Source organism: Streptomyces sp. NPDC056738 (genome assembly GCF_042790435.1).
Lineage (GTDB): Bacteria > Actinomycetota > Actinomycetes > Streptomycetales > Streptomycetaceae > Streptomyces.
Map to the genome: position 1 here is coordinate 57,178 of NZ_JBHTZF010000017.1, position 95,235 is coordinate 152,412.

Below are 95,235 nucleotides of genomic sequence, written 5' to 3' on the forward strand. Positions count from 1 at the left end.
GGCGCGGCTGGGGTACAGATCGGTGAGTGTGGTCATCGGTGTGTCACACCTCCTCGGGTTCGGTGAGCAGGGGGTAGACGCCGTTCTCGTCGTGGTCCTCCCGTCCGGTGACGGGCGGGTTGAAGACGCAGACGCACCGGAAGTCGGTCTTGGGGCGCAGGGTGTGGCGCTCGTGACCGTTCAGCAGGTACATCGTCCCCGGCGCGATCCAGTGCTTCTCGCCGGTCTCGTGATCGGTGAGTTCGGCCTCGCCCTCGACGCACAGCACGGCCTCGATGTGGTTCGCGTACCACATCGACGTCTCCGTGCCCGCGTACAGGACGGTCTCGTGCAGGGAGAAGCCGACCTTCTCCTTGGCGAGGACGATGCGCTTGCTCTCCCAGGTGCCGGACGCGGCCTTCACATGCCGGTCGGTGCCCTCGAGTTCCTTGAACGAACGGACTATCACGGTGGTGCGCTGCCTCTCTCTCGTGCGTGTCGTGCTGCTCGGGTCGTTCCCGCTTCTCGCCGGTCTCGCGGAGAGCGGGCTCAGACGGTCTCGCGGACGGCGCGTTCGAGGACGCGCAGGCCCTCGTCGAGTTCGTCCGGGGTGATGGTCAGGGCGGGCAGCAGTTTCACGACCTCGCTCTCCGGCCCCGACGTCTCGACGAGCAGCCCGAGTTCGAAGGCGCGACGGGCGATCCGGCCGGCCCGCTCCTTGTCCTTGAACTCGACGCCCCACACGAGTCCGCGGCCGCGGTACTCCTTGACGTCGGCGAGGTTCTCCTCGGTGATGGAGATCAGCGCCTGTTCGACCTGCTCGCCGCGGGCGCGGGTCTGCTTCTCCATCGCGGACCCGTCGGCCCAGTAGGCCTCCAGGGCGGCGGCGGCCGTGACGAACGCCGGGTTGTTGCCGCGGAAGGTGCCGTTGTGCTCGCCCGGCTCCCAGATGTCCAGCTCGGGCTTGAACAGGCACAGCGACATCGGCAGCCCGTACCCGCTGATGGACTTGGACACGGTCACGATGTCGGGCACGATCCCCGCCTCCTCGAAGGAGAAGAACGCGCCGGTCCGCCCGCAGCCCATCTGGATGTCGTCGACGATCAGCAGCATGTCGCGGCGGGCGCACAGGTCGGCCAGGGCGCGCAGCCACTCGGGCCGCGCGACGTTGATGCCGCCCTCGCCCTGCACGGTCTCCACGATCACCGCGGCGGGCTGGTTGAGCCCGGATCCCTGGTCCTCCAGGAGCCGTTCGAACCAGAGGAAGTCCGGGACCTGACCGTCGAAGTAGTTGTCGAACGGCATCGGGGTGCCGTGCACCAGCGGGATGCCGGCGCCCGCGCGCTTGAAGGCGTTGCCCGTCACGGCGAGCGAGCCGAGCGACATCCCGTGGAACGCGTTGGTGAACGACACGATCGCCTCGCGCCCCTTCACCTTCCGCGCGAGCTTCAGCGCCGACTCGACGGCGTTGGTGCCGGTCGGGCCGGGGAACATCACCTTGTACGGCAGGTCGCGCGGCCGCAGCACCAGGTTCTGGAAGGCCTCCAGGAAACCGCGCTTGGCCGCCGTCGACATGTCGAGCCCGTGGGTGACGCCGTCGCGCTCCAGGTAGTCGATCAGGGCCCGTTTGAGCACGGGGTTGTTGTGCCCGTAGTTCAGCGACCCGGCACCGGCGAAGAAGTCCAGGTACTCGTGCCCGTCCTCGTCGTACATACGGCTGCCGCGGGCCCGGTCGAAGACGGTGGGCCAGTTGCGGCAGTAGCTGCGCACCTCGGACTCCAGGGTCTCGAAGACGCTCAGGTCGGGCTGGGTGATGGTCAAGGGGATTCGCTCCTCGAAGCTTGTGCGGGAGGGGAGGAAGAAGGGGGGATCAGCCGGGGAACGGGCCGATGCGGTGGAGCACCTCGGGGTCGTGCGGCTCGTCGGGGAACTGCCCCGTCTCGAACAGCACCTCGCGCTCGACGGGTGCGCCGTGACGTCGTGCGTACGACGTGAAGAGGCGCTCGGAGGCGGTGTTGCCCGGAGTGATGGTGGTCTCGACGGAGGACAGCCCGTGCTCGGCCGTCACCCGCGCGGTCAGCCCGTCGAGGAGACGCGCGGCCAGTCCCCGGCCGCGGTGCGCCGCGTCGACGGCCACCTGCCACACGAGGAGCGTTCCCGGGCGCTCGGGGCGCATGTACGCGGTGACGAAGCCGACGGGGCGGCCTTCGGCGTCCCGCGCCACCACCGAGGTGCCGGCGAAGTCACGGCACCACAGCAGGTAGCTGTAGGAGGAGTTCAGGTCGAGGGTTCGGGAGTCCTTGGCGATACGCCAGAGGGCGGCCCCGTCGGCCACCTCCGGACGGTCGATCCGAAGGCCCTCCGGCATTTCGATAAATTCCGCTGACAGGTCTGCTTGAGCGACGGTCATGCGGCTTGAATTTACCGACGGAAAGCGCGGATTGCATCGTCGGAAGGGGTTACGAACGGCGCGGCCGTGTGTTATCACGCGCCCGTGAAAACCCTCCGGAGAGGGTGCCTTTATCGGCTGCTCTGTCCGGAAAATACCACAGAAAACGGACGCGTTGTGGAGTGTGTCACAAGGATGAAATGTGAACGAGACCTCCCCGAATCGCGCCCGATCGCGTTCGCGAAATCTTTGCGTTTAGGGGCAGGGAAAGCGGGAAGAAGAATGCGGGAAGCTGTATCCGTGGAATTCGGATCCGAATTGACGGCAGGATAAGGGTGGGGGAAGTAATTGCAATTCCCTCGGTCGAACCGTCCCGCCTCCCGGAGGCTCCCCGGCCCGACGGAGCCCCGGACCCTCCCGCCCGTCGGACCGGCGAGGGCCCCGTCTCACTCGTCTCGCCCGTCCGCCGGGCGTGCGCCGGCCCGGACGGCCTCGACCGCCGGGCCGACGACGACCCGGATACGACGGTCCCCGGCGTCGGCGCCGACCGGGACGCGACCATCCCCGGCGCCGGCGGGGACGCGACGGTCCCCGGGGTCGGTGATGCCCCGGACGCGACCGTCCCCGGGGTCAGTGATCGCCGGGACGCGACCGTCCGCCGGCCCCGGGTCCCGCGGCTCCTCCCGGTCAGCCCCAGGCCAGGGCCACCGCCCGGCGCGCCCCCTCCAGGTCCACCGTCAGGCCGGACTCGGCCAGCGCGGCGCCGAGTCCCGCGAGGCTGGAGTGGACGACGCCGCGGGTGGCGTCGGGGCCGTAGTGGTTGACGCGGATCATCGACTGCGCGAGCGCGCCGCCACCCGCGGCGAGCGGCAGCGCGGGGTCGGCGGCCAGCGCCTTCGCGACCACCGCGGAGGCGTCCACGTCCTCGGGCACCCGCAGCGTGGTGGCGACGGGCGCCGCGTCGGAGGCGGCGTCCACGTACGGTGCCAGACCGCCGCCGAGGGCCACGGCTCCCGCCCGGGTGGCCGCGGCGGCCGAGGCGTGACGGGCCATCACCGCGTCCAGGCCCTCGCCCTCGATCCGCTCGACGCACGCCTCCAGCGCCAGCATCTCCAACTGGGCCGGCGCGTGCAGCAGCGCCGTGCGGCCGCCGTCGATCCAGCGCTCCTTCCAGTCGAGGAGCGAGAGGTACGAGCGGCGCGGCGCGCCGGGGTTCGCGGCCATCCGCGCCCACGCCCGCGCGCTCACCGACACCGCCGACACACCGGCGGGGCCGCCCATCGCCTTCTGCGCCCCGATCACGCACAGGTCGACGCCCCAGGCGTCCGGCAGCACCGGCTCGGCGCCGATCGACGCGACGGCGTCCAGGTAGAACAGCGCCCCGTGCTCGCGGACGACCTCACCGATCTCCGCCACCGGGTTGGTGTTCCCGGTGGCGGCCTCGGCGTGCACGAGCGACACGAAGTCGATCGAGGGGTGCTCGGCGAAGGCCTCGCGGATCTGCGCGGCGGTGACCGCGGTGTGGAACGGCACCGCCAGATCGATCACGGTGGCACCGCAGTCCCGCAGCCAGTTCCCGAACGTCTGGCCGTAGGGGCCGGTGACGACGTTCAGGGCGGTGGTGCCGGGACCCGCCGTGCCCCGGATGGCCCCTTCCAGCGGAAGCAGTGCCTCGCCCTGCATGATCACGACGTCCTGCGTGGTGGAGAGCAGCCGGGCGACACGGTCCTCGATCGACGCGAAGTGTGCGGCGGTCAGTGGGGCGAGGTCCAGGAACGGGTGTGTCACGGCGCTGCTCTCTTCACTCTTGGGGTACAGGTGACGAGATTAACCGTCGCGCCCCCGTCCCCGCCCACTGGTGACTTCTTAGGTCGAGCGGCCCCGTGGCCATCGGTTTGATTTGAGAGCCTCAAACATCTCCTTATAATCGGAACCCACAGTTCCCTGACAGGAAGGCCCGCCGTGAACACCCTCTCCGGCCGCCGGACCCGCGTCCTGGCCGCCATCACCCTGACGGCCGGGCTGACGCTCGTGGCCGCCTGCACCTCCAGCGGGAACGGCGGCAGCGGCACCAAGACCGCGTCCGGCGGGGTCGAGCTCGTCAAGGCGGGCCAGCTCACCACGTGCACCCACCTGCCGTACCCGCCCTTCCAGTCGGAGATCGACGGCAAGGTGCAGGGCTTCGACGTGTCGCTGATCGACCTCGTCGCCGCGGACCTCGGGGTGAAGCAGGCGATCGTCGACACGCCCTTCGAGAACTTCAAGACGGGCGCCTTCCTCAACTCCGAGCAGTGCGACCTCGCCGCCGCAGGCATGACGATCACCCCGGAGCGCAAGAAGAACGTCGACTTCTCCGACCCGTACTTCGACGCCACCCAGGGCGTGCTGGTCGACAAGAAGAGCGGCATCACCTCGCTGGCCGACGTCAAGGCGAAGGGCAAGAAGATCGGCGCCCAGGCGCAGACCACGGGCGAGGACTACGCGAAGCAGCAGGGCTTCGACCCGGTCTCCTTCGAGTCCTCCGACGCGGTCCTCAGCGGACTGCGCAGCGGCCAGGTGCAGGCCGTCATCATCGACTACCCGGTCGTCCAGGGCTGGCTGAAGGACAAGGCCAACGCCGACGCCTTCAAGGTGGTCGACAACCTCAACACCGGTGAGCAGTACGGCTTCACGGTGAAGAAGGGCAACACCAAGCTCCTCGCCGCCATCAACAAGGCGATCGCGGACGCCAAGGCCGACGGCACGTACAAGAAGCTCTACGAGAAGTGGATCGGCCCGTACGACGCGGCCGCGGCCTCCGCCTCCCCGTCCGCCTCATGAGTGGTGCCGACACGCCCCTCCAGCCCCGCAGGTCCGGCCTGAGCCGGCGCCGCAAGCGCCAGATCTCACGCGGTGTGCAGTACGTCGTCTTCGTCGCCGTCGTGATCGCCTTCGCGGTCACGGCGGACTGGGGCCGTCTGCAGAACCAGTTCTTCCAGTGGGACCTGGTCAAGCAGATGTTCCCGGACGTCATCACGCTGGCGCTGAAGAACACCGTCCTCTACACGACGTTCGGCTTCGCCGTCGGTCTCGTGCTGGGCATCGTCATCGCCCTGATGCGCCTGTCCTCGGTGGGCCCCTACCGCTGGTTCGCCGGAATCTACATCGAGGTCTTCCGCGGCCTGCCCGCCCTGATGATCTTCATCTTCGTGGGCGTCGCGGTACCGCTGGCGTTCCCGGGCACGGAGATCATCGGCGGCACGTACGGAAAGGTCGCCCTCGCGCTCGGCCTGGTGGGGGCCGCGTACATGGCCGAGACCTTCCGGGCCGGCATCCAGGCCGTGCCCAAGGGGCAGATGGAGGCGGCCCGCTCGCTGGGCTTCTCGCACGCGCGGGCGATGGTCTCGATCGTCGTCCCGCAGGCGTTCCGGATCATCATCCCGCCGCTCACCAACGAACTCGTGACGCTGTTCAAGGACTCCTCGCTGGTGCTGTTCCTGGGTGTCACCCTGGAGGAGCGCGAACTGTCCAAGTACGGTCGCGACCTGGCCAGCACGACCGCCAACTCCACGCCGATCCTCGTCGCGGGGCTGTGCTACCTGCTCGTCACGATCCCGCTCGGCTTCGTCGCGCGACGCCTCGAGGCGCAGCAGAAGGAGGCCGCCAAGTGAGCACGCCCGAGATCCAGGTGAAGGACCTGCACAAGTCCTTCGGCGACAACGAGGTGCTGCGCGGCATCGACCTGGAGATCGGCCAGGGCGAGGTGGTCTGCGTGATCGGCCCCTCCGGCTCCGGCAAGTCGACGCTGCTGCGCTGTGTGAACCTCCTGGAGGAACCCACCAAGGGCCAGGTGTTCGTGGGCGGCACGGAGGTCACGGACCCCGACGTCGACATCGACGCCGTACGCCGCCGCATCGGCATGGTGTTCCAGCAGTTCAACCTCTTCCCCCATCTGTCGGTGACCGGGAACCTCACGCTGCCGCAGCGGCGGGTGCTCGGCCGGGACAAGGAGGAGGCGGCCCGGACCGCCGCCGAGAACCTCGCCCGGGTGGGGCTCGCGGAGAAGGCCGACGCCTATCCCGCCTCCCTCTCCGGAGGCCAGCAGCAGCGCGTCGCGATCGCCCGCGCGCTCGCCATGGGGCCCGACGTGATGCTCTTCGACGAGCCGACCTCCGCGCTCGACCCCGAGCTCGTCGGCGACGTCCTCGCCGTCATGCGGATGCTCGCCGACGAGGGCATGACGATGATGGTCGTCACCCACGAGATGACCTTCGCCCGTGAGGTCGCCGACCGGGTCGTCTTCATGGACGGCGGTGTGATCGTCGAGGACGGCACCCCCGCGCAGGTCATCGGCAACCCGGCGCACGAGCGGACCCGGCACTTCCTGTCCCGGCTGCTCGACCCGGCGATGGCGGAGGTCCAGGAGGGGACTCCGGACACGGCGGACCCGGAGTAGGCGGCCCGGCCGGCGGACGGACCGGGGGAGTGGCGGGACGAGCCGCCTCACTAAGGTGCCTGACATGAGCGATCACCCGGTACTGCACGTGAAGGGGCGGGTCCTCGTCGGACCCGACGACGTCCGCGACGAGCTGTGGGTCGTCGGCGGCAGGATCTCCTACGAGCGCCCCGCCGGCGCCCGTGACGTCCGCACCGTCGAGGGCTGGGCGCTGCCGGGCCTGGTCGACGCGCACTGCCACGTCGGGCTCGACGCGCACGGCCCGGTCCCGGCGGACGTCTCCGAGAAGCAGGCGCTGACCGACCGCGACGCCGGCACCCTCCTCGTCCGGGACGCCGGCTCGCCCTCCGACACCCGCTGGATCGACGACCGCGACGACCTCCCGAAGATCATCCGCGCGGGCCGGCACATCGCCCGCACCCGCCGCTACATCCGCAACTACGCCCACGAGATCGAGCCGGAGGACCTGGTCGCGTACGTCGCCCAGGAGGCCCGGCGCGGTGACGGCTGGGTCAAGCTCGTCGGCGACTGGATCGACCGCGGCACCGGCGACCTGAGCGCCTGCTGGCCCCGCGAGGCCGTCGAGGCGGCGATCGCCGAGGCGCACCGCCTCGGCGCCCGGGTCACCGCGCACTGCTTCGCCGAGGACTCGCTCCGGGACCTGGTCGAGGCGGGCATCGACTGCGTCGAGCACGCCACCGGCCTCACCGAGGACACCGTCCCGCTCTTCGCCGAGCGCGGGGTCGCCATCGTCCCGACCCTCGTGAACATCGCCACCTTCCCGCGGCTCGCGGACGGCGGCGAGGCCAAGTACCCCCGGTGGTCGGCGCACATGCGACGGCTGCACGAACGCCGCTACGACACCGTGCGCGCCGCCTACGACGCCGGGATCCCCGTCTACGTCGGCACCGACGCGGGCGGCTCCCTCGCGCACGGCCTCGTCGCGGCCGAGGTCGCCGAGCTCGTCACCGCCGGCATCCCGCCCGTCGAGGCGCTCTCCGCCACGGCCTGGGGCGCCAGGCGCTGGCTCGGACGGCCCGGACTCGACGAGGGGGCGCCCGCGGACCTCGTGGTCTACGACGGGGACCCGCGCGACGACGTACGGGTCCTGGCGGATCCGCGACGGGTGGTCCTCAACGGGCGGATCGTCGGCTGACGCGGGCGGGGCGGACGTGGTGAAGGTCCTGGACGGCGGGCGCCGGTTGACGGAGCGTGACGGCCGGGGTGGCGTGCTCGTTGAGCACCACCAGGTGCGCTCCGGCGCGTCAACCAGTCGTCAACCGGCGCGTCAACCAGCGCGTTCGCCCGGGGGAGTTGAGCGAGTGACGGTGGAGAACGGCTGTGCCCCCGGATTCGAAGACGTGCGCGGAAACCCCACGAAGGAGTGAACTCACGTCAGGTACCTGACTGTTCACTCTCAGTGCGTAATTCTTTCCGGGTCCCAGGCTTTCTCCTATGGGGGTCCCACCCTTGAACAGCATCAACCACCGCATGCCCGCGCGCCGTCTCGCCGTCACCGCGGCCGCCACCGTCCTCGCCGCGGGTCCCGCCGCGCTGGCCGGCGCGGGCCCCGCCCACGCGACCGGTGACCACGGCCGCGCGAGCGCCGTCGTGCTCCGCACCGGACTCGACGTGTCCCTCCTCAAGAAGACCGTGGACGTCCCGCTCGCGGTCTCCCTGAACGAGGTGCAGGCGCCGCAGAGTGCCGAGAAGACCGCGCTCACCGCCGAGTTGGACGGCGTCGACCACGGACGTCCGTTCAGCGTGCTGCGCGCCGAGGTCGCCACCGCCGAGGCCACCGTCTCCGCGGAGAAGGCCGAGGGCTCGACTCGTCTCGCGCATGCCGCCGTCCATGTCCCCGGGCTGCCGCTGCTCTCGCTCATCGAGGTCCAGGAAGTGACCTCGAAGGCGACCTGCGAGGCGGGCAAGAAGCCCGTCGCCACCGCGAATCTGCTGGGATCCGTCACCGTTCTCGGCAAGAAGGTCACCCTGACGACGGGCGGCCCGACGCACGTGACGGTCCCCGGCGTCGGCGAGGTGCGGCTCGATCTCTCCAGGACCGAGACCACCTCCCGTACGGCCGCGGCCACCGCGCTCGAACTGAACGTGTCCGTCGACCCGTTGAAGCTGGGTGTGGCCCAGGTCGAGGGCACGGTCACCCTGGCGAAGGCCACCTGCGCATCGCCGGACGCGCCCGCTCAGGAGGCCGCGCCGGCCAGTCCCTCGGCGACCACCCCGGCCAGTCCCTCGGCGGCCGCCGCCGAGCCGTCGGCCGAGGCGAGCCCGCAGGGCGGTCGCGAGGAGGGAGACCTCGCCGAGACCGGGAGCAGCTCGATGACGCCGTACCTGGCGGGCGGCGCGGCGGCCCTGCTCGCCGCGGGCGCCGGAGCGGTCGCCCTCTCCCGCCGCCGCAGGAGCTGACGCCCGCTCTTCCCGCCGTGCGCCGGAGGCGCCGAACGGGGGCGGCCCGCCCCGGGGTCAGGGGGCCGGGGCGAGGGGGCCGGGGCCAGGAGGTTCGGGGTCAGGGGGTCCGGGGCCCGGCCGTCAGGCCGAGAAGGGCGCTCGCGGGGGCTCGGGGCGCGGGCCGGACGGGGGCGGCGGGGGCTGACGGGGCGGAACGATCCCCGTGCCGCCGTCCCCGGCGACGGTCATCGCCCGGTCCAGGGCCTGGAGGAACCGGTTGACCGTCGTCCGGTCCCGTACCGCGATGCGCAGCCACTCGTCACCGAGCCCGGGGAACGTGTCCCCGCGCCGCACCGCGAAGCCGAGATCGCGCAGCGCGCGCCGCACCCCGGCGGCCCGCGGCAGCCGGACCAGCACGAACGAGCTCTCGGCCGGCTCCACCACGGCCAGCCCGTCGGTGCAGGCGAACTCCCGCAGCCCCGCCACCAGATGGTCGCGGTCCTTGGCGATCCGCCGAGCCGCGTGCGCCGCCTCCGCGAGCGCCTGCGGGGACACGCACGCCTCCGCCGCCGCGAGCGCGGGCGTGGCCACCGGCCAGAGCGGCTGAGCGCGCTCCAGCCGGGCGATGGTCCCGGCGTCGGCGAGCACGTATCCGATCCGCAGCCCGGCGAGGCCCCACGTCTTCGTGAGACTGCGCAGCACGACGAGACCGGGTACGTCCGTCCGCCCGGCCAGCGACTCGCGCTCGCCCGGCACCGCGTCCATGAACGCCTCGTCGACCACCAGCACCCGTCCGGGACGGGCCAGTCCGGCCAGCGTCCCGGCCGGGTGCAGCACCGACGTCGGATTGGTCGGGTTGCCGATCACGACGAGATCGGCGTCCTCGGGGACGGCGGCCGGATCGAGCCGGAAGCCGTCCTCCTCCCGCAGCAGGACGCGGCCCACGGTGTGCCCGGCGTCCCGCAGTGCGGCCTCCGGCTCCGTGAACTGCGGATGCACGACGACCGGGCGGCGCACCTCCAGACCGCGCGCGAGCAGCACGAACGCCTCGGCCGCGCCCGCCGTGAGCAGCACCCGCTCCACCGGCAGCCCGTGCCGCGCCGCCACCGCCGCCCGCGCGGCCCGCCCGTCCGGGTAGGCCGCGAGGCTCGGCAAGGAGGCGGCGATCCGGTCCAGCAGCCACGCGGGCGGGGTGTCCGCCCGGACGTTGACGGCCAGATCGGTCAGCTTCGCACCGTCGTCGCGCACCTCGGCGTCCCCGTGGTGCCGCAGATCGTGCCCGCCCTCGGCGGCCTCTTCAGTGGGCATGGGAATGCGTGTGTCCCCCGTGATGGTGGTGCCCGTGTCCGTCGTGGTGCCCGTGTCCGTCATGGTGGCCGTCGTCGTCCGGGTGGAAGTGCGGCTGCTGGGGCAGCCCCACCTTGTCCTCGAAGCCGGGCAGCGCGATGCGGTACACGCAGGAGTCGCAGTTCATCCGCAGATCGCCCGCGACGGCCTCACGGTAGCGCTCCATGACCAGGTCGAGAAGCTCGGGTTCGGGACCGATCACCTCGGCGGAGCCCACCTCGACCCCGGGGTGCGCGGCGGCCCAGTCCTGCGTCTGCCGCCGCACCCGGTCCGGGAGGATGCCCGTGAACAGGAAGTAGGGCAGGACCACGATCCGGCGCGCGCCGAGCTTCACACAGCGGTCGAGACCCGAGGGCACGTCCGGGGCCGCCAGGGACACGAACGCGGTCTCCACACCCGCGTACCCCCGGCCCTCCCACAGCAGCCGCGCCGCCTTGTGCACCTCGGCGTTGGCGTCCGGGTCGGTGGACCCGCGGCCCACGAGCAGCACGGTCACCTCGGCCCGCTCCTCAGGGGTAGTGACGCCGTCGCCGAGGACCTCGTCCAGCCGCCGCTCCAGCACGGCGAGCAGCGACGGATGCGGGCCCAGCGGACGCCCGTAGGTGTAGGAGATCCCGGGGTGCCGCTCCTTCTCGCGGGCCAGCGCCGCCGGGATGTCGCCCTTGGCGTGCCCGGCCGACACCAGCATCAGCGGCACGGCGGCGAAACGCCGTACGCCCTGTCCGACGAGTTCGCCGACGGCTTCGCCCAGCGGCGGCGGCGACAGCTCGATGAACCCGCCGGCGACGGGCAGTTCGGGATGGCGGCGGCCCAACTCCCGTACGAAGGAACGGAAGGCCTCGGCTCCGGCCTCGTCCCGGGTGCCGTGTCCGGCGATGAGCAGGGCGGGGGGAGGGGTGGTCACGATGTCTCCTCGGCGGCGGCGTCGGCCGCGGTGGTCGTCGAGGCCTGGTGGGCCTCAGGGGTCGTCGAGGCCCGGTCGGTCCGGGCCGTCTTCTCGAGGGCCGGGTGGGCCCGGGCGGTCTTCTTCTTCGAGGCCTGGTAGGCCCCTGGAACAGGGGAGTCCGGAGGGAGTTCCACGCGCAGGATGGCGACGGAACCCCGCGGGCGGGCGCCGGCGGACCCCCGCCCGGGGTGCCGCCCGGCCCGGGTCCCGGTCCGCGCCCGGCTCACGGTCCCGGTCCGCGCCCGGCCCACCGGTCCCACTCGGTTCACCGTTCTCACCGGGGCTCCTTCTGCCAGCGGTAGCCGCGCGGGGTCACCATGCGCCCGGCGATCTCGCGGGTCGCGGTGTTGCCCACGGTCACCACGGTCATCATGTCGACGATTCCCGGATCCAGGGACCCCAGCGTCGTGACCCGGCTCGACTCGTCCGGACGGGAGGCGTTGCGCACCACGCCCACCGGTGTCGACGGCTCCCGGTGCTCCGCGAGGATCGCGAGCGCCTTGGGGAGCTGCCAGTCGCGGCCCCGGCTGCGCGGGTTGTAGAAGGTCACGACGATGTCCGCCTCGGCCGCCGCCCGCACCCGGCGCTCGATGACCTCCCACGGCGTGTGCAGGTCGGACAGGCTGATGGACACATGGTCGTGGCCGAGCGGCGCGCCGAGGATCGCCCCGGCGGCGAGCGCCGCGGTCACCCCCGGCACGCCGACGACGTCGATGTCGTCGGACGCCTCGGCCAGCGCGGGCGACGCCATCGCGTACACGCCGGCGTCGCCGCTGCCGATCAGCGCGACGGCCTGACCGCGGCGGGCCTCGGCGACCGCCGTGCGCGCCCGCTCCTCCTCGGCGCCGAGCCCCGACTCCAGGATCAGCGTGCCGGGCCGCAGCAGGTCACGGATCTGGTCGACGTACTGGTCGAGTCCGACGAGCACCGCGGCCCGCCGCAGTTCCGCCGTCGCCCGCGGGGTGAGCAGATCGCGGGCCCCGGGGCCGAGGCCGACGACCGCGAGCCGCCCGCGCGCGGGCCGGCGCACGACCGCGCAGGTCGCCATCGCGGGCCGCCCGTCCGCCCGTACCGACTTCCGCTTGGGTACGAGGAGTTCGCCGCCGCCGAGCAGCGCGGCGGCCTCCGCCACGGACGGTGTCCCCACCGCGGCGAGCGGCGCGTCGGAGGGGTTGGGGACCGCCACGGCCGCCAGCTCCTCGGCCGTGTACGTGACGACCGGGACCCCGAGCCGTTCGGCGGCCCCGACGATGCCGGGCTCCTCGGACTTGGCGTCCACGGTGGCGAGTCCGGCCACCGACCGCGCTGACAGACCGGCCTCGCGCAGCGCGTCCCGGACCAGATCGAGGACCTCCTCGACGGGCGCGCCCCGGGAGGCGCCGACACCGACGACGAGGGACGGCGGACGCAGGACGACCTCGCGCGCGGCGGTCTCCCCGACCCGGTCGCTCACCCGGACGACAGCGGCTCCCGGCTCCGCGGGACTGCCCACGTTCGGCGGCAGCGCGGGCAGCGGCCAGGGCGACTCCCGCTCCAGCACGACCGGTTCGCCGTCCAGCATGGCCCGCGAGACCCCGGCGAGATCGCCCTCCACCGGCAGGCCGAGCGTGTCGAGACCGGGCACGCCCACCGCGTCGGTCGCCGTCGTCACCACCGGCTCGGCGCCGAGCAACTCGCCCACCTCACGCGCGAGTTCGTTCGCACCGCCCACGTGGCCGCCGACCAGCGACACGGCGAACCGGCCCGCCTCGTCGACGCACACCACCCCGGGGTCCGCCCCCTTGTCGGAGAGCAGGGGCGCGACGAGCCGTACGACCGCGCCCGTGGCGAGGAAGCACACCATCTGGTCGCACTCCGCGAAGGCCCGCCGCACGGCGTCCGCCACGGGCCCGTCGTACACCCGGGTACGCGTGGACCAGGCCGCGGCGAGCCGGTCACGGGCCGCCGCGCCCGCCGCCGTCGCGGAAATCAGGCCGATCACTGGGGAACTCCTTCGGTACGGGCCGGAGGCCGGACGCCCCACAGCACAAAGACGGGGTTGGCCGCCGCGAGCCGGGACACGCCGCCGGGCAGCGGGGCGAGCCGCGAGGACTGCAACAGGACGCCGTCGCAGGTGAATCCCGCGGAGGTGAGCGCCTCACGGGCGGCCGGCACGCGGTCGAGCGAGGCCATCGCGACGACGACGGCACGCCGGGCGCGGCGCGCGCACTCCGTGACGATCCCGGGCAGTTCACGTCCGCCGCCGCCGATGAAGACGGCGTCCGGATCGTGCGGCTCGTCCAGGCCGGACAGCACGGCGGGCGCGGACCCGCGCACGACCCGTACGTCCACGCCGTGCGCCGCCGCGTTGGCGCGGACGCGCTCGCAGCCGTCCGCGGTCCTCTCGACCGCGGTCACCGCGGCGCCGAACCGGGCGCACTCCACGGCGACGGACCCCGAGCCCGCGCCGATGTCCCAGACCAGGTCGCCGAGCCGCGGTCCGAGCCGGGCCAGCGCCAGCGCCCGCACCTCGAACTTGCTGATCATCGAGTCGCGGTGGGCGAACTCGCTCTCCTCCAGGGCCCATCGGTCCGGACCGGCCGCCGGCCCGGCGACGGTCCGGACGGGGGCCAGGGCCCGCGACTCGTCCAGACACACCACGACACCGACCGCCGGACCCCAGTCGCGGGCGGCGGCCTCGGCGGGTGTGACCCGCTCGATCGCCTCGTGGTCCGGATCGCCGAGGGCCCGCGCCACCACCAGGACGCGCTCGGCGCCCGCGTCGGCGAGGGCGGCGCCCAGCTCGGCGGGCCCGGACCCGGGAGCGGTCAGCACCGCCACCTTGGGCCGCGACCGGCAGACCTGGACGGCCGTCCGCAGCTCACGCCCGTGCGCGCTGACCACCACGGCGTCGTCCCAGGGCAGGCCGAGCCGGGCGAAGGCGGTCGCCACGGACGAGACCCCGGGCCGGACGTCCAGCCGCCCGTTCCCGAACCGCTCGGCGAGCGCCCGTACGATCCCGAAGAACCCGGGGTCACCCGAGGCCAGCACCACGACCGGGCCCCCGGGGGCTCCGTCGTCCGTGTACCGCGCGATCCGGTCGAGGGCCGGTGCCAGCGGCCCGAGCACCAGCAGTTCCGCCCGCTCCGGCGTCCGGGCCGCCTCCAGGTGGCGCCGGGCCCCCACGACGAGCCCGGCCCCGGCCAGCGCCTCCTCGGCGTCCGGGGGCAGCGGCGCCCCCGTGCCCGTACCGACGACGGTGATCACGGCGGAGCGGTCCGCGGGACCCGCGGATCCTCCTGCCGCGACGGTCACGTCCACGCTCACGAGGCGGGGCCCTGCGCACTGCCCGCACCGCTCCGGCGGGCGGCGCGCAGCTCGGCGCGCGCCTGCGGGTCGGCCTTGCGGAAGCCGTGGAAATGACCGGGGTGGTAGAGGTGCGAGCGGGTGCCGCTCGCGTCGAGCGCCGGGCCCACCAGGAAGAGCGTGTGCTTCCAGAGCTTGTGCTCCTTGACCGTCTCCTCCAGCGTGCCGACCGTGCACCGCACGATCAGCTCCTCCGGCCAGGTCGCCTGGTAGGCGACCACGACCGGTGTGGTCGTCGGATAGCCGCCCTCCAGCAGCTCCCGCACGAGCTGTCCGCTGCGCGCCGCCGACAGGAACAGCGCCATCGTCGTGCCGTGCCTGGCGAACTCCCGTACGTCCTCGCCGGGAGGCATCGGCGTCTTGCCGCCGCCGAGCCGGGTGAGGATCACCGACTGGGCGACCTCGGGGATCGTCAGCTCGCGCTGCGCGATCGCGGCCACCGCGGAGAAGGACGAGACGCCGGGCACGATCTCGGTGTCGATGCCGAGCTCGGCGCACCGGTCGACCTGCTCCTGCGTACCGCCCCACAGGGCCGGGTCGCCGGAGTGGATCCGCGCCACCCGCAGGCCCTCGGCACGGGCCCGTTCGTAGACGGCGACGACGTCCTCCAGCGACATCGTCGCCGAGTCGAGGATCTCCGCGTCCTCGCGCGCGTGGCCGAGGACCTCGGCCTGCACCAGGCTGGCCGCCCAGATCACGACGTCGGCCTCGGCGATGGCGCGCGCGGCGCGGAAGGTCAGCAGGTCGGCGGCGCCGGGGCCGGCACCGACGAAGGTCACTTTGCCGGTGGGGGCATCGGCCATGGGAATCGGTCCTCTCCTACGGGTCCTACGGGACATCAGGGGCGTGGCACATCGGGGGTGCCGTGAACGCTTCGGGGGGCGCGGGGCCGTCGCCCGATGTGCGCGCACGGGGGTGCATCGGATAGCAAGGGCCTATGGCGGTCCTCGTCGCGCTCGGCGCGTTCCTGATGACGCTGGTCGGCGGCTGGACCGCGCAGCGGGTGACCGACCGCCGTCATCTGGTGCTCGGCCTGGCCGGTGGCCTGATGCTCGGCGTGGTCGGCCTCGATCTGCTGCCGGAGGCGCTGGCCGCGGCGGGCACCGAGGTGTTCGGCGTACCGGCCGCGCTGCTCCTGTTCGTGGCCGGCTTCCTGCTGGCCCATCTGGTCGAACGGCTCCTCGCCCACCGCCAGGCCGCGCACGGCGGTGAGGAGCACGCCGGACGCGCGCCCGAGGTGGGCCTCACGGCGGCGGCCGCCATGGTCGGCCACAGCGCGATGGACGGCGTGGCGATCGGCGCCGCCTTCCAGGTGGGCGGCGGGATGGGGCTGGCGGTGTCCCTCGCGGTGATCGCCCACGACTTCGCCGACGGCTTCAACACGTACACGATCACGAGCCTGTACGGGAACGCCCGCCGCAAGGCGCTGTTCATGCTGTACGCGGACGCGGCGGCCCCGATGATCGGCGCGGCCTCGACGCTGTTCTTCACCATCCCCGAGCGGCTGCTCGGCGGCTACCTCGGCCTCTTCGGCGGCGTACTCCTCTACCTCGCCGCCGCCGAGATCCTCCCGGAGGCACACCACGAGCACCCCGCCCGCTCGACCCTGCTGTGCACGGTCGCGGGCGTGGCCTTCATCTGGCTGGTGGTGGGCCTCGCGGGCTGAGCCGGGACGGTCCGCCGGGTGCGACGGAAGCCCCGCGGGCGGAAGCCCCGCCGGGCGGGCCGGGCGGCCCGGGCGGGCGCGGGTCACAGCTTTCCGCCGCGGGTCCCGTCGCGGCGCGCGGGCGCGATGAGCGTCGAGAGGTACGGCAGCGGCTCGCCGTCGAGGTCGGCCGCGGAGCGGATCGACTCGTCCTCCAGGCCGAGGGCCGACCCCCAGACGGCGTCGTCGATCCGTCCGCTGTCCCGCAGCGCCTCGGCCACCTCGGCGGCCTGCCGTCCGAACTTGTACGCGACCACCGTGCCGGGCCCGTTCAGCGCGTCCTTGAGCACGGCCGCGCCCGCGGTCACCGGGACGAGCGTGAGCGGCTCGGTCCCCTCGGTGAGGACGGCACCCGACCGCGCGGCGAGGTCCTGCATGGCGGTGATGCCGGGCACGGTCTCCACGACCGTGCCGGGAACCAGCTCCCCGATCGTGTGGGCGAGATACGTGAACGTCGAGTACACGTTGGGGTCGCCGATGGTGGCGAAGGCGACCGTGCCGTGCAGGCGGAGCAGGCCCGCGACCCGCTCACCCGCCGCGTCCCAGGCCGCCTCGCGCCGCGCCCGGTCGCTGCGCTCGTTGAGCGCGAACACCACCCGGACGACCTTCTCCTCGGGCACGTAGTGCAGGACGGTCGCCTCGGCCCGGCCGCGCTCTCCGCCGTCCTTCCCGTCCGGTGCGGCCATGACGGGTACGACGACGACGTCCGCGGCGCGCAGGGCGTTGACGCCCTTGACGGTCACCAGCTCCGGATCGCCGGGGCCGACCCCGACCCCGATCAGCTTGCTGCTCATGACGTCAGGCACCTCTCGACGAACCGACGGGCCACACCGGGCTCGGACGCCCAGTGCGTGTGCAGATAACTCGCGTGCAGGCCCTGCTGCACGAAACCTTCGACGCGCCGCTCGGGGGCGCGCATCCCCCAGGCGGGAGCGGGCCCGGCGCCGGGCTCCACGACCGTGCGGTGGAACTCGTGCCCGCGCATCCGGGTGCCGGCCGGGGCGAGCACGCTGTCGCCGAGGGCCACGGCGTCCCGGTAGCCGAGGGTGAGCCGCTCGCTCATCCGCGCGGTCGCGTCGAGCACCCCGCACATCGGCCGTCCGTCCAGTTCCCGGCACAGATAGAGCAGCCCGGCGCACTCGGCGGCCACCGGGGCGCCCGACTCCGCGAGGGCGGCGACGGCCTTGCGCAGCGGTTCGTTGGCGGACAGCTCGGCCGCGTACACCTCGGGGAAGCCGCCGCCGATCACCAACCCGCTTGTCCCGTCCGGCAGTTGTCCATCGCGGAGCGGATCGAAGGTGACGACCTCGGCACCGGCGGCGGCGAGCAGTTCGGTGTGCTCGGCGTAGGAGAAGGTGAACGCCTCCCCGCCGGCGACGGCGACCACGGGCGCCCGCTGCCCGAGGGGCCGGCCGGTGGCCCTGGTCGCGCCCGCGACGGCCACCCGCGGCCTCCGCTGTCCGGCCGGGAGGCCGGTGGCCGCCTCCGCGCCCGCGACAGGCACCGATGGCGCCGGCTTCTCGGCCGGGCGAGCCGGGTGGTCGTGGGTGGGCGAGTCGACGGCCTCCGCCGCGTCCCAGGCCGCGCCCGGCAACGCACCGGCACCGCGCGCCAGCGCGAAGAGCGCGTCCAGGTCGCACCCGGCGGAGACCTGCGCGGCCATGGCGGCGACCGCCGCCACCGCCTCCGCCCGCCGCTCGGCGACCGGCACGAGACCCAGGTGCCGCGACGGCGTGTCCACCTGCGGCGCCCGCCGCAGCACGCCGAGGACCGGCACCCCGGAGGAGTCCAGCGCGTCGCGCAGCAGGTCCTCGTGCCGGTCCGAGGCGACCTTGTTCAGGATCACGCCCCCGATCCGCACCTCGGGATCCCAGGAGGCGAAGCCGTGCACCAGCGCGGCCACGGACCGCGACTGCGAGGACGCGTCGACGACCAGCACGACCGGCGCCCGCAGCAGCTTCGCGACCTGCGCCGTGGACGCGAGCTCTCCCTCGCCCGCGGCCCCGTCGTACAGCCCCATCACGCCCTCGACGACCGCGAGTTCACAGCCGCGCGCCCCGTGGGCGAACAGCGGGCCGATCAGCTCGGTGCCGCACAGGTACGCGTCGAGATTGCGTCCCACGCGTCCCGTGGCGAGCGCGTGATAGCCGGGGTCGATGTAGTCGGGCCCCACCTTGTGCGGGGACACGGCGAGCCCCCGCGCGGAGAAGGCCGCCATCAGCCCCGTGGCGACGGTGGTCTTGCCGCTGCCCGAGGAGGGCGCGGCGACCACCAGCCGGGGAACGGACGTCACCACTCGATGCCCCTCTGGCCCTTCTGGCCGGCGTCCATCGGATGCTTGACCTTGGACATGTCGGTCACGAGATCGGCCAGCTCGACCAGCTTCTCCGGGGCGTTGCGCCCGGTGATCACGACGTGCTGGGTGCCGGGACGCTCCCGCAGCACGGCGACGACCTCGTCGGTGTCGATCCATCCCCAGTGCATCGGGTACGCGAACTCGTCGAGCACGTACAGCTTGTACGTCTCGGCGGCCAGGTCGCGCTTGACCTGCTCCCAGCCCTCGCGGGCCTTCTCCTCGTTGTCCATCTGCGCGTCGCGCTGGACCCAGGACCAGCCCTCGCCCATCTTGTGCCAGTCGACGCTCCCGCCCTCGCCGGAGGCCCCGAGGACGCGCAGCGCGTTCTCCTCGCCGACCTTCCACTTCGCCGACTTGACGAACTGGAACACCCCGATGGGCCACCCCTGGTTCCAGGCGCGCAGCGCGAGCCCGAACGCGGCGGTCGACTTGCCCTTGCCGATCCCCGTGTGCACGACGACCAGCGGCCGGTTACGACGCTGACGGGTCGTCAGGCCGTCGTCCGGTACGACACTCGGCTGCCCCTGCGGCACTACGCGGCCCTCCTCGAAGTCCCCTGCACACCCTGTACGTCCCGCACGAGACCGGCGATGGAGTCGGCCCGCAGCTCGTCCAACGTCACCGCGGTTCCGCCCAGTTCACCGGCGAGCCGGCCGGCGAGGCCGAGCCTGACCGGTCCGCTCTCGCAGTCCACGACCACCGAGGCGACCTGATCGGCCGCGAACAGCCGTGCCGCGCGCCCGGCCAGCGCCACCGGCTCAGGACCGCCCGTGGCGCGCCCGTCGGTCACCACCACGACGAGCGCCCGGCGCGCCGGGTCCCGCAGCCGTTCCACCCGCAGCACCTCGTGGGCCCGCAGCAGTCCGGCCGCGAGCGGGGTCCGCCCGCCCGTCGGCAGCGACTCCAGCCGGGCCGCGGCCGCGTCCACCGAGGAGGTGGGCGGCAGCGCGACCTCGGCGGCCGAGCCGCGGAAGGTCACCAGACCCACCTTGTCCCGCCGCTGGTAGGCGTCGAGCAGCAGCGACAGCACCGCGCCCTTGACCGCGCCCATCCGCTGCCGCGCCGCCATCGAACCTGAGGCGTCCACGACGAACAGCACGAGGTTGCCCTCACGGCCCTCGCGCGTCGCCTGCCGCAGATCGTCCCGCCGTACGACCAGACCGCGGCCCGACCGCCCGCGCGCCCGCTGATGCGGGGCCGCCGCCTGCACGGTCGCCGCCAGGTGCAGCTTGGTCAGCGTTCCCCGGGGCCGTCGTGCCCCGGTCGTGCGGCCGTGCTCGGTCCGCGCCCGCGAGCGCCGCCCGGCCGCGCCCTCGCCGAGCCCCGGCACGCTCAGCATCTTCGTGCGAAAGGGTTCGGCGGCCCGTACGGGGGAGCGCTCGCCGCCCTGTCCGGCCGGTGCCTTCCCCTCGTCCGAGGGCTCGCCCTGCGCCGGGACGTCACCGGCGGGGGTGCCGTCGTCCGGACCGTCCTGGGGCGGCTGCCCGCCCCCGCCGGGCCCGTCCGGGTCCGGGTCCGGGTCGTCGTCGGAGGGGCCCTCACCCGAGGAGTCCCCGTCCGAGCCGCCGAACTCCTCCAGCGTCTCGTCGAGCTTGTCCTCGTCGAGGCCGGGCGCGTCGAAGGGATTGCGGCGCCGCCGGTGCGGCAGCGCGAGCAGCGCCGCCTGCCGCACGTCCTCGGCGATCACCTCGGTCCGTCCCGCCCACGCGGCGAGCGCGGTCGCGGTCCTGGCCATCACGATGTCGGCGCGCATGCCGTCCACCTCGAAGGCGGCGCAGGTCGCCGCGATCTGGCGCAGCGGCCCGTCCCCGAGCCGCACGGAGGGCAGCAGCGCGCGGGCCGCCACGATCCGCGCCCGCACGGCGGCCTCCTCCTCGGCCCAGCGCGCGGCGAAGCCGGCCGGGTCGTCGTCGTGGGCGAGCCTGCGCCGCACGACCTCGACCCGCTGATCGGGTTCGCGCGAGGCGGCCACCTCGACGGTCAGCCCGAACCGGTCGAGCAACTGCGGCCGCAGCTCGCCCTCTTCGGGGTTCATCGTCCCCACCAGCAGGAACCGCGCCGCGTGCCGTACGGAGACACCCTCGCGTTCCACGTACGAGGCGCCCATCGCGGCCGCGTCCAGCAGCAGGTCGACCAGATGGTCGTGGAGCAGGTTGACCTCGTCGACGTACAGGATCCCGCGGTGGGCGTCGGCCAGCAGGCCCGGCTCGAAGGCCTTCACGCCCTCCGCGAGCGCCCGCTCGATGTCCAGGGCGCCCACCAGCCGGTCCTCGGAGGCGCCGACGGGCAACTCGACCATCCGGGCCGGCCGCTGCGCGCCGGTCGCCGCCTCGTGCGGCCCGTCCGGGCAGGCCGGGTCGGCGGCGGCCGGATCGCAGGAGAACCGGCAACCGGGCACGACGGCCACCTCCGGCAGCAGCGCCGAGAGGGCGCGCACCGCCGTCGACTTGGCGGTGCCCTTCTCGCCGCGCACCAGCACACCGCCCACCGCCGGGGAGACGGCGTTCAGCAGCAGCGCGAGCCGCAGGTCGTCCTGGCCGACCACGGCCGTGAACGGGAACGGGGTACTCACTGGTCGTCGCCCTCCAAGTCGCCTTCGAGCTCCAGATAGGTGGCGCGCAGCCGCTCCAGCGTGTCCGCGTCCGGCTCGGCCCACAGACCCCGGTCGGCGGCCTCCAGCAGCCGTTCGGTGATCCCGCGCAGCGCCCAGGGGTTGGACTTCTTCATGAAGTCCCGGTTCTCCGCGTCGAAGACGTACTCCGCGCTGAGCTTCTCGTACATCCAGTCGTCCACGACCCCGGCGGTGGCGTCGTAGCCGAACAGGTAGTCCACGGTCGCCGCCATCTCGAAGGCGCCCTTGTAGCCGTGCCGGCGCATCGCGGCCATCCATCGCGGGTTGACCACCCGGGCCCGGAAGACCCGGTGGGTCTCCTCGCCCAGCGTGCGGGTCTTCACCTGGTCGGGGACGGCCGAGTCGCCGACGTACGCCTCGGGGGAGGCCCCGGTGAGGTGACGGACCATCGCGACCATGCCGCCGTGGTACTGGAAGTAGTCGTCGGCGTCGACGAGGTCGTGCTCGCGGGTGTCGACGTTCTTCGCCGCCACCGCGATCCGCCGGAACGCCGTCTCCATGTCCCCGCGCGCGGCCCGCCCGTCGAGCCCGCGCCCGTACGCGTAGCCGCCCCAGACGGCGTACACCTCGGCGAGGTCGGCGTCCGAGCGCCAGTTGCGGGCGTCGATCAGCGGCAGCAGACCGGCGCCGTACGCGCCCGGCTTGGAGCCGAAGATACGGGCGGTCGCGCGCCGCCGGTCGCCGTGCTCGGCGGTGTCCTCGTCGGCGTGCCTGCGCACGAAGTTCCGCTCGGCGGGCTCGTCCAGCTCGGCGACCGCCCGTACCGCGTCGTCCAGGAGCCCGACCACGTGCGGGAACGCGTCCCGGAAGAACCCGGAGATGCGGACCGTGACGTCGATACGGGGGCGGCCGAGCTCGTCGAGCGGCACGATCTCGAAGCCCGTGACCCGCCGCGAGGCGTCGTCCCACACCGGGCGGCAGCCGAGCAGCGCGAGGATCTCCGCGATGTCGTCGCCCTGGGTGCGCATGGCGGACGTGCCCCACACCGTCAGTCCGACGGACGTCGGGTAGTCGCCGGTGTCCTGGAGGTAGCGCTGCACGAGCGAGTCCGCGAGGGACTGGCCGACCTCCCAGCTCAGCCGGGAGGGAATGGCCTTGGGGTCGACCGAGTAGAAGTTGCGGCCGGTCGGCAGGACGTTGACGAGCCCGCGGGTCGGGGAGCCCGACGGACCCGCCGGGACGTAACCGCCGTCCAGGGCCTTGAGGATGTGCCCGATCTCGTCCGTCGTCCGGGCCAGCCGCGGCACGACCTCGCGGCAGGCGAACTCCAGCACCGCGACGGCGTCGGGGAGTTCGGTACCGAGGACCTCCCGGACGAGCGCCGGGACGGCCGCCGTGTCCCAGCCGCGCTCCTCCATGCCGAGCGCCGCCCGGCGGCAGAGCTGCTCCAGCAGGTCGATCGCGTCGGCCGCCGTACGGTTCGGGCCCGCGACGAGGTCGCTCAGCTCCACCGGCACCTTCACCGGGGCACCCGGCTCGGCCAGCAGCTCCTTCTCCACCAGGCCGAAATGCTCCGCGAGCGCCGCGCGCAGACCGGGCAGCGCGTTCGCCGCGCCGCCCCACACCTGCGAGGCGCGCAGCACCGCGAGCACGAGGTTCACCCGCGGTTCGGCCTCCGGGCCGCCGCCCAGGATGTGCAGACCGTCGCGGATCTGCACGTCCTTGATCTCGCACAGATAGCCGTCGATGTGCATCACGAACTCGTCGAAGTCGCCGTCGTCCGGCTGCTCGTCGACATGCAGGTCGTGGTGGAGCTCGGCCGCCTTGACCAGCGTCCAGATCTGCGCGCGGACCGCCGGGGCCTTCGTCGGGTCCAGGTCGGAGACCAGCGCGTACTCGTCGAGGAGCTGCTCCAGCTTCGCGAGGTCGCCGTAGGTGTCGGCGCGGGCCATCGGCGGCACGAGGTGGTCGACGACGGTGGCGTGCCCCCGCCGCTTGGCCTGGGTTCCCTCACCGGGGTCGTTGACGATGAACGGGTAGACCAGGGGGAGTTCGCCGAGCACGGCGTCGGGCGCGCAGCCGCCGCTGAGCCCGAGCCCCTTGCCCGGCAGCCACTCCATCGTGCCGTGCTTGCCCATGTGCACGACCGCGTCCGCGCCGAAACTGTTCTCCAGCCAGCGGTAGGCGGCCATGTAGTGGTGCGACGGCGGCATGTCGGGGTCGTGGTAGATCGCGATCGGGTTCTCGCCGAAGCCGCGCGGCGGCTGGATCATCACGACGACGTTCCCGAACTCCAGGCAGGCGAGCACGATGTCGTCGCCGTCGACGTAGAGGGAGCCCGGCGGCTCGCCCCAGGCCTCCAGCATGCCCTCGCGCAGCGCCGGGTCGAGGGTGTCGAACCAGGCCCGGTAGTCGGCGAGCGGCACCCGCGCCGGGGCGGCGGCGAGCTGCTCCTCGGTCAGCCACTCGACGTCGTGGCCGCCGGCCGCGATCAGCCGGTGGATCAACTCGTCGCCGTTGTCCGGGTACTGGGTGAGGGCGTAGCCCGCGTCGCGGAGGGCGTCGAGGACCCGAACCGCCGAGGCGGGGGTGTCGAGGCCGACCGCGTTGCCGACGCGCGAGTGCTTGGTCGGGTAGGCGGTGAAGACGATCCCGAGCTTCTTCTCCGCGTTCGGCTTGTGCTTCAACCGCGCGTGCCGCAGGGCGATCCCGGCGACGCGGGCGGCCCGCTCGGGGTCGGCGACGTACACCGGGACGTCGTCGGGGCCCTGCTCCTTGAAGGAGAACGGCACGGTGATCAGACGGCCGTCGAACTCCGGGATGGCGACCTGCATCGCCGCGTCCATCGGGGACAGGGCGGCGTCCGAGGCGTCCCAGGCGCTCTTCGACGAGGTCAGGCAGAGGCCCTGGAGCACCGGGACGTCGAGGTCGGCGAGCGCCCCGATGTCCCAGGCCTCCTCGTCGCCGCCCGCCGACGCCTGCGAGGCGTGCGTGCCGCCGGCGGCCAGGACGGTGGCGACGAGCGCGTCGGCCCGGCCGAGGATCTCGTACAGGCCGGGGTCGGCCCCGCGCAGCGAACCGCAGTACACGGGAAGGGCGTTGGCGCCGCGCGCCTCGATCGCCTCGCACAGCGTGTCCACGAACGCGGTGTTCCCGGACAGTTCGTGCGCCCGGTAGAACAGCACGCCGACCGTCGGCCGGCCCTCGACGTACGCGAACTCGCCGTGGACGCCGAACTCGGCCGTCCGGTGCGGCTCCTCGAAGCCCTCGCCCGTCAGCAGCACGGTGTCGGAGAGGAACCGGGCCAGCTCCCCGAGGTTGGCCGGACCGCCCTCGACGAGATAGCGCAGCGCCTCGGCGACCACGCCCGCGGGCGCCGACGAATCGGCCATCAGCTCGGCGTCCGGGACGGACTCGCCGCCCAGCAGCACGGTCGGGATCCCGGACGCCTTCAGGAAGGCCAGCCCGTCCTCCCAGGCCCGCTTGCCGCCGAGCAGCCGCACGACGGCCAGGTCCGCGCCCTCGACGAGCGCGGGGAGTTCGCCGGTGACGTCCACCCGGGTCGGGTTGCCGATCCGGTAGGCGGCGCCACTGGCACGGGCCGCCAGCAGGTCCGTGTCGGCGGTCGACAACAACAACACTGTGCTCATGCGGGTGCTCCCGGTGGGATGAAGGGCAGTCCTTGCGGCGCGCCGGACTCGATGAGCCGCCACAGCGCGTCCGTGTCCGCGTGTTCCTCGATCAGGTCGCCGAGCCGGTCGAGCTGCTCCTCGCGCAGCGCCGCGAACGACGTGTCGGGGGCCGGCACGAAGCGGCGGCCCGCGGCGGCGGCCACCTCGCGCAGGAAGGCCCGCCGGAATCCGTCCGACTCCAGGGAGCCGTGCCAGTGCGTGCCCCAGACGGAGCCGACCCGGCACCCGTCCAGACCCTGTCCGTGGCCGTCGGACATGAACGGCGTGCCGCCGGTGACCTCGGCGACGCCGTGGTGGATCTCGTACCCCTCGACGGGTTCGCCGAGGGCCTCGCCGACCGGCCGCGCCAGCGTCTTCTCCCGGGCGAACCGCACGCGTACGGGCAGGAGTCCGAGCCCCTCGACCCGGCCGGCGCGCGACTCGACCTCGTCCTCGATGTGCTCGCCGAGGAGCTGGTAGCCGCCGCAGACGCCGAGGACGGGCCGCCCCTCGGCGGCCCGGCGCGCGATGGCGTCCGCGAGGCCGCGCTCGCGCAGCCACCGGAGCGCGTTGACCGTGCCCCGGGTGCCGGGGACGACGACCAGGTCCGCGTCGGCCAGCTCCTCGGCCCGGTCCACGAACCGCACGACGACGCCCGGTTCGGCGGCCAGCGCGTCGACGTCGGTGAAGTTGGACATCAGCGGGATCGCGCAGACGGCGACCCGCAGGACGTCCTCGCCGACGGGGGCGGCGACGGCGGACTCGCGGACGGCGCCGCGCAGCGAGACGCGCAGCCCGTCTTCCTCGTCGATGCCGAGTCCGTGCTGGAAGGGCAGCACGCCGTAGGTGCGCCGCCCGGTCAGGCCGTGCAGCATGTCGAGCCCCGGCTCCAGCAGGCTCACGTCACCGCGGAACTTGTTGACGAGGAATCCGGCGACGAGCGCCTGGTCCTCGGGCGACAGCAGCGCGACGGTCCCGAAGAACGAGGCGAACACCCCGCCCCGGTCGATGTCGCCGACGACGAGCACGGGAAGCCCCGCGTTCCGCGCCACCCCCATGTTCACGATGTCGGTGCGCCGCAGATTGATCTCGGCCGGGCTGCCGGCCCCTTCACAGATCACCGCGTCATACGTGCCCCGCAACTGCGTCAGACAGTCGAGGACGGTGGCGAGGAGTGCTTCCTGGCGCCCCCCGCGCAGCCGGTCCCCGGGCGCCGCGGCGCCCGGCGCGGGGCCCGTCGCGGACCCGGTCGTCCCGAAGAAGCCGCGGGCGCTCATCTCGCCGACCGGCCTGCCCATCAGGACGACCTGACTGCTGCGGTCGCTGCCCGGTTTGAGCAGCACCGGATTCATCAGCGCGGTCGGCTCCACACGGGCGGCCTGCGCCTGCATGGCCTGCGCCCGCCCGATCTCGGCGCCCTCGCGCGTCACGAACGAGTTCAGCGACATGTTCTGGGCCTTGAAGGGCGCGACCTTGACGCCCTGGCGCGCCAGCCACCGGCAGATCCCGGCGGTCACGACGCTCTTGCCCGCGTCCGAGGTGGTCCCGGCGATCAGCAGTCCGCCGCTCATGCGGTGCGCCCCTTCCTGGTGAACGGAACCCGTCCGGCCCCGGTGAGCAGAACCCGCCCGGCGGCGCTCACGCCGAGCGCGAGCCAGCCGACGCGCCGGGAGAGCCGTACGGCCCGTTCGATGTCGTGGACGTGGACGGCGCGCCCCACGCCGTTGAGCACGGGCCGGTGCTCGACCCGTCCGCCGTACGAGAGGGTGCCGCCGAGCCGCACGCCGAGCGTGCCCGCGAACGAGGCCTCCACGGGCCCGGCGTTGGGGCTCGGATGCTTGCGGGCGTCCGCGCGCCAGGCCCGCAGGGCTCCGCGCGGGTCGGGTCCGGCCACGGCCGCGAGGACGGCGGTCAGCCGGGCTCCCGGCCAGCCGGCCAGGTCGTCGAGCCGGGCGGAGGCCCAGCCGTAGCGCCGGTGGCGGGGGGACCTGTGTCCGACCATGGCGTCGAGCGTGTTCACGGCGCGGAAGGCGACGAGTCCGGGCACACCACCGACGGCCCCCCAGACCAGGGCGCCCACGACGGCGTCGGAGGTGTTCTCGGCGACGGACTCGACGACCGCGCGCGCGACGCCGTCGGCGTCCAGCGCCTGCGGATCGCGTCCGCACAGGTGCGGCAGCCGCTCCCGGGCCGCGCCGAGGTCACCGGCCGCGAGCGCGCCGCCGATCGTCCGCGCCTCGTGGCCGAGAGAGGTGCCTCCGACGACGGCCCAGGTGGCGGCGGCGGTCAGGGCGACGGAGGCGGCGGGGGAGCGGCGTACGGCACGGCTCGCCAGCGCGGCCAGTCCGGTGGCGCCGCCGACGCAGACGGCCGTGTGCAGCGCGCCCCACCCGCGGTGGTCGCGCCACAGTGTCCGTTCGACGGTCGCGGCGGCCCGCCCGAAAGCGGCGACCGGATGCCCTCGGCGGGGATCGCCGAGCAGCAGGTCGCCGAGAAGGCCGGCGGCGGCGCCGTACGCGAAGACGCGATCGGCACGCACGGGGTCAGCCGGCCGTGGGGTGGAGCGGAACCCTCGTACTCAGCGAAACGGGCAACGGGCAGCCGCGCATGGCGATATGTCCTCACTCAGGGTGTCCACGCCCTGGTTCGACGAGACCGGCGGTGAGAGTTCCTGGCTCCCGGGGAGTTTCTTCCCCGATGACAGTGGCGGGACCGCGCCGGATTCGCACCGGCTTCCTCTCATGCCGCCGTACTTGGCTCCGGCAGTCCACCACGGGGCGAGAACGGCCGTCAACTGGCTGTTGACCTGCGGAGGGACAGTGTGCGCAGGCCCACATACGCGTGGGGTGCGGGACGGTGATCCGTCCCGCACCCCACGCGCGGTACCGCTCGGCTCGGCCCGGTTCCGGGCCGTCGCCGGGCTACTTGGTGATGATCAGGGAGATGCCGTACGCCACCGCCGCGGCGCAGGCCGCGAAGCAGACGTACGCGCCGGTGGCCGCCGCGACCGCGGAACCGCCCTGGGCGGACTCCTTCTTGGAGAGGCCGGCGACGCCGAGGGTGAAGAGGGCGACGAGGGCCACGGTCACTCCGAGGCTGACCCCGAAGACGGATCCGAGGGCTGACCAGTCGATGCTCATGCTGTTTCTTCCTTCGGTTCTCAGGCCACTCGGGACGGCGCCGACGGGTTCGCCGTGGGCTCGGCCGGAGCCGGGATGGTGGCCGTGAGGCCTTCGGCCACGGTGCCGGCCGGGGGCGGGGTGACCGCGGCGATGGCCTGCGTCACCACACCGGCGGGCTCCTCGGTGTCGTTCACGTTGTTGTGGTCGACGACCTCGCGGCGCGAGCGGCGCCAGATCGCGAAGCTGGAACCGACCAGGAAGACCGCGACCAGCGTGGTGCCCCAGGCGCCGAAACCGGTCACCCATTCGGCGAGCGCGCCGACCAGGGCGGCGGCGGGCAGCGTGAGGACCCAGGCGACGACCATGCGGGTGGCGGTGGACCAGCGGACCACACCGCCCTTGCGGCCGAGACCGGCGCCCATCACGGAACCGGAGACCGAGTGCGTGGTGGAGAGGGAGAAGCCGATGTGCGAGGAGGCCAGGATGACCGTCGCCGCGCTGGTCTGGGCGGCGAAGCCCTGCTGCGGCTGAAGGTCGGTCAGGCCCCGGCCCATCGTGCGGATGATGCGCCAGCCGCCGAGGTAGGTGCCGAGCGCGATGGCGAGACCGGCGGAGAGGATGACCCAGACCGGCGGGTCGGAGTCGGGAGCGACGGCGCCACCGGCGACCAGGGCCAGGGTGATGATGCCCATCGTCTTCTGCGCGTCGTTGGTGCCGTGGGCCAGCGAGACCAGGCCCGCGGAGGCGATCTGGCCGGCGCGGTAGCCCTTCTTGGTGGCCTTGGTGTCGGCGCCACCGCTCAGCTTGTACGACAGCCGGGTCGCGAGCATGGCGGCCAGACCGGCGACGATCGGGGCGGCGACGGCGGGCAGAAGCACCTTGCCGACCAGGACGTCACCGTGCACGGCGCCGGTACCGGCGGAGGCGATGGTGGCGCCGACCAGGCCGCCCATGAGGGCGTGCGAGGAGCTGGACGGGAGTCCGACGAGCCACGTCACCAGATTCCAGAGGATCGCGCCGACGAGCGCGGCGAAGATCACCTCTGGCCGGATGCCTGTCTCGTCGACGAGGCCCTTGGAGATCGTGTTGGCGACCTCGACGGAGAGGAAGGCGCCGACAAGGTTGAGGGCGGCGGACATGGCCACCGCGACCTTGGGCTTGAGTGCGCCGGTCGAGATGGTGGTGGCCATCGCGTTGGCGGTGTCGTGGAAACCGTTCGTGAAATCGAACACGAGAGCGGTGACGATCACGATTCCGAGGAGGAGCGTGATGTGTTCCATTTACCCAGGCTTCTGTTGGACGTCAGTGGCAGGTGGACCGTAGGCAACCTGGGTGAACGGAAGATGAACTGGGCCGGACCGGGTGGTGTCCTGAACGGTGGATCCTCATTCCGCTTGTGTGGAGGAACGGTTCGGCAGGTTCGAACGGATTCGGAATTCCGTGCTCCGCTTGGGGTCCGCGCCTCGGGTTCGCGGCTCGAACTGAGGGGGGTTTAGATGACGAGATCCCCGTCACGCCCAGGCTGTAGCCGTCATCACACCCCTGGACGGCTCGAAGGGGTCGCCCGGTGAGGGTCCTCCGGGCCGGTGCGGGGTCGTAGCGGGTCGACCACGGGGTGTGATCCGCGGCAAATGTCCGACCGGCGCGACGTCCGCGATCCGACGACATGATGTGACTCAAATCACATACAACCGTGGGCTCTTGGCGGGTCGTATACGTCCTGGAGCCCGCCCGCACGCGGTGCGCGAGAGGCCATGCCTGGCAGGATCGCGTCATGACTGAGCGGCACCGGGACGCACGCGACGGACACGAGCACCGGCGGACGACGGGCGGGCCCGGCGAGCCGCCCCCGGCGGACCCGCGGGACACCCTCCGGCACGCCTGGGACGACCTGGTCTCCACGGCCCGGCGCACGGTCGCCGACGGGCTGGTCGTCGGCACGTCCGGCAACGTCTCGGTCCGCGTCGGCGACACCGTCCTGGTCACCCCCACGGGCGTCCCCTACGACCGGCTGACCCCCGACGACATCACCGGCGTCGACCTCGACGGCCGGCAGGTGCTCGGCTCGCTGCGGCCGACCAGCGAACTGCCCATGCACCTCGCGGTGTACGGCGCGACCGGAACGCGGGCCGTCGTCCACACCCACGCACCGCACGCGACGGCCGTCTCGCTCCTCGTCCACGAACTCCCGCTCGTCCACTACATGGCGGCGGCCCTCGGCGGCCCGGTCCGCGTCGCCCCCTACGCGGCCTACGGCACACCCGAGCTGGCCGAGAACACCCTCCGGGCCCTGGCCGGCCGCACCGCCTGCCTCCTGCGCAACCACGGCACCATCGCCCACGGGGCCTCGCTGGACCAGGCGTACGACCGCACGGCCCAGCTCGAATGGATGTGCCGCGTCTGGCTCCTGTCCTCCTCCGTCCCGGGCCTCACCCCCGCCCTGCTCTCCCCGGCCCAGCTCGAGGAGGCGGGCGAGCGCCTGCGCGGCTACGGCCAGCAGACCTGAGAGCCAGCCGGGGCCGGTGACCCGAGATCCGCCGGGGCCGGGGGCCCGAGATCCGCCCGGGCCGGGGGCCCGAGGCACGCCCGCGCCGCCGCCCCGGTACGAAGGGGGCGCGCACGTCGTCCGTCACCCCGTTGACGCGCTCCCGCTGGCCGATGGTCCGGTCCCCCGGGAAACTGGTCGGGTGCGCACCCTAAAAGCCACGGCAGCGGCCGTCACCGTAGCCATAGCCGCCGGCGCGGCCTCCGTGGCGGCGGGCCGGTTCGCCAGCGACGCCGCGCTGAAGACGAGGCCCGGCAAGCCTCTGGCCACCGAGCCCCGGCTCACCGTGCACGCCACGACGTCGGGCGGCATCACCCTCACCAGGGCCCTGGCGTCCCGGCGCCCGGGAACCTACGGCCTCGCGGGCGACGGCTCGCACGCGATCGTCGGCCCCCTCCAGAACTCCGTGCCCCACACCGCCGACACCGTCGTACGCAGCCTGGAACGCGTCACCCACGGCTCCCTGGAGCCCGGCGACAAGGTGTGGCTGACCCCGAACCTGTACGTCGGCGACCCCGGGTCCGCCCTCGGACTCGAACACGCCGACGTCGACGTGCCCGGGGAACTCGGCGCACTGCCCGCCTGGTTCGTGCCCGCGGTCCGCGACACCTGGGTCATCACCGTGCACGGCCTCGGCACCACCCGCGAACACCCCATGAACCTGATGGGGTTCCTGAACGGCCGGCACTTCCCCGTCCTCGACCTCGCCTACCGCGGCGACCTCGGCGCACCCCGCCCGCCCGACGGCCTGAACCACCTCGGCGAGACCGAGTGGCGCGACCTCGACGCGGCCATCCGCTACGCCGTGCGGTTCGGAGCCGAGCGGGTCGTCCTGTACGGCTGGTCCACCGGCGCCACGATGGCCCTGCGCGCCGCCGCCCACTCCGCGCTGCGCGAGCGCATCTCCGGACTCGTCCTGGACTCACCCGTCCTCGACTGGGAGACCACGCTGCGCGCCCTCGCCGGCGCCCGCCACACCCCCGGCTTCCTGCTGCCGCTCGCCGTGCGCGCCGCGCAGGGCCGCACCGGCGTACGCGGCGACCGCATCGCCCACGCCGCACACCCCGACCAGGTCAAGGTGCCCACCCTGCTCGTGCACGGCCCCGACGACGGCATCGCCCCCTGGGGCGCCTCCCGCCGCCTCGCCGCGAGCCGGCCCGACCTCGTCACCCTGCACACCGTCCCGAACGCCCCGCACGGCGCCATGTGGAACGCCGACCCGGCGACCTACGAAGAAGCCCTGCGGCGGTTCCTCACCCCCCTGATGTGAGCGCCCGGGCCGCCGCGGGGACAGGCTTCCGGTTGGGCCCCGGACAACTCCGCGCGGCCCGCGTTCCCGTGCGCGGGGCACCCCGGCAGGCCCCCGCTCCCGGCGCCCCCGCGGTCCGCGACGGCATTCCGTTTGGGTTTTCGGACTGTCAACCGCAAGACTGCACCCGTGACGTCCCGTAACCCGCGCGACTCCAGGCTCCGACTCGTCAGCCCCCGGTCCCTCGCGACCGCTCCCCGAGCGGTGACCCAGCGCCGCACCCGCCGCCCCGCACCGCGGCCGCCGGAAGGCACACCGCCGCCCGCGGAACTCGCCCGCATGGCGCGCACCGGCCTGTCCGACGCGGCCCGCGTGGCGCGCTGGGCCGACGCCGCCCTGCGCCCGGGACGCGACGGCGCGAACCCCGACGGCAAGGGCACCCTCTCCGACGCCACCGCCGAGCGGGCCGCGACGGATCTCGGACTGGCCCCGGCCCAGGTCCGCGCCGACTGGGACACCGCACGCCTGGCCGGCCTCATCGAGGTGCACGGCGGCGACGCCCGCCCCGGCTGGCGGCTGCGCGCCTGGAGCCGCGACGACAGCGCCGTCCTGCGCGGCTGGGTCGCCCTCTTCGACGCCTGGTCCCTCGCGTACCCCGAGCCGGTGGACCGCGAGCCCGCGGCCGTCGCCGAGGTCGTCTCCGCGATGCCCCAGGTGCTCTCCTTCCTCCAGCTCTCCGCCGGGCCCGTCCCCGTGGACCAGCTTCTCGACCTCCTCGGCCAGCGCGTCACGGAACTGCGCACCGAGCGCTGCGAGATCTCCTACGGCCCCGAGCCCGCGACCGAGCCCGCCCCGGAACCCGCCGAGGTCCCGGACGCCCCCCTCGCCCCGCTCCTCGAATGGGCCCTCCAGGCGCTCGCCTCCGTCGGCGCCCTGACCTACGGCGACGGACAGGCCACCCTCACCGCGCTCGGAAGCTGGGCGGTCTGGGTCAAGCTGGAGCAGATCTGCGTCGCCGCGCAGAGCCCGGCCGGCAACATCGAGCAGTCCGCCGAGGACATGCTCCGAGGCTGCGCCCAGCTCCGCCCCAACGCCGCCCGCGCCGAGTACCGCGCCTGGCTCGCCGCCCGCCCGGTCGGCGGTGCCGTCACCGAACTGATCGCCGCGGCCCGCGGCGAGGACGCCCTCACCCGGGGCCTCGCCTTCGAGGCGCTGCGCGTGGTCGGCGCCCCCGCCGAACCGGACGTGCGCGCGGTGGCCGAGGAGGCCTCACTGCGCCCCTACGCCCTGCTGTGGCTCGCCGAGCACGACGGATACGACCCCGAGGACGCCCACGAGGTCCTCACCCGCGCCGAGTCCACCTGGCTGTGGGTCGACACCGCCGCCGCGGTCGCCGACCACGGCGAGGCCCCGCTCCTGGTCCGCCACCTGGAGTCCGCGGTGCAGCCCACCGTGCCCGCGCTCCTCGACGAGGTGCGCGCCGTCGGGCACCCGCGCACCGTGCAGGTGCTGGTCGCGCTCGCCGCCGCCCACCCCGACCCGGCGCTCGCCAAGGCCGTACGCCGGGCCGCCTTCCAGGTGCACACCGGAGGAAGCTGACCGGCCCGGCCGGGACCGCCCCGGGCCGGAGCCCGGGCGGTCCTACCCGTCCGTCTCGGGGGCGTAGGTGCCGAAGCTCCAGATGTTGCCCTCCAGGTCGCGGGCCATGTAGTCCCGCGAGCCGTAGTCCTGGTCGGTGGGGGCCATCAGGATCTCCGCGCCGTGCTCCACGGCCCGCTGGTGGTGCGCGTCCACGTCGTCCACCACGATGTACACCCCGCACGGGCCCGCGTTCTTCATCGCCTCGTCGAAGCGGCCGCCGCGGCCCTTGGAGCCGAGCATCACCGCGCCGTTGCCCTGCACCAGCTCGGCGTGCATCACCGAGCCGTCCTCGCCCTCGTAGACGGCCAGCTCGGTGAAGCCGAAGGCCTCCGTGAGCTGCTTGATCGCCGCCTTCGCGTCCGCGTACAGCATCGAGGGGTAGATGCTCGGGCGCCCGTTCGTGCCAGCCATAACGATCACTCCGTCTCGTCACAAACGCCGGAATTCCGATCCGCCGCCCAGTCTGGCACCGGCCACTGACAACGCCCCGCGGCCCGGGTCCCCGGCACGCCCACGCTCACCGGAAGGTGTTGCACTGCGCCATGTCGCCGCTGGTGAAGCCCTGGTAGAACCACTGCTGCCGCTGCTTGGCCGACCCGTGCGTCCAGGTCTCCGGCGTCACCCGGCCCTGGTACCGCTCCTGGATCCGGTCGTCGCCGACGGCCCCCGCCGCGTCCAGGCCGTCGCGGATGTCGGCGTCCGTCAGCGAGGTCAGCAGCGGCCTGCCCGACGAGGAGGGAGTGGTGGTCGCGTGCCGCGCCCACACCCCCGCGTAGCAGTCGGCCTGGAGCTCCACCTTCACCGAGTTGCTGTTCGCCCCGGTCACGCCGTCCTGCGAGCGGGCCAGGGTGCCCGTCAGGTTCTGCACGTGATGCCCGTACTCGTGCGCCACGACGTAGGCCTGCGCGAACGGTCCCCCGCCGGAGCCGAACTTCGTCCGCAGATCGTCGAAGAAGCCCAGGTCCAGATAGACCTTGCGGTCACCGGGACAGTAGAAGGGCCCGACGGACGACGACGCGGTGCCGCAGGCGGTGCCGACCCGGCCGCCGAAGAACACCGTCGGGGCCCGGGTGTAGGTGCCGCCCCGGCGCGCGAACTCCCGGTCCCAGTAGGCCTGCACGCTGTTGACCACCGCCACGGTCCGGCAGTCCTCCTGCGCGTTGGCGTCCCGCCCCTTCAGACAGGTCTGCCGCAGTTGCGCGAGCGATGAGGAGGTCGCCCCGGGCTGGTCGCCGTCCGAGGTGAGCCCGAGCTGGTCGGGACCCACCCCGAAGAGCAGCCCGAGGACCAGGGCGATCAGACCGGCGAGGCCACCGCCGATGGTCGCCCTGCCGCCGGGGATGCGACTGCCGCGTACGTCCTGGACCTCGGAGGTGTCCAGATCGGCGTCGTCGTCGAACCGCATGAGCACACCACTTTCGTCGCTCCGTGGCGCCATCCTCGTACGCTCCCGGGCCCCCGGCCCCGGCCCGCGGTCCGAACGGGCGACCCGGCCCCCGGCCGCCGGACCCGGCCGATCCGGGCGTCCGGAGCCTCCCGGAAGGGGGCGAGCATCACAGTGCGCACCGGAAAACTGGTTGCACGGCCCCGTTAGACTTGGCCCATGGCCATTCTCCTCGCGCATTAGACGGCGGGAACGCCTCAGCCGCCCACCCCGCCTCCCCATCGCTCTGGAGTCTGTCCGTGATCTCCGCCTCCGGTATCGAGCTGCGCGCCGGCGCCCGCATCCTCATCGAGTCCGCCACCTTCCGCATCACGAAGGGCGACCGCATCGGTCTGGTCGGCCGCAACGGCGCGGGCAAGACGACCCTGACCAAGGTCCTCGCGGGTGAGGGACAGCCCGCCGCCGGAGCCGTCGCCCGCTCCGGCGAGGTCGGCTACCTCCCGCAGGACCCGCGCACCGGAGACCTCGACGTCCTCGCCCGCGACCGCGTCCTGTCGGCCCGCGGCCTGGACGTACTGATCCGCAAGATGCGCGAGAACGAACAGCGCATCGCCAACGGCTCGGGGGCGACCCGGGAGAAGGCCCTGCGCCAGTACGAGCGCCAGGAGACGGAGTTCCTCACCAAGGGCGGGTACTCCGCGGAGGCCGAGGCCGCGACGATCGCCGCCGCGCTCAACCTGCCCGACCGCGTGCTCGGCCAGCCCCTGCACACGCTCTCCGGCGGTCAGCGCCGTCGTATCGAGCTGGCCCGCATCCTCTTCTCGGACGCCGACACCCTGCTGCTCGACGAGCCGACGAACCACCTCGACGCCGACTCGATCGTCTGGCTGCGCGACTACCTGAAGACCTACCGCGGCGGCTTCATCGTGATCTCCCACGACGTCGACCTCGTGGAGACGGTCGTGAACAAGGTGTTCTACCTGGACGCCAACCGCGCCACGATCGACGTCTACAACATGGGCTGGAAGCTGTACCAGCAGCAGCGCGAGGCCGACGAGAAGCGCCGCAAGCGCGAGCGCCAGAACGCGGAGAAGAAGGCCGCGGCACTGAACGCGCAGGCCGACAAGATGCGCGCCAAGGCCACCAAGACGGTCGCCGCGCAGAACATGGCCAAGCGCGCCGACCGGCTGCTCGCCGGCCTGGAGTCCGTCCGGGTCTCCGACAAGGTCGCCAAGCTCCGCTTTCCGGAGCCCGCGCCCTGCGGCAAGACGCCGCTCATGGCCGAGGGCCTGTCGAAGTCGTACGGCTCCCTGGAGATCTTCACCGACGTCGACCTGGCCATCGACAAGGGCTCCCGCGTCGTCATCCTCGGCCTGAACGGCGCCGGCAAGACGACCCTCCTGCGGCTCCTCGGCGGTGCCGAGAAGCCCGACACCGGAGAGGTCGTCGAGGGCCACGGCCTCAAGCTCGGCTACTACGCGCAGGAGCACGAGACGCTCGACCCCGAGCGCACGGTCCTGGAGAACATGCGCTCCGCCGCCCCCGACCTGGACCTGGTCGAGGTCCGCAAGACGCTCGGCTCGTTCCTGTTCTCCGGCGACGACGTCGACAAGCCGGCCGGCGTCCTCTCCGGCGGTGAGAAGACCCGTCTGGCCCTCGCGACCCTCGTGGTCTCCTCGGCGAACGTGCTGCTGCTCGACGAGCCGACGAACAACCTCGACCCGGCCAGCCGCGAGGAGATCCTCGGCGCGCTGCGCACCTACAAGGGCGCCGTCGTCCTCGTCACCCACGACGAGGGTGCCGTCGAGGCGCTCCAGCCGGAGCGGATCATCCTGCTCCCGGACGGCGTCGAGGACCTGTGGGGCGCCGACTACGCCGACCTGGTGGCCCTCGCCTGAGCCCCGCGCGGCCTCCCGGAGGGGGCCCGAGCCGCTTGATCGATGGAGTGATCCACTGCGTATGGATCATTCGGCCGATCCGTGATCCATCATCTGTGTGAGATCTCCTCGTACCGAGGTGTGTCGTACATCGATTTCACGGCCGAGTCCTTTGTTCCCAAGGGCTCGGCCGTCTTGCGTCCCTGACCAGGTATTTCACGGAGGAACCCGTTCGGCGGTACCGACGCCATCGGCCGGAATCCCTGATTCCGTTCGTGGGGACGGGCTCCTGTCGTCAAAACCTTGTCTTACGGACCTTGCCGAATGGGTGGCCATGACGCCCGAAAGGGGTGATCATGAGAGTCCAGAGCGCACTTCCCATGAGGAGGACCGGGTGGCCGAGACTCTGAAGAAGGGCAGCCGGGTTACCGGCGCCGCGCGCGACAAGCTCGCGGCAGACCTGAAGAAGAAGTACGACTCCGGTGCGAGCATCCGAGCGCTGGCCGAAGAAACCGGCCGCTCGTATGGCTTCGTCCACCGGATGCTCAGCGAGTCGGGTGTCACGCTCCGAGGGCGTGGCGGAGCGACGCGGGGCAAGAAGGCCGCCTCGGCCTGAGGCCGGGCGTCCCCATCGGCTTCGGTGGTGACCACCCGGTCGGTCGGGTGACCGACCGGGTGGTTACTGTGCAGTCACTTAGGTGCGTTCCTCGTGTCTTCGCGAGGTACGCGTCTGATCCGACCGCACCCATCGGAGGCAGCCCATGGCTTCGCTCGACAAGGACCTCGACCCGGTACTCGACAAGGACGGCGTACGGCTCACCGTCGACGACGCGATCGCCACGGTGACGCTGACCAATCCGGCCAAGCGCAATGCCCAGAGTCCCGCTCTCTGGCGGGCCTTGACGCAGGCCGGCCGGTCACTGCCGGGCTCCGTCCGGGTGGTCGTCCTGCGTGCCGAGGGCCAGTCCTTCTCCGCGGGGCTCGACCGGCAGGCGTTCACGCCCGAGGGGTTCGACGGGGAACCGTCGTTCATCGACCTCGCGCGCGGCTCCGACGCCGAGCTCGACGCGACCATCGCCGAGTACCAGGAGGCGTTCACCTGGTGGCGGCGCAGTGACCTCGTGTCCATCGCCGCGGTCCAGGGACATGCCATCGGTGCCGGGTTCCAGCTCGCCCTCGCCTGTGACCTGCGCGTCGTCGCCGACGACGTGCAGTTCGCCATGCGCGAGACCAGCCTCGGCCTGGTGCCCGACCTCACGGGGACGCACCCGCTGGTCGGCCTCGTCGGATACGCCCGCGCGCTGGAGATCTGCGCCACGGGCCGCTTCGTCCTGGCCGAGGAGGCCGAGCGCACCGGGCTCGCCAACCTCGCCGTGCCCGGCGAGCAGCTCGACGCCGCGGTCGGCGACCTCGCCGCGGCGCTGCTGGCCGCGCCGCGGGACGCCGTGATCGAGACGAAGGCGCTGCTGCGCGGGGCCCAGGAGCGGTCCTACGAGGAGCAGCGCACCGCCGAACGCGCCTCCCAGGCCCGCAGGCTCCGCGACCTCGCGGGCGTGGGCGACTAGCGCCTGTCCGAGGACCCGCACGGAGGGCATCCCGCCGTGCGGGCGGTCCGTACGTCGTCCGAGGGTCACCCGAACGACGGTCGCCCGTGCGGGTGTCGTGCCTCGTGCCCGTACGGAGGTGACGCCGTCCGCCGTACGGGGCCGGGTCTCGCGTCCGTACCGTCGTACGGGTCACGCCTCCCGGGGGCCGGCGGTCACCGGTGACGCGTGCCCTCGGTCACGGCCGTCACCAGGACCGCCACGGACGGTTCGTCCTGTGCGGCCTCGGTGACCGCGGCCCTCACCGTCCGTGCCACGTCCACCGCGCGTTCGTCCCCGGAGACCTCCAGCTCGACGCGGACGTGGCGGCGCGGCAGAGCCGTCCCCGTGGCGGGCGGCGCGCTCTCGACGTGGACCGGCCGGCCCAGGGAGTCCGTCAGACGGGTGACCCCGGGGACCGCCAGAACGGCCGACGCGATCCGCGCCTCCTCGGGGTCCTTCGGCACCGGCGACGTCCTCACGTCGCCGGCCGGGGGCGCCGCGGGTGCCTCGTCCTCGTCCTTGTCCTCCGACAGGTCCGTCACCCGCAGGTCGACCTCCGCGACGTCGAGGCCGAGCACCCGGGTCGCGGCGGACACGACGGCCAGGCGCAGCCGGGCCGCGACGGCCGGAAGGGGCTCGACGCCCGGAGCCGTGGGATCCACCGAGGCCCGGAACTCCGCGGTGACGCGCAGCGGGCCCGGCGGCAGAGCGCTGGGCGGCGGCGGTACGGCCGGTGTGCCGGCCAGGTCCGGATCCGCGAGCGCGATCCGCAGCGCCCCGAGCCGCACCCCCTCGACGGCCGCCGTCTCGCGCCGCAGCACCGACCCGGCCGCCTCCTCCGTGATCCACGCCCCGTCGAGCGCGAGGCCCAGCGGCAGGAGCCTGCCGAGTCCGAGCTGCTGCCGTACCACCTGCGTCCACCGGTCCGCCGTCATTGCTCCAGCGTGCCCCATCCACGGCGCGAGACCGCGCGACCCGACCTACTGTGAGCAGAGGAGGACGACCGAAAGGGACGTACGGCGATGACCGACATGACCGAGCGGAACCGGACGGACAGCCCCGACACGGAGAAGGAGCCCCAGCAGACCCGTAAGCCCACCCGGCGCGGCGGCGGAGATCCCGCCACGCGGGGACGCACCACGATCGCCGACGGTGTCGTGGAGAAGATCGCCGGGCTCGCCGCCCGGGACGTGGTCGGTGTCCACACGATGGGCAGCGGGCTGAGCCGCACCTTCGGAGCGGTACGGGACCGGGTGCCGGGCGGTTCCACCAAATCCGTGACGCGGGGTGTGAAGGCCGAGGTCGGAGAGCTGCAGACGGCGCTCGACCTGGAGATCGTCGTCGACTACGGCGTGTCGATCTCCGACGTCGCGCACGCCGTGCGCGAGAACGTCATCTCCGCCGTCGAACGCATGACGGGGCTCGAAGTGGTGGAAGTCAACATCGCGGTGAGTGACGTGAAGCTTCCGGAGGAAGAGGAAGAGGAGCCGGAGTCACGGCTCCAGTGACCCACCGGGCCGCCCGGAACCACGGGACGACCGGCCACCGCACCCTGAGTGATCACGCGGCCACCGACTGCTGAGGAGCGCATCATGAGCTTGGCCGTGATCGGCATGATCGCCGGAATGGCGCTGGGCTTCGCCGGGTACTTCGGCGGCTTCGGCGCCTTCCTCCTGGTGGCCGCCCTGGGGGCCGTCGGGTTCGTCGTCGGACGGTTCCTGGAGGGGGACATGGACATCGGCGACCTCTTCCGTGCCCGCGACGACCGGCGGCGGTGACGCGTGCCAGGTCATGTCGACCGGCTCGGTGAGACCGCGCCGGGCGTCGAGAGGGTCCGGGTCCCGCCGCCCGAGCGGGGCGCCACCCGGATCGCCGACCGTGTCGTCGCGAAGATCGCCTCGCGGGCGGCGCGCGAGGCGCTGCCTCCGCTGCCCGCCGACGCCGCCGCCCCGCACGCGACGGTCGTCGTACGGCGCCAGGCGTCGGGCTCCGGCGGCACGGACGGCACCCCGACGCACAGCGCCCGGGTCCGGGTCAGCCTCGAACTCGGCTACCCCGCGGACATCGGGGCCCAGTGCGGCGAGGTGCGTCGTCATGTCGTCGAGCGGGTAGAGGCGTTGGCGGGGATGGAAGTGCCCGAGGTGGCCGTCCAGGTGGAGCGGCTGCATCTGACACCCGGGCCCGGCGCGGCACAGGGGAGGACGCAATGAGCGAGCCCCAGGGCTCCGAGGACACCCGCAGGATGCCCGTACTGGAGAAGGAGGAGCAGCCGGAGCCGGGAGACGGCGCGGGCGCCCTCGGCCAGTCCGCCTCCTCCGCGGCCTACGAACCGCTGGGGACCGCCGCCGACGAGGACGGCCGCCAGGGCCGGTTCTGGTCCGCGCGCCGCGTTCCCGCCGGCATCCTCGCGTTCCTGCTCCTCGTCGCCGCGGGAGCCTTCCTGTACGACGTCGTGGCCGTGCGCGCCGGACGGTCCGCGTTGCGCTGGCGGACCTGGCTGGCCGAACAGCTCGCCGAACGGCCGCTCGACGACACCGCGGTCCTCGTCGGCGCGGGAGTCGCCGCCACGCTGGGACTGTGGCTGATCGTCCTCGCGGCGACACCGGGACTGCGGGACGTGCTGCCGATGCGGCGCACCCACACCGACGTCCGCGCCGGACTGCACCGGGGCGCCGCGGCGATGGCGCTCCGCGACCGGGCCATGGAGGTCGCGGGTGTCCAGACGGTCCGCGTGCGCGTGAAGCGCCGGAAGGTCGACGTCCGCGCGGTGGCGCACTTCAGGGAGCTCGACGACGTGCGCGCCGACCTCGACGTCACCCTCGCCGACGGCATCAGGGGCCTGGGACTGTCCCGTTCGCCCGCCCTGGCGGTGCATGTCGCGCGGCCCGGACGAAAGGGGTGAGGTCCGTGCTGCGGATCGTCAACCGTGTACTGATCGGCTTCATCGGGCTCGTGCTGCTCGTCCTCGGCGGCTCCGTGCTCGCCGTGGGGCTCGGCGTCCGGCCCCCGTCGTGGTGGATCCACGACGGGCGGCACGACGTGCTGCTCAGTACCGCCGAACGGACCAAGTGGCGCGACCAGGGCTGGTGGTGGCCCGTCGTCATCGCCGCGCTCGCGGTGCTCCTGCTGCTCGCCCTGTGGTGGCTGGTCGCCGTCGTACGGCGCCGGCGGCTCGCCGACGTGCTCGTCGACACCGGTGACGGGGCGGGCGCGCTGCTGCGCGGACAGGCCCTGGAGGGCGTACTGGCCGCCGAATCGGCCCGGCTGGGCGGTGTGGACCGGGCCGACGTCCACCTGACCGGGCGGCGCACTCAGCCCGCGGCGCGCGTGCGGCTCCGGCTGGAACCGCATGTGGACCCCGGACAGGCGCTGCGGCTGCTGACCGTGGAGGCGCTCACGCACGCACGGGACTCGGCCGGCCTCGCCGCACTCCCGGCGGAGGTGCGCCTGCGCGGCGTCAAACACCGCGCCGAACGGGTGACGTGACGGGCCGGGGGCCATGACCAGGGGCCTGGAGCCCCGCCCTTCGTTCTGCCTGCTCGGCCGGGGGTGGAGATCCGCCCGGCGTTCCGCCGTGCCCCGCCGGAGGCCGGAATCCGTCCGGTGTCCTGACGTGTGCGCCGGGGGGCTGGAGGTCCGCCCCGCATGCCGCCGTGCCCGCCGGGGGCCGGACCCCGCCCGGTGTTCTCCTGTGCCCCGCCGGGTCGCGTGGCCCGGCGTCCCGCGTGCCCCGCCGGGGGCCTGGAGCCCCGGCCGGTGTTCTGTTGTGCCGGGGTTCTAGAAGCCGCCCCGCATTCCGCCGTCCACCGGGAGCATGATGCCTGTCAGGTAGGACGCTGCGGGGGAGAGCAGGAAGGCGGCCGTGCGGCCGAACTCCTCCGGGGCGCCGTAGCGGCGCAGCGGGATGCGGGACTCGTTGGCCGCGCGGGTGGCCTCGGGGTCGGCGGACAGACCGTCGAGCTGGCGGACGCGGTCCGTGTCGATGCGGGACGGCAGCAGCCCGACGACGCGGATGCCGCGCGGGCCCAGCTCGTTCGCGAGGGACTTGGCGAAACCGGCCAGGCCCGGACGCAGACCGTTGGAGATGGTGAGGCCGGGGATGGGCTCGTGCACCGAGCCGGAGAGCACGAAGCCGATGACCCCGCCCTCGCCGAGCTCCTCGGCCGCCGCGCGGGCCAGCCGTACCGCACCGAGGAAGACCGACTCGAACGCCACCATCCACTGTTCGTCGGTGTTGTCCGCGGCGAACCCGGGCGGCGGTCCGCCGACGCTGATCAGGATGCCGTCGAAGCCGCCGAAGTGCTCACGGGCGCCGGCGATGAGCCGGGCCGGGGTCTCGGCGGCCCCGTTGTCGGCCGCGACGCCCACCGCGTTCGGGCCGAGCGCGGCGGCGGCGCCGGCCGCGCTCTTCTCGTCGCGTCCGGTGACGACCACCCTGGCGCCGTCGGCGACGAGTTCACGCGCGGCGGCGTTGCCCAGGCCCCGGGTGGCACCCGTGACGACGTACACACGATCCTTCAGTCCAAGATCCATGGCCCCATCCTCCCCTATCCCGGTGACCCGGCCCCCGGTGCTTCCCCCGGCTCGTCGACGCCGAACAGGCTGAGCGCGGACACCACCAGGCCGATGTGGCTGAAGGCCTGGGGGAAGTTGCCGAGCTGGCGGCCCGCGACCGGGTCGTACTCCTCCGACAGCAGTCCCAGGTCGTTGGTGAGACCGACCAGCCGCTCGAACAGCTCCCGCGCCTCGCGGGTACGGCCCGTCAGATGCAGGGCGTCCGCGAGCCAGAACGAGCAGACGACGAAGGTGCCCTCGTCGCCCGGGAGCCCGTCGACGTCGGCCGTCGTCGTGGTGCTGTAGCGGCGCACCAGGAACCCGTCGCGGGCGAGTTCCTCGCGGACCGCGTCGACCGTGCCGACCACCCGCGGATCGTCCGGCGGCAGGAACCCCACGCGCGGGATGAGCAGCAGGGAGGCGTCCAGCTCGGGCGAGCCGTAGGACTGCGTGAAGGTGTTCCTGACGGGGTCGAAGCCGCGCTCGCACACCTCCCGGTGCACCTCGTCGCGCATCGCCCGCCAGCCCTCCAGGTCCCCGTCGAGGCTCGGGTCCTCCTCCAGGGTGCGGACGGCGCGGTCGGCGGCCACCCAGGCCATCACCTTCGAGTACACGAAGTGCCGGCGCGGGCCGCGCACCTCCCAGATCCCCTCGTCGGGCTGCCGCCACGCCACGCGGAGGAACTCCATCATGGCGCACTCCACCCGCCACATGTGGGGCCGGGACGGCAGGCCCGAGCGGCGGGCGAGCGACAGCGAGTCGATGACCTCGCCGTACACGTCGAGCTGCAGTTGGTCGACCGCGCTGTTGCCGACGCGGACGGGCGAGGAGCCCGCGTAGCCGGACAGCCAGGGGATCTCGTACTCCTGCAGCCGGCGTTCACCCGAGAGGCCGTACATGATCTGGAGGGCCGCCGGGTCGCCGGCGACCGCGCGCAGCAGCCAGTCGCGCCAGGCCTCGGCCTCCTCGTGGTAGCCGGCCGACAGGAGCGCGCCGAGGGTGAGGGTGGAGTCGCGCAGCCAGCAGTAGCGGTAGTCCCAGTTGCGGACGCCGCCGAGTTCCTCGGGCAGCGAGGTGGTGGGGGCGGCGACGATGCCGCCGGTCGGCGCGTAGGTGAGGGCCTTGAGGGTGATCAGGGAGCGGACGACGGCGTCCCGGTGCGGACCGTCGTAGCGGCAGCGCGCCGCCCATGCCCTCCAGTCCTGGACGCTGGTCTCCAGGGCCTCGAAGGGATCGCACAGGGGCGGCCGGGGCCGGTGCGAGGGGTGCCAGGTCAGGACGAAGGCGACCTTGTCGCCCGCCTCCACGGTGAACTCCGAGTGCGTGCGGAAGTCCTTGCCGTAGGTGTACACGGGCGGCTCGCTGCGCAGCCACACGGAGTCCGGTCCCGCGACCGCGACCCGGTGGCCGTCCGAGCGGCGCATCCACGGGACGACCGAGCCGTAGTCGAACCGCAGCCGCAGCAGGCTGCGCATCCGGACGCGGCCGGTGAGGCCCTCGATGACGCGTACGACGTCGGGGGCGTGCTCGCGCTGCGGCATCAGGTCGGTCACCCGGACCGAGCCCTCGTCGGTGTCCCATTCGGTGTCCAGCACCAGGGTGTCCGGGCGGTAGGCGCGCCGGGTGCACGCGCCGGCGCCCTCGGGAGCGATCCGCCAGTGGCCGTTGTCCTCGTCGCCGAGCAGGGCGGCGAAACAGGCCGCAGAGTCGAAGCGGGGCAGGCACAGCCAGTCGATGGAGCCGTCGCGGCCCACCAGAGCGGCGGTCTGCTCGTCCCCGATGAGCGCGTAGTCCTCGATGCGTCGGTGCACGGTGGACGGGTTCCCGACCCGGGTGACGGTCAATCGGGCCGCCAGAGTGGCGTGAGCGCCGGGTGGTGCGGAGGGAGGGGGGAACTGGGAGCCCCCGCCGCCGGTCCGCATGCCCGGCGGTCCGCACGCCCGGCGGTCCTCATGCCTGCCGGTCCGCGTGCCCGGCGGTCCTCGTGCCCGCGGGTCGGCCGGCCTGCCGGCCCACCCGCCGGTCGGTCTACACGCCCGCCGGTTCCGCCTCCGGCGTGCTCTCGGCGGCGGCCGCCTCCGCCCGGTCGCGGCGTTCGCGGCGGACCAGGACCACCCAGCCGAACGGGACGCCCGCCGAGAAGAGCCACCACTGGATCGCGTAGGCCATGTGCGGGCCGATGTCGCTGTGCTCGGGGTCGGGGATCAGCTCGGGGGAGCCGCCCCTGGGAGCGGGCGCGGTCTGCTCGACGTAGCCGCCGAGGACGTCCTTGCCGAGGCGCTGCGCCTCCTGCCCGCTGCTGATCAGCATGACCTGACGGTCGGGCAGGCCCTGGACGTTCTTGATGCCGCTCTCGGCGGTCGTCTGGTCGGCCATCAGCCGGCCGGTGACGGTGATCTCGCCCGCGGCGGGGGCGGGGATCTTTGGGAAGGCGGTCTGCGCGCCGTCCGCCGGGACCCAGCCCCGGTTGACCATGAGGACGCGGCCGTCGTCCAGGACGAACGGGGTCAGGACGTGGTAGCCGACCTCGCCGTCGGCGTTGGTGCGGCGGCGGACGACCTCTTCGTGCGCGGTGTCGAAGCGGCCCTTCGCCGTCACCCGGCGGTACAGGTCGTCGTCCCGGATCTGCCGGCCCGGTGTGGTGACCGTCTCCACGGGGACCGGCTTCGCGGCGAGCGAGTCGGAGATCACCGTGTTCAGGGCGACCTTGTGCTCGTGCCGGTGGAGCTGCCAGAAGCCCAGCTTGATCATCGTCGGGATGAGCGCGAGGGCCACGAGGGTGAGGATCACCCACTGGCGGGTCAACAGGAAGCGGTACACCCCATTGACGGTACTCGGCATGATTCGGCCCCCGACGGGAGGGTCCCGCCGAGGGCCGCGCGACGCCCCGTCCGGGGAGACGGGCCGGGGCTCAGACCTTGTCGACGATCCCCGCCTTCCCCTCCGCGCGGGCACAGTGCGCGCCGCAGTACCAGTGGCCCTCGACCTCGACACCCTGGCCGATGACCTGGACGCGACAGTGCTCGCAGATCGGGGCCATCCGGTGGATCGCGCAGGAGAAGCAGTCGAAGACGTGCACGGCGCCCTGCGCGTGCACCTCGAAGGTCATTCCGTAGTCATTGCCGCATACTTCGCATCTCGCCATGCGCCACAGGGTGGGGTGCCGGGGCGGTGCGGGCGAGCGGGCGCGGGGCGAGTCGCCCGTCAATCACCCGTACGTCCGTCACCCTTCCGATGCGGGTTCGACGTCACGCAGGAGCTGTCCGAACGCGGCCTCGTCGACCACGGGTGTCCCGAATTGCCGCGCTTTGACCACCTTTGACGTGCCGGAGTCCGGGTCGTTGGTCACCAGCAGGCTGGTCAGTCGCGACAGGCTCGTCGCGACATGCAGTCCGGCCTCGACGGCACGGTCCTCCAGCAGTTCGCGGTCGACGGACGTGTCCCCGGAGAACGCGATCCGCATGCCCTGTTTGAGCGGTTTGTCCGCCGTGTACCGGCCGGGGTTCGGATACGGGCACGCGGGGCGCTTGCGGGACGGGCGCCAACTCCCCGACGGGTAACCACCGGAGCCGTAGCTCCCGGCCTGCCGTCCGATCCGCGGAGCCGCGGCGCTGTCGGACCACTCCTTGAGCGGCAGGCATTCGAGGAGCGGCAGCCGCACCCCGCCCTCGGCCGCGGCCCGCAGGCTCGGCCGGAACGCCTCGGCCAGCACGCGCGCGTCGTCCAGCGCGTGGTGCGCCCGCTGCTGTACGACGCCGAAGTGCGCGGCCAGCGACTCCAGCTTGTGGTTGGGCAGCGGCAGCCCCAGCTCCTTGGAGAGGGCGATGGTGCACAGGCGCTGACGCACCGGCGCCTCACGCTCCGCGCGCGCGTACTCCCGCGCGATCATCGACCAGTCGAAGACCGCGTTGTGCGCGACGAGCACCCGCCCCGCGAGCCGGGCGGCGAACTCCTCGGCCACCTCGTGGAAGAGCGGCGCCCCTTCGAGCATCTCGCTCGTCAGACCGTGGATCCACACCGGGCCGGGGTCCCGCTCCGGATTGACCATCGTGTACCAGTGGTCCTCGACCTCGCCGCGCGCGTCCAGCCGGTAGACGGCGGCGGAGATTATCCGGTCGTCGCGGGCCAGTCCTGTGGTCTCCACGTCGACGACCGCGTATCCCTGCGGATACGCGGCCGGCCAGGAGGCAGGGGACGCTGCGGTCGTGAGGTCTTCGAGCATGGTCAATGAGGATACGGGCCCCGACTGACACACCGGCCCCCGCCTTCCGCGACGGAGGCCCCCGGCGGCCCGTCACCGGGCCACGCGCGCCCGGGCGCCGCAACCGGGTCCGCGGGGCCCGGTGTTGACGCGCTCAGCCCAGCGCCGCCACCAGGTCCCCTGCCGTCAGCAGGGTCAGACCGCAGCCGTCGACCGGGCCGGGCAGCAGGCGGTATACCGATCCGCTCGCGCCCTCGGGGGCTACACCGCCGTGCACCAGGGCGAGCAGGACGTGCCTCTTGGCGGCCGCCTCCGCGGCGAGCGCGTCCACGTCCTCGGCCGGGCTCCGCCGCTCCGGAGGGCCCAGCGCGCGTACCCGGGCGGCGAAGTCCGGTCCGCTCTCGCCCTCCCCGCGCGCGTAGTGCCACAGTTCCCCGCCCGACCGTGCCCGCCGCACCACCACGACCTCGTCCGTACGGGCCGCCGCATGCCACACCGCCAGGTCCCACAGCGTCGTACGGCCGGTCGTGAAGTACTGGAACAGGTCCCTGCCGACGCGGCCGAGGTCGGCGCCGTGCCGGTGCACGCTGTGGAAGCCCTCGGAGGACGGCAGATGCAGGTCGGTCCACAGGAACGTGCGGCGCTCCAGGTCGACCAGCAGCGGGACGTGGATGCGCGAGTCCCCCTCCAGGTCGTAGCGCTGACGCACCGTGCGGGGGTCGTACGAGGCGTCCCGCCCGTCCGTCGAGGGCAGGGCCATGAAGCCGGCGAAGGCGTCGAGGAGATGCTCGAAGGCGATGTCGTTGTAGCTGAACACGACGGGCACCGCGAAGCGCACCGGGCCCCCGGCGAGCGCCGCGAGGTCCAGGTCCACGTACTCGGTGGCCCCGTCGGGCGCCGGGGCCGAGGTGAGGTCGCCGGAGTGGACGATCGCCCGGTCCCCGTGGACGAGGTTGGTGTAGTCGCACACGCCGACGAACGCCCAGTCCTCGTCGTACAGCGCGACGGACAGATCGAGGTCCACGCGGATCTTCGCGGGCTGCGTCCAGTGCAGGAACAGGCGCAGGACCTGTCCCTCGGGGAGCGGCTGGGTGCTGCCGCGCGGCACCGAGACCAGCGCCTTCGCGGACGCCCGCTCGACGGAGGGGACGGCCAGGCCCGCGAGGTCCGCGTCGAGCACGGCGAGGTCGAAGCGCGGGGCGGCCGCGAGCCGGCGCACCGCTTCGGCCTCCAGGAGCGCGCGGACGCCGTCGGTGACCGCCTCGGCCAGCGGGGCCCGGGTGTCGTCCAGGGTGAAGGAGCGGGTGACCTTGCCGCGTGGGAAGAACACCCGGCGCTCGCCCGGGAGGTGACGGATCCTCAGGCGGCCGAGCGCCGCGAGCAGCGGCCCGGGACCGGCCTGCGGAAGCACCCGCCGCAGGGTGTCGGCGAAGCCCTCGGGCAGTTCCTCCAGATCGTGCAGGCGCAGCAGGTGGTCCAGCCTGCGCAGCAGTTCGCCCGGCCGCCGGGCGAGCAGGTCGAGCGCGAGCGGGAAGTCCTTCTCGCGCAGGGCCTGTTCGGTGTGCGCGCCCCAGGAGTCGGGCCGGATGCGCGCGCCGTCGATCCGCACCGCCTCCGGGTGCGCGGCCGCTGTGCGCAGCAGCGCTTCGCCGAGGGGTGTGGCCGAGGTGTCCGTGCCGCGCAGCACGGCGAAGGCGAGGGCGGCCTTCGGATGCCGCTCGTGCCGCTCGTAGGGGTGCAGGATCTCGGCGGCGCGCTTCCAGCCGAGCGGATGCCGCAGCACGTCCTCGACCAGCGACGCGGCCGCGAACCCGTTGAGCACGGCGAGCAGTTCGCGGCGCAGCGCGCGGGGCAGCGAACGCAGCCGGCGCGGCTCGACGAGATCGGCCTCGCCGCCCGACCAGACCTGCAGCAGCCGCAGCACGTCCGTCGCCGTGGTGAGGTGCGCGGCGAGCAGCGGGCGCACGGCCGCGCGCGTGCGCCGGTCCAGCAGGAGGCTGCCGAGCACCAGGGCCTTCGTCTCGCGGACGGGGATGTCCGCGGGCAGCCAGTCGAGAGCGGGGGGCGCGTGCCCGAGGAGCAGCTTCACGTCGTCCCGGTCCTGCGGCGGCAGCGGCGTCCGCCGGGCCAGCAGCCGCAGCAGCGCCTTCGTCGCGTCCGCCCGCTGGTCGATCCCGAGTGCCAGCAACTTCAGCGGTCCGACGGGCAGTTCACGCTGGATCCGGGGCGCGGCGGGCTTCAGGAAGGGGTCCGTGCCGTCGATCCGGCGGTGGCACAGGGGGCAGCCGGCGTAGTCGCCGCCGTCCCAGCAGACACGGCACACCAGGTGGGCGCACGGCGCCACGGGATGCACGCTGCCGACCGTGCCGCACAGCACGCACGGCTGGGCGGGCCACTGGAGCAGCAGGGTGAAGACACGGTCGACGTACAGCCGGAAGGTGTCGTCGGGCACCGACGCCGGGAAGCTGCGGAACAGCGGCATATGGGTGCGGTCCGCGCCCAGTTCCGCGTCGATCTGCCGGATCAGGGCGGTACCGGCGTCCGCGAGACCCGCGGGGCCGAGCCAGGCGAGCGCGGCGCGCAGCGGTGCGGCCGGGGCGAATCCCCGGTCGAGCAGCTCCGCCTCCAGAGCGACGAGCCCCTCGGTCGTCTCCGGGTCTCCCGGCCGTGGCCCGGCCTGGTCGACGTAGACGGTACGCAGGCGGCGGAGCAGCACGGACGACAGTACGGACAAGCGGAGATCCCCCGGGATCGGAAGTGGGTGAGGCGGGGGCGGAGAGTGAGCGCGCTACGGCAGTCGTAGAAAAGAGAGAAGGAAGCACGCTTGCGGAGCCGCCCCCGCGCTTGCGGAGTCTAGGAAGGCACCCGCCTCGGATGCCACCGATTATTTCCGCGCCTCCGTGCGAGCGGCCGTCCGTTCCCGAACAGGGCCCGTCCGAAGGGCCGTCGGGCATCGCGTCGGCGCACGGCTATGGACCTTTCACCCGTGCGGTGCAAGCGTGCTCCGCGCCCCAGCAGGTAGCGCCTACGAAGGGCGGTACGGACATGGCACGAGTGAGGTACGGCGCGCGGACCGAGGCGGAGATCGACGCCGCGCGCGCCGCGAGCTCGAAACTCCCCGACATCTGGTCGACCGGTGTGGTGGCCGTCTGGGAGAGCGACCCGGACGCGGTCGCGGCGGTCCTGCCGCCCCCGCTGAAGCCCACCGCCCGCCCGCTGGTGCGGGTCAACATCAGCAAGGTCGATCTGCCCGGATACCCGCTGGGCGCGGGCTCGTTCGCCGTCGCCGCCGCCCACGAGGACGTCGAGGGCTGGTATCCGCTGGTCATGCCGATGACCCACGAGCGGGCCCTGACCGGCGGCAGGGAGGTCTTCGGTGAGCCCAAGAAGCTCGGCGAGGTGACCGTCGAGCGCGACGGGCTCGTCGTACGGGCCGCGCTCGCCCGGCACGGCATCGCCTTCGTCGAGGTGCGCGGCGCCGTGAGCGGCCCCCTGCCGCTGCCCGAACCCGCGCGCAAGACAGACTTCTACTTCAAGTTCCTCCCCGCGGTGGACGGTTCGGGATTCGACGCCGACCCCGTCCTCGTGCACTGCGTACGCGACGAGAAGGTCCGCAGGCTGGAGCGCGTCACCGGGGACGTCGTCCTGCGCGAGTCCATGTACGACCCGGTCGCCGATCTGCCGGTACGCAAGCTGCTGGAGATCACCCTCGGCGAGAAGACCACCGACCAGAAGGGCAGGGTCGCCGAACGCGTCAGCGCCCGGGCCCTGCTGCCGTACATCCACCAGCGCTACGACGATCCCCGGCAGATCCTCGACGGTCCGCCCGAGGGGAGCGTCTGATGGAGCTGCGCGCGGGACAGGTCGCCGTCGTCACCGGCGCGGCGAGCGGCATCGGGCTCGCGATGGCCCGGCGGTTCGCGGCGGACGGCCTGAAGGTCGTCCTCGCCGACGTCGAGGAGGGCGCGCTGGACAAGGCCGCGGGCGAGCTGCGCGAGGACGGCGCCGACGTCCACGCGCGCGTCGTCGACGTCTCGGAGCGCTCCGAGGTCCTCGCGCTCGCCGAGGACGTGTACACCACGTACGGCGCGGTCCACGTCCTGTGCAACAACGCCGGGGTCGGCTCCGGCGCCGAGGGCCGGATGTGGGAGCACGACCCCAACGACTGGAAGTGGGCGTTCGCCGTCAACGTGTGGGGTGTCTTCCACGGCGTCCAGGCGTTCGTGCCGCGGATGCTCGCAGGCGGCGAGCCCGGCCACGTCGTCAACACCTCGTCCGGGGACGGCGGGATCGCCCCGCTGCCCACCGCCTCCGTGTACGCCGTCACCAAGGCGGCCGTGGTGACGCTGACCGAGTCGCTGTACGCGCATCTGAAGGCGGAGCACGCGCGCGTGGGGGCCTCCGTGCTGTTCCCCGGACCGCACATGCTGCGCACGGGCCTGTGGGAGTCGCACCGCAACCGGCCCGGGCGGTACGCGAAGGAGCGGCCCCGCAGGACCCCGTACCGCAGCCTCGCCCAGTGGGAGGCCGCGATGAACGAGGCGGGCCACGAGGTGCGGTTCACCCCCGTCGAGGAGGTCGCCGACCTCGTCGCCGAGGGGATCGGCGCGGGCCGCTTCTGGCTGCTGCCCGAGAGCGAGCACAGCGACCGGCAGATCCTGGCGCGGTCGCGGTCGATGCTCGAGCGGGCCGATCCGTCGTACCTGGAAAGTTTCATCCTCGACTGAGGGGGCGCGGTGAGCGAACAGGACCCGTATCTGATCATCTCCTCCGACTGCCACGCCGGACTTCCCACCGAGGAGTACCGGCCCTATCTGGACGCGCGGTTCCACCGGGACTTCGACGACTTCCTCGCGGGCCAGGGCCGGCGCCGCGAGGAGATGAACCGGCTCGGCATCCGCAACGAGGCGTTCGCCGACAAGTGGTTCCAGGACAACGAGGAGGGCCTGCGCGGCGGTTGGGACACCGCACAGCGCCTCAAGGAGCTCGACGGCGACGGTGTGGCGGCCGAGGTCGTCTTCCCCGACGCGGACGCCGTCGACAGCCGCACCGCGGCCCCGTTCGGCGTCGGCCTCGGCCTCTCCGGCGACCAGGACCCCGACCTCGGCATGGCGGGCGCCCAGGCGCACAACCGCTGGCTCGCCGACTTCGTCTCCGAGCACCCCGAACGCCACTGCGGGGTCGCCCTGCTGCCGGTCACGGGTGAGACCGGACGGGTCGTCGCCGAGGTGTACCGGGCCAAGGAGTCGGGCCTCGGCGCGCTGATGATCCCCTCCATGTGGGTCGACAACGAGCCCTACCACGACCGCCGTTACGACCCCGTGTGGGCGGCGGCCGCAGAGTGCTCGATGCCCGTGCTCACCCATTCCGGCGCGGCGCCGCGCCACGAGTATGGCGACCACCTGGGCATCTACGTCTCCGAGGTCACCTGGTGGCCCGCGCGGCCGCTCTGGTTCCTGCTCTGGTCGGGGGTCTTCGAACGGCACCCCGGACTGCGGTTCGGCGTCGCCGAGTCGGGCTGCTGGTGGCTGCCCAACCTGCTGTGGTTCATGGACCGGCTGTATCTCGGCGCGCACGGCGGCAAGAAGCTGTCGCCCTTCGCGGAGCTGAAGCGGCCCCCGCACGAGTACCTGGACCGGCAGGTCTTCGTCTGCGCGACCAACACCAAGCGCCGTGAACTCGCCCAGCGTTACGAGATCGGCGTCGACAACATCCTCTGGGGCAGCGACTTCCCGCACCCCGAGGGCACCTGGCCCGACACCCGGGCGTGGCTGGCGAGGACCTTCCACGACATCCCGGTGGCGGAGACCCGCCGCATGCTGGGCCTCGCGGCGGCCGAGGTGTTCGGCTTCGACGTCGCCGAACTGGCCCCGGTCGCCCGGCGGATCGGTCCGACCCCGGCCGAACTGGGCCAGGACGAGGACCAGTCGGCGGTCGAGGCGTCCTGGGCGCGCTCGCGCGAGGTGGGCCGCCACTGGCTGACGGACCACGACTTCCCCGTACTGGGGGTGAACCCATGACCGCCGAGAACGCCGAGAGCGCCGAGAACGCCGAGAGCGCCGAGAACGCCGAGAGCGCCGAGAGCGCCGAGACCGCCGAGAAGGCCGGGACTCGCGCCGGTGGCGAGGACCGCTACACCGTCATCTCCGCCGACTGCCACGCGGGCGCCGATCTCCTCGACTACAGGCCGTACCTGGAACGCCGTTACCACGACGACTTCGACGCCTGGGCCGCCGACTACGTCAACCCCTACGAGGACCTCCTCGCCGACACCGCCGACCGGAACTGGAACTCCGCGCGGCGGCTCGCGGAACTGGAGGAGGACGGCATCGTCGCGGAGGTGGTCTTCCCGAACACCATCCCGCCGTTCTTCCCGTCGGGCTCCCTCATGGCACCGGCCCCGACGGCGGCGGAGTTCGAGCGGCGCTGGGCGGGGCTGCGGGCCCACAACCGCTGGCTCGCCGACTTCTGCGCGGCGGCGCCCGGCCGGCGCGCGGGCGTCTTCCAGATCCTCCTGAACGACGCCGACGCGGCGGTCGAGGAGATCCACCGGTCGGCGGCCGCGGGCCTCAAGGGCGGCCTGCTGCTGCCCGGCACACCCCCGGGTTCGGGCCTGCCCGAGCTGTACTCGTCGGCGTACGACCCGATCTGGGCGGCCTGCGCCGAACTGGGCGTCCCGGTGAACCACCACGCGGGCTCCGCCTCGCCGCCGCTCGGGGACGAACCGGCGGCCCGCGCGGTCTACATGGTGGAGACGACCTGGTTCTCGCACCGCGCGCTGTGGCACCTGGTGTTCGGCGGCGCGTTCCGCCGGCACCCCGGTCTGAGACTGGTGCTGACCGAGCAGGGCTCGGGCTGGATCCCCGGGGTGCTCGACATGCTCGACTACTACCACCGGCGGCTGGTCGCGGCGGCGGGCCGGGCGTCGACGGCCGAGTCGAAGTTCGGCGCGGGACTGGCCGCGACGATGGGCGAGCGCCCCTCCGCGGTCTGGCGCGAGAACTGCTTCGTCGGGGCCAGTTTCATGCGTCCGCACGAGGTGCCGCTGCGCGACCGCATCGGCCTCGACAAGATCATGTGGGGCAGCGACTACCCGCACGACGAAGGCACCCACCCCTACACCCGCGAGGGACTGCGGTTCGCCTACGCGGGGCTGCCACGCGCCGAGGTCGCCGCCATGGTCGGCGGCAACGCGGCCCGCGTCTACGGCTTCGACCTGGCGTACCTCGACGAGATCGCCGCCAAGGCCGGCCCGACGGTGGCCGAGATCGCCGAACCGCTGGACACCCCGCCCGCCGACGCGACGAGCCCGGTGTTCGCGAGAGGAGGCTCGGTGCGGGTGTGGTGAGCCTCGGGTGCCGGCCGGTGCCGGGAGCGCGCGGCCGGCCGCCCGGGGGCTCTTGGCGGAGATCGCCGAGAAGTAAGCGCGTACCGCCGGTAATACTTGTTGGTAACAGCCTCTGTACGCGACCGACCAGCGCATCTACGGTTCACCCATGCCGAACCTGCCCGATGTCGTGCTGCTGTCGATACCCGCCTTCATCCTCCTCGCCGTGATCGAGATGATCAGCGTCCGGATCCATCCGGACGAGGACGCCGCGGGGTACGAGAAGAAGGACGCCGCGACGAGCCTCGGCATGGGACTCGGCAGCCTGTTCTTCGACTTCCTGTGGAAGTTCCCGATCGTCGCCGTCTACAGCGCGGTCTACGCGCTGACGCCGCTGCGGGTGCCCGTCCTGTGGTGGACGATCCCGCTGATGCTGCTCGCGCAGGACTTCTTCTACTACTGGTCCCACCGCGGCCACCACGTGATCCGCCTCCTGTGGGCCTGTCACGTCGTGCACCACTCCAGCCGGAAGTTCAACCTCACCACCGCCCTGCGCCAGCCCTGGACGGGCCTGACGTCGTGGCCCTTCTACCTCCCGATGATCGCGCTCGGCGTGCACCCCGCCGCGCTCGCCTTCTGCTCCTCGGTGAGCCTCGTCTACCAGTTCTGGATCCACACCGAGCGCATCGACAAGCTGCCCCGCTGGTTCGAGTTCGCCCTCAACACGCCCTCCCACCACCGCGTCCACCACGCCTCCCAGGGCGGCTACCTGGACCGCAACTTCGGCGGCATCCTCATCGTCTGGGACCGGCTCTTCGGATCGTTCGTCGCGGAGACCGAACGGCCCGTCTACGGACTCACCAAGAACATCACCACGTACAACCCGCTGCGCGTGGCCACCCACGAGTACACCGCCATCGCCCGCGACCTGCGGGCGGCCGCGAGCTGGCGCGAGCGCGCCGGACGGCTCCTCGGCGGGCCCGGCTGGCAGCCCGCGCCGCCGGCCGCCGCGCAGGCCCCGGCCGCGGAGCCCGTCGCGTGAGCCCCCGCACCGCGCGCGTCCTGCTCGTCTGCTTCGCGCTGGCGGCGGCCGTCGACCTCCTCTCGCTGCTCGCCGGGCACGACCCGGGGCACCGGATCGCCAAGCCGCTCCTGATGCCGCTGCTCGCCGCGTACGCCGGTGTACGCGGCGGACCCCGGCTGCTCCTGGCCGCCCTGCTCCTCGGCTGGTGCGGCGACCTGGCGCTCATGTCCGACGCCGACCCCGCCTTCCTGGCCGGCATGGCCTCCTTCGCGGCGGGGCACGTCTGCTACCTCGTGCTCTTCCGCAGGACGGCGCGCGTCCGGGACCCGCGGCTCCTCGCCGCGTACGCCACCGTCCTCGTCGCCCTCGTCGTCCTGCTGTGGCCCGGGCTTCCGGCCGGCCTGCGCGTCCCCGTGGCCGGCTACAGCCTGCTGCTCACCGCGATGGCGTACGGGGCCACGCGCCTCGGCCCCGTCGCGGCGCTCGGCGGCGCCCTCTTCATGCTCTCGGACACGCTGATCGCCACCGGCGTCGCCGACTGGCCACAGCTCCCGAAAGCGTCCTTCTGGATCATGCTCACGTACATCGCGGCCCAGTTCCTGCTGGTCCGCGGCGTGCTCGACCCCCTCGGCGCGCGACGCGTGCCGACGGCGGCGTACGGTGAGATGCGCTCAACCACCCCCTGAGCGCATCTCACCCACGCTCCAGACGAGAAGGATCCTCGCCATGCGCGCCACCACCATCCACGCCCCGTTCGACATGCGTGTGGAGGAGGTGCCCGAGCCCATGGTGCAGCTCCCCACCGACGCGGTCGTCCGGGTGCTGCGTTCCTGCATCTGCGGCAGCGACCTGTGGGCGTACCGCGGCGAGGCGGCCCGGCAGCCGGGCCAGCGCATCGGGCACGAGTTCCTCGGCATCGTCGAGGAGACGGGCTCCGAGGTGACCGGCGTCCGGCGCGGCGACCTGGTCGTGGCGCCCTTCATGTGGTCCGACGGCGTGTGCGACTACTGCCGTGACGGGCTCACCACCTCGTGCGTGCACGGCGGCTTCTGGGGCTCCGTGGGATACGACGGCGGCCAGGGCGAGGCCGTACGCGTCCCCTTCGCGGACGGCACCCTCGTCCAGCTTCCCAAGGAGGCCGCCTCCGACGACCACCTGCTGACCGCGCTGCTGACGCTCTCCGACGTCCTCGGCACCGGTCACCACGCGGCCCTCGGCGCCGGAGTCCGCAAGGGCTCGACCGTCGCCGTCGTGGGCGACGGGGCCGTCGGGCTGTGCGCCGTGCTCGCGGCCAAGCGGCTCGGCGCGGAGCGGATCATCGCGCTCGGCCGGCACCAGGTCCGTACCGACATCGCGCTCCGCTTCGGCGCCACGGACGTCGTCGCCGAGCGTGGCGAGGCGGCCGTCGCGGCCGTCCGCGAGCTGACCGGCGGCCAGGGCGCGCACTGCGTCGTCGAGGCGGTCGGCACCGAGCAGTCCATGAGCACGGCCGTGAACATCACCCGTGACGGCGGCGCGATCGGCTTCGTCGGAGTGCCCCACGGCAGCGGCACGGGCCTCGACCTGGGCGTCATGTTCGACCGGAACATCGCCCTGCGCGGCGGGGTCGCCCCGGTGCGCGCGTACATCCCCGAGCTGCTGCCCGACGTCCTGGACGGCACCATCGACCCGTCGCCGGTCTTCGACATGACCGTCGGCCTGGACGGCGTGCCCGAGGGCTACAAGGCGATGGACGAGCGCACCGCGCTGAAGGTCCTCGTCACCTCCTGACCCGGCGGGAGCCCGAGCGCCGGGCGGCCGTTCCGCCCGGCGCCCCGGTCCCTCAGGTCCAGCGGGCCGGGTCCGTCCCCCAGCGGCCCGGAGGGCGCGCCCAGTCGGCGGGACCGCCCGCGAAGGCGACCGGGGGCAGGGCGTGGACGAGCAGACCGGCGGGCCCGGCCCGCTCCGACAGCCAGGCGTCGGGACGGTCGTACGGTTCCCCCGCCGAGGCGTCCGGTACCGCCCCGGCTCCCTCCTGCCGCCCGATCCCGTCCGTCAGCCACATCGCCGTGCGGGCCAGCGCCAGCCGTACGACGGCGCCGTGGCCCCGCTCCTCCCGCTCGGTCAGCGCCCGCAGGACGGCCGCCGCCAGCAGATACCCGGTGCCGTGGTCGAGGGCCTGCGCCGGCAGCGCGCCCGGCCGCTGGGGCGATCCCTCCGTGGCCGCGATCCCGGTGGCCACCTGCACCAGGCTGTCGAAGCCCCGCCGCCCGCCCCAGGGCCCGTACGCACCCCACGCCGACACCTGCGCCACCACGAGGCCCGGACGGCGCTCCGCCAGCGCCTCGGGGGAGAGCCCGAAGCGGTCGAGGGCACCGGGCCGGTACCCGGTGACGACCACGTCCGCCGACGCCAGCAGCTCGTCGAGGGCGCGGCGGTCGGCCGTCAGGTCCAGCAGCGCCGAGCGCTTGCCGAAGCCCGTGTCCGCGTGGGCGTCCGGGTCCTCCGGCAGGTGCGGCGCGTCGACGCGCAGCACGTCGGCACCCAGCAGGGCGAGCGTGCGGGTGGCGACCGGGCCCGCGATGACCCGCGTCAGGTCCAGGACCCGCACCCCGGCGGCGGGCAGCAGCGTCCCATCCGCGCTCAACGGCCCGAGTCCCCGCCCGCGCCGGCCGCCCGCGCCACCCTGTCCGCCGCCCGCCGGTCCGCCCCGCCCGGCGGGCCCGTCCCATTCGATCAGCGGGTGCTCCGCCAGCGCGCGACCCTGGGCATGGGCCGACCACTCCTCCGGCGTGCGCAGGGCCACGGCGAGGCCCCCGGCGGCGTACACCGTCTCCTCGACCTCCCGTGCGGAGCGCCCGGCGAGCAGGGCGGCCACGTCCTCGGGACTCGCGTCGTCCGCCGCGCCCAGCGCGCTCAGCAGCCGGGCCCGGTGGTGCGGATAGTTGGCGTGCGTGCGCACCCAGCCGTCCGCGGTCCGCCAGAACCGGGACAGCGGTGCGAAGTTCAGCGGCGCGCGTCCGTCGATCCGCAGATGCCGTTCGCTGACGAAGGCCGTGGCGACGGCGCCGTCGTCCACGATCACCCGCGGCACCCGCGCGAGCCCGGCCCGCCGGGCCCCGAGCTCGGCGGCCGCGAGCGCGCAGGCGCCCACGCAGGCGCGCGCCAACGCGCGTACGGGCAGGGCGGCTTCCAGCGTCCCGGCCCGCGCCACGGTCGAAACCCCGGGGAGCAGCGCCGGGTCTCCGCCCAGCTCCTCCCACACAGCGGCCATCGGTGTATGCGTCATACCGGCACTATGCGGTGTGGACGCGATCAACACGTGAGGCGGCCCCGACGGCGCGTGGCCCCGGCCGCCGTGGGTGCGGCGGCCGGGGCCACGGGAACAACGGCAGGCGCTACTTGACGGCCCGCAGGGCGTTGACGATGCCGGAGCCGTAGAAGCCGTTCACGTGCTTGCCGCCCACGCAGGTCGCGTCGACGACACCGTCACCGTTGCCGTCGTACGGCTCGGCCGGGCAACCCGGGTTGTCCGCCTCGGCCTTGAGGAGGAGCTGGAGCTGAGCGGGCGTCGCCCAGGGGTACTCGGACTTCAGGAGCGCGGCCACACCGGCGACGTGCGGGGTCGCCATCGAGGTGCCCTGGAGGAAGCCGTAGGTGTTGTTCGGCAGCGTGGAGAGGATGCGGCCGTTCCCCGAGGGCGTGTCCGGGATCTGGTAGCGGTCGCCGCCGGGCGCCGCGACGTCGATGACGCCCTTCCCGTAGCTGGAGAAGTACGACTTGGCGCCCTTGACGCCGGTCGAGGAGACCGTGACGACACCGGGCAACTGGGTGGGGATGTCGAAGCACTTGTGCGGGTCGACCGTCCGCGTCGTGGCGGTCGAGTCGTCGGGGCTGGACGCGTCGGTGAGCGCGTCCGAGTCGAGGTCGTCGTTGGAGTTGCCCGCCGCGGCCACGTTCAGCGTGCCCTTGCGCTGGGCGTAGAGCTGGGCGCGGTTGACGGCGTCGACGATGGCCTTCTGGTCGGGGTCGTCGACGCAGTTGTACAGCCACGGGTCCACGTAGTAGCTGTTGTTGGTGATCTCGACACCGTGGTCGGCGGCGAAGACGAAGGCGCACACGACGCTCTCCGGATAGAAGAGCTGGGTCGAGTCGGGCTCGGCCACGGTGATGCCGGAGACCTTCACACCCGGCGCGACCCCCGCCACACCGACGCCGTTGCGGGCCGCCGCGATCTCACCCGCGACATGCGTGCCGTGGTAGTGGTCGGCGTCCACCGGGCGCCAGGACCCGTACGTCGTGTCCGGTTTGCCGCCCACGCAGTTCGCGGACTGGGACGCGGAGAAGTTCGGCGCGATGTCGGGGTGGGTGTCGTCGACGCCGACGTCGATCACCGCGACGGTCACCTTCTTGCTGCCGGGGTTGATCGTGGCCGCCTTGTCGGCGCCTATCGCGCGCAGGTCCCACTGGTCGGCCTCGAGAGGCTCCTGGCCCGCGTCGGCGGCCTTCGCGACCTTGGCGGCCTCGGCGGCGGACAGCACCTGCGCCGCGCCCTCGTCCGTCGTGCCCGCGGCCTTCAGCGGCGAGGTGCGGGTGGCACCGGCCGACTGCACTCCGCGCACCGTCCGGATCCGCGGGCCAAAGTCCGGGTTCGCGGAGTGGACGACGATCACGCCGATCTGCTCGTACGCGATCACGACACTGCCGCCGGCCGCCGCGATCGCCTTCTTCACCGACGCGATCGTGCGGTGGTCCGTCGTCGTGTTGACCACGTACGAGAGGTTCGGGCCGTCCGCGGTCGTCACGGCGGGCGTGGTGAGAGGTGTGGCCGTCGCGACGCCCGGCAGGAAGCCGAGCGAGGCGGTGAGCGACAGGACGACCGGCACCGCGAGGGCGAGACGGTGTCTGGAACGCAGATGAGCCATGGGATCTCCACATCATCCGGAAAACGGAGCTGCCCGAACACGGATGGTGCTCGGGCAGGTACATGACGGAATGGCGCAGGCCGAAGCTATCCTCCCGCCGACCGGCCCAGCAATGACTTGCGGCGACGACTTCAGAAAGAAGCCGGGGACGGGCGGCCGCCACCTCCGGACGAAGCCGGGGGCGTGCGGCGGCGACTTCCGAAAGAAGCCGGGCGAGTTGAACCGGTCCACGCGTGGCGCCGTGACCTTGGGCAGGGAGCCCGTGGACGATCGAGCCCCCGGCTTTGATCACGGAACGGACGCGATCGACAGCGCTCCGTCACGTGACGTCCGTCGATGTGAGGTCGAAGTCCCATGTCCGTACCCGAACCGTCCCCGTCCGCGGGCCCCGACCTGCCCCCGCCCACCGTCGTAACCGCACCCGCAACGCGAGGAGACACCGTGGCCACCGACGCACCACCACCCGCGAGGACCGGAGCCGAGCTCCCGTCCACAGAAAAGTTCGTCGAGATGCAGGAGAGCGCCGAATTCGGTGAACTGCGCAGCTCGCACCGCTCCTTCGCCTTTCCGCTGACCGTCGGATTCATCCTCTGGTACCTGCTGTACGTCCTGCTCTCGAACTACGCGGGCGACTTCATGGGCACCAAGCTGTTCGGCAACGTCAACGTCGCCCTGGTGCTCGGCCTCGCCCAGTTCCTCACCACCTTCCTCATCGCCTGGTGGTACTCGCGGCACGCGGCCACCCGGCTCGACCCCAAGGCCGACGCCATCAAGTCCCGGATGGAGGGCGGCGCATGAGCCCCGTACAGACCACCGCGCACACGACCGTGCTGGCCGCGGGCGAGGCGAGCGAGCACCGCCCGCTGATCATCACCCTGTTCGCGGTGTTCGTCGCCGCGACCCTCGTCATCACCGTCTGGGCCGGCCGCCAGACCAAGGACGCCGCCGACTTCTACGCGGGCGGCCGCCAGTTCACCGGCTTCCAGAACGGACTCGCCGTCTCGGGCGACTACATGTCCGCCGCGTCCTTCCTCGGCATCGCCGGCGCGATCGCCCTCTTCGGCTACGACGGCTTCCTGTACTCCATCGGCTTCCTGGTCGCCTGGCTCGTCGCCCTGCTCCTGGTCGCCGAACCCCTGCGCAACTCCGGCCGCTACACGATGGGCGACGTCCTCGCCTACCGCATGCGCCAGCGCCCGGTCCGCACCGCCGCCGGCACCTCCACCATCGTCGTGTCGATCTTCTACCTGCTGGCCCAGATGGCGGGGGCGGGCGTCCTCGTCTCCCTGCTCCTCGGCATCACCAGCGACGGCGGCAAGATCGGCATCGTCGCGCTCGTCGGCGTCCTGATGATCGTGTACGTCACCATCGGCGGCATGAAGGGCACCACCTGGGTGCAGATGGTCAAGGCGGTCCTGCTCATCGCCGGCGCCGTCCTGCTCACCTTCCTGGTCCTGCTGAAGTTCCACTTCAACATCTCCGACCTGCTCGGCAAGGCGGCCGAGAACAGCGGCAAGGGCTCGCCGTTCCTGGAACCCGGGCTCAAGTACGGCGCCACCTCCACCACCAAGCTGGACTTCATCTCGCTCGGCATGGCACTGGTCCTCGGCACCGCGGGCCTGCCGCACATCCTGATCCGTTTCTACACCGTGCCCACCGCCAAGACCGCGCGGAAGTCGGTCAACTGGGCGATCGGCCTCATCGGCGCCTTCTACCTGATGACCCTCGCCCTCGGCTTCGGCGCCGCCGCGCTGATCAAACCGGACGAGATCATCGCCTCCAACAAGGCGGGCAATACGGCGGCACCCCTGCTCGCCCTCCACCTCGGCGGCGTCGACTCCAGCTGGGGCGCGATCCTGCTCGCCACCATCTCCGCCGTCGCCTTCGCCACGATCCTCGCCGTCGTCGCGGGACTGACGCTCGCCTCGTCCTCCTCCTTCGCGCACGACATCTACGCGAACGTGATCAAGAAGGGGCAGGCCTCGGAGAAGCAGGAGATGAAGGCCGCCCGGTACGCGACCGTCGGCATCGGCGCCGTGTCCATCCTGCTGGGCGCCCTCGCCCGCGACCTCAACGTCGCCGGACTGGTCGCCCTGGCCTTCGCGGTCGCCGCCTCCGCGAACCTGCCGACGATCCTCTACAGCCTGTTCTGGAAGAGGTTCACCACCCCGGGCGCTCTCTGGTCGATCTACGGCGGCCTCGTCACGGCGGTCGGCCTGGTCCTGTTCTCCCCGGTCGTCTCGGGCAAGCCCACCTCGATGTTCCCGGACGTCGACTTCCACTGGTTCCCGCTGGAGAACCCGGGCCTCATCTCGATCCCGGTCGGCTTCCTGCTGGGCTGGCTCGGCACCGTCCTGTCCAAGGAGGAACCCGACGCCGGCAAGTACGCCGAACTGGAGGTCCGCGCCCTGACCGGCACCGGAGCCCACTAGAACCCGGCATCGCGCGGGCCCGTCGCAGGACCACCGGTGGATCACCACTGGTAGATCCCTACGACGGGCCCGCGCCGCGTCTCGTGGGATCGGGGCCGCTGTCACCGCCCGCCTCGTCACGTAGGCTCACAGGTATCCGGAGAAAGAGATCGGCAACGAGGGAGGGGGCCCACGTGCTCATCGACACCTACGGCCGGGTCGCCACCGACCTGCGTGTCTCACTGACGGACCGGTGCAACCTCCGCTGCACCTACTGCATGCCCGAAGAGGGACTGCAGTGGCTCGCCAAGCCCGACCTGCTCACCGACGACGAGATCGTCCGCCTGATAGAGATCGCGGTCACCCGCCTCGGCATCGAAGAGGTCCGCTTCACCGGCGGCGAACCTCTGCTGCGCCCCGGGCTGCCCGGCATCGTCGAGCGGGTCGCGGCCCTCGCCCCCCGCCCGCAGATGTCCCTCACGACCAACGGCATCGGCCTCAAGCGCACCGCGGCCGCCCTGAAGGCCGCCGGCCTGGACCGGGTCAACGTCTCGCTGGACACCCTGCGGCCCGACGTCTTCAAGACCCTCACCCGCCGCGACCGCCACAAGGACGTCATCGAGGGCCTCGAAGCCGCCCGCGACGCGGGGCTGACCCCCGTCAAGATCAACTCGGTGCTGATGCCCGGCCTGAACGCGGACGAAGCCCCGGACCTGCTGGCCTGGGCCATCGAGAACGCCTACGAACTCCGCTTCATCGAGCAGATGCCCCTCGACGCCCAGCACGGCTGGAAGCGCGACGGCATGGTCACCGCCGCCGACATCCTCGCCTCGCTGCGCACCCGCTTCCGGCTCACCGAGGAGGACGCCGGCGAGCGGGGTTCCGCACCCGCCGAGCGCTGGCTCGTCGACGGCGGCCCGCACCGCGTCGGGGTGATCGCCTCGGTCACCCGCCCGTTCTGCGCGGCCTGCGACCGCACCCGCCTCACCGCCGACGGCCAGGTGCGCACCTGCCTGTTCGCCACGGAGGAGACCGACCTGCGCGGCGCCCTGCGCTCGGGGGCGCCCGACGAGGACATCGCCGGCGCCTGGCGCACCGCGATGTGGGGCAAGAAGGCGGGAGCGGGCCTGGACGACCCGTCGTTCGTGCAGCCCGACCGCCCGATGTCGGCGATCGGCGGCTGACGGGCCCTGAGGTCTCCGGGCCCCGGGGCCTCCGGGCCCTGGAGCGTGTCCCGCCCTGGGGCCTCCGGCCCTAGAGCGTGTCCCGGTCCTCCCCGTGCTCCGCGGGCCGCGAGGCCTCCCACTCCGCGAGGGGCACGACGTCCTTCAGGAACCCGCGTATCCCGAGGAACGACGACAGGTGCTCGCGGTGCTCCTCGCACGCCAGCCAGGTCTTGCGGCGCTCGGGCGTGTGCAGCTTCGGGTTGTTCCAGGCGAGCACCCACACGGCGTCCGCGCGGCAGGCCTTGGCCGAGCAGACGGGGGAGAGGGGACCGGAGCCGGGGGCGTTCGAAATCACTCTGCCGACCCTAGCCGAGGCCGGGCGGCACGCGTTCCGCGCGGTGGGCGGACCCTGATGCGGGGCGGGGCTCCGAGGGGCCGAAAAGGCGACGCCGAGCAGCCACGGGGGGAGCTGCCCGGCGTCGGTCTGTCGCTCCGACGGGGGATGCGGAGCGCGTACGAAGTATGTCACGGGTAGCCCGCCGCCCGGCACCGGAACAACATGATTGATCTGAGGTTTTCTTGAGCTTGCCCGCGTGGGGATATTCCGTTTTCGGCGACCGCCCGGACGTCCGTCCGGAGCCGAACCGGCTTTGTCCCAGGGCGAGTTCGCCCCTGTTCCGACTCCGGTCGGGGCTCAGGCGGGGTCGTGCGGCTCGGCCCCCGAGCGCGCCTCGGGGCCGGTCGCGGCACCCCCGGCGGGGGGCTCCTCGGCACCGTCCTGCCGGGGCGGTGTGATCATCGGACGCAGCGGAGCGGTGACGAAGGTCGAGGGGAGCGAGGGCGCGTTCTCGCGTCCGGCGTTCGCGATGACCACCGCGACGTACGGGAGGAGAATTCCGAGGACCAGAGCGACCAGAGCGACGGGCCGTTCGACGTTCCACAGGGCGGCCGCCAGGATCACGGACACCGTACGCACGGACATCGAGATCACGTAGCGCCGCTGCCGGCCGCGCACGTCGTCGTCCAGGCTCTGTCTGGCTCCCGTGATCCGGAAGACCTGGACGTTGCTCTGCTTCCTGATCACATTCCACCACCTGACTGTGTCGGACACCCCGGTCCGTACCCGTCACGGACCCGTCGAGGACGCGGGCCCGGACTGCTTCCACGGTACGCCGCGTATGCGTCGCCTTCGAGACCGGGGCACGTCCCGTCCGGGCGGACACGCTGCGCCGTAGCGCGTACGGCTCCGCCCGACATGCGCCGTATGGCTGACAGCCAGAGACTGGCGGTATCGCTCACGGGGAGCGGTACAAGGAGGCGGACATGGGCTGGTTGTGGGCGATCATCGTCGGGTTCGTGCTGGGCCTGATCGCCAAGGCGATCATTCCGGGGAAGCAGCACAGCCCTCTGTGGCTGACCACCATCTTCGGCATCCTCGGAGCCATCGTGGGCAACGCGATCGCGCGTGCCTTCGGCGTCGAGGCGACGTCCGGCATCGACTGGACCCGTCACCTGTTCCAGCTGATCGCCGCGATCGTCATCGTGGCGCTGGGCGACATGGCGTACATGGCCCTGTGGGGGAACAAGAAGGTGCAGCAGCGGGCGTGACTCCGTCCGGGCGGACGAAGGGCGCGGGCCGCTTCCCGGATCGGGAAGCGGCCCGCGCCCTCGCTGTCGTCGGAACGCTCAGCCGCCCGTGACCTCCACCGCGGCCAGGCTCTTCTTGCCCCGGCGCAGCACCAGCCAGCGCCCGTGCAGCAGGTCCTCCTTGGCCGGGACCGCGTCCTCGGCGCCGACCTTCACGTTGTTCACGTAGGCCCCGCCCTCCTTGACCGTGCGGCGCGCGGCCGACTTGCTGGCCACCAGGCCGACCTCGGCGAACAGGTCCACGACCAGGCCCGCCTCGGCGACCTGGATGTGCGGCACCTCCGACAGCGCCGCGGCGAGCGTGCGCTCGTCCAGGTCGGTCAGCTCGCCCTGCCCGAACAGGGCCTTGGACGCGGCGATCACGGCGGCCGTCTGGTCGGCGCCGTGCACCAGCGTCGTCAGCTCCTCGGCCAGCGCGCGCTGGGCGGCACGGGCCTGCGGACGCTCCTCCGTCTGCTTCTCCAGTTCCTCCAGCTCCTCGGGGGACCGGAAGGACAGGATGCGCATGTACGTCGAGACGTCCCGGTCGTCCACGTTCAGCCAGAACTGGTAGAACGCGTACGGCGTCGTCATCTCGGGGTCGAGCCAGACGGCGCCGCCCTCGGTCTTGCCGAACTTGGTGCCGTCCGCCTTGACCATCAGCGGCGTCGCCAGCGCGTGCACATGGGCCTCGGGCTCCAGGCGGTGGATCAGGTCCAGGCCCGCCGTGAGGTTGCCCCACTGGTCGCTGCCGCCCTGCTGGAGCGTGCAGCCGTAGCGGCGGTACAGCTCCAGGAAGTCCATGCCCTGCAGGAGCTGGTAGCTGAACTCCGTGTAGCTGATGCCCTCCTCGGACTCCAGGCGGCGGGCCACGGAGTCCTTGGTGAGCATCTTGTTGACGCGGAAGTGCTTGCCGATGTCCCGCAGGAACTCGATGGCCGAGAGCCCGGCCGTCCAGTCCAGGTTGTTCACCATGACCGCGGGGTTCTCGCCCTCGAAGGACAGGAACGGCTCGATCTGCGAACGCAGCCGCGTCACCCAGTTCGCGACCGTCTCCGGGTCGTTCAGCGTGCGCTCCGCCGTCGGGCGCGGGTCACCGATCTGGCCCGTCGCCCCGCCCACCAGCGCGAGCGGCCGCAGCCCCGCCTGCTGCAGCCGGCGCATCGTGAGCACCTGCACCAGGTGACCGACGTGCAGGCTCGGCGCGGTCGGGTCGAAGCCGCAATAGAACGTGACGGGACCGTCCGCGAGCGCCTTGCGCAATGCATCTTCGTCGGTGGACAGGGAGAACAGGCCCCGCCACTTCAGCTCGTCGACGATGTCCGTCACGGTTCTCGTATCTCCTCGGGTGGTCTCGTGAATCAGGTACGAGGTTATACGCCCTGGCTGACAGAACTCATATTGAAATCCGGCACCCGCAGCGCGGGCATCGCGGCCCGGGTGAACCAGTCGCTCCACTCACGGGGCAGCGTCTTCTCCGTCCGCCCCGCCTCCGTGGCCCGTCCCAGCAGACCCACCGGCGACTCGTTGAACCGGAAGTTGTTCACCTCGCCCACGACCTCGCCGTCCTCGACGAGGTAGACGCCGTCGCGGGTGAGCCCGGTCAGCAGCAGCGTCGCCGGGTCGACCTCGCGGATGTACCACAGGCAGGTCAGCAGCAGACCGCGCCCGGTCGCGGCGACCATCTCCTCCAGGGAGCGGTCCTCGCCGCCGTCGAGGACGAGGTTCCCGATCGTCGGCGTCACCGGCAGCCCGGTCAGGCCCGCGCTGTGCCGGGTGGTGGACAGATGCCGCAGCTCGCCCTCCCGGATCCAGTCGGTGGCCTTCAGCGGCAGCCCGTTGTCGAACACGGAGGCGTCGTCGCCCGAGGAGTGCGCGAGGACGAAGGGGGCCGACTCCAGGCCCGGCTCGTTCGGATCGCTGCGCAGCGTCAGCGGCAGTTCGCTGAGCCGCTCACCGATGCGGGTGCCGCCCCCGGCCTTGCTGAAGACGGTCCGGCCCTCGGCGGCGTCCCGGGCGGCGGCCGACCACATCTGGTAGATCAGCAGGTCCGCGACCGCGGTCGGCGGCAGCAGCGTCTCGTAGCGCCCGGCCGGCAGCTCCACACGCCGCTCGGCCCAGCCGAGCCGTACCGCCAGCTCCGCGTCCATCGCCGCCGGGTCGACGTCCTTGAAGTCCCGCGTCGAGCGTCCCGCCCAGGCCGAACGCGTACGGTCCGGGGACTTGGCGTTGACCTCCAGCGTGCCGTTCGGCTGGTCGTGCCGCAGCCGCAGCCCCGTCGACGTACCCAGGTAGCTGGTGACCAGCTCGTGGTTGGCGAAGCCGTACAGCTCACGGCCGCCGGCCCGCGCGCGGGCGAACGCCTCGCCGAGCGCCGGCGCGAAGTCGGCGAAGACGGCGGAGGAGGTCTCGGCGGGCGCGTCCGTGAAGTCCGGGGACTCCGGCACGCCCGTCACCAGCGGCCGCCCGTCCTCGGCGGGACCGGCGCCGCGCGCCGCCGCCTCGGCGGCCCGCACCAGGGGCTCCAGCTCGTCGGCCGTCACCGCCGAGCGCGAGACGACGCCGGACGAGGTGCCCTCGCGTCCGTCGACGGTGGCGATCACGGTGAGCGTGCGCCCGCGGGTGACCCCGTTCGTGGTGAGCGCGTTGCCCGCCCAGCGGAGATTGGCGGTGGACTGCTCGTCGGCGATCACCACACAGCCGTCGGCCCGCGACAGTTCGAGGGCACGCTCGACGACCTCGTGCGGCTTGTTCGTACGGGCGCTCATCGACCGGCCTCCGAGGTGGTGTTGAGGATGTTGACACCCTTGAAGAGGGCGGAAGGGCAGCCGTGCGACACCGCGGCGACCTGGCCCGGCTGGGCCTTGCCGCAGTTGAAGGCACCGCCGAGGACGTACGTCTGGGGGCCGCCGACGGCCGCCATCGAACCCCAGAAGTCGGTGGTCGTCGCCTGGTACGCGACGTCACGGAGCTGGCCCGCGATCCGGCCGTTCTCGATCTTGAAGAAGCGCTGGCCGGTGAACTGGAAGTTGTAGCGCTGCATGTCGATGGACCAGGACCGGTCGCCGACGACGTAGATGCCCCGGTCGACACCCCCGATCAGGTCCTCGGTGGACAGCCCGCCCGGGTCCGGCCGCAGCGACACGTTGGCCATCCGCTGCACGGGCACGTGCCGGGGGGAGTCGGCGTACGCGCAGCCGTTGGAGCGCTCGAAGCCGGTCAGGTCCGCGATCCGCCGGTCGAGCTGGTAGCCGACGAGCGTGCCCTCCTTCACCAGGTCCCAGGACTGGCCCTCGACGCCCTCGTCGTCGTACCCGATGGTCGCCAGGCCGTGCTCGGCGGTGCGGTCACCCGTCACGTTCATCAGGTCGGAGCCGTACCTGAGCTTGCCGAGCTGGTCGAAGGTGGCGAAGGAGGTCCCGGCGTACGCCGCCTCGTAGCCGAGCGCGCGGTCCAGCTCGGTGGCGTGCCCGATGGACTCGTGGATCGTCAGCCACAGGTTCGACGGGTCCACGACGAGGTCGTACACCCCCGCCTCCACGCTCGGCGCCCGCATCTTCTCCGCGAGCAGCCCCGGAATCCGCTCCAGCTCGCCGTCCCAGTCCCAGCCGGTGCCCAGGAGGTACTCCCAGCCGCGCCCGACCGGCGGCGCGATCGTCCGCATCGAGTCGAACTCGCCGCTGGAGTCGTCCACGGCCACCGCGGTGAGCTGCGGGTGAAGCCGCACCCGCTGCTGCGTGGTCACCGTCCCGGCGGTGTCCGCGTAGAACTTGTTCTCGTGCACGGTCAGCAGGGACGCGTCGACGTGGTTGACGCCGTCGGCCGCCAGCAGCCGCGCGCTCCAGTCGGCCAGCAGCCCCGCCTTGTCCTCGTCCGGCACGGAGAAGGGATCGATCTCGTACGACGAGACCCACGTCTTCTCGGCGTGCACCGGCTCCGGAGCCAGCTCGACCCGCTCGTCCGAACCCGCCGCCTTGATCACCTGGGCCGACAGCTTCGCCATCGCCACGGCCTGCGAGGCGACCTTCGCGGCCGCGTCCATCGTCAGGTCGACACCCGACGCGAACCCCCAGGTCCCGCCGTGCACGACCCGTACCGCGTACCCCAGGTCCGTCGTGTCCGACGATCCGGCCGGCTTGGCGTCGCGCAGCCGCCAGGACGCGCTGCGCACCCGCTCGAACCGGAAGTCCGCGTGGTCGGCGCCCAGCGCCCGCGCCCGCGCGAGCGCGGCGTCGGCGAGTGCGCGCAGCGGTAGCGCCGTGAAGGCTTCGTCGATGGAATGAGGCACCGAGGTCTCCCTGCTGTCGTGGCCCGTCGGGTCCGATCATGTCGCGCGGGCGGCCCCGGCGGCCACGCCTTTGCCGTCACCGGGCGCGTCTTTCGGCCGCGGACGTCCGCCTTCCGGCCGTACGGCCTCGGCTTTCTGTAGGGACCCGACAGCAGTCACCCGAACCCACTGTCGGTGCCCGATTCTCTGGGAGGCCGGACGGACCGATAGGTTTTCGAGGAAGGCGCCTGTATTGCAGGGGTTTCAGTCCGCTAACGAAAGGGTGATCCGTTGAGCCGCTCGGTTCTCGTCACCGGAGGCAACCGGGGCATCGGCCTCGCCATCGCCCGCGCATTCGCCGACGCAGGCGACAAGGTCGCGATCACGTACCGGTCCGGTGAGCCGCCGGCCGGCTTCCTGGCGGTCAAGTGCGACATCACCGACACCGAGCAGGTGGAGCAGGCCTACAAGGAGATCGAGGCCGAGCACGGCCCGGTCGAGGTCCTGATCGCCAACGCCGGCGTCACCAAGGACCAGTTGCTGATGCGCATGTCCGAGGAGGACTTCACCTCGGTCGTCGACACCAACCTCACCGGCACCTTCCGCGTCGTCAAGCGCGCCAACCGGGGCATGCTGCGCGCCAAGAAGGGCCGCGTCGTGCTGGTCTCCTCGGTCGTCGGACTGCTCGGCTCCGCGGGACAGGCGAACTACGCCGCGTCCAAGGCCGCCCTTGTCGGCTTCGCTCGGTCGCTCGCCCGCGAGCTCGGCTCGCGCAACATCACCTTCAACGTCGTCGCGCCCGGCTTCGTCGACACCGACATGACCAAGGTGCTCACCGACGAGCAGCGCGCCGGCATCGTGTCGCAGGTGCCGCTCGGCCGTTACGCGCAGCCGGAGGAGATCGCCGCGACGGTGCGGTTCCTCGCCTCGGACGACGCCTCGTACATCACTGGAGCCGTCATCCCTGTTGACGGCGGACTGGGAATGGGTCACTGATCACCATGAGCGGAATTCTTGAGGGCAAGCGCGTCCTGATCACCGGTGTGCTGATGGAGTCCTCCATCGCCTTCCACACCGCGAAGCTGGCCCAGGAGCAGGGCGCGGAGATCATCCTGACCGCGTTCCCGCGGCCCACGCTGACCGAGCGCATCGCCAGGAAGCTGCCGAAGCCCACCAAGGTCATCGAGCTGGACGTCACCAACGAGGAGCACCTCGGGCGTCTCGCCGACGTCGTCGGCGAGGAGCTGGGCGGCCTCGACGGCGTCGTGCACTCCATCGGCTTCGCGCCGCAGGACGCCCTCGGCGGCAACTTCCTGAACACACCGTTCGAGTCGGTCGCCACGGCCATGCACGTCTCGGCGTTCTCCCTGAAGTCGCTGACGATGGCCTGCCTGCCGCTGATGCAGAACGGCGGCTCCGTCGTCGGCCTCACCTTCGACGCGCAGTACGCGTGGCCGCAGTACGACTGGATGGGCCCGGCCAAGGCCGCCCTGGAGGCCACCAGCCGCTACATGGCCCGCGACCTGGGCAAGCAGAACATCCGCTGCAACCTCATCTCCGCCGGCCCCATCGGCTCCATGGCCGCCAAGTCCATCCCGGGCTTCGGCGAGCTGGCCTCCGTGTGGGACACCCGCGCCCCGCTGGAGTGGGACCTGAAGGACCCGGAGCCGGCCGGTAAGGGCGTCGTCGCCCTCCTGAGCGACTGGTTCCCGAAGACCACGGGCGAGATCATCCACGTGGACGGCGGTCTGCACGCCATCGGCGCGTAAGCGTTTACGCGCGGTATCGACGCCCCGTTTCCCGCACCGCGCGGGGAGCGGGGCGTCCCCCGTTCGGCCCAGTCGGCCGGGCGGCCGGGACCCCCTGACCGGCACCCTGGGAGGACGCACCGCCCGCCCCGCAGCCGTTCGGCCGAGGAGGTCCCCTTGTGCGCCTGTCCCGCCGCTTTGCTCCGGTGTTCGCCGCTGTCGCTCTGGCCCTTGCCGTCCCGCACGACGCGATGTCCATCCCGCGAGCGAAACGCGTGAACGAGGGGTCCCGGTCCGCCGCCGCGGGCCAGGGGGCACGAAAGCCCGTGCCCCAGCCGTTCGGCGCGGAGTGCCGGACCACCGTCACCGGCTCCGAGGTCGTCGCGTACTGCCACAACCCCTATGTGGGCATCGACCACGTCGCTCTGCACGTCGAATGCGCCCGCTGGTGGGACATCGACACCGACGGCGCCCCGGTCGAGGTCGGACCGGCGATGACCGTCCGGCTGACCGGCCGCTGCTGGAAGGAGATCCGCGAGGTCTGGATCACCCACGGAAAGTGACCCGCGGGCGGCTCGGGCCCGTACGACGGTGACGGGTCCCGGAGCCGGCGTCCAGCCAGGCCCGGCGCCCGCCCCCACGGTTGCCGCTTGTCGCCGTTTGTCGCCTACTCCGTGGCGGCCGGCGGGCCGGGCCGGCACTGGAAGGGATAGCTCGCGGCCTCCGCGGCCGCCGCCTCCGCGTCGCCCGCCCTGATCGCGTCGACGAGCAGGGCGTGGTCCATGTACGACTCCGGCGTCAGCTCCTTGCCGACGTCCACGCGCAGCCAGTCGCGCAGCACCTCGCCCAGGTCCGCGTACATCGCCGTCATGACGTCGTTGTGGGAGGCGGCCACCACCGCCAGGTGGAAGGTCGCGTCGGCGGCCACGAAGGCCTCCGCGTCGCCCGACTCCCAGGCCTCCTCACGGCGTACGAGGAGCGCCTCCAACTGCTTGAGATCGCGTTCCGTGCGCCGCTCGGCGGCCAGCCTCGCGGCGCTCGACTCCAGCGTGGACCGCAGTTCGGCGATGTGCCGGGGGTCGGCGTCGGCGAAACGGCGGTGCATCACGCCCGCGAGCTCGCTGGTCGCCACCACGTACGTGCCCGATCCCTGCCGGATGTCCAGCAGTCCGTTGTGGGCGAGCGCCCGGACCGCCTCGCGCACGGTGTTGCGGGCGACACCGAGCTGGTCGACGAGCTCCGGCTCGGTGGGGATGCGGGAGCCCACCGGCCACTCGCCCGACGTGATCTGGTTCCGCAGCTCGGCGATGACCTGCTCGGACAGGGCCGAACGGCGGGGATGGCTCAGCGGCATGACGGTCCTTCGTCGTACGGGCCCGGGTGTGATCGTTCGCGCGGGGCCGGAGGCTCCGGAGATTAACGCAGCGCGATTGGACACCCAATCATCCCATGATTCTATGATGGGCCTCATGGCCCCCGAGGAAACCCGCACACCGACGCGTCCCCCCGCGATACACCGCCCCGCCCGGAGCACGGCACCCGCGACGCCCGACCCGCGCGCGTGGACGACACGGCTCGTGGTCGCCGGCATCGTCCTCGCCGCCCTCAACCTGCGCCCGGCCATCACCAGCCTCGGCGCGCTCCTCGAAGAGGTGCGCGGCGGCCTCGGCATGAGCGGCAGCGTCGCCGGACTGCTCACCTCGGTGCCGCCCCTGTGCTTCGCCCTCTTCGGCGTGACCGCACCGCGGCTCGCCCGCCGCTTCGGGGCCGCCGCCGTCGTCTGCGCGGGCATGGTCGCCATCACCGTGGGCCTGGCCGTACGGCCGTACATCGGGGGAACGGCCGGCTTCCTGGCCGCCAGCGCCCTCGCGCTCATGGGCATCGCGGTCAGCAACGTCCTGATGCCGGTGATCGTCAAGCGCTGGTTCCCCGACAAGGTCGGCTCCATGACGGGCCTGTACTCGATGGCGCTCGCCCTCGGCACATCCGCCGCCGCGGCGGCGACCGTGCCCATGACCGACGGCCTCGGGGGCGACTGGCACTCCGGCCTCGTGGTGTGGGCGGGTCTCGCGGCGGCGGCGGTCCTGCCGTGGCTCCTGCTGGTACGAGCCCGGACGGCGGCCCCCGGCACGGATGACGCCCCCGGCACGGATGACCGCGCCCAGGCGGCCCCTGCCACAGCCACCCCCACCGGTATCGCCCGGGCGAAGACTTCACGCACCGGCGTCGCGAAGTCCTCCGCCACCCCCACGGCCCGCCCCGAACCCGGCGGGCTGCGCATCACCCGCAGTCGTACCGCCTGGGCCCTGGCCGTCTTCTTCGGTCTCCAGGCCACGGCCGCCTACATCACGATGGGCTGGATGGCGCAGATCTTCCGCGACGCGGGCGTCGCCGCGAGCACCGCGGGGCTGCTGCTCGCCGTCACGATGGTGATGGGCGTGCCGCTGGCCTTCGTCATCCCGCGCCTCGCCACCCGCCTGCCCCGGCAGGGCCCCATCGTCGTCGCCCTGGGCCTGTGCGGACTCGCCGGATACGCGGGCCTCTATCTGGCCCCGGCGGCGGGCGCCTGGGCCTGGGCCCTGCTGCTCGGCATCTCCAACTGCGCCTTCCCGCTGGCCCTGACCATGGTCGGCATGCGCGCCAGGACCGGCGCCGGTGTGGCGCAACTGTCGGCGTTCGCCCAGAGCACCGGATACCTGATCTCGATCCCGGGCCCGCTGCTCGTGGGCGTGCTCTACCAGCACAGCGGCGGCTGGGGCCTGCCGATCGCGCTGATGGCCGGGCTGATGATCCCGCAGATCGGGGTCGGCATCCTGGCGGGCCGCGACCGCACGGTGGAGGACGAGGCCGCAGGCTGATCCCGGCTCCCGGCTCCCGGCTCCCGGCCCCGGCTCCCGGAACCGGGCCCCGGCGACGGCGCGGGGGACCGGGGGTGCGAGACTTGCCGCATGCCTGTGCTCGACCCGAACCCCCAGAACGGCCAGAAGAAGCTGCTGCTCGTGCTCGGCGCGATGCTGGCCATCACGGTGATCATCGGCATCATCGCGTCCATCGCCTCCCCGTGACCGGCGGCCCGGTACGGACCGCCCCCGCACCACTGCCGTAACCGCCGTGGGCCCCTCGGGCCCGCCAGTACGACGTTCCTCGTGAGCCCCGTACGCCCCTCGGCCCCGCCCCGTCGGCGACGCCGGCCACCCCCCCGGGCCCCGGTGGTGGGGATAACCCCCCATCCCCTAGGGGGCGAGTGTCAGGGTCAAGTGGGTGGATCACCGGATGGGCCGCGAGCGCCGCGCTCCGTACCTTCGAATCGTGACCGCGAACCGCGGCCAGGGACCACTCGAAGACTCACGGAGGCGGCATGTCGGCCCCTACGCACACCCGGCCCCACCCGGCGACCACGGGCCGCGTCGACATCCGGCTGCCCTGGTGGGCCCTCGCCCTGCCGACGCTCTCCTTCGTCGTCCTGCTGCTCATGATCCTTAACCCGGCGGACGCGCACGCCGCGACCGGCGACCCGACGATCGCCCACCTGTTCGAGCGCGTCCAGCAGGCGGTCCTGCACAACGCCTCCTGAGCGGCGCACCCCGGGCCCGTCGCCGCACACCCGCGAGCCCCGGCCCCACCGCGCCACGCCCCCTCCATGGGGATGCCATCACCCCTGACGGGGCACGGCTTCACCCTCGCCGGGGGACCGCATCAACTCCCTGCGCCCCATGGCATGTTTCGTGCGAAGCTGGGACTCATGAGCGTCGCAGAACCCCGCAGGATCGTCCTCTTCCGGCATGCGAAAGCCGACTGGCCGCAGGTGTCCGACCATGAGCGGCCGCTCGCCGACCGGGGCCGCATGGACGCCGCCATCGCCGGACGCAAGCTGGCCGACAGCGGCATCCCCCTGGACCTGGCCCTCTGCTCCACCGCGATCCGGACCCGCGAGACATGGAAGCACGCCGTCCTGGAGCTCCCGCACCGGCCGAAAACGGTCTACGAGGAGCGGATCTACGAAGCCTCGCCCGGCGAGCTGATCGCCGTGATCAACGAGACCCCGGACGACGCCCGGAACGCGATCCTGATCGGCCACAACCCCGGCATGCACGGCCTTACCGAGGTCCTGGCGGGCCGGGCGGAGGGCGACAGCCGCGCCCGGATGAACGCCCACGGCTTCCACACCGCCGCGTTCGCGGTCCTGACCTTCGACGGCCCCTGGAAGTCCCTCGAACCCGGATCGGCGGCCCTGACCGACTACTGGGCTCCGACGGAGTGACCCCGCCCCGACAACCCACGAGGGCCCGGCACCGTCACGGTGCCGGGCCCTCGTCCGTCGCGGGACCGTCGCTCAGTGAGCCAGGTCGTCCTCGTCCATGTCGGCGGCCTCGACCTCTTCACGGGTGACGCCCAGTAGATAGAGGACCGTGTCGAGGAACGGGAAGTTCACCGCGGTGTGCGCGGCCTGCCGTACGACCGGCTTCGCGTTGAACGCGACCCCGAGACCGGCGGCGTTGAGCATGTCGAGGTCGTTGGCGCCGTCGCCGATCGCCACGGTCTGGGCCAGCGGAATCTCGGCCTCGGCGGCGAAGCGGCGCAGCAGCCGGGCCTTGCCCGCCCGGTCCACGATCTCGCCGGTGACCCGCCCGGTCAGCTTTCCGTCGACGATCTCCAGCGTGTTGGCCTGGGCGAAGTCGAGCCCTAGCCGTTCCTTCAGATCGTCGGTGACCTGGGTGAACCCGCCGGAGACGACACCGACTTGGAAGCCGAGCCGCTTCAGCGTACGGATCAGGGTGCGCGCGCCCGGCGTGAGCCGTACCTCCTCGCGCACCTTCTGCACCACCGACGCGTCCAGCCCCTCGAGGAGCGCCACGCGGGCGTGCAGGGACTGCTCGAAGTCCAGCTCACCGCGCATCGCGGCCGCCGTGACCTCGGCGACCTCGGCCTCGCAGCCGGCGTGCGCGGCGAAGAGCTCGATCACCTCGTCCTGGATGAGTGTGGAGTCCACGTCCATCACGACGAGACGCTGGGCCCGCCGGTGCAGGCCCGCGGCCACGACCGCGATGTCGACACCCAGTGCCGACGCCTCGGTCACCAGCGCGGTGCGCAGTTCCTCGGTCTCCGTACCGGACACCGCGAACTCGACCGCGGTCACCGGGTACTTGGCCAGCCGGAAGATACGGTCGATGTTGCCGCCGGTCTTCGTGATCCGCGCGGCGATGGCGGCCGTCGACTCCGCGGTGAGCGGGTGTCCGAGCACCGTGACCAGCGAACGTCCCAGGCCACGCGGACGGTTGTCGCCGAGGCCGGAGATGATCTCCGCCTGCATCTTCATCGACTCGGCCCAGCTGTGGACGGTCGACCGAAGGTCACCCTCGAGACCGGCGGGCGGCTCGGTCACGAGCGCGCACAGCACGATCCGGCCGCGGGTGACGACCTGCTCGATGTCGACGACGTCGACCGAGAAGGCGGCGAGGGTGTCGAAGAGTCCGGCGGTGATGCCCGGCCGGTCCTTGCCGAAGATCTTGACAAGAAGAGTGGGCACATCAGGGGTATGTGAAGCGCTCATGGTATTTCCCACCGTATCCGGCACCCAGTGCCTCCCGCCCGCCCGGTCCGCCTAGCGGACACGGAACACTGGGTAACACCCCGGCACCCCCCAAGTGACCAACACCCACCCCGGGCCCCGCACCACCCTCTACACCCCACCCCTTCACGACCCCCACCCCAACAACCTTCTCTCGCCCCCTCCGCCCCTACCCGACCCGAACCTGGTGCTCCGCCCCAGACCCCGCTCCTCAATCGCCGGAGGGGCTGAAACTGTCCCCGCGACCGAAGGGTGGGCCGGAGGACGGCGCCAACCTTCGCCGACAGGGGTCGTGACCCTCTGGATCTCGCACCCGCAGTCGGCAGCGCGCGGGAGGGGACGTGCCGGTACATCAGATGCCCGCAGGCCGGACGGATCGGAAGCTGCCCGCACCTGGAAACCCCGCTGGGATCCGTTCGGATGCGGGCGGATGTACCGGCGCGGCCCCGACCCCCCACCGGCCAGGACCGGCGACCAGCACCAGGCAGGGCCCCGGCGCACGCCGTCAGCGTCGCGGCCCCGGAGGCCTCCCGTCCGGCGAAGGCGGCACCGGCGGCGGGGGAGGAGGCAGCGGCGGCGGCCCGTCCGGCCTCCGCTTCGAGGACGGCCCGATCGGCCCCACCATCGTGGGCGCCCCGTACACGTCCCCCGCCCTCCGATCCTCCGGCTCCCGCAACTCCTCCGGCACCTTCAGATACGGATTGGTGTCAGGATTCGGCGCCCGATAGGACCCCCGAGGCCGATAAGGCCCGGCCTCCCCACCACCGCCACCCACCCCCTCCACCGAAGCCCCTTCGACCTCCGACACCACCCCAGGCCCAGGCCCAGGCCCAGGAACAGGCCCCCGCCCCACAGCCCCACAAACCCAGGCCAACAACGCCCCCACACCCCCAGCCCCCGCCCCCCAGAGAGCCCCGAGGATCAACGCCACCCCCAGCCGCCCCCGCAGCTCGACCCCCGCCCCGAACGCGTCGAACCCGAACACGGACAGGGACGCGTCCACCGACACCTCCGTCAGCCACGCGAGCAGCGGCAGCGCCAGCGCCGTCACGACCCCCAGCCGAAGTGCGCACCGCCCGGCGAACCGCAGAGGACCGTCCCCCCGTACATCCGGGCCCCCCGGGGTTCCCCCCGCCGCCGCACCGACGGCCCGTACGAATGGCGTACGCGCAGCCGTCAGAACGCCCGCGTACAGCATCATCAGAGCGGCCGCGAGCGCCAACAGCCATACGCGCCCGTCGAGTTCGGCGAGTCGCCCGAGGGTGACGGGCCGGGACGCGTCGGCGCTGAGGAGCTTGTCGAGGGGGTCGGGCAGCAGCTTGGCGAGCTCGCCGGTGGCCTTCCCGTCCCAGGGGACGAAGAGCCCGAGGGGAATGGCGAGCCACACCCCGTTGGGCGCGCCGAGCAGCGCGGCTCCCGCGATCCGCTTCGGATGGTCGTCGCCGATCGCCGCGTACGCGGCCGCCGCCAGCCCGGCGAGGACGGCGACCAGCAGGACGGCGACGAGCGAGGAGACGGCCGGCCGCACCACACGGTGCACGGCGTCCCAGCCGCGCGGCAACGGCGTACGCCGGGAGGCCAGCAGCGCGATGAGCAGGACCGCGGCCGCCCACGCGGCTCCGCCGAGCAGGGTCGGCGCGGTGTCGACGGAGAACCCCACGGCGGCCTTCGCCTTCACGAGGTCACCGATCTTTCCGGGCAGCAGACCGCCGAGATCCCCGAGGTCCCCGAAGCCGCCGGGCAGCTTGTCGGTGATGGACCCGAGCCCGCCGCCCCTGCCACCGCCCCCACCCACGGCCTTGTCGAGCCCGAGCTTGTCACCGTCGATGGTGATGACGTCGTGCCCGGCCCAGGCGAGCCCGCCCAGGGACGCCACGAACAGGGCGACCACCGAGCCCGCCCGCGCGAGGAGTTCGGCCGGTGTGACGCCGACTCCCGCCCCGCGCAGGGAACGCAGGAAGAACCACGACAGCAGCAGCGCACCGACGAGCCCGACGCCGAGCGGCGTGATCTGGATGGCGGTGTGCGCCTGCGCGCCCTTCAGCCCGAAGGCGGAGACGTTGCCGGAGGGCGTCACCGCGCCGCCCGCTCCGAGGGCCACCATGGCGGCGGTCATCGGGCCGAGGGAGGCCGCCGCGTCCGCCCCGAGCAGATGCAGACCGAGCGCGGCGGTGCCCGCCATCCCGATCAACGCCCAGCTCACGGAGGCGATCGCGGACAGCAGCACGTCTCCCCACGGCGTCCGCCCGCCGCTCCCGCCGTGATGCGTGGTCCCCATGCTCATCGCCAGACCCCCCGATCAGCGACGCGGTGATCCCGCGTATGTCCCCCTCGTGTGGGATTACCACTCTCCGGGCCGGTTTCAACCCCGTCAACGGATACGGGCAACCCGTCCGCCACCAACGTTCACAGGGTCCGACTTTCGGTCAGGGGGCCTGAACTGAAATAGTTCCCCACGATGTTCGACATCCCTAGACTCCCTGTGATGGGGGTAACTCGGGGGACAACTCAGTGGGGCTGGAGTGCCGGAACTCGTACTGGAATTGAATGGACGGACCTGGACGCTCGACGCGTCCAGGCCTCACACCCTCGGACGTGATCCGCAGGGGGACATCGTGCTCGAGGACGCCAGGGTCTCCTGGCGCCACGCCACGATCAGCTGGAACGGCCGCAGTTGGGTCATCGACGACCACGGGAGCACCAACGGCACGTTCGTACAGGGGCAGCGGATCCACCAGTTGGAGATCGGTCCCGGCTCGGCCGTGCACCTCGGCAACGCGACCGACGGTCCGCGGCTGAGCGTGTCCGGTGCCGCGGCCCCGGTGGCGCAGCAGCCGTTCGCGGCGCAGGGCGCCGGCCCCGGCTGGGCTCAGCAGCCGACGCCGCAGGGGTCGCAGGCCCCGCAGAACGCGCAGCACTCGGGAGGCATTCCGCAGCAGCAGGGACCCGGCGGAGGCGCGGGGGCGCCGCCGGTCTACGGCGACCGCAGCCCGACGACGTTCCACCAGTTCTCGCTGGGCCGCGTGATGCGGATCGGTCGTGCGCTGGAGAACGAGCTGGTGGTCTCCGACCTCCAGGTCTCGCGCCACCACGCCGAGTTCCACGCGACGCCGGACGGCCGCTTCGAGATCCGCGACCTCGGCTCGCACAACGGCACGTACGTCAACGGTATGCCGATCGCCAAGGGCGGCTCCGCGCTGCTCGGCCCGAACGACATCGTCGGCGTCGGCCACTCGACGTTCCGGCTGGTGGGCGACCGGCTCGAGGAGTTCGTCGACACCGGTGAGGTCTCCTTCTCGGCCCGCCATCTGACGGTCACCGTCGACGGCGGCAAGCAGATCCTCAAGGACGTCTCCTTCGGCGTCCCCGAGAAGTCGCTCGTCGCGGTCATCGGCCCGTCGGGTTCGGGCAAGTCGACGCTCCTGAAGGCGCTCACGGGCTACCGCCCCGCCAACCAGGGTGACGTCCTCTACGACAACCGGAACCTGTACAAGCAGTTCGCCGAGCTGCGCCAGCGCATCGGTCTGGTCCCGCAGGACGACATCCTGCACAAGGAACTGACCGTCAAGAAGGCCCTCAAGTACGCGGCCAAGCTGCGCTTCCCCGCCGACACCACGGGCGAGGAGCGCGACGCGCGCATAGACGAGGTGCTGCGCGAGCTGAAGCTGGACATCCACAAGGAGAAGAAGGTCACCTCTCTCTCCGGTGGCCAGCGCAAGCGTGTCTCGGTGGCTCTGGAGCTGCTCACCAAGCCGTCGCTGATCTTCCTGGACGAGCCGACCTCCGGCCTCGACCCGGGCATGGACCGCGATGTCATGCAGCTCCTGCGCGGCCTCGCCGACGACGGCCGTACGGTCCTCGTCGTCACGCACTCCGTGGCGGAACTCGCGATCTGCGACAAGCTCCTGGTGATGGCGCCCGGCGGTGCCGTCGCCTACTTCGGTCCGCCGGAGGAGGCGCTGAACTTCTTCGGCTACGAGACCTGGGCCGACGTGTTCTCCGCGTTCGAGAACTACCGCGACTACGACTGGGCGGGCCGCTGGAAGGGCTCGCAGCACTACCAGATGTACGCCGCGGACATCGACGCGGTGGCTCCGCAGTCGACGCAGATGCCGCCCGCGCAGGCGATGAAGCCGCCGAAGCCGCAGAGCTGGGGCTCCCAGCTCATGACGCTGATGCGCCGCTACGTCTCGGTGATCGCGTCGGACAAGGGCTTCCTGGCGCTGACGGTGATCCTGCCCGCGGTCCTGGGCTCGGTCAGCCTGCTCATCGACCACGGCAAGACGCTGCTGGTCAACGACAAGATCCTGCCGTCGGGCGCCCATGTGGCGAACGGCACCGCCACCACCGTGCTGCTGATCCTCGCGGTCGGCGCGTGCTTCGCGGGCGCCGCCAACTCGGTCCGTGAGCTGATCAAGGAACGGGTGATCTACGAGCGGGAGCGTGCGACGGGTCTGTCCCGCTCGGCGTACCTGATGTCGAAGGTGATCGTCCTCGGTGTGATCACGATGCTGCAGGGCGCGCTGGTGGGTGCCATCGGGTTCGGCAGCCGCGAGGTGCCGGCGGAGGGCCTGATCCTCAAGAGCCTGCCCAAGGTCGAGCTCACCCTGCCGATCATGGCGCTGGGCTTCGTGTCGATGATGTTCGGCCTGATCATCTCCTCCCTGGTGAAGACCGCGGAGAAGACGATGCCGCTGCTGGTCATGTTCGCGATCGTCCAGGTGGTCTTCACGGGCTGCCTGTTCATCCTGAACGGCACGGTGGGCGTCAACCAGTTCTCGTACCTGATGCCGGCCCGCTGGGCGGTCGCCGCGTCCGGGGCCACGCTGGACCTGAACAACATCTTCCCGAACCAGGACGACCCGACGAGCACGGACCCGCTGTGGGACCACACCGCCGGAGCCTGGACCGTGGACATGATCGCGCTGATCGTCCTCGGTGTCGCCTGCGGCTTCTTCGTGGCCCGCTTCCTGCGCCGCCACGAGCCCGAGGTCATGCGCAAGTAGACGCCCGGGAACGACGCGAGGGCGGCACCCCCGACCGGGGTGCCGCCCTTCGGCGTCTGTGTGGGAGCTCCGCGCTGAGCCCCTCAGTACGCGCTGTTCACGTTGTCCATGGAACCGTACTTGTCGGCGGCGTAGTTGCAGGCGGCGGTGATGTTGGCGACCGGGTCGTAGATGTTCCACGAGGTGCCGGCCACGTGGTACGCCTTGAACGTCGGCGGGATGACCTGGAGCAGGCCCTTCGACGGGATGCCGTTGATGGCGTTGATGTCCCAGTCGTTGATGGCCATCGGGTTGCCCGAGGACTCACGCATGATGTTCTTGTGCAGACCGTGGTAGGAGCCGGGGATGCCCTTCGACTTCATGATGTCGAGGGACTCGCGGATCCAGCCGTCGAGGTTGTTGGCGTACGTCTTCGCGGCGACCGGCTGCATCTTGATCCGCTGCGTAGAGCGGCTCGCGGCGGCGGCCTTGGCACGGTCGGCGGCGGCCTTCTTCGCGGCTGCCTTCTTCGCGGCGGCCTCGGCGGCCGCCTTCTTCTTCGCTGCGGCCGCCGCGGCGGCCTTCTTCTTCGCCGCGGCCGCGGAGTCCGCCGCCTTGTGCTTGGCCTCGATCGTCTTGGCCTTCAGATCGGCGGCGCTCGTGCCGGCCACGCCGGACTCGACGCCCTGGATCTGCTTTCCGCTGTAGGCGACGGGCGCCGTGGAGGCGGCGGCGTCGTCCGTGGTGGTGTGCGAGCCGCCGGGCGCCAGGGAGAACGCGAGGGTGGCGGCACCGAGGGTGGCCACACCGGCGACGGAGTACTTGTGGAGCTTCGTCAGCTTCGGACTACGACCACGAGCGGCAATGTTCTTGAGCATGACTGATAGACCTCTTCGAATAGCGCGGAGGTCGCTCGGCGTCCCGGTCGGGGACTGTGTTTCCGGAACAAACGCCCCGGGGGAGAACCCGAGGCGCTGAGCGACATGAGCAATTCTTAGCGGTCGCAAAATGCCCTGGCAAAGGTGTGACCTACGAAGCCGGGTAGTGGACGCAGATGGGGCAAATCGGGGCAGACTGGCACGTCTTCCCTGGTCACCTTGTCCCTTTTATCTCCTATGCGCCTTCGTACGTGACCTGGACCCTATGCGCGGGCTCACAGCGGTCCTCGATCATTCTGACGTGGAGTTGCGGGCGCAATGCTCAGAGTGAGGACTGTTCCCGGGGAGGATGAGGTGCACGTCCCCGAACTCGTGCCAGAGGTAGCGCCCCCGCAGCGCCTCGGCGTAGGCACGGTCGATCGCCGCCCCTCCCGCGATCGCCTCCAGCATCAGCAGGTGCGAGGCCTCCGGCTCGTGCAGCCCGGTCAGCAGCCCGTCCACGGCCCGCACCCCCCGCTCCGGAGTCACCACGAGACCGGTCCACCCCTTCGCCGCCCGCACCAGCCCGTCCTCACCGGTCGCGGACTCCACGGCCCGCACCGCCGTCGTACCGACCGCGACGATCCGGCCCCCACCGGCCCGCGCGGCGTTGATCAGCCGGGCCGACACCGCCGGAACCTCGTACCGCTCCGGATACGGCGGCTCGTGCGACTCCGCCGAGGCGACCCCCGTGTGCAGGGTGACCGGCGCGAACTGCACCCCCCGGCTCACCAGCTCCGCCACCAGACGCGAGGTGAAGGGACGCGCCGCGCTCGGCATCTCGGCGCTCCCCGCCCCGTCGTCCGACGGCAGCGCGAAGACCGTCTGGTACACGGACAACGGCTGGTCCCGGTCCGTGTAGGAGTAGCGGATGGGCCGCCCGTACCGCCGCAGCAGCGCCGGCACGTCCACGTCCGGCACCTGACCCCACCACAGCCGCCGCCCCCGCGCGGTCAGCGGCTCCTCCAGCACGAGATGCACGTCCCCGGGCAGGCACACCACTGTTCCCGCGGGGCCGCCCGCCCGCGCGCGCGTAGTGCCGCGGCCGTCCGGATCCCGCAGCTCGACCGCCCACCGCCCGTCGTCACCGCGCGTGGAGAAGTGCACCACCACGCGCGCGTGCCCGATCCGCCCGTCCACGGCCGCCGCCAGGGTGGCCGAGGTGTTGACGATCAGCAGATCCCCCGCCTTCAGCAACCGGGGCAGCTCCACGAACGCGTGATGCGACACCTCGGTACCGCGCGACACCAGCAGCCGTACGGAATCCCGGTCCCGGCCGGGACCGCGCTGCTCCGCGGGCACCCGCGCCGACAACTCCTCCGGAACGCTTCCCCACTCCCGGCCGCGCCCGGCCCGGGAGAGCCCCGTCACCGTCGTCACCGCTCCTCCAGCAGATCCGAAGCCGTGTAGCGCCCACTGGCCGGCCGCTCGTCGAGCAGCCGCAGGAAGGCCGGGACCACACGCTCCGGCGCCGGCCGCGGATCGTCGTCGTCCGGTACGGCCGCCGTATAGAGGTCCGTGGCCATGTCCCCCGGATCCACCGCCCACACCCGCAGACCGGGCTCCTCCTCGCCGAGCACCGCCGAGAGCTGGTCCAGCGCGGCCTTCGAGGCCCCGTAACCGCCCCACGTCCCGTACGCCTGCACCGCCGCGTCCGAGCTGACACCCACGACCGCTCCCGCCCCCGCCGCCCGCAACAGCGGCAGCGCCTCCTGGACCAGGCCCAGCGCGGCGACCACATTGACCTCCAGGGCCCGCCGCAGCCCCTGCGGATCCAGCTCCTCCAGCCGCACCAGCGGCTCCGCGCCCAGCGCGCTCGCGTTGTTCACCAGCAGATCGACCCCGCCCAGCTTCCGGGCGGCCGCCACCAGCTCCGCACGGTGCCCGGCGTCCGTCACGTCCCCGGGCAGCGCCTCCACCCGCGTCCCGTACACGGAGAGCGCCCGCGCGGTCTCCTCCAGCACCCCCGCCGTCCTGGCGTCGAGCACCAGATCCCAGCCGCGCCCGGCCAGAGCCGCGCCGAGCGCCCTCCCCAGTCCCTTCGAGGCCCCTGTGATGATCGCTACCGGCATGACAACCGTCCCCTCGCTCGGACCGCCTTCCCGGCGGCTGCCCTCACCGTAGGAACGCCGCCCGCCCGGGCGCCTCGTGCGCGGGCCGCAATGATCAGGGGCCCTTCGTCCTAGGCCCAATGGCCCGGTGGACCAGGCCGGCGGCCGATACGCGCTGTCACACCCCGCCGGTAGTTTGGGGTCATGAGTCACGGACCCCGGTCGGGCCTGTACGCGGTGAGCTCCGCGCTGCTGGCCATGAGCAGGCATCTCGAAGTGCGCGACGTCCTCAAGACGATCGTCGCTTCGGCCCGCGAACTGCTCGACGCGCAGTACGCGGCCCTGGGCGTGCCCGACGACCACGGCGGCTTCGCCCAGTTCGTCGTCGACGGGGTCAGCGACGCGCAGTGGAAGGCCATCGGACCGCTCCCGCGCCAGCACGGCATCCTCGCCGCGATGCTCCGCGAGGCCCGCCCCGAGCGCCTGGCCGACGTGCGCAAGGACCCCCGCTTCGAGGGCTGGCCCGCTGCCCACCCCGACATGTCCGACTTCCTGGGCCTGCCCATCCGGGACGGCGACGAGATCATCGGCGCGCTCTTCCTGGCGAACAAGATGCGGCCCGAAGGGGCACCGCCGTGCCCCGAGCCGGACGGCCGCTGCGGCTTCACCGAGGACGACGAGGAACTCCTCACCATCCTCGCCCAGCACGCGGCGATCGCCCTGACCAACGCCCGGCTCTACGAACGCAGCCGCGAACTCACCATCGCCGAGGAGCGCTCCCGGCTCGCGCACGAACTGCACGACGCCGTCAGCCAGAAGCTGTTCTCCCTGCGCCTGACCGCGCAGGCCGCCGCCACCCTCGTCGACCGCGACCCCTCCCGCGCCAAGGGCGAACTCCAGCACGTGGCCGCGCTCGCCGCGGAGGCCACCGAGGAACTGCGCGCCGCCGTCGTCGAGTTGCGCCCCGCGGCCCTGGACGAGGACGGACTCGTCGCCACCCTGCGCACCCAGATCCAGGTCCTCGACCGCGCCCACTCCGCGCACGTGACCTTCTCCAGCCACGGTGTACGAGCCCTGCCGGCCTCCCAGGAGGAGGCCGTGCTCAGGGTCTCCCAGGAGGCCCTGCACAACGCGCTGCGGCACTCAGGCGCCGCCCGCGTCGACGTCACCCTGGACCGGCGCGGCCCCGGCGCCGTCCTGCACGTCCGCGACGACGGCGGCGGCTTCGACCCCACCGCGATACGCAGCGCCGGCCGCCATCTCGGCCTGGTGTCCATGCGGGACCGGGCGAGCGGGGTCGGCGGCACACTCACCGTGGAATCGGCGCCCGGGAAGGGCACCGTGATCGAGATGGAGGTTCCTGGTGGCTGACGCAATCAAGGTGCTGCTCGTCGACGACCATCAGGTCGTCCGCCGGGGGCTGCGCACCTTCCTCGAGGTGCAGGACGACATCGAGGTCGTCGGAGAGGCCTCCGACGGAGCCGAAGGCGTCGCCCGCGCCGAGGAGTTGAAACCGGACGTCGTCCTCATGGACGTCAAGATGCCGGAGATGGACGGCGTCGACGCGCTGCGCAGACTCCGCGAACTCGCCAACCCCGCGCGGGTGCTGATCGTCACCAGCTTCACCGAGCAGCGCACGGTGGTGCCGGCCCTGCGCGCGGGCGCCGCCGGGTACGTGTACAAGGACGTCGATCCCGACGCCCTGGCCGGAGCCATCCGCTCGGTCCACGCGGGGCACGTCGTCCTGCAACCCGAGGTCGCGAACGCCCTGTTGTCCCAGGAAGAAGTCAACTCTGGCCAGGGGAGAGGTGTTTCGCTCACCGAACGGGAGCGGGAGGTGCTCGGCCTGATCGCGGACGGCCGCTCCAACCGGGAGATCGCCCGCGCCCTGGTCCTCTCCGAGAAGACGGTGAAGACCCACGTCTCGAACATCCTGATGAAGCTCGACGTCGCCGACCGCACCCAAGCCGCGCTCTGGGCCGTACGGCACGGGATCACGGACTGACCGTCAACTCGGAGGGTGCCGCTCCGGGATGAGATTCATACCGTCGGGTGTATGTCACCCGGATGGCGCATCCTCCGTGGAACCCGGCCGTTCTCCAGTGCGCCGCGGCGGTCCGCCGCGGTGTTCGCGAGGAGGGGTTTCGCAAGTGAAGAACCTGAAGAAGTTCACGGCTGTCGCGATGGTGGCCGGCGGTCTGGTTGCCGCCGGCGCGGGCATGGCCTCGGCGGCGGACGGCGCTTCGGCGTCCGGCAAGGCCGTGGGCTCCCCGGGTGTGGTCTCCGGCAACCTCGTCCAGGCCCCGGTCGACGTACCGGTGAACGTGGTCGGCAACAGCGTGAACGTCATCGGCGCCCTGAACCCGGCCTTCGGCAACCTCGGCCTCAACCGCTGACGTTCCGCGTCGTGGCGACCGTGTCCACCGGCCTTCCAGGGACCCCTGGAGGGCCGGTCGGCTTGTCGGCTCATCCGCGGACTGAACCGGACGGGGCATTCGGTACGGCCTGCCCGTGCCGTCCCCGACCCGGCGGCGTTTCTCAGCGTACGACCCGCGGCAGGGTCGGATCCGTGAACGCAGGAGGAACAGTTTTCATGAACATCGCCAAGAAGGCCGCCCTGGCCGTGACCGTCGCCGGTATCGCCGCGGGCGCCGGTGCGGGTGCCGCTGTCGCCGACTCGGGTGCCGAGGGTGCGGCCGCGAACTCGCCGGGCGCCGTCTCGGGCAACGTCGGCCAGGTCCCCGTCCACGTCCCCGTCAACCTCGTGGGCAACACCGCCAACCTCGTCGGCCTCCTGAACCCGACGTTCGGCAACACGGGCGTCAACGGCTGAGCCACCCCGCAGTGAAGGGCCCCACGAACGGAAACGTTTCGCGGGGCCCTTCCGCATAGGCCCCCGGCGCAGCCCGCCCACTACAACGCACCCAAGGCCGGAGGGCCCGAGCACAACCTCCTTCGCCCCCTCCGCCCCTACCCGTCCCACCTTGGGGCTCCGCCCCAGACCCCGCTCCTCAATCGCCGGAGGGGCTGAAACTTCGCCGACCGGAGCTAAGAGCTTTGGCCGGCCGGGCTGAAAGCTCTGGCCTGCCGGGGTTGGAAGCGTCTGGATCACGCACCCGCAGCCGGGAGCGCGCCGTCGGGGCCGTGGCGGTACATCAATGGCCGTCGCCACCGACGGTCACTCCTCACCCAACAGCGACGGGCTGATGTACCGGCGCGGCCCCGACCCACCCACCGGACCCGAACCCGACCCACCCACCGGACCCGAACCGCTCCGAGCTCAGCGCGAGCCCCGCTCCCGCTCCTCCACGAACGCGTTGTACGCGGCCACCTGAGCCCGCCGAGCCGTCCGTTCCACCGGCCGCAGCGCCTCCGCCCGCGCCCCCATCTCCGACGCGCTCACCGCGCCCCCGTGCCCGCTCTCGGACGCCACCGAGATCAGCATCCCGACCCGCTGGGCAAGCTCCAGCACCCGGACGGCGCGCGGCGGATACCCGGGCGCCAGCACCTCGCGCCCCCGCTCCGCCCGAGCCCGGTACGCGTCGATCGCCGCCGCCGCGACCGGCCCCGACCCGGCCACGTCCAGCCGCGCCAGCACCTCCGTCGCGTCACGGAGCGCCTCCGCCAGCTCCCGCTCGGCCTCCCCGAGCGAGGGCACATCGGCGGGCGGCGCCTCACGCACGGCCAGACAGTGCCAGACGACCTCGACATGGACATCGCCCGCGGGCCCGGCCTCGTACACCTCGGGCACGAGCCCCAGCGCCGCACCGTGGCAGACCACGGCCTCCTCGGCGTCGAGGGCGCGCGCGTTGAACTCGGGCGGCCCGCTGAGCCCCAGCGGATGCCCCGGCGCGGGCAGCGCGACCCGCAGCCCGGTCACCCCGAGTCTGCGCAGCCGGCCGAGAGCGAGTGTGAGCCCGACGGGCCCCGACTCGCCGGGCAACCCCTCGACGCGGTGCACCGCGTCGTCACCGACGACGGCGAGCACGGCGTCGTCCGGCGAAACAAGTCCGGCCAATAGGGCATTTCCCCATGCGGCCAGCCGTCCTGAGCGTGGTTCGGAGAGCATGCTCCCACCCTAAGGACCGGCCGATGGGTCGGTGCGGCCGACCGGTGGCGTAGGTTTTCCCTGGGGGCTTCGTCCACAGACGCAAGCGACGGCCGAGACTGCAATGGGAGACAACGCGCTCATGAGCGATGTACTGGAACTGGTGGACGTATCCGTGGTCCGCGAGGGCCGGGCTCTGGTGGACCAGGTCTCCTGGTCGGTCAAGGAGGGGGAGCGCTGGGTCATCCTCGGCCCCAACGGCGCCGGGAAGACAACCCTCCTGAACGTCGCCTCCAGCTACCTTTTCCCCAGTGCGGGCACCGCCACGATCCTCGGTGAGACCCTCGGCAAGGTCGACGTCTTCGAGCTGCGCCCGCGCATCGGCATCGCCGGCATCGCGATGGCGGAGAAGCTCCCCAAGCGCCAGACGGTCCTCCAGACGGTCCTCACCGCCGCGTACGGCATGACCGCCGGCTGGCACGAGGACTACGAGGACATCGACGAGCAGCGCGCCCGCGCCTTCCTCGACCGCCTCGGCATGAGCGACTACCTGGAGCGCAGGTTCGGCACCCTCTCCGAGGGCGAGCGCAAGCGCACCCTGATCGCCCGCGCCCTGATGACCGACCCCGAGCTGCTGCTCCTCGACGAGCCCGCCGCCGGCCTCGACCTCGGCGGACGCGAGGACCTCGTGCGCCGCCTCGGCCGGCTCGCCCGCGACCCGATCGCGCCCTCCATGATCATGGTCACGCACCACGTCGAGGAGATCGCCCCCGGCTTCACCCACGTCCTGATGATCCGCCAGGGCAAGGTGCTCGCCGCCGGACCGCTGGAACTCGAACTCACCTCGCGCAACCTCTCCCTGTGCTTCGGCCTCCCCCTCGTCGTCGAGCAGGTCGGCGAGCGCTGGACCGCGCAGGGCCTGCCGATGGGCTGAACCGCCCCGCCCGCGCACCCGCGCACCCCTCAACCGGCGTACCCGACGTGATCGTGCGCTCTGTCCGCCGGGGGGCCGCGGTCCTACCATGACCATGTGGACGACATCAACGCATGGGTGTGGTGGCTGATCGGTGCGGCCGGACTCGGCATCCCGCTCGTGGTGACCGCGATGCCGGAGTTCGGCATGCTCTCCGTCGGCGCCGTGGCCGGCGCGGTCGCCGCCGGCCTCGGCGGCGGTGTCGTCGTCCAGACACTCGTGTTCGTCGTCGTGTCGGTCGCGCTCATCGCCGTCGTACGCCCCATCGCGACCCGGCACCGCGCCCAGCGCCCCGAACTCGCCACCGGGATCGAGGCGTTGAAGGGCAAACAGGCCATCGTCCTGGAGCGCGTGGACGGTTCGGGCGCCGGCCGTGTCAAGCTCGGCGGAGAGATCTGGTCCGCGCGTGCCCTCGACGGCGCCCAGGCCTACGAGGTGGGCCAGGAAGTCGATGTCGTGGACATCGACGGAGCCACGGCGATCGTGATGTGACCTCGTACAACGCAAGTGAACCGAACGCCCCACGTGGCAGACGACGTTCTGTCAGACTCGTCCAGCAAGATCTTCAACACCCATAAGATCTTTCGCAATTGCCGAGTGGAGAAGGGTACGGGGAGCATCGATGGAACCGATCATCATCGTCCTGATCATTCTGGTGGTGTTGGTCTTCATCGCCCTGATCAAGACCATCCAGGTCATCCCGCAGGCCAGCGCGGCCATCGTCGAACGGTTCGGGCGCTACACGCGCACCCTGAACGCCGGACTCAACATCGTCGTCCCGTTCATAGACTCGATCCGCAACCGCATCGACCTGCGTGAACAGGTCGTGCCGTTCCCGCCGCAGCCGGTGATCACCCAGGACAACCTGGTCGTCAACATCGACACCGTCATCTACTACCAGGTCACCGACGCACGGGCCGCGACGTACGAGGTCGCCAGCTACATCCAGGCGATCGAGCAGCTCACCGTCACCACGCTGCGCAACATCATCGGCGGCATGGACCTGGAGCGGACCCTCACCTCCCGCGAGGAGATCAACGCGGCCCTGCGCGGAGTCCTCGACGAGGCCACCGGCAAGTGGGGCATCCGCGTCAACCGCGTCGAGCTGAAGGCGATCGAACCGCCCACCTCCATCCAGGACTCGATGGAGAAGCAGATGCGCGCCGACCGTGACAAGCGCGCCGCGATCCTCACCGCGGAGGGCATCCGCCAGTCCCAGATCCTCACCGCGGAAGGTGAGAAGCAGTCCGCGATCCTGCGCGCCGAAGGTGAGGCCAAGGCGGCCGCGCTGCGCGCGGAGGGCGAGGCCCAGGCCGTCCGTACGGTCTTCGAGGCCATCCACGCCGGGGACCCGGACCAGAAGCTCCTCTCCTACCAGTACCTCCAGATGCTCCCGAAGATCGCCGAGGGCGACGCCAACAAGCTCTGGATCGTGCCCAGCGAGATCGGCGACGCCCTCAAGGGCCTCAGCGGGGCCATGGGCAACTTCGGTGGCCTGGGCGGCGGTTCGGGCAACGGAGGGTCCTCGGGCGGCTCCGGCGGCGGCTCGGAGCGCCGCGAGAAGCCGTCCATCACGGACTGACACCCACGACCGTACGACCATGGGGCCCCCTCCCTCGGGAAGGGGCCCCATCGTCATGTCGTACGGGCTACGCGGCCCGACGTCGTACGGGCTACGCGGCCGGCTGGGCCAGCCACTCCGGCAGCGCGTCGAAGTCGTCCTGACCGAGCGCCAGCAGCATGGCGTCCGCGGGCGTCGGCTCGAACGGCTGCCGCAGCAACGGCATCTGCGCCTGCTCCGGCGTACGGTCGGCCTTGCGGTGATTGTCCTCGGCGCAGGAGGCCACGGTGTTCAGCCAGGAGTCCTGACCACCCTGCGCCCGCGGTACCACGTGGTCCACGGTCGTGGCCCGGCGACCGCAGTAGGCGCACCGGTGCCGGTCACGGACCAGCACACCCCGCCTCGACCACGGAGCTTGTCTTCGGAACGGCACCCGGACGTAACGGCAGAGCCGGATCACCCGGGGCACGGGTATGTCCAGCGCGGCACCGCGCATGCGCAGTTCGGGGTGGGCCTGCTCGACGACGGCCTTGTCCGTCAGCACGAGAACGACGGCTCGGTTCAGCGTCACCGTCGACAGTGGCTCAAAGCTCGCGTTCAGTACCAGCGTGTCCCGCATCCAGCCCACCTCCTATTGCGCACCCGCCCACCTGCGGCGGGCTGGGATCAACTCTGGCCGGGCACGCCGAGATGGACAACGCAATAAAAAATGCCCGCCCCTGATCACTTCCATGACCAGAGGCGGGCAAACGTTCGGTGAACGTCAGTCTGCGGCGGGATTGGCGTATTCGCCGATCAACTGGGCGCGCGCCAGCGTGTGGAACCGCAGATTGAAGCCCACCACGGCGGGCGACACGTCCGCGTCGGGACCGAGCTTCTCCTGGTCCACGGCGTACACCGTGAACACGTACCGGTGCGCGGGATCCCCGGCCGGCGGCGCGGCACCACCGAAGTCACGCGACCCGTAGTCGTTGCGCACCTGGACGGCACCGTCGGGAAGACCCTCGAACTTGCCGCTGCCCGCGCCCGTCGGCAGCTCCGTCACCGAGACCGGGATGTCGAACAGCACCCAGTGCCAGAACCCGCTCCCCGTCGGGGCGTCGGGATCGAAGCACGTCACGGCGAAGCTCTTCGTCTCCGGCGGGAAGCCTTCCCAGCTCAGTTGCGGCGAGGTGTTCCCGGCCGCGTAGACCTGCGCGTCCTTCAGCACCGCGCCCGGCTCGACGTCCTCGCTGGTGAGCGTGAACGCCGGCACCGGCGGATGGAAGTCGTGCGGAAGCGGCGCCCTCTTGAGCTCGGTCACGTCAATACCTCCTGAACGGGGAATCCGTTCTCCGAGCCTAGAACCAGCTCCGCTTGCTGCCGACCTCCGACAGCCACTGGTTCAGGTATCCGGCCCAGTCGGTGCCGTGGAAGTCGTGCAGACCCACCTGGAAGGAGCGGAAGGAGTCGCTGCCCTCGCTGAAGAGGCCCGGCTTCTTGTCCATCTCCAGGACGACGTCCATCGCGCGGTCGTCCGCGACGAAGCTCAGCTCGACCTGGTTCAGGCCGCGGTACTGCGACGGCGGGTAGAACTCGATCTCCTGGTAGAACGGCAGCCGCTGACGCGTGTTGCGGATGTGGCCCTTCTCCATGTCCGCGTTCTTGAAGCGGAAGCCGAGCTGGATGAAGGCGTCGAGAATCGCCTTCTGCGCCGGCAGCGGGTGCACGTTGACCGGGTCGAGGTCGCCCGGGTCGATGGCACGGGCGATCTGCAGTTCGGTGGTGACACCGATGTTCATCCCGCGCAGGCTCTGCCCGTCGATCATCGTGATCGGCGTCTCCCACGGGATCTCCAGGCCGAACGGAACCGTGTGCACGGCTCCGGCCTGGAGCTGGAAGGCCCCGCCGAGCCGCAGCTTCGTGAACTCGATGTTCTGCTTGTACTCCTGGTCGTCGTGGCCCTCGACCTCGACCTTGGCCTGAAGGCCGACCGACAGACCCTCGATCGCCTGATCGACCGACCCGCCCTGGATCCGCACCTCGCCCTGGACGACGCCGCCCGGAACGGTGTTGGCCTCGGTCAGCACCGTCTCGACCGAAGCCCCACCGGCCCCCAGGCTCGCAAGCAGCCGCTTGAACCCCATGTCGTCACTTCCTCCCCAGGCAATGCCTGTTCGTCCTCTGCCTGTCTGGATCCTTTGATCCCTACAAACGCGATCCGGCCCCGACCGGTTCCGCGCCCTCACCCTTACAAGGGAGAGGACCGCTGACCACCCCGCCGACACGCATCCGTCCGGACTCCGCCGAACGGCTCCGGACCCCACCACACCGGTGAGGGGGGAGGGACTACGCTCGTACGCCATGATCGCGGCCCCTGACCGTACGCCCCTGACGCGCGACTTCTTCGACCGGCCCGTCCTGGACGTCGCCCCCGACCTGCTCGGACGCCTCCTGGTACGGGTCACCCCGGACGGCCCGATCGAGCTGCGCCTCACGGAGGTCGAGGCCTACGACGGCCCGAACGACCCCGGCTCGCACGCCTACCGCGGCCGCACGGCCCGCAACGGCGTGATGTTCGGCCCGCCCGGTCATGTGTACGTCTACTTCACCTACGGCATGTGGCACTGCATGAATCTGGTGTGCGGCCCGGTGGGCAGACCCAGCGGAGTGCTGCTCCGGGCCGGCGAGGTCACCGAGGGCGCCGATCTCGCCCGTAAACGTCGACTCTCGGCCCGATACGACAAGGAACTGGCCAAAGGGCCGGCCCGCCTGGCGACGGCTCTCGGGGTGGACCGGTCGCTCGACGGAGCGGACGCCTGCGGTCCCGAGGGTTCGCCCCTGACGCTGCTGACGGGGACGCCCGTCCCTTCCGACCAGGTACGCAACGGTCCACGCACCGGAGTCTCCGGCGACGGGGGCGTCCACCCATGGCGTTTCTGGATCGCCGACGACCCCACGGTGAGTCCTTATAGAGCGCATGCGCCCCGCCGCCGCTCAACTTGACGCGCCTCTTGGGGATCCGTAATGTAGCCCGAGCCGCTTGAACCGGTTACGGCGTTCAGCCAGCAGCCGAGAGCGGCCAACCCACTACCTACGACTTCCCCGCAGCGGGGGCTTATTCGGCGTGCCTGCACGTCTGAATTCGAACCCGCGGAACTCGATTATGAGTCGCCGAGGGAATCCGCTAACGTAGTGAATGTCGAAAGGCCGCGAAACGCGAAAGCGCTGAAAGGCCGGCAGACAAACCCGCTGACTGGGAGTCGGACCCGAAAGAGTCTGATAGAGTCGGAAACGCAAGACCGAAGGGAAGCGCCCGGAGGAAAGCCCGAGAGGGTGAGTACAAAGGAAGCGTCCGTTCCTTGAGAACTC

At 72.3% G+C, this 95,235-nt stretch carries 90 protein-coding genes and 1 riboswitch (1 of these 91 only partly in view); of the genes, 44 read left to right on the plus strand and 46 right to left on the minus strand.

Annotation, left to right across the window (positions count from 1 at the left end; all coding sequences use genetic code 11):
* The 5 genes from thpD to ACFRIC_RS34975 form a co-directional block, all read right to left on the minus strand.
* Nucleotides 1-36: the start of an ectoine hydroxylase gene (gene thpD / locus ACFRIC_RS34955; RefSeq protein WP_382794526.1), read on the minus strand. 852 nt of this gene lie to the left of the window's left edge; only the first 36 of its 888 coding nucleotides appear in the window; its start codon is at nt 34-36; its stop codon lies off the left edge, out of view.
* Nucleotides 37-43: 7 nt separating this feature from the next.
* Nucleotides 44-448 (minus strand): ectoine synthase, encoded by a 405-nt coding sequence (locus ACFRIC_RS34960; RefSeq protein ID WP_382794529.1) that lies wholly within the window; start codon nt 446-448, stop codon nt 44-46.
* Nucleotides 449-528: 80 nt separating this feature from the next.
* Nucleotides 529-1,800, minus strand: a complete 1,272-nt coding sequence (gene ectB / locus ACFRIC_RS34965) for a diaminobutyrate--2-oxoglutarate transaminase (RefSeq protein WP_382794531.1) — start codon at nt 1,798-1,800, stop codon at nt 529-531.
* A 49-nt stretch (nt 1,801-1,849) separates the two neighbouring features.
* A complete protein-coding gene (gene ectA, locus ACFRIC_RS34970; protein WP_382794534.1) occupies nt 1,850-2,389 on the minus strand; it encodes a diaminobutyrate acetyltransferase in 540 nt (179 codons plus the stop codon).
* A gap of 666 nt (nt 2,390-3,055) precedes the next feature.
* A complete protein-coding gene (locus ACFRIC_RS34975; protein WP_382794536.1) occupies nt 3,056-4,156 on the minus strand; it encodes a pyridoxal-phosphate-dependent aminotransferase family protein in 1,101 nt (366 codons plus the stop codon).
* 174 nt (nt 4,157-4,330) lie between these two features.
* Between ACFRIC_RS34975 and ACFRIC_RS34980 the strand changes: the two genes are divergently transcribed.
* The 5 genes from ACFRIC_RS34980 (at nt 4,331) to ACFRIC_RS35000 (ending at nt 9,224) form a co-directional block, all read left to right on the plus strand.
* Nucleotides 4,331-5,188: a transporter substrate-binding domain-containing protein gene (locus ACFRIC_RS34980; protein ID WP_382794539.1), complete on the plus strand. Its 858-nt coding sequence runs from the start codon at nt 4,331-4,333 to the stop codon at nt 5,186-5,188.
* On the plus strand, nt 5,185-6,018 hold the full coding sequence (locus ACFRIC_RS34985) for an amino acid ABC transporter permease (RefSeq protein WP_382794542.1): 834 nt from the start codon (nt 5,185-5,187) through the stop codon (nt 6,016-6,018). The genes ACFRIC_RS34980 and ACFRIC_RS34985 overlap by 4 nt, the downstream gene beginning before the upstream one ends.
* Nucleotides 6,015-6,803, plus strand: a complete 789-nt coding sequence (locus ACFRIC_RS34990; RefSeq protein WP_382794545.1) for an amino acid ABC transporter ATP-binding protein — start codon at nt 6,015-6,017, stop codon at nt 6,801-6,803. Before ACFRIC_RS34985 ends, ACFRIC_RS34990 begins: the two co-directional genes overlap by 4 nt.
* Before the next feature lie 64 nt (nt 6,804-6,867).
* Nucleotides 6,868-7,959, plus strand: coding sequence for an amidohydrolase family protein (locus ACFRIC_RS34995; protein ID WP_382794550.1), 1,092 nt, complete (start codon nt 6,868-6,870; stop codon nt 7,957-7,959).
* A 314-nt stretch (nt 7,960-8,273) separates the two neighbouring features.
* On the plus strand, nt 8,274-9,224 hold the full coding sequence (locus ACFRIC_RS35000) for an SCO1860 family LAETG-anchored protein (protein WP_382794552.1): 951 nt from the start codon (nt 8,274-8,276) through the stop codon (nt 9,222-9,224).
* A gap of 123 nt (nt 9,225-9,347) precedes the next feature.
* Here the strand turns inward: ACFRIC_RS35000 and cobC are convergent, their stop codons facing one another.
* From cobC to cobM, 6 genes are read right to left on the minus strand one after another with little or no spacing between them, the layout of a single operon-like run.
* The gene (gene cobC / locus ACFRIC_RS35005; protein ID WP_382794554.1) at nt 9,348-10,514 is read right to left on the minus strand and encodes an Rv2231c family pyridoxal phosphate-dependent protein CobC; all 1,167 of its coding nucleotides are present in this window, start codon (nt 10,512-10,514) and stop codon (nt 9,348-9,350) included.
* Nucleotides 10,504-11,457 carry a sirohydrochlorin chelatase gene (locus ACFRIC_RS35010; RefSeq protein WP_382794556.1) on the minus strand — a complete coding sequence of 318 codons (954 nt, stop codon included), beginning with the start codon at nt 11,455-11,457 and terminating at the stop codon, nt 10,504-10,506. The genes cobC and ACFRIC_RS35010 overlap by 11 nt, the downstream gene beginning before the upstream one ends.
* Complete coding sequence (locus ACFRIC_RS35015) at nt 11,454-11,777, minus strand: hypothetical protein (protein ID WP_382794559.1); 324 nt, start codon at nt 11,775-11,777, stop codon at nt 11,454-11,456. The genes ACFRIC_RS35010 and ACFRIC_RS35015 overlap by 4 nt, the downstream gene beginning before the upstream one ends.
* Nucleotides 11,774-13,480, minus strand: coding sequence for a precorrin-3B C(17)-methyltransferase (gene cobJ / locus ACFRIC_RS35020; RefSeq protein ID WP_382794562.1), 1,707 nt, complete (start codon nt 13,478-13,480; stop codon nt 11,774-11,776). Before cobJ ends, ACFRIC_RS35015 begins: the two co-directional genes overlap by 4 nt.
* Nucleotides 13,477-14,745 (minus strand): precorrin-6y C5,15-methyltransferase (decarboxylating) subunit CbiE, encoded by a 1,269-nt coding sequence (cbiE, locus tag ACFRIC_RS35025; RefSeq protein WP_382794762.1) that lies wholly within the window; start codon nt 14,743-14,745, stop codon nt 13,477-13,479. The genes cobJ and cbiE overlap by 4 nt, the downstream gene beginning before the upstream one ends.
* Before the next feature lie 56 nt (nt 14,746-14,801).
* Nucleotides 14,802-15,647 (minus strand): precorrin-4 C(11)-methyltransferase, encoded by an 846-nt coding sequence (gene cobM / locus ACFRIC_RS35030; protein WP_382794565.1) that lies wholly within the window; start codon nt 15,645-15,647, stop codon nt 14,802-14,804.
* Nucleotides 15,648-15,781: 134 nt separating this feature from the next.
* Between cobM and ACFRIC_RS35035 the strand changes: the two genes are divergently transcribed.
* Complete coding sequence (locus ACFRIC_RS35035; protein ID WP_382794569.1) at nt 15,782-16,510, plus strand: ZIP family metal transporter; 729 nt, start codon at nt 15,782-15,784, stop codon at nt 16,508-16,510.
* 83 nt (nt 16,511-16,593) lie between these two features.
* On the opposite strand, the gene cobI is transcribed toward ACFRIC_RS35035, so the two are convergent.
* The 9 genes from cobI to ACFRIC_RS35080 all read right to left on the minus strand — a co-directional run bounded on the left by cobI (nt 16,594) and on the right by ACFRIC_RS35080 (nt 29,550).
* Nucleotides 16,594-17,343, minus strand: a complete 750-nt coding sequence (gene cobI / locus ACFRIC_RS35040; RefSeq protein ID WP_382794572.1) for a precorrin-2 C(20)-methyltransferase — start codon at nt 17,341-17,343, stop codon at nt 16,594-16,596.
* Nucleotides 17,340-18,845, minus strand: a complete 1,506-nt coding sequence (locus ACFRIC_RS35045; protein ID WP_382794575.1) for a cobyrinate a,c-diamide synthase — start codon at nt 18,843-18,845, stop codon at nt 17,340-17,342. The genes cobI and ACFRIC_RS35045 overlap by 4 nt, the downstream gene beginning before the upstream one ends.
* A complete protein-coding gene (gene cobO, locus ACFRIC_RS35050; protein WP_382794577.1) occupies nt 18,839-19,438 on the minus strand; it encodes a cob(I)yrinic acid a,c-diamide adenosyltransferase in 600 nt (199 codons plus the stop codon). The genes ACFRIC_RS35045 and cobO overlap by 7 nt, the downstream gene beginning before the upstream one ends.
* Nucleotides 19,438-21,477 carry a putative cobaltochelatase gene (locus ACFRIC_RS35055; RefSeq protein WP_382794580.1) on the minus strand — a complete coding sequence of 680 codons (2,040 nt, stop codon included), beginning with the start codon at nt 21,475-21,477 and terminating at the stop codon, nt 19,438-19,440. Before ACFRIC_RS35055 ends, cobO begins: the two co-directional genes overlap by 1 nt.
* Nucleotides 21,474-25,127 (minus strand): cobaltochelatase subunit CobN, encoded by a 3,654-nt coding sequence (gene cobN, locus ACFRIC_RS35060; protein WP_382794583.1) that lies wholly within the window; start codon nt 25,125-25,127, stop codon nt 21,474-21,476. Before cobN ends, ACFRIC_RS35055 begins: the two co-directional genes overlap by 4 nt.
* A complete protein-coding gene (locus ACFRIC_RS35065; protein WP_382794586.1) occupies nt 25,124-26,719 on the minus strand; it encodes a cobyric acid synthase in 1,596 nt (531 codons plus the stop codon). The genes cobN and ACFRIC_RS35065 overlap by 4 nt, the downstream gene beginning before the upstream one ends.
* Nucleotides 26,716-27,687 (minus strand): cobalamin biosynthesis protein, encoded by a 972-nt coding sequence (locus ACFRIC_RS35070; protein WP_382794590.1) that lies wholly within the window; start codon nt 27,685-27,687, stop codon nt 26,716-26,718. Before ACFRIC_RS35070 ends, ACFRIC_RS35065 begins: the two co-directional genes overlap by 4 nt.
* Nucleotides 27,688-27,792: 105 nt before the next feature.
* Nucleotides 27,793-27,936, minus strand: a riboswitch (cobalamin riboswitch).
* A gap of 133 nt (nt 27,937-28,069) precedes the next feature.
* On the minus strand, nt 28,070-28,288 hold the full coding sequence (locus tag ACFRIC_RS35075) for a hypothetical protein (protein WP_326788553.1): 219 nt from the start codon (nt 28,286-28,288) through the stop codon (nt 28,070-28,072).
* 20 nt (nt 28,289-28,308) lie between these two features.
* On the minus strand, nt 28,309-29,550 hold the full coding sequence (locus ACFRIC_RS35080) for an anion permease (RefSeq protein ID WP_382794593.1): 1,242 nt from the start codon (nt 29,548-29,550) through the stop codon (nt 28,309-28,311).
* 494 nt (nt 29,551-30,044) lie between these two features.
* Between ACFRIC_RS35080 and ACFRIC_RS35085 the strand changes: the two genes are divergently transcribed.
* The 3 genes from ACFRIC_RS35085 (at nt 30,045) to ACFRIC_RS35095 (ending at nt 33,663) form a co-directional block, all read left to right on the plus strand.
* Entirely contained in the window at nt 30,045-30,776 is a 732-nt protein-coding gene (locus ACFRIC_RS35085; protein ID WP_382794595.1) for a class II aldolase/adducin family protein, read from the plus strand.
* Between the two features lie 181 nt (nt 30,777-30,957).
* On the plus strand, nt 30,958-32,085 hold the full coding sequence (locus ACFRIC_RS35090; protein WP_382794598.1) for an alpha/beta hydrolase family protein: 1,128 nt from the start codon (nt 30,958-30,960) through the stop codon (nt 32,083-32,085).
* 168 nt (nt 32,086-32,253) lie between these two features.
* Nucleotides 32,254-33,663 (plus strand): hypothetical protein, encoded by a 1,410-nt coding sequence (locus tag ACFRIC_RS35095; RefSeq protein WP_382794602.1) that lies wholly within the window; start codon nt 32,254-32,256, stop codon nt 33,661-33,663.
* A 42-nt stretch (nt 33,664-33,705) separates the two neighbouring features.
* Here ACFRIC_RS35095 and ACFRIC_RS35100 read toward each other — a convergent pair whose 3' ends face one another.
* Both ACFRIC_RS35100 and ACFRIC_RS35105 read right to left on the minus strand, forming a co-directional pair.
* Entirely contained in the window at nt 33,706-34,116 is a 411-nt protein-coding gene (locus ACFRIC_RS35100; protein ID WP_382794604.1) for a VOC family protein, read from the minus strand.
* 106 nt (nt 34,117-34,222) lie between these two features.
* On the minus strand, nt 34,223-35,110 hold the full coding sequence (locus ACFRIC_RS35105; protein ID WP_382794607.1) for a neutral zinc metallopeptidase: 888 nt from the start codon (nt 35,108-35,110) through the stop codon (nt 34,223-34,225).
* 278 nt (nt 35,111-35,388) lie between these two features.
* Between ACFRIC_RS35105 and ACFRIC_RS35110 the strand changes: the two genes are divergently transcribed.
* The 3 genes from ACFRIC_RS35110 to ACFRIC_RS35120 all read left to right on the plus strand — a co-directional run bounded on the left by ACFRIC_RS35110 (nt 35,389) and on the right by ACFRIC_RS35120 (nt 38,531).
* Nucleotides 35,389-36,987: an ABC-F family ATP-binding cassette domain-containing protein gene (locus ACFRIC_RS35110; RefSeq protein ID WP_382794609.1), complete on the plus strand. Its 1,599-nt coding sequence runs from the start codon at nt 35,389-35,391 to the stop codon at nt 36,985-36,987.
* A 373-nt stretch (nt 36,988-37,360) separates the two neighbouring features.
* Nucleotides 37,361-37,582, plus strand: coding sequence for a helix-turn-helix domain-containing protein (locus ACFRIC_RS35115; protein WP_006123601.1), 222 nt, complete (start codon nt 37,361-37,363; stop codon nt 37,580-37,582).
* A 145-nt stretch (nt 37,583-37,727) separates the two neighbouring features.
* Complete coding sequence (locus ACFRIC_RS35120) at nt 37,728-38,531, plus strand: enoyl-CoA hydratase/isomerase family protein (protein WP_382794612.1); 804 nt, start codon at nt 37,728-37,730, stop codon at nt 38,529-38,531.
* Nucleotides 38,532-38,725: 194 nt separating this feature from the next.
* Here ACFRIC_RS35120 and ACFRIC_RS35125 read toward each other — a convergent pair whose 3' ends face one another.
* Nucleotides 38,726-39,487 carry a nucleopolyhedrovirus P10 family protein gene (locus ACFRIC_RS35125; protein ID WP_382794614.1) on the minus strand — a complete coding sequence of 254 codons (762 nt, stop codon included), beginning with the start codon at nt 39,485-39,487 and terminating at the stop codon, nt 38,726-38,728.
* A gap of 87 nt (nt 39,488-39,574) precedes the next feature.
* Between ACFRIC_RS35125 and ACFRIC_RS35130 the strand changes: the two genes are divergently transcribed.
* The 5 genes from ACFRIC_RS35130 (at nt 39,575) to amaP (ending at nt 42,038) form a co-directional block, all read left to right on the plus strand.
* Nucleotides 39,575-40,060 (plus strand): Asp23/Gls24 family envelope stress response protein, encoded by a 486-nt coding sequence (locus tag ACFRIC_RS35130; protein ID WP_361685684.1) that lies wholly within the window; start codon nt 39,575-39,577, stop codon nt 40,058-40,060.
* Between the two features lie 84 nt (nt 40,061-40,144).
* Entirely contained in the window at nt 40,145-40,330 is a 186-nt protein-coding gene (locus ACFRIC_RS35135; protein ID WP_382794616.1) for a hypothetical protein, read from the plus strand.
* Nucleotides 40,331-40,333: 3 nt separating this feature from the next.
* A complete protein-coding gene (locus tag ACFRIC_RS35140; protein ID WP_382794619.1) occupies nt 40,334-40,762 on the plus strand; it encodes an Asp23/Gls24 family envelope stress response protein in 429 nt (142 codons plus the stop codon).
* Entirely contained in the window at nt 40,759-41,454 is a 696-nt protein-coding gene (locus tag ACFRIC_RS35145) for a DUF6286 domain-containing protein (protein ID WP_382794622.1), read from the plus strand. The genes ACFRIC_RS35140 and ACFRIC_RS35145 overlap by 4 nt, the downstream gene beginning before the upstream one ends.
* Nucleotides 41,451-42,038, plus strand: a complete 588-nt coding sequence (amaP, locus tag ACFRIC_RS35150) for an alkaline shock response membrane anchor protein AmaP (protein ID WP_382794625.1) — start codon at nt 41,451-41,453, stop codon at nt 42,036-42,038. The genes ACFRIC_RS35145 and amaP overlap by 4 nt, the downstream gene beginning before the upstream one ends.
* 291 nt (nt 42,039-42,329) lie before the next feature.
* Here amaP and ACFRIC_RS35155 read toward each other — a convergent pair whose 3' ends face one another.
* The 6 genes from ACFRIC_RS35155 to ACFRIC_RS35180 form a co-directional block, all read right to left on the minus strand.
* Nucleotides 42,330-43,085, minus strand: a complete 756-nt coding sequence (locus ACFRIC_RS35155) for an SDR family oxidoreductase (RefSeq protein ID WP_382794629.1) — start codon at nt 43,083-43,085, stop codon at nt 42,330-42,332.
* A 14-nt stretch (nt 43,086-43,099) separates the two neighbouring features.
* Nucleotides 43,100-44,917, minus strand: a complete 1,818-nt coding sequence (locus ACFRIC_RS35160; protein WP_382794632.1) for a glycoside hydrolase family 15 protein — start codon at nt 44,915-44,917, stop codon at nt 43,100-43,102.
* 217 nt (nt 44,918-45,134) lie between these two features.
* Entirely contained in the window at nt 45,135-45,926 is a 792-nt protein-coding gene (locus ACFRIC_RS35165; RefSeq protein ID WP_382794635.1) for an SURF1 family protein, read from the minus strand.
* 91 nt (nt 45,927-46,017) lie between these two features.
* Nucleotides 46,018-46,251: a hypothetical protein gene (locus ACFRIC_RS35170; protein WP_078943477.1), complete on the minus strand. Its 234-nt coding sequence runs from the start codon at nt 46,249-46,251 to the stop codon at nt 46,018-46,020.
* Nucleotides 46,252-46,329: 78 nt separating this feature from the next.
* Nucleotides 46,330-47,328: a DEDDh family exonuclease gene (locus tag ACFRIC_RS35175; RefSeq protein ID WP_382794639.1), complete on the minus strand. Its 999-nt coding sequence runs from the start codon at nt 47,326-47,328 to the stop codon at nt 46,330-46,332.
* A gap of 133 nt (nt 47,329-47,461) precedes the next feature.
* Nucleotides 47,462-50,041: an MXAN_6230/SCO0854 family RING domain-containing protein gene (locus tag ACFRIC_RS35180; RefSeq protein ID WP_382794641.1), complete on the minus strand. Its 2,580-nt coding sequence runs from the start codon at nt 50,039-50,041 to the stop codon at nt 47,462-47,464.
* A 311-nt stretch (nt 50,042-50,352) separates the two neighbouring features.
* Between ACFRIC_RS35180 and ACFRIC_RS35185 the strand changes: the two genes are divergently transcribed.
* The 7 genes from ACFRIC_RS35185 to ACFRIC_RS35215 all read left to right on the plus strand — a co-directional run bounded on the left by ACFRIC_RS35185 (nt 50,353) and on the right by ACFRIC_RS35215 (nt 57,428).
* Nucleotides 50,353-51,150, plus strand: coding sequence for an acetoacetate decarboxylase family protein (locus tag ACFRIC_RS35185; RefSeq protein ID WP_382794643.1), 798 nt, complete (start codon nt 50,353-50,355; stop codon nt 51,148-51,150).
* Nucleotides 51,150-52,034 carry an SDR family NAD(P)-dependent oxidoreductase gene (locus tag ACFRIC_RS35190; protein WP_382794646.1) on the plus strand — a complete coding sequence of 295 codons (885 nt, stop codon included), beginning with the start codon at nt 51,150-51,152 and terminating at the stop codon, nt 52,032-52,034. Before ACFRIC_RS35185 ends, ACFRIC_RS35190 begins: the two co-directional genes overlap by 1 nt.
* Nucleotides 52,035-52,043: 9 nt before the next feature.
* Nucleotides 52,044-53,327: an amidohydrolase family protein gene (locus ACFRIC_RS35195; protein ID WP_382794650.1), complete on the plus strand. Its 1,284-nt coding sequence runs from the start codon at nt 52,044-52,046 to the stop codon at nt 53,325-53,327.
* Nucleotides 53,324-54,655, plus strand: coding sequence for an amidohydrolase family protein (locus tag ACFRIC_RS35200; protein WP_382794653.1), 1,332 nt, complete (start codon nt 53,324-53,326; stop codon nt 54,653-54,655). The genes ACFRIC_RS35195 and ACFRIC_RS35200 overlap by 4 nt, the downstream gene beginning before the upstream one ends.
* A 148-nt stretch (nt 54,656-54,803) precedes the next feature.
* Entirely contained in the window at nt 54,804-55,676 is an 873-nt protein-coding gene (locus ACFRIC_RS35205; protein WP_382794656.1) for a sterol desaturase family protein, read from the plus strand.
* Nucleotides 55,673-56,344 carry a lysoplasmalogenase gene (locus tag ACFRIC_RS35210; RefSeq protein WP_382794659.1) on the plus strand — a complete coding sequence of 224 codons (672 nt, stop codon included), beginning with the start codon at nt 55,673-55,675 and terminating at the stop codon, nt 56,342-56,344. The genes ACFRIC_RS35205 and ACFRIC_RS35210 overlap by 4 nt, the downstream gene beginning before the upstream one ends.
* Before the next feature lie 40 nt (nt 56,345-56,384).
* Nucleotides 56,385-57,428 carry a zinc-dependent alcohol dehydrogenase family protein gene (locus ACFRIC_RS35215; protein ID WP_382794662.1) on the plus strand — a complete coding sequence of 348 codons (1,044 nt, stop codon included), beginning with the start codon at nt 56,385-56,387 and terminating at the stop codon, nt 57,426-57,428.
* 52 nt (nt 57,429-57,480) lie between these two features.
* Here ACFRIC_RS35215 and ACFRIC_RS35220 read toward each other — a convergent pair whose 3' ends face one another.
* Nucleotides 57,481-58,926 (minus strand): CoA transferase, encoded by a 1,446-nt coding sequence (locus ACFRIC_RS35220; RefSeq protein WP_382794664.1) that lies wholly within the window; start codon nt 58,924-58,926, stop codon nt 57,481-57,483.
* Between the two features lie 109 nt (nt 58,927-59,035).
* Nucleotides 59,036-60,562: a S8 family serine peptidase gene (locus tag ACFRIC_RS35225; protein ID WP_382794668.1), complete on the minus strand. Its 1,527-nt coding sequence runs from the start codon at nt 60,560-60,562 to the stop codon at nt 59,036-59,038.
* Nucleotides 60,563-61,003: 441 nt separating this feature from the next.
* Here ACFRIC_RS35225 and ACFRIC_RS35230 point away from each other — a divergent pair, with 441 nt between their 5' ends.
* The 3 genes from ACFRIC_RS35230 (at nt 61,004) to moaA (ending at nt 64,157) form a co-directional block, all read left to right on the plus strand.
* Nucleotides 61,004-61,360, plus strand: a complete 357-nt coding sequence (locus tag ACFRIC_RS35230; RefSeq protein WP_382794671.1) for a DUF485 domain-containing protein — start codon at nt 61,004-61,006, stop codon at nt 61,358-61,360.
* Nucleotides 61,357-62,994, plus strand: a complete 1,638-nt coding sequence (locus tag ACFRIC_RS35235) for a cation acetate symporter (RefSeq protein WP_382794675.1) — start codon at nt 61,357-61,359, stop codon at nt 62,992-62,994. Before ACFRIC_RS35230 ends, ACFRIC_RS35235 begins: the two co-directional genes overlap by 4 nt.
* 173 nt (nt 62,995-63,167) lie before the next feature.
* A complete protein-coding gene (moaA, locus tag ACFRIC_RS35240) occupies nt 63,168-64,157 on the plus strand; it encodes a GTP 3',8-cyclase MoaA (RefSeq protein WP_382794677.1) in 990 nt (329 codons plus the stop codon).
* A gap of 70 nt (nt 64,158-64,227) precedes the next feature.
* Here moaA and ACFRIC_RS35245 read toward each other — a convergent pair whose 3' ends face one another.
* Nucleotides 64,228-64,494, minus strand: a complete 267-nt coding sequence (locus ACFRIC_RS35245) for a hypothetical protein (protein ID WP_382794680.1) — start codon at nt 64,492-64,494, stop codon at nt 64,228-64,230.
* Between the two features lie 339 nt (nt 64,495-64,833).
* Complete coding sequence (locus tag ACFRIC_RS35250) at nt 64,834-65,223, minus strand: DUF3099 domain-containing protein (protein WP_382794682.1); 390 nt, start codon at nt 65,221-65,223, stop codon at nt 64,834-64,836.
* Nucleotides 65,224-65,462: 239 nt separating this feature from the next.
* Here ACFRIC_RS35250 and ACFRIC_RS35255 point away from each other — a divergent pair, with 239 nt between their 5' ends.
* A complete protein-coding gene (locus ACFRIC_RS35255; protein ID WP_382794685.1) occupies nt 65,463-65,747 on the plus strand; it encodes a GlsB/YeaQ/YmgE family stress response membrane protein in 285 nt (94 codons plus the stop codon).
* 78 nt (nt 65,748-65,825) lie between these two features.
* Here ACFRIC_RS35255 and tyrS read toward each other — a convergent pair whose 3' ends face one another.
* The 3 genes from tyrS to ACFRIC_RS35270 are packed head-to-tail and all read right to left on the minus strand — an operon-like array spanning nt 65,826 to nt 70,053.
* The gene (gene tyrS, locus ACFRIC_RS35260; RefSeq protein ID WP_382794688.1) at nt 65,826-67,094 is read right to left on the minus strand and encodes a tyrosine--tRNA ligase; all 1,269 of its coding nucleotides are present in this window, start codon (nt 67,092-67,094) and stop codon (nt 65,826-65,828) included.
* A gap of 44 nt (nt 67,095-67,138) precedes the next feature.
* Nucleotides 67,139-68,533 carry a metallopeptidase TldD-related protein gene (locus ACFRIC_RS35265; protein ID WP_382794690.1) on the minus strand — a complete coding sequence of 465 codons (1,395 nt, stop codon included), beginning with the start codon at nt 68,531-68,533 and terminating at the stop codon, nt 67,139-67,141.
* Entirely contained in the window at nt 68,530-70,053 is a 1,524-nt protein-coding gene (locus tag ACFRIC_RS35270) for a TldD/PmbA family protein (RefSeq protein ID WP_382794692.1), read from the minus strand. Before ACFRIC_RS35270 ends, ACFRIC_RS35265 begins: the two co-directional genes overlap by 4 nt.
* Before the next feature lie 270 nt (nt 70,054-70,323).
* On the opposite strand from ACFRIC_RS35270, the gene fabG reads away from it, so the two are divergent.
* The 3 genes from fabG to ACFRIC_RS35285 all read left to right on the plus strand — a co-directional run bounded on the left by fabG (nt 70,324) and on the right by ACFRIC_RS35285 (nt 72,343).
* Entirely contained in the window at nt 70,324-71,028 is a 705-nt protein-coding gene (gene fabG, locus ACFRIC_RS35275) for a 3-oxoacyl-[acyl-carrier-protein] reductase (RefSeq protein WP_382794696.1), read from the plus strand.
* A gap of 5 nt (nt 71,029-71,033) precedes the next feature.
* Complete coding sequence (fabI, locus tag ACFRIC_RS35280; RefSeq protein WP_339128529.1) at nt 71,034-71,801, plus strand: enoyl-ACP reductase FabI; 768 nt, start codon at nt 71,034-71,036, stop codon at nt 71,799-71,801.
* A gap of 158 nt (nt 71,802-71,959) precedes the next feature.
* Complete coding sequence (locus ACFRIC_RS35285) at nt 71,960-72,343, plus strand: hypothetical protein (RefSeq protein WP_382794699.1); 384 nt, start codon at nt 71,960-71,962, stop codon at nt 72,341-72,343.
* Between the two features lie 104 nt (nt 72,344-72,447).
* On the opposite strand, the gene ACFRIC_RS35290 is transcribed toward ACFRIC_RS35285, so the two are convergent.
* Nucleotides 72,448-73,134 carry a FadR/GntR family transcriptional regulator gene (locus ACFRIC_RS35290; protein WP_365487630.1) on the minus strand — a complete coding sequence of 229 codons (687 nt, stop codon included), beginning with the start codon at nt 73,132-73,134 and terminating at the stop codon, nt 72,448-72,450.
* A gap of 103 nt (nt 73,135-73,237) precedes the next feature.
* On the opposite strand from ACFRIC_RS35290, the gene ACFRIC_RS35295 reads away from it, so the two are divergent.
* The 4 genes from ACFRIC_RS35295 (at nt 73,238) to ACFRIC_RS35310 (ending at nt 76,041) form a co-directional block, all read left to right on the plus strand.
* Nucleotides 73,238-74,638, plus strand: coding sequence for a CynX/NimT family MFS transporter (locus tag ACFRIC_RS35295; RefSeq protein ID WP_382794703.1), 1,401 nt, complete (start codon nt 73,238-73,240; stop codon nt 74,636-74,638).
* 90 nt (nt 74,639-74,728) lie between these two features.
* A complete protein-coding gene (locus ACFRIC_RS35300; protein ID WP_263974370.1) occupies nt 74,729-74,845 on the plus strand; it encodes an SGM_5486 family transporter-associated protein in 117 nt (38 codons plus the stop codon).
* Between the two features lie 293 nt (nt 74,846-75,138).
* Nucleotides 75,139-75,354, plus strand: a complete 216-nt coding sequence (locus tag ACFRIC_RS35305) for a hypothetical protein (protein WP_382794706.1) — start codon at nt 75,139-75,141, stop codon at nt 75,352-75,354.
* Nucleotides 75,355-75,522: 168 nt separating this feature from the next.
* Nucleotides 75,523-76,041: a SixA phosphatase family protein gene (locus tag ACFRIC_RS35310; RefSeq protein WP_382794709.1), complete on the plus strand. Its 519-nt coding sequence runs from the start codon at nt 75,523-75,525 to the stop codon at nt 76,039-76,041.
* A gap of 72 nt (nt 76,042-76,113) precedes the next feature.
* On the opposite strand, the gene serB is transcribed toward ACFRIC_RS35310, so the two are convergent.
* Together serB and ACFRIC_RS35320 are read right to left on the minus strand one after the other, a co-directional pair.
* The gene (serB, locus tag ACFRIC_RS35315; protein WP_382794712.1) at nt 76,114-77,331 is read right to left on the minus strand and encodes a phosphoserine phosphatase SerB; all 1,218 of its coding nucleotides are present in this window, start codon (nt 77,329-77,331) and stop codon (nt 76,114-76,116) included.
* Nucleotides 77,332-77,854: 523 nt separating this feature from the next.
* On the minus strand, nt 77,855-79,633 hold the full coding sequence (locus ACFRIC_RS35320) for a streptophobe family protein (protein ID WP_382794715.1): 1,779 nt from the start codon (nt 79,631-79,633) through the stop codon (nt 77,855-77,857).
* A 238-nt stretch (nt 79,634-79,871) separates the two neighbouring features.
* On the opposite strand from ACFRIC_RS35320, the gene ACFRIC_RS35325 reads away from it, so the two are divergent.
* On the plus strand, nt 79,872-82,355 hold the full coding sequence (locus tag ACFRIC_RS35325) for an FHA domain-containing protein (RefSeq protein ID WP_382794718.1): 2,484 nt from the start codon (nt 79,872-79,874) through the stop codon (nt 82,353-82,355).
* Between the two features lie 83 nt (nt 82,356-82,438).
* Here ACFRIC_RS35325 and ACFRIC_RS35330 read toward each other — a convergent pair whose 3' ends face one another.
* From ACFRIC_RS35330 to ACFRIC_RS35340, 3 genes are all read right to left on the minus strand, one after another.
* Nucleotides 82,439-83,212, minus strand: coding sequence for a transglycosylase SLT domain-containing protein (locus ACFRIC_RS35330; protein ID WP_382794721.1), 774 nt, complete (start codon nt 83,210-83,212; stop codon nt 82,439-82,441).
* A 291-nt stretch (nt 83,213-83,503) separates the two neighbouring features.
* Nucleotides 83,504-84,631, minus strand: a complete 1,128-nt coding sequence (locus tag ACFRIC_RS35335) for an S-adenosylmethionine:tRNA ribosyltransferase-isomerase (protein ID WP_382794724.1) — start codon at nt 84,629-84,631, stop codon at nt 83,504-83,506.
* Nucleotides 84,628-85,323, minus strand: a complete 696-nt coding sequence (locus tag ACFRIC_RS35340; RefSeq protein WP_382794726.1) for an SDR family NAD(P)-dependent oxidoreductase — start codon at nt 85,321-85,323, stop codon at nt 84,628-84,630. The genes ACFRIC_RS35335 and ACFRIC_RS35340 overlap by 4 nt, the downstream gene beginning before the upstream one ends.
* Before the next feature lie 183 nt (nt 85,324-85,506).
* Here ACFRIC_RS35340 and ACFRIC_RS35345 point away from each other — a divergent pair, with 183 nt between their 5' ends.
* From ACFRIC_RS35345 to ACFRIC_RS35360, 4 genes are all read left to right on the plus strand, one after another.
* Nucleotides 85,507-86,673, plus strand: coding sequence for a GAF domain-containing sensor histidine kinase (locus tag ACFRIC_RS35345; protein ID WP_382794729.1), 1,167 nt, complete (start codon nt 85,507-85,509; stop codon nt 86,671-86,673).
* Complete coding sequence (locus ACFRIC_RS35350) at nt 86,666-87,307, plus strand: response regulator (RefSeq protein WP_382794732.1); 642 nt, start codon at nt 86,666-86,668, stop codon at nt 87,305-87,307. Before ACFRIC_RS35345 ends, ACFRIC_RS35350 begins: the two co-directional genes overlap by 8 nt.
* A 145-nt stretch (nt 87,308-87,452) precedes the next feature.
* Nucleotides 87,453-87,698 carry a chaplin gene (locus ACFRIC_RS35355; protein ID WP_382794734.1) on the plus strand — a complete coding sequence of 82 codons (246 nt, stop codon included), beginning with the start codon at nt 87,453-87,455 and terminating at the stop codon, nt 87,696-87,698.
* A 197-nt stretch (nt 87,699-87,895) separates the two neighbouring features.
* The gene (locus ACFRIC_RS35360; protein WP_382794737.1) at nt 87,896-88,135 is read left to right on the plus strand and encodes a chaplin; all 240 of its coding nucleotides are present in this window, start codon (nt 87,896-87,898) and stop codon (nt 88,133-88,135) included.
* Nucleotides 88,136-88,582: 447 nt separating this feature from the next.
* Here ACFRIC_RS35360 and ACFRIC_RS35365 read toward each other — a convergent pair whose 3' ends face one another.
* Complete coding sequence (locus ACFRIC_RS35365; RefSeq protein ID WP_382794739.1) at nt 88,583-89,371, minus strand: hypothetical protein; 789 nt, start codon at nt 89,369-89,371, stop codon at nt 88,583-88,585.
* 121 nt (nt 89,372-89,492) lie between these two features.
* Here ACFRIC_RS35365 and ACFRIC_RS35370 point away from each other — a divergent pair, with 121 nt between their 5' ends.
* From ACFRIC_RS35370 to ACFRIC_RS35380, 3 genes are all read left to right on the plus strand, one after another.
* Complete coding sequence (locus ACFRIC_RS35370; RefSeq protein ID WP_382794742.1) at nt 89,493-90,284, plus strand: ABC transporter ATP-binding protein; 792 nt, start codon at nt 89,493-89,495, stop codon at nt 90,282-90,284.
* Between the two features lie 96 nt (nt 90,285-90,380).
* Nucleotides 90,381-90,815 (plus strand): NfeD family protein, encoded by a 435-nt coding sequence (locus ACFRIC_RS35375; RefSeq protein WP_382794745.1) that lies wholly within the window; start codon nt 90,381-90,383, stop codon nt 90,813-90,815.
* A gap of 130 nt (nt 90,816-90,945) precedes the next feature.
* Nucleotides 90,946-91,905: an SPFH domain-containing protein gene (locus ACFRIC_RS35380; protein WP_339128503.1), complete on the plus strand. Its 960-nt coding sequence runs from the start codon at nt 90,946-90,948 to the stop codon at nt 91,903-91,905.
* A 91-nt stretch (nt 91,906-91,996) separates the two neighbouring features.
* Here ACFRIC_RS35380 and ACFRIC_RS35385 read toward each other — a convergent pair whose 3' ends face one another.
* The 3 genes from ACFRIC_RS35385 to ACFRIC_RS35395 form a co-directional block, all read right to left on the minus strand.
* Complete coding sequence (locus ACFRIC_RS35385; RefSeq protein ID WP_326788617.1) at nt 91,997-92,503, minus strand: HNH endonuclease; 507 nt, start codon at nt 92,501-92,503, stop codon at nt 91,997-91,999.
* A 144-nt stretch (nt 92,504-92,647) separates the two neighbouring features.
* Nucleotides 92,648-93,187: a YbhB/YbcL family Raf kinase inhibitor-like protein gene (locus ACFRIC_RS35390; RefSeq protein ID WP_382794750.1), complete on the minus strand. Its 540-nt coding sequence runs from the start codon at nt 93,185-93,187 to the stop codon at nt 92,648-92,650.
* A gap of 37 nt (nt 93,188-93,224) precedes the next feature.
* The gene (locus ACFRIC_RS35395) at nt 93,225-94,010 is read right to left on the minus strand and encodes a sporulation protein (protein ID WP_382794753.1); all 786 of its coding nucleotides are present in this window, start codon (nt 94,008-94,010) and stop codon (nt 93,225-93,227) included.
* Between the two features lie 217 nt (nt 94,011-94,227).
* Between ACFRIC_RS35395 and ACFRIC_RS35400 the strand changes: the two genes are divergently transcribed.
* Nucleotides 94,228-94,869 carry a DNA-3-methyladenine glycosylase gene (locus tag ACFRIC_RS35400; RefSeq protein ID WP_382794756.1) on the plus strand — a complete coding sequence of 214 codons (642 nt, stop codon included), beginning with the start codon at nt 94,228-94,230 and terminating at the stop codon, nt 94,867-94,869.
* Nucleotides 94,870-95,235: the final 366 nt, after the last annotated feature.

What these genes read in the sequence shown, in the direction of transcription:
- ectA (WP_382794534.1), bottom strand. Translation starts at nt 2,389, where the DNA reads ATGACCGTCGCTCAAGCAGACCTGTCAGCGGAATTTATCGAAATGCCG.
- ACFRIC_RS34985 (WP_382794542.1), top strand. Translation starts at nt 5,185, where the DNA reads ATGAGTGGTGCCGACACGCCCCTCCAGCCCCGCAGGTCCGGCCTGAGC.
- ACFRIC_RS34995 (WP_382794550.1), top strand. Translation starts at nt 6,868, where the DNA reads ATGAGCGATCACCCGGTACTGCACGTGAAGGGGCGGGTCCTCGTCGGA.
- cobC (WP_382794554.1), bottom strand. Translation starts at nt 10,514, where the DNA reads ATGCCCACTGAAGAGGCCGCCGAGGGCGGGCACGATCTGCGGCACCAC.
- cobM (WP_382794565.1), bottom strand. Translation starts at nt 15,647, where the DNA reads ATGGCCGATGCCCCCACCGGCAAAGTGACCTTCGTCGGTGCCGGCCCC.
- ACFRIC_RS35035 (WP_382794569.1), top strand. Translation starts at nt 15,782, where the DNA reads ATGGCGGTCCTCGTCGCGCTCGGCGCGTTCCTGATGACGCTGGTCGGC.
- cobI (WP_382794572.1), bottom strand. Translation starts at nt 17,343, where the DNA reads ATGAGCAGCAAGCTGATCGGGGTCGGGGTCGGCCCCGGCGATCCGGAG.
- cobN (WP_382794583.1), bottom strand. Translation starts at nt 25,127, where the DNA reads ATGAGCACAGTGTTGTTGTTGTCGACCGCCGACACGGACCTGCTGGCG.
- ACFRIC_RS35065 (WP_382794586.1), bottom strand. Translation starts at nt 26,719, where the DNA reads ATGAGCGGCGGACTGCTGATCGCCGGGACCACCTCGGACGCGGGCAAG.
- ACFRIC_RS35075 (WP_326788553.1), bottom strand. Translation starts at nt 28,288, where the DNA reads ATGAGCATCGACTGGTCAGCCCTCGGATCCGTCTTCGGGGTCAGCCTC.
- ACFRIC_RS35080 (WP_382794593.1), bottom strand. Translation starts at nt 29,550, where the DNA reads ATGGAACACATCACGCTCCTCCTCGGAATCGTGATCGTCACCGCTCTC.
- ACFRIC_RS35085 (WP_382794595.1), top strand. Translation starts at nt 30,045, where the DNA reads ATGACTGAGCGGCACCGGGACGCACGCGACGGACACGAGCACCGGCGG.
- ACFRIC_RS35100 (WP_382794604.1), bottom strand. Translation starts at nt 34,116, where the DNA reads ATGGCTGGCACGAACGGGCGCCCGAGCATCTACCCCTCGATGCTGTAC.
- ACFRIC_RS35105 (WP_382794607.1), bottom strand. Translation starts at nt 35,110, where the DNA reads ATGCGGTTCGACGACGACGCCGATCTGGACACCTCCGAGGTCCAGGAC.
- ACFRIC_RS35120 (WP_382794612.1), top strand. Translation starts at nt 37,728, where the DNA reads ATGGCTTCGCTCGACAAGGACCTCGACCCGGTACTCGACAAGGACGGC.
- ACFRIC_RS35125 (WP_382794614.1), bottom strand. Translation starts at nt 39,487, where the DNA reads ATGACGGCGGACCGGTGGACGCAGGTGGTACGGCAGCAGCTCGGACTC.
- ACFRIC_RS35130 (WP_361685684.1), top strand. Translation starts at nt 39,575, where the DNA reads ATGACCGACATGACCGAGCGGAACCGGACGGACAGCCCCGACACGGAG.
- ACFRIC_RS35135 (WP_382794616.1), top strand. Translation starts at nt 40,145, where the DNA reads ATGAGCTTGGCCGTGATCGGCATGATCGCCGGAATGGCGCTGGGCTTC.
- ACFRIC_RS35145 (WP_382794622.1), top strand. Translation starts at nt 40,759, where the DNA reads ATGAGCGAGCCCCAGGGCTCCGAGGACACCCGCAGGATGCCCGTACTG.
- ACFRIC_RS35155 (WP_382794629.1), bottom strand. Translation starts at nt 43,085, where the DNA reads ATGGATCTTGGACTGAAGGATCGTGTGTACGTCGTCACGGGTGCCACC.
- ACFRIC_RS35170 (WP_078943477.1), bottom strand. Translation starts at nt 46,251, where the DNA reads ATGGCGAGATGCGAAGTATGCGGCAATGACTACGGAATGACCTTCGAG.
- ACFRIC_RS35175 (WP_382794639.1), bottom strand. Translation starts at nt 47,328, where the DNA reads ATGCTCGAAGACCTCACGACCGCAGCGTCCCCTGCCTCCTGGCCGGCC.
- ACFRIC_RS35185 (WP_382794643.1), top strand. Translation starts at nt 50,353, where the DNA reads ATGGCACGAGTGAGGTACGGCGCGCGGACCGAGGCGGAGATCGACGCC.
- ACFRIC_RS35190 (WP_382794646.1), top strand. Translation starts at nt 51,150, where the DNA reads ATGGAGCTGCGCGCGGGACAGGTCGCCGTCGTCACCGGCGCGGCGAGC.
- ACFRIC_RS35200 (WP_382794653.1), top strand. Translation starts at nt 53,324, where the DNA reads ATGACCGCCGAGAACGCCGAGAGCGCCGAGAACGCCGAGAGCGCCGAG.
- ACFRIC_RS35205 (WP_382794656.1), top strand. Translation starts at nt 54,804, where the DNA reads ATGCCGAACCTGCCCGATGTCGTGCTGCTGTCGATACCCGCCTTCATC.
- ACFRIC_RS35215 (WP_382794662.1), top strand. Translation starts at nt 56,385, where the DNA reads ATGCGCGCCACCACCATCCACGCCCCGTTCGACATGCGTGTGGAGGAG.
- ACFRIC_RS35220 (WP_382794664.1), bottom strand. Translation starts at nt 58,926, where the DNA reads ATGACGCATACACCGATGGCCGCTGTGTGGGAGGAGCTGGGCGGAGAC.
- ACFRIC_RS35225 (WP_382794668.1), bottom strand. Translation starts at nt 60,562, where the DNA reads ATGGCTCATCTGCGTTCCAGACACCGTCTCGCCCTCGCGGTGCCGGTC.
- ACFRIC_RS35235 (WP_382794675.1), top strand. Translation starts at nt 61,357, where the DNA reads ATGAGCCCCGTACAGACCACCGCGCACACGACCGTGCTGGCCGCGGGC.
- ACFRIC_RS35255 (WP_382794685.1), top strand. Translation starts at nt 65,463, where the DNA reads ATGGGCTGGTTGTGGGCGATCATCGTCGGGTTCGTGCTGGGCCTGATC.
- ACFRIC_RS35265 (WP_382794690.1), bottom strand. Translation starts at nt 68,533, where the DNA reads ATGAGCGCCCGTACGAACAAGCCGCACGAGGTCGTCGAGCGTGCCCTC.
- fabI (WP_339128529.1), top strand. Translation starts at nt 71,034, where the DNA reads ATGAGCGGAATTCTTGAGGGCAAGCGCGTCCTGATCACCGGTGTGCTG.
- ACFRIC_RS35290 (WP_365487630.1), bottom strand. Translation starts at nt 73,134, where the DNA reads ATGCCGCTGAGCCATCCCCGCCGTTCGGCCCTGTCCGAGCAGGTCATC.
- ACFRIC_RS35295 (WP_382794703.1), top strand. Translation starts at nt 73,238, where the DNA reads ATGATGGGCCTCATGGCCCCCGAGGAAACCCGCACACCGACGCGTCCC.
- ACFRIC_RS35300 (WP_263974370.1), top strand. Translation starts at nt 74,729, where the DNA reads ATGCCTGTGCTCGACCCGAACCCCCAGAACGGCCAGAAGAAGCTGCTG.
- ACFRIC_RS35305 (WP_382794706.1), top strand. Translation starts at nt 75,139, where the DNA reads ATGTCGGCCCCTACGCACACCCGGCCCCACCCGGCGACCACGGGCCGC.
- ACFRIC_RS35310 (WP_382794709.1), top strand. Translation starts at nt 75,523, where the DNA reads ATGAGCGTCGCAGAACCCCGCAGGATCGTCCTCTTCCGGCATGCGAAA.
- serB (WP_382794712.1), bottom strand. Translation starts at nt 77,331, where the DNA reads ATGAGCGCTTCACATACCCCTGATGTGCCCACTCTTCTTGTCAAGATC.
- ACFRIC_RS35320 (WP_382794715.1), bottom strand. Translation starts at nt 79,633, where the DNA reads ATGAGCATGGGGACCACGCATCACGGCGGGAGCGGCGGGCGGACGCCG.
- ACFRIC_RS35330 (WP_382794721.1), bottom strand. Translation starts at nt 83,212, where the DNA reads ATGCTCAAGAACATTGCCGCTCGTGGTCGTAGTCCGAAGCTGACGAAG.
- ACFRIC_RS35340 (WP_382794726.1), bottom strand. Translation starts at nt 85,323, where the DNA reads ATGCCGGTAGCGATCATCACAGGGGCCTCGAAGGGACTGGGGAGGGCG.
- ACFRIC_RS35345 (WP_382794729.1), top strand. Translation starts at nt 85,507, where the DNA reads ATGAGTCACGGACCCCGGTCGGGCCTGTACGCGGTGAGCTCCGCGCTG.
- ACFRIC_RS35360 (WP_382794737.1), top strand. Translation starts at nt 87,896, where the DNA reads ATGAACATCGCCAAGAAGGCCGCCCTGGCCGTGACCGTCGCCGGTATC.
- ACFRIC_RS35365 (WP_382794739.1), bottom strand. Translation starts at nt 89,371, where the DNA reads ATGCTCTCCGAACCACGCTCAGGACGGCTGGCCGCATGGGGAAATGCC.
- ACFRIC_RS35370 (WP_382794742.1), top strand. Translation starts at nt 89,493, where the DNA reads ATGAGCGATGTACTGGAACTGGTGGACGTATCCGTGGTCCGCGAGGGC.
- ACFRIC_RS35380 (WP_339128503.1), top strand. Translation starts at nt 90,946, where the DNA reads ATGGAACCGATCATCATCGTCCTGATCATTCTGGTGGTGTTGGTCTTC.
- ACFRIC_RS35385 (WP_326788617.1), bottom strand. Translation starts at nt 92,503, where the DNA reads ATGCGGGACACGCTGGTACTGAACGCGAGCTTTGAGCCACTGTCGACG.
- ACFRIC_RS35395 (WP_382794753.1), bottom strand. Translation starts at nt 94,010, where the DNA reads ATGGGGTTCAAGCGGCTGCTTGCGAGCCTGGGGGCCGGTGGGGCTTCG.
- ACFRIC_RS35400 (WP_382794756.1), top strand. Translation starts at nt 94,228, where the DNA reads ATGATCGCGGCCCCTGACCGTACGCCCCTGACGCGCGACTTCTTCGAC.